Below are 111,034 nucleotides of genomic sequence, written 5' to 3'. Positions count from 1 at the left end.
GGGCGCAGGCCGCCATCGACCGGACCCGTGCCGCGACCCGTGACCGTATCGCCGTCTCCCGCGCCGTGGCCGCGGCACGGGCCGACGAGACGAGGGCCGCCGCCGAGATCGTGAAGGCGGCCCGGCAGGCGGAAGCGGAGGCCGTCACGGTCACCCACGACGCGTTCGAGCGGTACGTCGAGATCATCGACCGGCACCCCCTGCCCGAGCCTGCAGAGCTGCCCGGCCTGGTCTCCGACAAGGAGCTGGAGGCCCTGCTGTCGGGGGGCGTGCCGGAGGGTGTTCCTGCACTTGGCACGGGGGGTGACGGTTCGCCCGGCACGGGTGGCGGCACGCCCTCGGCACAGGAGGTGAAGCGCGCCAATGACCACGCGGTCGCGCTGCTCGCCGCGCAGCTGTACGCGACCAGCCCGCCGCCGTCGAAGCGCAAGTTCCGGGAGGCGATGCGGGCCGAGATGAACGCCCGCGGCCTGACCGCCTCGTGGGAGACCATCGACGCCCTGTACGACCGGGAGAAGGCTCTGGCCGAGCCGGGCGGGGGCCAGCCGTGAAGTGGACTCTGCTCGCCCTCACCGCGGTCCTGCTGCTCAGCTTCCCCCAGCTGCTTGCCCTGGCCGGGCAACCGATCGTTCTCGCTCTCGGTGCCGGTGTCGTCGCCGACGTCCGCGCCCGGCGCTCTCGGTCGAGGAGGTGGCGGCAGTGAGCGACGCCCTGAAGAAGGCCGAGGCTGCGGTCGCCAAAGCCGAGAGCAACACCGACGTCCTGGCCGTCGCGATGGCCGCGCTGGAGCTGGCGAAGGCCGCCCAGCAGCAGCCGCAGCACACCTGCCAGCACAACCACCCGCCGCGCAAGGAGTTCGACGCCCGGAAGTGGTGGACCATCGGCGGCCTTGCCGTTGTCGGCGGGTGCGTCGCCTGCGCTCTGGCTTTCGCGTTCGCCATGGCCGCTATCGCCGTCGCCGTCGCCGCGACCTGCGGAACCGGCTGCTTCCTCGTCCTGCGCTCGATGTGGCGCGACTACCTCAACAACCGCTGACCAGAGGAGACCTGACATGGCTTCCAGCAACGGCACACGCCGCACCAGCGCACAGCAGGTCGACGACTTCGCCCGTCGCCAGGCGCACCAGCCGTTCACCCCGCCGCCCCGCAACGCGGCGGACCCGAAGGGCAACAAGTTCGCCAACGCGGGCGCCGCGGCCGGCGGGTTCGTCGGTGCCATGGGCGGTGGCTTCGTCCCGCCCGTCAACATCACCATCAACCGGAGCGCGCCTGCGCAGGGCGGCCGGCAGCAGTCCCGCAGTCTCCTGCCGGCCCCCGAGTTCACATCCCCCGCGCAGGTCCGCAACTACTGCAACACTCTGCGCGCCGCGGGCGTGACCCTGTCCATCGAGGTCGCGATGGCCGCCGAGATCCTTAAGGCCGTGCTGGCCGCCGTGCCCGACCCGGAAGGCCGGCCGTTCGGCTCCCGAATCCGCGCGCAGAAGGTCGCCCGGAAGATGAACAAGGCCGCCGACGAGCTGCGCAACGCCGCGAAGAACGCCGCTGCCTGCTACTCGACCTTCCAGCAGGAGTACGAGGAAGAGATCAACCGGGTACGCCACCGCGCCCGCAAGCCCCAGCAGCCGGTCATCAACTGGGCTCAGCAGTAAGGAGGCGCGGCCAAGATGAAGCGAAACGAAATCCGAAACGAAAACATCGGCGCCCTCACCACCATGGACCGCGGCACGGGCTCGGGTGGCTCCGTCCGGGGGTACCTGCTGAACCGGGCCAAGCCTCATCTGCCGCCGTGGCTCACGGTCGGCGGGGTCGGTCTGACCGGTGGCGCATCGAGCCTGATGTGGGAAGGCTCCGCGGCGGCCGGCGTCGGACTTACCCTCGCCTCCGTCGCCCTGACCGGGGTCACCTGGTGGGCGGGCCGGGCAACCAGCGCCCAGCGGCGCCTCCACTCGGCCGTCACCGTCGCGGCTGGCTCCACCTGGTTCACCGCGGCGGCCCTGGCCGGACCGCTCACCGGACCCCTGCCCGACCTGTACCTGATGGGCGGCGCCACCCTCGCCCTGTCGTGGAACGTCCGTCTGATGCTGCGCACCCCCGAGGCGGCCGGCGAAGACTCCGACAAGGGCCTGCTGGCGAAGGTCGGCCTGGCCAAGGCGCAGATCGGGCAGCCCAAGGTCGAGCCGAACAAGGTCACCGTCCCCTACGCCCTCCCTGCCGGGGAGGGCACCAACCAGGACGTGACCAAGGCCCTGCCCGGTCTCGCTGCGGCCCTCGACGTCCCCGCCAACGCGGTCCGCAACCGGCCCGACCCGGAGTCCGCGGCACGGGGCACCTTCACCATCGTGCCCAAGGACATGCTGCGCGACATCATCTGGTACCCCGGCCCGTCCAACCCCGGCGGCTCCATCGCCGAGCCCATCGTCATCGGCGTCTACGAGGACGGCCGCGAACTGCAGCTCACCATCCCCGAGGCACTCCACCTGCTCATCATGGGAATGACCGGCTCGGGAAAGACCGAGGGCGCCATCGACGTGCTGTGCGAGGTGTTCTCCCGCCGGGACGTCATCGGCTGGCTGTCCGACCCCAAGCGCGGGCAGGACCTCGGCGAAGCCTTCCCGGCATGCGACTGGGTCGTCGACACCCCGGCCGGCGCCGAAATGATGATCGAGGCACTCAAGGTGGCCGTCCCGGCCCGGCAGAAGTGGCTCGGTGACCACAAGTACCGCAGCTGGGAGGCCGCCGCGGCCGAACAGCAGGACGACCCCGCGCACTCCTGCCAGAAGGGCCGCGCCTGCGGCTGCCCCGGCGTGCCCTATCTGGTCGCCTGGTTCGAGGAGGCCGCGAACACCCTGCGAGCGATCGACGACGACGTGTTCACCGGCATCGCCCAGGAAGCCCGATCGGCAGGCGTGTGGCTGGTCATCTCGATGCAGCGCGCCTCCGGCTACCAGATCAGCACCGACACCCGCGCGTCGCTGCCCGCGTCGCTGTGCTTCGGGGTCGAGGAGAAGGACGCCCAGTTCGCCCTACCCTCCGAGGTGCTCGACGCGGGCGCCAACCCGGGGGCATGGGGCAACAAGCGGCCCGGATACAGCTACCTGGTCGCCAAGGGCATCGACGAGGAACTGTGGTCGACACCGGCCCGCACGTTCCGCAACGACCCCGTGTCGCTGGAATGGGTGACCCGCACGTTCGAGCCGATCCGCGCGGGAGTCGACCCCGTCACCGCAGCTGCCGCGGCCAGCGTCGCCGGACGCGCCTACATCGACCGCAACGCCGGCCAGACGACGGCCGAGGAGGACGACGACATGCAGCACGAGCCGGCCGTCGACCCCGAGGACGTCGACATCGACCCCGAGGCCGAGCTGCCCGAGGACCAGCAGGGCGACGACACCCCGATCTTCGGGCAGGACACCGGGCGCAAGCCGAAGGGAGAGGAAGCCCGCCGGCTCTTCGAGGAAGCGCTGCAGGACTTCGAGCGGAACGGGCAGATGGTCGTCGGCCCGAAGGACTTCCACGATTGGTGCGCGACACACAACCTGTCCCGCCCCTGGGTGTCCGGACAGCTCAAGGAGGCGTACAAGCAGGGGCGCGTGAAGGAGACCGGACAGACCGGCCGGTGGCGCATCGTCCCCGTCCTGACACCAGCCTGACAGCTGACACTGTCAGGGCCGCGTGACACCCATTCCCCTAGGCAGACGCGGGTGTCACGCACCCTGACAGCGGCCCGTGACACCCGCCCTGACACCACGAAGGCCCCCGTCCTCGAGGACCGAGGACGGGGGCCTTTTTGTTTGCGGGGAGCGGGTCAGACGGCGGTCAGGTCGACTTCGACGATGGACGAAGGCCGGAGGATCTCCAGACCGAACCGGCCCTCGAACCGGAAGCGCAGCATGTTCCGCTCGAAGTCGCTCGCCCCGGAGCCGGCACCCAGCGCGTTCGGGTCGTAGACGTTCTCCGACCAGTCCAGGACACCGTCCTGACGCACCTGCAGCCTCATCTGCCGGAAGTCCGCCAGGAATGCCGTGCCCGTCGCCGCCGCGTCCGTCACCACCACCGGGACACCCCACAGACGGCGCGCACCCTGGTTGACGATGTTCTGCGGGCCTCCGTAGTAGAAGCGGGCCTCGTTGTCCGCCAGCAGCTCGATCGCTTCCCAGTCCTCCGGCGTCATCACCCAGCCGGCGCCGGCCAGGTAGCCGTAGCGCTCCAGCTTCGTCACGGCCTTCCGCGTGGTGACGAGCAGGTTCGTGTCGAACGCCTGCACCTGCGAGCCTGACACGTTGCCGATGCCCGTCATGTTCTCGCCCGTGCCGTCACCGTTGAGGATCTGCTCCTCGAGCGCCAGATCCAGGCCCAGGCGCATCTCCTGGTCGATGAACTGGCGCAGCATGCCGACGTCGTCGAGATCCTGCTTCGCGATCGGCTCCGACAGGTGCGCGATCGTCCGCACCCGGTCGTCGACCCGCGACAGCGTGTAGATGCTGGTGGGCTTCTTCGTGCCCTGCGCGACCGGGGCCGCGTTGTTCGTGCGGGTCGTCTGCCGCAGGTACGCGAACCGGCCCGACGTGTTCCGCACGTTCGGCATCAGCTGCCGCAGCGTCAGCACCGGCACGTCCATACGCACCGGCTCGGGGTCCAGCGGCACGTTCACCGCGACTGTGCCGTTCGCCAGGACGCCCTTGTAGCCGTCCGGGCCGGCTACGGCCTTCACCACCGTGTCGCCCCAGTCCGTGCCACCGGAAGCCTTCACCCGCGGATGCACGTCCGACTTGACCGACCGGCCGCCACCGGCGATGCCGTCGCCCAGCTCCTGCAGAGCCGTGCGCATCGTCTGCGTCGCCCTGGCCGCCTCCATGTCGGCCTTCAGACCCTGGGCCGCGTCCATGTGCGACTTCACCTCGGTCATCTCCGCCGCGGTGAAGTCGCGCTTCTCCTCTTCCGCCTTCGAGGCGATGGCCTGCGCGGCCTCCAGGTGGTTCTTCAGCTCCTCGCCGAGCTGCTTGATGTCCTTCTGCATGGGTGTCCCCTTGGGAAGTCATGGGTGTCTTCCCGGCGTGCTGGAGACGAGCGCTCGACGGTGGCCCGAGGGGCGGCCGGAACGCGGGAACTCGACAGCGGTGAAGCCGGAGGCGCCGAGGGGGCGGGCCTTCAGCTGGCGGAGGCTCCAAACCGGAGACCGTAGGGAGACGGGCGGCTGGCCGGCGCGGAATGAGGAGAGACGCGAGCCGGGCCGATGGCCTCCCACGGCCATCTTCGGAGTGAGCCAATCCGCGGACCGATAGACGGGCCGTCGATCAACCTGCGACCATTTTAGCTGGTTACACCCACCGTGCGGGAGATCTCCACACCATTCCGGTACGTCGTCAGCTCCCAGTGCTCGCAGGTGCACGGCAACTCCAGCAGACGACTCACGCTGTCCATGCCGGCGAACCAGGCCGTACCCGAGCCGTCCACCACCATCGCGTCACCCAGATTCGCCAGCCACGGGCCCTCCGGGGCGTCCTCAGCGTGCTCGATGACCGCCAGGACCAGCACCGTGCCCGCGGCCTCCGTGCCGTCCAGCGTGCGCACCCTCATCGCTGCCCCCAGATGCGCACGTCCCAGTGCGATGCAGCCTCAGCGGGCGCCGTCACCGGGCCGTCCGGCGTCGGCACCGTCACCACCGGACCGCCCACCGGCTCCTGCTCTTCCACCTGCTCGTCCTCTTCGTTCATCGCCCCTCCCAAGGGGTGTCGGAATCACTACGGGAAACGGCACAGGGACCGCCGCGGCCAGAACGGCACACGCGCGCTCAACTCACAGACCCCCTATCCCGGATTCTGTGCTGGGATCTCCCTCTCTGGCCGCGGCGGTCCCCCAGCGATCTTGGCCGGAGATTTTTTCTCCCCTTCCCGCCAAGATCGCTCCGCCAAAAGCCTCCAATTCGCGGCGCCACGGATTTCCCTCCCCCGCGGTCCCGCAGGCGCGCGGGCGGGGGTGCGCCCCCACCCGCGTGCGCGCGTGCGCGGTGGCCGTCTGGGCTCCGGGCGGGCCGGGCCACCGTGGTCCGGCCCGCTCCGGTCGGCGCTGGGCGGGTCACGGCGAGGAAAGGAGGACTCGCTCGCCGCCCATCGCTCCCGTCTGCGGTCGGCCTACAACGCGTGGCCGCAGCGGGTGACGTTGACGCCGGATCCATGGGTCACGCCGCCCGGGGCGTGAACGTCCGGCCGATGTGGGCTTCGGCCTGGATGGCTTCGCTCTGCTCGTCGGGCGTGGGCAGCCACAGCTGGCCGCCGTGCGCCATCATCCAGTCGAGGTAGTGGCGGCCACTGAGTCCGTGCCATCCGGGCTTCGCGGTGGCGAGGCGCACGGGGTGGAGCTCGTGGTAGTTCCGCAGGTGCGTGTACTTGCCGTTGGGGTCGTCGACGCATCGGATGCCGCGGTTGATCCACAGGTCGCTGCGTGCGGCACGGATGGCGAGGTACCGCTCCACCATGCGGTCACAGGTGTCGGACGCCTGCCGGACCTCGTCGGGTGCGGACAGCAGCCGGCGGGGCTCGTGCTCCCCGTACTCCTGCAGGAGGTGCCAGGCGTCCCGGTAGGCCTGCACGGTCTCGTCGTGGGCGGGCCGCAGGTGCTTCGTCAGGATCGTCATGGCCTGCTGCGCGAGGGTGCTGGTGCCCCGCTGCACGGCCGTGTCGAGGCAGTGCTCCATGAGGCTGAAGGCGTCCTCGTAGATGCGCTGGGCTTCGCGGGCCTTCTCGACGCGCTTGACGTCGGGGAGCTTGGTGCCGTTGTGGACGGCGTCGACGGTCTCGTTGGCGACGTCGAGGATGACCTCGAACGCGTTCTTCGGAGGCTCGGGGTAGGGCATGGCGGCGAGCTTGCGCCAGGTCTCGCGGGCCTGGACGACGTCGCTGGGCAGCGTGTAGTAGCCGGCGTCGTAGCCCTCGTACACGGCCTTGCAGGGGAGTTCCTTAGCCACGGTCGGTCTCCTTGTCGGTGGTCTGGCCCCAGCCGCGGCGGAGGTTGTCGAGGGCCTGGCGGCGGACGCGGCGGGGCGGGGTGGCGCGGATGAGGTCGCTCATCCGCATGCCGGGGCTCTTCGGCGGGGGCTGGTCGGTCACGGTGCGTCCTCCGAAATGTTGGGGTTGGCCTCCGGCTGGCTGCGGGCGGAGGCCGCATAGCGGTACGGGCCCGGGGTCATGCGGCGGCCACCGTGTCGTGCTTGGTGATGTCGAGGTGCCGCGGGTCGAGGACCCACTCGACTTCGAGCGGGTTGGACAGGATCTCGTCGTTGATGGCGAGCACCTGGTGCGGTTGGGCGACGGTGGTGAAGATGTGGCCTGCTCCAGGCTGGGTGTGACCTTCGCCGGCCGCGTAGCCGCGGGCCGTGTCGAGGGATGGTGTCCAGGACATGCGGCGGGCGTGCTGGGGGTGGGCGGCCCTGAACAGCTGGGTAGGTTCCGTAGGCCGCTTGGCGGGGTGTCCGTCGACGGTGAATCCGGCGCGCTGAAAGAGCCTCAGCCAGCGGTCCTGGGAGAGGAGTTCGGCGGGCCGTGAGCAGTGTGCGAAGGCCTTGCCGATGTGCTGGGCGACGACGGCCGCGGTGATGCTGTGCCGTTTCCAGGCGTGCCACAGGATGGTGGGCACCCGGTCGGGGTGGGTGCGGTCGAGGATGACGGCGAACACGTCGGGGCGGAGGGCGCCGGCTTGGGTGGTGATGTACCGGGTGATGTCGTTCTGCAGCTGGTGGTCGGCCCACATGCGCGGGTCGTGGTCGGTGGTAAGGGCGTCGGGCAGGATCATGTGGGCTGCTCCGTGAGCTTGTGGAGGATGCCGGGCCAGGCTTCGGCGAAGCCAGGGTGCAGGGGCAGCCGGTTGATCTGGTCGAGGGTGAGCCAGTCGCAGCGGATGCCTTCGCCGTCTCCGTGGCCGGGAGCGAATGGTTCGAGGGTGTCGGCAATGACGGTGTGGTAGGTCCATCCGCCGTGGTCGTTGCGGTGGGTAGCGTGGTGGTGGAACCGGGGCAGGGAGCCGAGTTCTTCGCGTGCTTCCCGGCGTGCGGCGCTGCGGGGGTGTTCGCCGCGCTGTAGGGCGCCTCCGGGGATGCTCCATGTGCTGCCGTAGTGGACCCATGGCGCCCGTTGCTGAAGGAGGTAGCGGCCGTCGTGACGGAGGAGGAGGCCGGCGGCACCGTGCGGCCCCCAGTGGACGCATCCGCGATCGCAGGTGATGTAGCCGCGCGAGGTATCGAAAGCGAACATCATGCGGCCTCGGGTGCGGAGCGGTTGTCGCACTGCCTCAGGTGGGTGTTGCCGCAGTGGGGGTTCTTGCGGCAGAGGGCCGCGCCGCAGCCGAGGGGGCAGCGAAGGTAGCTGCCGCGCCACTGCCTGCGGGCGCAGGTCGCGCAGTAGAGCCGCTTCAGCTTGGCGGTCTTGCGGGCGGCGAGGCCGGCCTGCCGGTTGGCGTCGAGCTCGGCCCGCTGCTGCGCCTGCTGCTGCCGCTTGTTCCTCGCCGCCGCTATGGCGGCCTGCACTTGGTTGTCGACGTAGTTCACGGGCTGACTCCTGGTCTGTGGTGGCCGCCAGAGAGGCAGCAACGGGAGGAAGTGGGGGGGGCGGTGATCTTGCGTCGGGAGGGGGGTGTGTAGGGTTGTGCAGGGTTTTCCGAAACTCTCCACGCATGCACGCATGGAGAGAAACCGGAAAACCCTGCACGCCCCTACACTTCTGCAGGTCAACGGCTTTCGGCCTCCTCGCCGCCAGTGAGCATCAGCCCGCGATACACCTGGCCGCTGCTGCTGCGCTTCTTGGTGAAGCCCCGATGCGACATGGACTCGGCGAACGACACTTCGCTCCCCGCCTGCTCACCGGTCACCCGGCACCAGTCGGACCATGCGCTGAACAGATCGCGAGCGCGCACATAGCCGTGGGGGTTGGTGATCGTCTGGTCGTCGAGGAACCGACCGAGGGCGTCGCTGGCGGCCTGGTACTCCTCGGTCCTGGCCCGGACAGCGTCCGGCGGATTCAACCCCTGCTTCTGGTAGTCGAGCCAGCCCTGATAGGCCCAGGCGAGTACGGCCGTCGCCGCCCGTTTCAGCCGTTCCGGCAGTTCGGGGTCGCGTTCCTCGGGCGGGATGACGACGTCGAACGGCACGACGAGGATGCGGCGCCACACCGCGGGGTCGTCACCGCTCACCGCTGGCAGGTGGTTGGTCAGCATCACGAGGGTGTGCGAGGGGTCGAAGGTGATGGGGTTCTTGTGCATGTAGTTGGCTTCGATGGGGTCACCCCCGACGAGCCGCTTCATGGTGGCCTCAGCGAACTTGCGGCCCTTCTCCGTCTCGGAGCAGAAGGCGAGCCGCGCGCCGCGCAGTCGCATCTTGAACGCGCCGTGCTTCTCGTGCTTGGACTCCATGAGCAGTGACGGGTCGACCTCGATGGCGTAGTCGCCGAACGCGGCGACCAAGGCGTCGCGCAGGGTGCCTTTGCCGTTGGCACCCGTGCCGGTGAAGATCGGCATGACGTGCTCGGTCTGTTTGCCGAGCATGGCGTAGCCGAACAGTCGCTGAACGAAGGCTCGCACCTCTTGGTCAGGGAGGATGCGTTCGAGGAAGGTCTCCCACTCCTCGTTCAGCTCTGTGCCGATCGCGGCCCCTGAGACCTTGGTGATGAGGTCATCGCGGTCGTTGCCCCGGATAGTTCCCTGGCTCAGATCGACGGTCCCGGCCGGGGTGTTGAACAGGTAGGGCTCGGCGTCCAATGCCCGCGACGGGACGGAGATCGGCTTCATGGCGCCGGCCAGCTTCAGCATGCCCTCGATGCCGGACGCGCTTTCGGCTTTTCGGACGTCGGCGTATAGGGCGTCTCGCTCGTCGCCCTTGTCCATGTCGAGGACGGCACGCAGCGCACGCTTGGTCGTGGCGATGGCGGCCTCGATGTCGACGCGTTCCTCGTCGAGCTTCCAGCGGGCCCCGTCCCAGTGGTGCCAGCCGATGCCGTGGACGTGTCGCAGGGAGTCGGCATGCTGCTCGACGAACCGTTCGGCCATGCCGAGATGGCCGCGGTGCGCGTTGCGGGGCACGGGGACGACGTGAAGCCGTGGGGGCTGGGGTACGGGCCGCACGGTGGGCTCGCTCATGCGGCCTCCTGGTGGGTTTCTCGGTACGTGAGGTACCGGCCGTTGCCGCCCGGTACGCGGATGGGGGGCCAGCCGGGGGTGGCTTGCAGCTGGTGGGGCGGCTTGGGTTTGGCGAGGGCGTCGAGTTCGGCGAGCGAGCGGGCCCGCAGGACGGCCTCGGGGCTGCTGGACAGCCGCTTGAGCCAGGCGCAGAGTTCCTGTTCGTCGCCGTACTTGCGCCAGCACTCGGCGGCCTCGAGGGCGCCGGCCAGCCGCCGGGGGTCGTCGGGGCCGAGGGCGATCCATTCCAGGCTGCCGTATTTGGGGAAGTCCCGGTTGGTCCAGGCAGCCTTGGCGTTGGCCCACAGTTCGGTGAGCACGTCCGGGTCGACGTCCGCGGGCTCCGGGTCGGGCACCTGGTCGGGCGCCTCGCCGCAGCTGGCGGCTTCGCAGTCGAGCGGGTCGCGGTGGCCACAGTCGAACGGTTCGCACCGTTCGGCGGCTTCGCGCCGACGCCGAACCTGCGCTACGGTGGCAGCGGACTTACCGCCCGCCGCGGAGTCTCCTGGAAACGCCCCGGTCAGCCCCCGGGGCGTTTCTGCGTTCTGGGTCACGCGGCCCCCTGGTCCTCTCCGGACAGGAGCCTGACCAGAGATGCGGTGATGACGAGCTGGCGTCGGCTGCTGCCGAGCGGGATCGTCTTGACGGGGGATTCGCCGCGCCGGATCAGGGCGCTCAGGTGGGTCGGGCTGCAGCCGATGGCGAGCGCGGCCTGGCGCACGCTGCAGGTTGCTGGCCACTGCCTGACCTCGTCGAGGGTCGGCTGCTTCGCAGACTTCGGGTTGAGGCGAGCGGGGGCGGTCATGCGGCCTCCTGGTTCGCCTGCTGCCTGAACGCTTCCACGTCGGCTTCCCGGTAGCGCACGGGCGCGTTCGGGCGGTCGGAGAGTTTCGTGTAAGTGGGTCCGAGGCCCATGCATCGCCAGTTGGCGAGGGTTCCGGGGTGCACCCCCAGCCGCTGAGCGGCTTGCAGCGGAGTGAGCCACGCTTCGCCCATCAGTCCATCCCTTCGAGATTTTCTCGATGAAGGTGTTGCATCATCACGAACTTTCGCGTGATGATGACGACCATAAGGCGTGCAGGGAGCTTCCGCAAGATCCTAAAAATCTTCGAGAAGATCTCGATAGATAGCATCGAGATCATGACGACGGGACGTATCGAGTTGGGTGCCAGTGGACGAGCCGTTGCCGCGAACGTGCGGCGGCTGCGCAAGGACCGCGGCTGGAGCCTCAGGGCTCTGTCTGAAGCGCTGGACGGAGTCGGTCGCAAGCTGAGTCAGGACGCCATCAACAAGATCGAGAATGGCGCGGACAAGGACACAACCAAACAGATCAGGCGCGTCGATGTAGACGACCTCGTTGCTCTCGCTGTCGTCTTCGGAGTTAACCCGTCGACGCTCCTGCTGCCGGACACCACCAAGGGAGAAGCGGAGATCACCGGTGTGCAGCAGCCGGTGCCGGCTGAAGACGCCTGGAAGTGGGCGGACGGGAAGCGCCCGCTGCGGATCCCCGAGGGGGACGATGGGACCGCGCGCCTCGATTTCGCGCGTTGGGCCCGACCGCAAGGCCTCCGCAGCTTCAACATCACGACGCCTGCGGGCAAGGCCGCGGCTCTGGAATCGGGGCGCGACGATGGCTGACCCCATCAAGAAGATCGTGCTGCGGAACGGCGACGTGCGCTGGCGGACGATGGTCGACGCGGGCAAGGATGCGGACGGGAAGCGCAAGCAGCTGACCATCACCCGCGACACGCGAGCCGAGGCCGTCGCCGAGCGGGCCCGCATCATCAACCAGCGCCGGACCGGCCAGCTCATCGTGCCCAGCCGGATGACCGTCAACCAGCTGCTCGACGCCTACATGGCGTCCAAGGAGGACGACCTCGAGGAGTCGACGGTCGACGGCTACGAGAACCGGCTGACGCACATCCGGGCCCGGCTCGGCGACATGCGGGTGCAGGAGGTCACGGACGAGCACGTCGAGCAGTTCGTCACGTGGCTGCTGACGGAGGCCCGGCGCCGCGGCGGCCCAAAGGGCACCGGTCTGAGGCCGTCCACGGTCGACGGCATCCTCGGCCGGCTGCGCGCCGCCCTGCGGTACGCGGTCCGGAAGAAGGTCGTAGCTCAGAACGTCGCCGAGTTCGTGACGGTGCCGCGCAAGGCGAGGAAGCAGGATCGCCGCGAGAACGAGCGGCCCGCCCCGTGGTCGGTGGCCGAGGTGAAGCAGTTCGTCGTCGGCATCCGCGACGACCGGCTGTTCGCGCCGCTGTTGCTGTCCTGCATGGGCCTACGTCCTGCGGAGGTCGCCGGCCTGCGCTGGCAGGAGGACATCGACCTGGACTCCGGGCGCCTCGAGGTTGCCAACACCCGCACGATGATCCGGAACGCGCGGGTACTGGAGAAGGACACCAAGAGCCTGGCCGGCGAGCGGACGCTGCCGCTGCCGGAGCCGGTGCGGCTGGCGCTGATGAACTTCAAGGTGCTGCAGGAGGCCGAGCAGCTGACGCTCGGCCGGGACTACGTCGGGTCGGGCTATGTGTTCGTGGACGAGATGGGCCAGGCGCTTACGCCTCGGTACCTGCGCGAGCATGCCTACCGGCTCATGGCGAAGCTGGAGCTGCGCCGGGTGCGGCTGTACGACGCCCGGCACTCGTGCCTGACCTTCCTGGCGGTGAACGGCGTGCCGGATGTCATCCTCGCCGCGTGGGCCGGCCACACGAACGCCAGCTTCACGAAGAAGAAGTACGTCCACCCGACCGCGGCCGACATGGGTGCTGCGGTGGTCCATCTCAACGAACTGCTCGGCGTCGCCGACGGCTCGCCCGAGACCTCCGTGTGAGAATTCGTGAGATTCGGCGTCTCACATCGCCGCACTTCCTGCCGCTGACCTGGGAAGTCTTCCGAATCCTTACAGCACGTCTGCGACTCTAACCGCGCACCCGGCCCGCCGCGCCCGTTCGCCGCAGGACGCGCAGGGAGCCGGTCACCGAGACCTCGGTGAACGCGCCGGACTCCAGGGCCCTGAGATAGACGCGGTACGGGGCCTGCCCCGTGAACTCGTCGGCCGGGTCCGGGAAGACGTCGTGGATCACCAGCAGACCGTCCTCGGCGAGGTGGGGGGCCCAGCCCTCGTAGTCGGCGCTCGCGTGTTCGTCGGTGTGGCCGCCGTCCACGAACACCAGGCCCAGCGGCGTGCCCCACAGCCGGGCGACCTGCGGGGAGCGGCCGACCAACGCCACCACGTGCTCCTCCAGGCCCGCCCGGTGCAGCGTCCGGCGGAACGCGGGGAGCGTGTCCATCAGACCGACCTCGGGGTCGACCGTCTCCGGGTCGTGGTACTCCCAGCCCGGCTGCTGCTCCTCGCTGCCGCGGTGGTGGTCGACGGTGAGCGCGGTGACGCCGCGGCGGCGGGCCGCGTCGGCGAGCAGGACGGTGGAGCGCCCGCAGTACGTGCCGACCTCCAGCAGCGGCAGCCCGAGGGCGCCCGCCGTCATGGCCGCCGCGTACAGGGCCAGGCCCTCGTCCTTCGGCATGAAGCCCTTCGCGCTCTCGAACGCGGCCAGGACATCGGCGCCGGGCCGGACGCCGGCGTCGGGGTGGGGGGCCGTGGGCATGGGGGCCTCTCGGTGGTGCGGGTCTGACGGCGACCCATCGTGCCGTAACCCCCCGCCGGGGTGTGCGGCAGGGGTACCGGACGGCAGGCGGCGGCGCTACGCCGGGACGGACTCCTCCGGCAGGGACAGGTCCAGGCCGGCCGGGTGGTCTCCGCCCGGGTGGGTCGCCGCATGGGCGAGCGGGCCGTGCCCCGGGGCGCGGACGGCCAGCACGTACGGGCCCTCGGCGGGCACGGCGAGGGCGTAGCCGCCGTCCTCGCCGGAGACGGTGGCGCCCGCGCGGCGTCCGTGCCGGTCGAGCAGTGTGACCCTGGCGCGGGCGACCGGGGTGCCGTCGGCCGCCAGCACCCGGCCGCGGAAGCCGCGCAGCGCCTGCTCGGCGCGGGCCAGGCGGGCGTCCTCCTCGCTGCTCGCGCGCAGTCGCGGGCCGGCCGCCGGGCGGCGGCGCGGGAGGAGGAACGCGAACAGCAGACCGGCGGCGACGGCGGCCGTCGCGATCAGGAAGGAGAGGCGGAAGCCCCGCATGGTCGGGATCTCCACGCCGCCGACGGTGTCCGAGGTGCTGGCGAGCACCATGCCGATGACCGCGCTGGAGACCGAGGTGCCGATGGAGCGCATCAGCGTGTTGAGCCCGTTGGCCGCGCCGGTCTCCGAGGGCGGGACCGCGCCGACGATCAGCGCGGGCAGGGAGGAGTACGCCAGGCCGATGCCGGCGCCGAGCAGCACCGAGGTGACGACGGTCTGCCACGCGGCGTTCATCAGGCCGAGGCCGCCGGTGTAGCCGAGGGCGATGACCAGCATGCCGGTGATCAGCGTGGTCCGGGGGCCGTAGCGGGCGGACAGCCGGGCGTAGACGGGGGCCGTGAACATCATCGTCAGGCCCAGCGGCGCCACGCACAGGCCCGCGACCACCATGGACCGGCCGAGGCCGTGGCCGGTGCCGGAGGGGAGCTGGAGGAGCTGCGGCAGGACCAGGGAGACCACGTAGAAGCTGACGCCGACCATGATGGAGGCCAGGTTGGTCAGGAGCACCTCGCGGCGGGCCGTGGTGCGCAGGTCGACCAGCGGGGCGGCGACACGCAGCTCCATCAGGCCCCACAGCAGGAGGACCACGGCCGCCGCGGCGAACATGCCGAGCGTGGCGGGCGACGTCCAGCCCCAGTCGCTGCCCTTGGTGATCGGCAGGAGGAAGAAGACCAGCCCGGCGGAGAGACCGAGGGCGCCCGGCAGGTCGAAGGAGCCCTTGGCGCGCAGCGGGGACTCCGGCACCACGAGCAGGGTGAGCGCGATGGCGAGGACGCCCAGGCCCGCGGAGCCGTGGAACAGGACGTGCCAGTCGGTGTGCTGCGCGACGAGCGCGGCGGCGGGCAGGGCGAGGCCGCCGCCGACGCCGATGGAGGAACTCATCAGCGCCATCGCCGAGCCGAGCCGCTCCCGCGGGAGCATGTCGCGCATCAGGCCGATGCCGAGCGGTATCGCGCCCATCGCGAAGCCCTGGAGCGTACGGCCGACGATCATCGGGACCAGGGCCGCGGTGAACGCGCTGATCAGTGCGCCGACGACCATCACGGCGAGGCTGGCGACCAGCATCCGGCGCTTGCCGTACAGGTCGCCGAGGCGGCCCATGATGGGCGTGGCCACGGCGCCCGAGAGCAGGGTGGAGGTCAGCACCCAGGTGGCGTTGGCGGGAGTCGTGTCCAGCAGTTGCGGGAGATCCTTGACGACCGGGACCAGGACGGTCTGCATCACGGCGACGACGATGCCCGCGAAGGCGAGCACGGGGACGACGGCGGCGCTCGCTCGGGGGGTGGACTCGTCGGGCGTCGTGGGGGTCATCGCGTGGGGCCTCCGGCGGGGGTCGGGAGCGGACGGTGAGCGCCGGCCGCCTGCGTGCGGTCGGGCGGACGGTACGTGAGTGGTGAACTCCGTGTGCCTGGGCAACTATTCCGATGCTTTGAGCCACTAACGATTTCTTGACCTTCTCTTGGGGCGGTGAGGGCGGTCAAGGGGGCGGGGCGGTGGTCTGGAGGGGTGGGGCGGGTGGTCGAAGGGAGTGGGGTGGGTGGTCGAGGGGGGTGGGGCGCGTGGTCGTCGGGGCCTAGGTCTGAGGGACCGGAAGCGGAGGGGCGAAATCCCGATGCCAGGAGCGTGGAGGGGTTGAGACCATGACACGCATGCTCGAAGCCGCCGACACCGCCGCCGCCCGCATGTCCCGGCGCCCCGCCCCGCCCACCTGGCTGATCGTGGCGCTCGCGTGCGCCGGGCAGTTCCTGGTCGTACTGGACGTGTCCGTCGTGAACGTCGCCCTGCCCTCGATGCGCACCGACCTGGGACTGGACGCGCACGGCCTGCAATGGGTGGTGAACGCCTACGCCATCGCCTTCGCCGGGTTCATGCTGCTCGGCGGGCGGGCCGGGGACCTGTACGGGCGCAAGCGGATGTTCCTGGTCGGGCTGGCGCTGTTCACGCTGGCCTCGCTGGCCGGCGGACTGGCCCGGGAGGGCTGGGAACTGCTCGCGGCGCGGGCCGCGCAGGGGCTCGGCGCGGCCGTGCTGGCGCCCTCCACGCTGACGATCCTCACCGCCGCCGTGCCCGAGGGGGCGGCGCGGGCGCGGGCCATCGCGACGTGGACGGCCGTGGGCGCGGGCGGTGGCGCCGCCGGCGGACTGGTGGGCGGTCTGCTCGTGGACGGGCTGTCCTGGCGCTGGGTGCTGCTGATCAACGTGCCGGTGGGGGTGGTGGTGCTGGCCGCGTCCCTGGTGTGGCTGACGGAGAGCCGGGCCGGGGAGCGGCGGCGGCTCGATCTGCCCGGCGCGGTGCTGGTGACGGCCGGGCTGGCCGTGCTCGCGTACGGCATCTCCCAGACCGAGGTCGCGGGGTGGACGGCGGCGTCCACGGTGGTGCCGCTGGCCGCGGGACTGGTCCTGATCGCGGTGTTCCTGGTCGTTCAGGCGCGGACGGCGGCGCCGCTGATGCCGCTGCGGCTGCTGCGGGTGCGGGCGGTGGCGTCGGCGAACGTGGCGATGTTCGTGTGCGGGTCGGCCATGTTCTGCATGTGGTTCTTCATGACGCTGTACGCGCAGAACGTGCTGGGCTACTCGCCGCTCGAGGCCGGGCTGGCGCTGGTGCCGAGTTCGCTGGCGGTGGTGCTGGGGTCCAAGCTGGCGCCGCGGCTGATGCGGACGCTGGGGGAGCGGGCGGTGGCCGTCCTGGGCACCGGCGTGGCGGCCGCCGGGTTCGGGTGGCAGTCGACGCTGAGCGTGGACGGCGCGTATGTGACCGCGATCCTGGTCCCCGGGGTGCTGATGATGCTGGGCGCCGGGCTGTCGGCGACGCCGCTGGCGTCACTCGCCACGTCAGGGGCGGCGCCCGGGGACGCGGGACTGGTGTCGGGGCTCGTCAACACCTCGCGGACGATGGGCGGTTCGCTGGGGCTCGCGGTGATGGCGACGATCGCGGCGGCGCGGTCGGGGGAGGACGCGGGGGCGTCCGGGGCGTCGGGGGTGTCGGGGGATGCGGTCGGGGCCGGGGCGCTGACGGAGGGGTACGCGCTGGTGTTCCGGACCGCGGCGGTGGTCCTGGTCGCCGGGGCGGTGCTGATGCGGGTGTGGCTGCCGGCGGCGCGGCGGGAGGCCGCGGAGAAGGGCTGAGCCGTCGGAGCCGGCCCTGGTGGCGGGCCTCGCGCAGCGCCTCCGTGCGGTTGCGGGTGCCGGTCTTGGCGATCGCCGAGGAGAGGTGGCTGCGGACCGTGGACTCCGACAGGTGCAGGGCGGCGGCGATGTCGGCGACGGTGGCGCCGTCGGGGGGTCGTCCCCGAGCTGCCAGTCATGGGTGCGACGCTACGGGGGCCGGGTGCGGTACGGGCCGAGCCGTTCGTACGGACTGGCGCGGGACACATGTCCCGGGTCCCGGCCGCCGCCGACCGACAGGAGACGCATGCCCATCGACCCAGCCGTGGCGCTCGCCGCCGGACCACGGTCCCGCCCGATCGCCTGGGAACCCGCGGACGTCCAGCTCTACCACCTCGGCATCGGCGCCGGAGTCCCCGCCACCGACCCCCGCGAGCTGCGCTACACCCTGGAGACCCGGCTGCACGTCCTGCCGAGCTTCGCCACGGTCGCCGGCGCCGGCGAGCCCGGGGTGACCGGCGGACTGTCCATGCCCGGCGTCGACGTCGACCTGACCCGCGTCCTGCACGGCGGGCAACGGCTGCGGGTGCACCGGCCCGTCCCCGTGCGCGGCACCGCCACCGCCACGTCCCGGATCACCGCCGTGTACGACAAGGGCACGGCGGCCGTCCTCGTCCTGCGCACCGACGTGGCCGACGAGGCCGGGGCGTTGTGGACCGACGAGGCCGAGATCTTCGTCCGCCAGGAGGGCGGCTGGGGCGGTGAGCGGGGGCCGTCGGGGCGGCTCGAGTCGCCGGCCGGGGAGCCCGTGGCCGTCGTCGAGCGGGTGGTGAGGGAGGATCAGGCGTTGCTCTACCGGCTGACCGGCGACCTCAACCCCCTCCACGCCGACCCGGAGTTCGCCGCCCGCGCCGGCTTCGACCGGCCCGTCCTGCACGGTCTGTGCACCTACGGCATCACCCTCAAGGCCGTGGTCGACACGCTGCTCGACGGCGACGCGAGCCGGGTGCGCGACTACCGCGCCCGGTTCGCCGGAGTCGTCTACCCGGGGGAGACGCTCCGGGTGCGCATGTGGCAGGAGGGCGGGGACGGCGCGGGCGGAGTGCGCGTCGCCGTGAGCGCCGTGGAGCGGGGCGACGTCCCGGTCCTCGTCGACACCGTGGTCCGGTACGGGTGAGGCCGTCCGGGAGGTTCCGCGGCCGCGAACGGCGACGGCCCCGCACGTCGCGAGTGACGTGCGGGGCCGCCGAGTTGCCCGTGACGTACCGTCAGGCCGCCGTCTCGGCCTCTTGGGCCGGCTTGCGGTGACGGCCCCGGGGAGCCGTCTCGGCGTCCTGCGTGGAGACCGGACCGCGGTGCCGGCCGTGGCCGGCGGCGATCTCCTGAACGTCTGCACCGTCGGCACGGGTCGGCTGGTTCGTGCTGGCGTCGCTCATCGGAAGGAATTCACCCCGTCAACCTGATCTTTCCTACAGCCGGGTGAGTGTAACCGGCACGCTGCGGACCGGATCCAGGCGGCCACGCCAACCGGCACTACTTCGTTACAAGCCGTGCCAGCGGCGCCTGTTGAAGGGGGACGGGGCGGGGCGCGGACGGTGTCCGGGGGTCCGCTTCCACCGGTTCCGCCGGTCCGTCCGGGCCCGTGGGGGCCGTGGGGGCCGTGTGCCCGGCTTCGCCCGGACCCGTGGGAGCCGTGTGCCCGGCTTCGTCCGTGCCGCCCGGGCCCGCCGCGTCCGGGGCCGAGCAGTCCGGTGCGGCCGCGGTGGTGGAGGGGGTGGTGGAGGAGGGGTCGGGTGCGGCCTGCGCGTCGTCCGGGCCGGTGCCGTCCGTGGGCGGGGCGGGCAGCCGGGCCAGCCCGCACGGCAGCTCCGGTGTGGCGTACGGCAGGTGCAGCACCCCGTCCGCCGTCCACGTCCCGCCGCCGGCCAGCCAGCCCGGCGGCGCCGGCAGGTGGTGCACCTGCCGCTCGGCCGGCCGCCACACCCCGACCCAGCTGCCGAACGCCCCGTCGAGGCGCAGCGCCACCGCACAGCGCTCCGGCGTCAGCACCTGGCCCGGCTGGATGGCGAACGGCGTCACCACGCAGTCCGGCAGCCGCAGGCACTCCGGGAAGCGCACCGGCAGCGTACTGCCCAGCACCCCCCAGCCCAGCCGGAGTTCCCGGCCGGGAGCGGGTGCGTCGGAGCCGATCAGGAGCAGCCCGCTGTCCGGGTCGGCCAGCAGCAGCCGGTCCTCGCTGTCGGCGGCGATCTGGAGCAGCGGCGACACCTCGCCGCCCCGCTCCAGATCGACCACGACCGCCTTGGTGCGCCCGCCGGTCTCCCGGTCCAGCGCCAGCAGCCGCGCCGTACGGTCCAGCCACACCCCACCCGAACAGCGGCCGGGGATCTCGGCGAGGTGCTCGGGCCCGAAGGCGCCCCCGGCCACCAGCCACACGGCCGTCGAACGCGGCCCGACGGCCAGCGCGTACGCCCGCTCGCCGCCCGGCGCCGGCGGCAGCAGCCGCAGCCTGGTGGTGTCGTCCGGGCACTCCACCGCGCCCAGCGGCAGCTCTCCGGTGCCGGGGCCGGTCGGGTACAGCAGCGTGAAGAGGTGCCGGCCGGCCGCCCTGCGGTGGATGAGGACCCGCCCGTCGCCCATCGGCTGCACCTCCGTGCCCGGCTCCTCCGGCTGGTTGCCGGGCAGCGGCACCGCGTAGGGCTCGGGGCCGTCCAGGGTCCAGCGCTCCGGGTACCAGGAGCCGCCGCTGCGGGCCAGGCGGGCGGCGTAGGCGCCGTCGGCCGTGATGGCGCACTCCGCGCGCGGCGTCCCGCCGTCCTCGGGACCCGCCGAAGGTTCGATGGCACAGGCCGTCATCGTTCGGTCACCTCCGGCGACGAAGCTAGTTTTCGCACGCACGGGCGGGGCACCGAGGGCCGTCCGCTTCACACATACGGGTGGCACAGGAACGATTCGGCTGAGGAAGCGGCGCTGAATGTGCTGTTCCGGCGCGGGTCGGGGGCGGGTCGGCGGTGGCGGTACAACGGCGAAGAACAGCCAGGTAGCCTTGCATCCGTGCCCCGTCTGTCAGAAGTCATCGCCGCCCTGGAGAACCTGTGGCCCGCCGAGCGGGCCGAGTCCTGGGACGCGGTCGGCACCGTCGTGGGCGACCCCGACCAGGAGGTCACGCGGGTCCTGTTCGCCGTCGATCCCGTGCGGGAGATCGCCGACGAGGCGGTGAAGCTGGGCGCCGACCTGCTCGTCACCCACCACCCGCTCTATCTGCGGGGTACGACGACGGTCGCGGCGTCCACCTTCAAGGGCCGCGTGGTGCACACGCTGATCAAGAACGACATCGCGCTGCACGTCGCGCACACCAACGCCGACACCGCCGACCCGGGCGTCTCCGACGCGCTGGCCGGAGCCCTCGGCCTGCGGATCGAGGGCCCGCTGGTGCCGGACCCGGGCGACCCCGAGGGCCGCCGCGGTCTCGGCCGGATCTGCGCCCTGGACCACCCGCTCACCGTCCGCGAGCTGGCCGCCCTGGCCGCCGAGCGGCTGCCCGCCACCGCGCAGGGCATCCGCGTCGCCGGTGACCCGGAGGCGCGGGTCCGCACGGTCGCCGTCAGCGGCGGCTCCGGCGACAGCCTCTTCGACCAGGTCCGCGCCGCCGGCGTCGACGCCTTCCTCACCGCGGACCTGCGCCACCACCCGGCGTCGGAGGCCCGCGAGCACGGTCCCCTGGCGCTGCTCGACGCGGCGCACTGGGCCACCGAGTGGCCCTGGTGCGAGCTGGCCGCGAGCCAGCTCGACGAGATCTCCGACCGGCACGGATGGGACCTGCGCGTCCACGTCTCCAAGACGGTCACCGACCCCTGGACCGCCCACGCGGCGTCCCCCGAATCAACCGCAGGAGCCCCCAACTGAACGCCGAGCCCGCCGACCAGATCCGACTCCTCGACGTCCAGGCCCTCGACGTCCGCCTCCAGCAGCTCGCGCACCGGCGGAGGTCCCTGCCCGAGCACGCCGAGCTGGAGTCGCTGACCAAGGACCACGCCCAGCTGCGCGACCTGCTCGTCGCCGCGCAGACCGAGGAGAGCGACTGCGCCCGCGAGCAGACCAAGGCCGAGCAGGACGTGGACCAGGTGCGCCAGCGCGCCGCCCGCGACCAGAAGCGCCTGGACTCCGGCGCCGTGTCCTCGCCGAAGGACCTGGAGAACCTCCAGCGGGAGATCGCCTCCCTCGCCAAGCGGCAGGGCGACCTCGAGGACGTCGTCCTGGAGGTGATGGAGCGCCGGGAGTCCGCGCAGGAGCGGGTGGCCGAGCTGACCGACCGGGTCGCCTCCGTGCAGGCGAAGATCGACGACGCGACCGCGCGCCGGGACGCCGCGTTCGAGGAGATCGACGGCGAGGCCGCCTCGGTCACCAAGGAGCGCGAGGTCGTCGCCGGGGCGGTCCCCGCGGATCTGCTCAAGCTCTACGACAAGCTGCGCGAGCAGCAGGGCGGCATCGGCGCGGCCAAGCTGTACCAGCGCACCTGCCAGGGCTGCCGCCAGGAGCTGGCCATCACCGAGCTGAACGAGATCCGCTCCGCGGCCCCGACCACCGTTGTGCGGTGCGAGAACTGCCGCCGCATCCTGGTGCGCACCTCCGACTCGGGTCTGTAGGGAGCAGGTGGCGGTGCGGGAGTTCGTCGTCGAGGCCGACGGCGGGTCGCGGGGCAACCCGGGTCCCGCCGGGTACGGCGCGGTGGTGCGGGACGCGGCGACGGGGCAGACCCTCGTCGAGGCCGCCGAGTACATCGGCGTGGCCACGAACAACGTCGCCGAGTACCGGGGTCTGCTGGCCGGCCTGCGCGCCGCGCGCGAGCTGGACCCGGCGGCCTCCGTGCACGTCCGGATGGACTCCAAGCTCGTCGTGGAGCAGATGTCGGGCCGCTGGAAGATCAAGCACCCCGGCATGAAGCCGCTCGCGGCCGAGGCGGCCCGCGTCTTCCCGCCGGAGCGGGTGACGTACGAGTGGATCCCGCGCGAGAGCAACAGGCACGCCGACCGCCTGGCCAACGAGGCGATGGACGCCGGGGCGCGCGGCGAGGCGTGGTCCCCGTCGACGTCGACGGCGGAACTGGACACCGGGGCGTCCGCGCCGGGCGACGCGCCCGGCTCCGCGGGAGGGGCCGCGCCGGGTGGCGTGCCCGGAACCGCGGGAGGGGCCGCGCCGGGTGCCGAATCCTCGGGTGGGGAGCCCCGCTCCGCCGGGGGAGGTGTTTCCCGTGGGGACTCCGTCGCCGCCGGTGAGCCCGCCCCCGCCGAATCTCCGGCTCCCGGTGGCGATGACGTCGAGGCCGATGCCGCCGCGCGGGCTGCCGGTGCCGGCGGCGCGACCCGTTCCGCCGGTGCCGGTGCCAATGCCGGTGCTGACGTCGATGCCGATGCCGATGGCCGTTCGGCGAGGGCCGACGTGCGGGCCGCGAAGGCCGTGGCCTCGCCCGGGTGGGGGCCGCCGGACATGGGGGCGCCCGCCACCTTCGTCCTGCTCCGGCACGGCGAGACCCCGCTGACCCCGCAGAAGCGGTTCTCCGGGAGCGGCGGCGGCGACCCCTCCCTGTCCGCCGTCGGCCGGGAGCAGGCGGAACGGGTCGCCGAGGCGCTCGCCCGGCGCGGCACCGTCCAGGCGATCGTCTCCTCACCGCTGGCCCGCACCCGCGAGACCGCCGCCGTCGTCGCCGACCGCCTCGGTCTCGACGTGGCGATCGAGGAGGGCCTGCGGGAGACCGACTTCGGCGCCTGGGAGGGCCTCACCTTCGCCGAGGTCCGCGAGCGCCACCCGGACGACCTGAACGCCTGGCTCGCCTCGCCGGACGCCGCGCCCACCGGCGGCGGGGAGAGCTTCGCGGCGACCGGGGCCCGCGTCGCCGCCGCCCGCGACAAGCTGGTGGCCGCGTACCAGGGCCGCACCGTCCTCCTGGTCTCCCACGTGACGCCGATCAAGACCTTCGTGCGCCTCGCCCTGGGCGCCCCGCCCGAGGCGCTGTTCCGCATGGAACTCTCGGCGGCCTCGCTCTCGGCGATCGCCTACTACGCCGACGGCAACGCCAGCGTCCGCCTGTTCAACGACACGTCCCACCTGCGCTGACGCCACGTACGGCGGTACCGGCCGCCGTATCGCCGTACCGGCCGCCGTGCCGCGGGCCGACCGTCCGTAGCGCGGTGCCCGCCGCCGTGTACCGCGGGTCGGCCGCCCGTACCGGGGTGTCGACCCACCCATAGGGCGGCGTCGACCCACCCATAGGGCGGTGCTAGCGGCCGGCCCCGCCCGTGCCGAGCTGGGCCGCCTCGCGCGCCAGCGCCTCCACGCGCGTCCAGTCCCGGCCGGCGACGGCGTCCCGGGGCAGCATCCAACTGCCGCCCACACAGCCGACGTTGGGCAGTGCCAGATACGCGGGCGCGGTGGCCGGGCCGATGCCGCCGGTCGGGCAGAAGCGGGCCTGCGGCAGCGGACCGGCGAGCGACGTGAGGTAGGCGGTGCCGCCCGCGGCCTCGGCCGGGAAGAACTTCATCTCCCGCACACCGCGCTCCAGCAGCGCCACCACCTCCGACGTGGTCGACACCCCCGGCAGGAACGGCACCCCGGACCCCCGCATGGCGTCCAGCAGGGCATCCGTCCACCCCGGGCTGACCAGGAACCGAGCCCCGGCGGCCACGGCCTCGGCGACCTGCCCCGGCGTGACGACGGTGCCGACGCCGACCACCGCCTCCGGCACCCCCTCGGCGATGGCCCGGACGGCGTCGAGCGCGGCGGGCGTCCGCAGCGTCACCTCGATCGCGGGCAGCCCCCCGGCGACCAGCGCCCGCGCCAGCGGCACGGCGTCGGCGGCGTCCTCGACGACCACGACGGGGACGACGGGCGCGAGGTCCAGCACGGAGACGGGCGGGGAGGAGGGCTGAAGTGACGTCATGACCTCATCGTGCCCGTGAGAAGCATCCTGCGCAAAGGTCATTGCATGTCGTGCAACGCCATCCACCTCCGCGCAGGACGCGCCGCTCAGTGGACCTCGGTCACCAGCACATCCAGCGACCAGGCCTTCCCGGCCTTCGCGGGCGCCTCCGCCTCCACCTCGTACCCGAGGTCCCGCAGCGCCGTCACCAGCTCCGCCGGGTCCTTCGGGACGGAACCGGAGGTCAGCAGGCTCCGTACGATGCGTCCCTTGGTGGCCTTGTTGAAGTGGCTGACCACCTTCCGGGTCGGCGCGTGCAGCACCCGTACGGTCGCCGTCCGGGAGGCGACCTCCCCCTTGGGCTTCCAGGCGGCGGCGTACGCGGCCGACCGCAGGTCCAGCACCAGCCCCTCCCCGGCCGCCTCCGGCAGCACCTCGGCCATCGGCGTCCGCCAGTGCCCGGCCAGCGCCCCCAGCCCGGGCAGCTTCACGCCCATCGAGCAGCGGTAGGAGGGGATCCGGTCCGTCACCCGGACCGCGCCCCACAGCCCCGAGAACACCAGCAGCGACCGGGCGGCCCGCCGCTTGCCGGCCGCGTCGAGGGAGGCCAGGTCCAGGGCGTCGTAGAGCACACCGGTGTAGATTTCCCCGGCGGGCCTGGCGCCGGCCGTGCGCAGACCGGCGTTCTTGGCGACCTCGCCGCGCAGCCCCTCGCTCAGCCCGAGCACCTCGCGCGCCTTCTCCTCGTCGGCGGAGCACAGCTCCACCAGCTCGTCGAGGACGGCCTCGCGGGCCGCGCCCAGCCCCGGCAGCGACAGCGCCTCGGGCTTCAGCGGGGCGCCACGCCCGGACGGCGCCTTCCCTTCGGACGGCGGCAACAGGACAAGCACACGTACTCCTTCGCTCTGAGGCCCCCCGACAGAGTACGGCCTGCCGTACGGCGCTAAGCGCCCCGGACCAGGGCGGACCGCGCCTCGGCGAGGGCGAGCAGCAGGCCGTCGGCGTCGTCGGCGTGGCAGCGCACGAGCCGGACCTCGCGCCGCCGCCCGAAGAAGGAGACGTGGGTGACGGGCTCGGTGAGCTCCAGGGTGAGCGTGGTCCGCGAGCCCACGTCCACGTTCAGCTCGCCGTCGGCCCGCTCGTGGCTCAGGCGCAGCTCACGGCGGACGGAGCCGATCCGCTCCAGCGGTATCCGTACGTCCACGTGGACGGCCCGGCGGACCCGGAGGACCCCGGTGTCCGCGTCCAGCACGTGCGGACGCACCACGGAGGCCGCGTGCAGGCCGACGACGATGACGATCGTGTACACGTCCAGGACGAGGACGACGTGGTGGACGGCCGGCCAGTCCCGCAGCAGCAGCGCCATCATCACCGCCTCGACGACGCACACGAACCCGAACCCGAACATCATCGCGCCCTGCCCGCGCGCGTACCCGAACGCCCGCCCGCCGCCGCCCGTCCCGTGGGTGCGCCGCGCCACCCACATCCCGAGGCTCGCCAGCAGCCGCAGCTCGTGCCGCACGAGGACGTACCCGGTCCGGACCGCCGCCCTCACGGCCGCCTCCCGCCGGAGGCGATCCGCATGGCCTGCCGGATCGCCTCCGCCTGGGCGGGCGGGAAGTCGGCGTAGAAGGCCCGCAGGAAGCCGTCGCGGGAATCGAGCACCACCTCGTCCTCGGGGAGCAGCCCCGGCGGGATGCAGTCGGCGAGGGCCCGCGCCGCCTCCGCGACACGCGGATCGCCGGGGTCGGCGTCGGCGAGGTCGTCCAGCAGGGCGTAGGCCCGGTCGGCGCGGGCCAGTGCCTCCGGGGAGTCCAGCGCCCCGCGCAGCACCCCGAGCAACCGCTCCCGGTCCTCCGGGGCGGCCGTGCTCTCCAGCAGGGCGAGCATCTCCCGGTCCCGGGCGGCCATGGGGGAGTCGGAGGCGCGCGCCAGGTCGGCGAGCAGCGCGCCCAGCTCCGCCGACACCGGCCCCTCGGCGGGCAGCTCCCCGCGCTCCAGCAGAGCCCGCAGCCGCGACCGGCGCTCCCGGATCGCCGCCTCCTGCCGGGCCAGGTCCGCGTCCAGCTCCTCCAGCACCTCGGCGAGGTCCTTGCCGGCCTCGTCCGCGAGCACGTCCCGCACCTCGGCGAGCCCGAGCCCCAGCTCGGTCAGCCGCCTGATCCTCGCCAGCACGACGACGTGCCGCAGGGTGTACGACCGGTATCCGTTGGCCAGCCGCTCCGGCTCGGGCAGCAGCCCCAGGTGGTGGTAGTGCCGCACGGTCCGCGTGGTGACGCCGACGACGTCGGCGAGTTCTCCGATCCGCATGCGCTCAGTAGAGACGTTGACGTTGCGACAGGGTCAAGCGCGACGGCTCCGGCTTCCGACGGCGGCCGGGATCATGTGCCACGATCGAGGGAACGGTTCCCGATCCACGGACAGGTGATCAGCCGATGTCCCAGTCTGGCGAGCGACCGAAGGAGGGGCGTGACATGACTGCCATGGCCCACGAGCCGCTCACGCAGGAAGAGGTCCTGCTGGAGGGCTTCCTCGCCCTGGACACCCCGGAGGGTTTCCGGGCCGAGCTGATCGAGGGGGAGATCGTTGTGACGCCGCCACCGGACGGGGATCACGAGGACTACATCGGGTTGGTCGTGAACCAGGTGATCAGGCGCTCCCGGACAGACATGCAGTTCTCAGGGAACAAGGGGCTGAAGCTGCGGAGCGGAGACGGCTGTCCCAAGAACCACGTGATCCCGGACGGCACGTTCGCTCCCATGGAGCTGAGGCTCTACCGCGGCGCCGAACCCTGGATGCCCTGCGACGGCGTCGCCATGGTCCTGGAGGTGACGTCCGCCAAGCCGCGGGCCGACCGCGAGGCCAAGCGCCGCTGCTACGCCCGCGGTGGCATCCCCCTCTACCTCCTCGTCGACCGCGACGAGTCCTCGATCACCCTGTTCAGAACCCCGGAGAAGGACGACTACCGGGAGCACTGCACCCGCCCCCTGGGCAAGCCGCTCGCCCTGCCGGAACCCTTCGGATTCGAGCTGGACACCGCGGACTTCCTCTGATCTGATCCCCTGGCCGGAGGGGGCGAGGGGCGCCGGGAGGGGGTGCGAAGCATGGCCGTACGAGAACAGACCAGGTGGACCCGAGCCCACCTCGGCCCCGGCGGCCCGCCCCTCGACCTCCTCACCGCCCGCTTCGACCGCCACGTCTACGCCCCGCACGCGCACGACGAGTTCACCGTCGGCGTCACGGTCGGCGGTCTGGAGGTCATCGCCTACCGCGGCGGGCACATCCACTCCGGCCCCGGCTCGATCGTCGTCCTCGAACCCGGCGAGATGCACACCGGCGGCCCGGCGGCCCCCGAGGGCTACGCCTACCAGGCCCTGTACGCACCCCCGTCCCTGCTCGCGGACGGGACCCGCGGCAGCGCCGGCCCCCCGCACTTCCGCCGGCCGGTCCTCCAGGACCCGGAACTCGCCCGCGCCCTGCGCGCCGCACACACGGACCTGGCCCGCTGCCCCGACCCCCTGGAAGCGGAATCCCGCATCCCCTGGCTGCTCACGGCACTGGCCCGCCGCCACTCCACGGCCCGCGCGTCCGACGACACGGTCCTGGGCGCCGACCGCATCGCGCGCGCCGTACGCGACCGCCTCGCCGACGAACTCCTCGCCCCACCGTCCCTCGCCGCCCTCGCCGCCGACCTGGGCCTGTCCCGCTACCAGCTCCTGCGCGCCTTCCGTACGACGATGGGGATCCCCCCGTACGCATGGCTCGCGCAGTACCGCGTGACCAGGGCCCGCGCCCTCCTCGACGCCGGCCTGCGCCCCGCCGAGGCCGCGGCCCTGGTGGGCTTCGCCGACCAGGCCCACCTGACCCGCTGGTTCCGCCGGGTGACGGGCGTGACCCCGGCGGCGTACCGCAACAGCGTTCAAGACGCCGGGCGCTGAGCCCGCGCAGACTCGCCGCATGACTGCACGCGGCTGGTTCCTGTTCTCCCTGATGGGAGTGGTCTGGGGCATCCCCTACCTCATGATCAAGGTGGCGGTGGACGAGGTGACCCCGTCCGTGGTGGTGTTCACGCGCTGCGCGCTGGGCGCCGCGCTCCTCCTCCCCTTCGCCCTCCGCCAGGGCGGCCTCGCCCGGACCGTCCGGGCGCACTGGAAGCCCATGCTGGCGTTCGCGGTCATCGAGATCGTCGGCCCCTGGTGGACCCTCACCGACGCCGAGCGCCATCTGTCCAGCTCCACGGCGGGCCTGCTCATCGCGGGCGTCCCCATCGTCGCCGTCCTCCTGGCCCGCTTCTTCGGCGCGGAGGAACGGGTCGGCGCCCGCCGCGCGACCGGACTCGCCCTCGGCCTCGCGGGCGTCGCGGTCCTCACCGTGCCGCACCTCACCGGCGGCGACGCCCGCTCACTGGCCGAGGTCCTGGTGACCGTCGTCGGCTATGCCACCGCGCCCCTGATAGCCGCCCGCCACCTCAAGCAGGTCCCCACCCTCCAGCTGATCACCCCCTGCCTCACCCTGGCCGCCGTGGTGTACGCCCCCGCAGCCTTCCTGACCCGCCCCGCCGCCCTCCCCTCGACCGAGGCCCTGGTCGCCTTGGCCGGCCTCGGCGTGGTCTGCACGGCGGTCGCGTTCGTGGCCTTCCTGGAACTGATCAAGGAGGTGGGCCCGACCCGGGCCGGCGTCATCACCTACGTCAACCCGGCGGTGGCCGTCGCCGCGGGCGCTCTCTTCCTGGGCGAGACCCTGACCCTCACCGTCGGCGTCGCCTTCACCCTGATCCTGGCGGGCTCCGTCCTGGCCACGTCCGCCGCCGGTCCGCGGCGTCCGACCCGCCGGGTACCATGGTCGACACGGCAGACGAGCCGGGCGGACGGCCGCGTGGAGTCCCCTTAGCGGGGCTTCCCGAGGAACGTCCGGGCTCCACAGGGCAGGGTGGTGGCTAACGGCCACCCGGGGTGACCCGCGGGACAGTGCCACAGAAAACAAACCGCCCAGTGCTCAGGCGCTGGGTAAGGGTGAAACGGTGGTGTAAGAGACCACCAGTGCCCAGGGTGACCTGGGCAGCTAGGTAAACCCCACCCGGAGCAAGGTCAAGAAGGGGGCACCCCGGTGCCCCTGCGCGGATGTCCGAGGGCGGCCCGCCCGAGTCCGCGGGTAGACCGCTGGAGGCCGGTGGCAACACCGGCCCTAGATGGATGGCCGTCACCCCGTCTCCCGCGAGGGACCGGGGGACAGAACCCGGCGTACAGCCCGACTCGTCTGTCGTTCAGTCTCGACCGGGGCTCATGAGTCCCGGCAGGGGCCCTTTCAACGGGACGCGCACCGGTCACGGTCCCACAGGAGCCCGCACAGCAGCGCGGTAATCTTCTCCCTGAAAATCTTCACCTGCGGTCCGACGGGCTTCCGCTTCAGGACATGCCCCCCATCCGCACGAGTCGCTTCGTGCTGCCTGGGGGCTTTCCGTGCTGTATCGCGGTTCGGCGTCGACCATCGCCGCCGACCACATGTCAGGGCCCGAGGACCGAGTCGTCGGCACCCTGGCCGTCCATATGACCGAGCAGTTCTTCCACACCCACCAGCGAAAGCCCAGCCCGTCCGAAATACGCTCGTGGGAGCGCAGCATCCCGCAGGTGGCCAATGCGCTGATGGACGCAGGCCTGGGCGGTGTGGAGATGATGCTCGAATATCAGCTCCCGCTGTCCAGCAAGCGCGCTGACGTGGTCCTGGCTGGAATACACCCGCAGACCGGCGCTCCTTCCTACGTGGTCGTCGAACTCAAGCAGTGGAGTTCCGCGGAACCCTACGACGGGGCCGCGGAGCGCTGCCTGGTCGACGGATACGGAAGGCCCAAGCTCAACCCCATCCTGCAAGTGGCCGACTACTGCGACTACTTGGTCGGATTCAACGGCGCACTTGCGCAGAACCCCGAACGCATCGCCGGTGTCGCCTATCTCCACAACGCTCCCGAAGGCGGCGTAGCAGGCCTGTACGACGTCGGGCAGCGTGTCCACGGGCGGCTCTTCAGCAGGGACCGGCGTGGCGCGTTCATCGACTTCCTCAAGGAGCGGTTCGCCCCCGAGCCGGGCGCGCGTGCTGCCGACGAACTGCAGCACGCGACGATCAAGCCGTCGCGTCAGTTGATGGACCTCGCCGCCCGAGAAGTGCGCGAGCGCGAGGAGTTCGTCCTCCTTGACGAGCAGCACCTGGCCTACGAGACGGTCATGCACGCCGTGCGCAAGGCTCGCCGTGCGGACCACAAGGAAGTCGTGATCGTGACGGGTGGCCCGGGCACGGGCAAGAGCGTGATCGCGCTCTCGCTGCTCGGCGAGCTGTATCGCAATGGACACACCGCCCTGCACGCCACCGGATCACGCTCCTTCACCCTCACGATGCGAAAGGTCGCGGGGGCCCGGAAGCCGGCGGTGAAGAAGCTCTTCAAGTACTTCAACGACTTCATGGCGGTCGAGAAGAACGGCCTCGAGGTCCTGCTGTGCGACGAGGCGCACCGCATCCGCGAGACCTCCAACCAGCGCTGGACCCCGGCCCGGCTGCGCACGGGCAAACCTCAGGTGGAGGAGCTCATCGACGCCGCCCGCGTCCCCGTGTTCCTGCTGGACGAACACCAGGTGGTCCGGCCGGGCGAGCAGGGGACGGTCCCGCAGATCATCGAGGCGGCGGAGCGGCGGCGACTGGACTGGCAACTCATCGAGCTGGACGCGCAGTTCCGGTGCGGTGGCAGCGAGTCGTACGTCCACTGGACGCACCGTCTGCTGGGCTTCGAGGACGGCGGGCCGGTCGCCTGGGAGCCGGACGGGCTCATGGACCTGCGCGTGGCCGATTCGCCCGAGGAACTCGAGGCTTTCCTACGGGCACGGCAGGCCGGCGGCGACCGCGCCCGGATGACGGCCGGATACTGCTGGCCCTGGGCGAGAGAAGAGCCGAGGGATGGTGATCCGCTGCCCTTGGACGTCGTGATCGGGGAGTGGAGGAAACCCTGGAACCTTCGCGGGGACCGGTCCGTGTCCGGAGCACCTCCGGCGGCGTTGTGGGCCACCGACCCGGCCGGTTTCGGCCAGGTCGGCTGCGTGTACACCGCCCAGGGCTTCGAGTACGACTGGAACGGCGTCATCATCGGACCCGACCTGGTCTGGCGCCAGGACGGGTGGGTGGTGAACCGGGCCGCCTCGCACGATCCGGACCTGCGCCGGAAGTCGGTCACGGACGACGTCGTCGGCCGTCTGGTACGCAACACCTACAAGGTCCTGCTCACGCGAGGCATGAAGGGCACGGTCCTGTACTCGACCGATCCCGAGACGCGGGCCAAGCTGCGGGAGCTGGTGGAAGGCGGCCGGCGGGTCACCGCAGCGGTGTAACGGCGCGTAGTTGCGCGTGTGCGAGGGGCCGTCATAGGCTGGGCGCAGCATCAAAACAAGGCTGCGCCCAGCGCAGCAACCCCTATGGCTGCCCTTCAGGATTCTGGGGCGGCCATAGTTGTTTCTCGGAAGGCATGGCGGGGATCGTTGGGGACCGGGGGAGCGTTTGTACCTGTGCTACGTCGATGAGTCCGGTGACGGGCAGACGGTCGACCCATCCACTCCCGAGGCCCCTCCCGTGATGGTGATCGGCGGCATCATCGTCAGCGAGTCCGCGTTGCGGGCACTGACCTGGGACTTCATCGCCCTGAAGAAGCAGTTCCGGCCAACTCTGCGGCAGGCCGCCAAGTTGAGTGAGGTCATCCGCACCGAGATCAAGGGCTCCAACATCCGCGCCCACCTGCGCAACGGCAACCGCAACCAGGTCCGCCTGGCGCACGGCTTGATCGACAAGCTGTTGGCGCTGCTGGAGCGCCACGACTGCCGGGTGCTGGCCAGGATCTGTGTCAAACAGGACGGCGCCGCCAACGCGGAGGACGCGATGTACGGCGCGTCCGTGGCATCCCTGTGCGCCCACTTCGAGCACTTCCTCGCCGAACGCGACGAACGAGGCGTCGTCATCCTCGACAGTCGCACGAAGAGCAAGAACGTGGACAACGTGCACTGCGTGACGACCCGCAAGTTCCGCGCGGGCGGGGACCTGCTGCCGCATGTCACGGAGTCGCCCGTGTTCGGACACAGCGACTCCCACATCGGCCTGCAGGTCGCCGACCTGCTGATCTCCGCCGTCCTCTTCCCAGCCGCCTGTGCGACATACGCGGAGGACCTCAGCTGGAACACCCACTGCCACCCGGCCTACGCGGCGATAAGGGAACGGCACTGCCCGCGGGTGGGAGAGCTGCAGCATCGCTATCGGACGGCAACGGGCAAGTGGACGGGCGGCGTCGTGGTGTCGGACCGGCGGCGGGGACGGTCGGCGGCGGAGCTGTTCCGGGCCGCCATGACGGAGCCCGTACCGACGGCTCTCGTCCCCGCCCAGCACCTTCCCGCGGTCCCCGTCGTGACGGAGCCGTGAAACGACCACGGACACGGCTGGCACCACGTTTCAAAGCACCGCCGGTGCCGGTGCCGCTGTCGGGTGGGGGAGGGGGGTGGGGTCGGCCGGTACCGCGGTCGTGCAGACGGTGACCACGAACACGCCGTTTCCTCGTGGGTGGGCCAGGGCCGGTGGGGGTGGGGAGTAGGCCGCCCAGGGGGACGGGGCCAGGCGTCGGGTGGTGGTGCGGGGGTCCTCCTCGCAGAGGCTCGCGTCGGCGTGCCGGGCGCAGAGGTCCGGGTCCTGGGCCGGGGCCCGGGTGGAGCAGCCGGCGGGTGGTTCCGTGTCGTACGGGCTCGGTGGCCGGGCCTGCGGGGTCGTGCTGTCGAGGTAGGCCGTTGCCGCCCAGCCCGCGGTGCTCAGCGTCAGGGCGGTGACGAGGAAGACGCGGGTGGCGCGGGTCGCGCGGGGTAACCCGGGGCGTTCCGAGGGGAGTTCGGGGGAGCGGGCGTCGGTCATGGGGTCCAGGGTGGCAGGGCGGTGGGTGGCGGGTGGTCCCGGGCCCCGCGCAGTGGTGGGCGGGGCCGTGGGTGGTGGAAGGCGGCGGCCGTGGGTGGTGGAAGGCGGGGCCGTGTGCGGGGAAAAGCAGGTGCGTCGTGGGGGAACGCCTCGTTAGGGTCCTGGTGTTCGAAAGAGGGGGACGACGTGGCGAAACTCAATCAGATCATCGCCGTCGAGAAGGGCGTCAAGAGCAAGGCGCTCCAGGACGTGACCGCGGCTCACCACAAGGTGCAGAAGCCGGCGCTGCTCGCCGGGATCTCGCGGACCTACCAGCCCAAGGACGAGGAGGGCGAGCAGCTGCCGCCCGAGTCCACGCGGGTGCAGGTCATGGCCGAGGACGTGCTGCGGGAGACGTCCGCGTCGCTGACCCGGCTGTTCGACGTCACCGCCACCAAGGACTGGGCCAACTGCACCGCACGGGCCGACGTCGTGGTCGACGGACGCCCGATCCTCGCCGACGTGCCGGTCAGCTACCTGCTCTTCCTGGAGAAGCAGCTCACCGACCTGCACGCCTTCGTCAAGAAGCTGCCGGTGCTGGACGCCGCCGAGTCCTGGTCCCTCGACCCGTCGACCGACTGGTGGAAGACCGACGCGGTGCGCACCATCCGTACGAAGAAGGTGCCGCGCAACCACGTCAAGGCCGAGGCGACCGACAAGCACCCGGCGCAGGTCGACGTGTACTACGAGGACATCGCCATCGGATACTGGACGACGGTGAAGTTCTCCGGCGCCCTTCCGGCGCGGCGGGTGAACGAGGTGCTGGAGCGGGTCGAGAAGCTCCAGCAGGCGGTGAAGTTCGCCCGCGAGGAGGCCAACGGGGCCGAGGTCACCGACCAGCGGGTCGGGGACGCGGTGTTCGGTTACCTGTTCGGCTGACGGGGCGGCCACGGGTAGCATCCACGAACGCCCCCGCGTGCGAGCGCGGGGGTGCGCGACAGGCGCGGGCCGGATTGAGGACCGGTTCGCGTGCGGAGCGCAAGCTGAAACTGAAGGTCAGGCTGAACCGGCGCCGGGCGACAGCCCCTGTGCCGTCAATCTCAGACTCTCGCTCCAGCTTCAGCATCGCCGCCGATCGCCGGTGCGACCGGGGGCGGACGGACACCGTCGGGTGCGAGTTCGAATCTCGTCTGCACCTCTTCCCGGTGCGGTAGTTCAATGGCAGAACACGACGGTCTGACGACTGATCCGCCCTCTTCAACGCCGCCGGCGTGCGCATGGGTGGCATCCCCAGGGGCCCGGGAGCTGGACATGCTCCCGGGCTCCGCCACGCCCGGGTGCGGTGCCGTCCGGGTGCGGTGCCGGGAGCGGCGCCATCCGGGTGGAGTGCCATTCGGTGCGCCGCCATGTCCGGTGGGGTGCCTTTGTCAGGTGCCCAGGGAGCGTCGTTTCACCCGGTTCAGGTGGCGGGTGAACACCTCGCGGGGCTCGGGGGTCAGCGAGCGTAGTGCCATCAGCGCCGTGATCGCCACGTCGCACAGCTCCGCCTCGACGTCGTCCCAGGTGTGGGTGACGCCCTTGCGCGGGTTCTGGCCGGTCGCGCCGATCACCGCCTGCGCGACCTCGCCGACCTCCTCCGAGAGCTTCAGCACGCGCAGCAGCAGTCCCTCCCGGCCGTCGACCGGAGAGCCCGCGTCCACCCACTTCCACAGGGCGTCGACGGTGTCCCAGAGGTCGTCGCCCGCGATTCCGCCGTTGCCGTCGCCGCTGCCGGAGACGCCGATGCCGTGATCGTCGTCGCTCATGGCAGGCAGCTTGCCACGCAGGCGGCCTGCCGCGGACGGGTGGGTCACCTGGTCACCGGTCGGGCGGTACGTCAGTCGAACAGCGGTTCCTGTTCGCCCTCCGCCGCCCTGCGCACCCGCTTGTTCCGCGCGCCCACGACCACCGCCGTGGCCGCCGCGGCCGCCGCCAACGCCGCCGGGACCATCCAGCCCCGGTTGACCGCGTGGCCGAGGGCGTGGTCGAGGGAGAGGCGTCCGGGGCCCGTGACGGCGAGACCCGCGGCCGTCAGGCCCAGGGACACCGCGTACTCGTAGCCGCCGGCCTGCGCGAAGAAGCCGTTGGGGGTGTGGACCGCCGCCGCGCCCGCCATCGCCCCGGCCGCCGCGGCACCGGCCGCCGGGGTGGCCAGGCCGAGCGCCAGCAGCGTCCCGCCGCCGGCCTCCGCCAGGCCCGCCGCCGTGGCGCTGGCCTTGCCCGGCGCGTAGCCGACGGACTCCATGAACTGGCCGGTCCCCTCGATGCCGCCGCCCCCGAACCAGCCGAGCAGCTTCTGCGCGCCGTGCGCGGCCAGCACGCCGCCCGTTCCCAGGCGGAGGAGCAGCAGACCGATGTCGCGGCGGTCGTAACAGGTCACGTCGACTCCCTCGGAAGGTGTGGGACGGGGGGCTACAGGCCGGGCGGTGGCCGTCCCGTGCGGGAGGACGGAACGGCGGCCGTCTCCCACGGTCGCACCGGCGACCGTCCGACGGCCCGTCGCGGGCGCCGTTCGGGTGGCCCGCCGGCCGGGTGCGGCGATGTCGTGCGCCGTAGTGACGCGTCCCGGTGGCGGGGCCCCGGGGTCGGTGTGACGCTGACCGGCATGACCATTCAGCAGAACCGGCTCCGCGATCCGGCGGTCCGCGCCTTCGTGGCCGCCGTCAACGCCCACGACCGCGACGCGTTCCTCTCCGTGCTCACCCCCGACGCCACCATGGCGGACGACGGCACCGACCGTGATCTCGACGAGTGGATCGACGCGGAGATCTTCTCCGCCAACGGCCACCTGGAGGTCGACAACGAGTCGAACGGCGGACGCGCCCTCATCGCCCGCTACCGCAACGACACCTGGGGCGAGATGCGCACGCGGTGGATGTTCCACGTCGACGAGGACGGCAGGATCTCGCGCTTCGAGACCGGTCAGGCCTGACCGGCCGTCCGTGCGGCAGCCGCTCCGCCCACCGGTGCGCACTCCGCGGTCCCGCGCGGAGTCCACCCCCTGCCGGCGGTGTGGAACGGCTGCCGCCTCCCCCCTCGGTATGGCATGCGGAGGAACCTCATCCACCAGTGCTCCATTTGTGAAGCTCTGGTGGAGGGAAGTCGAGCATAGAACTCCCACCGGCCGCAATGGTGCGGAAGTTCAAATTCCGATTGTGTGAACGGCGATTGCCGGCTCAGCCCCGCCCCACGTACGGCATCGCCGTCGCCAGTACCGTCGCGAACTGCACGTTCGCCTCCAGCGGCAGCTCGGCCATGTGCCGCACCGTGCGCGCCACGTCCGCCACGTCCATCACCGGTTCCGGCGCCACCTGGCCGTTGGCCTGGAGCGCGCCCGTCTGCATGCCGGCCGTCATGTCCGTCGCCGCGTTGCCGATGTCGATCTGGCCGACCGCGATGCCGTGGGCCCGTCCGTCCAGCGACAGCGACTTGGTCAGTCCCGTCAGCGCGTGCTTCGTCGCCGTGTACGCCGCCGAGTGCGGGCGGGGCGTGTGCGCCGAGATCGAGCCGTTGTTGATGATCCGGCCGCCCCGCGGGTCCTGCTCCTTCATCTGCCGGTACGCCGCCTGCGCGCACAGGAACGCGCCGTTGAGGTTGGTGTCCACCACGTGCCGCCAGGCGTCGTAGGACAGGTCCTCGACCGGCACGCCGCCCGGGCCGAACGTGCCCGCGTTGTTGAACAGCAGGTCCAGGCGGCCGAACTGCTCGCGCACGGCGGTGAACAGGGCCGTCACGTCGTCCGGGTCGGAGACGTCGGTGCGGACGGTGAGCGCGGTGGCGCCCGGCACGAGCGCCGCCGTCTCCTGAAGGGTCTCGGTGCGGCGGCCGGCCAGGGCCAGTGACCAGCCCGCCCGCAGCAGTTCCACGGCGACCGCGCGGCCGATGCCGGAACCCGCGCCCGTGACCACGGCGATCCGCCCGGCCTTCGTCCCGCCGGCCGCCGCTGCCGCCGCCACCTCGTCTGGCCTCGCGCCGGCCGCCGCCTCGCCGCTCTTCCCGTCGGCCCCCGCTGCCGTCGCCTCGCCGGTCCTCGCGCCGGTCATCGCGGACGTCCCCTCGTCGGTGGTTCTCATGGTGTTCATGGCACCGCAGCGTACGTGTGGGGCCACCGGACGGAACTCATCGTTCCGCAACAGGCCGGTCATGTCCGTGCCAATCTGGGGTCGTCGCGGGCCATTCGAATGCTCCCTGCAGCCAACGCTCAGGGGAGACACGGATGACACCCGCGAACCACCAGCCCTCGCACGCTCCGGAACTCCGGGCCGCGGCCCGCCACGTGGGCCGCCGCCGCTTTCTGACGGTCACCGGCGCCGCCGCCGCGCTCGCCTTCTCCGTCAACCTGCCGGCCGCCGGCACCGCGAGCGCCGCCGAACTCGACGCCGCGCAGCTCACCGACGACCCCTTCACCCTGGGCGTCGCCTCCGGCGACCCGCACCCCGACTCGGTCCTGCTGTGGACCCGGCTGGCGCCCGCCCCGTACCAGCCCGACGGCGGACTGCCCGCCGAGCGCGTCACCGTCTCCTGGGAACTGGCCCTCGACGAGCGGTTCCGGCGGATCGCCAGACGCGGCCGGACCACCGCCCACCCCGAGTTCCACCACACCGTGCACGTCGAGGCCGGCCACCTCGCCCCCGGCCACGTCTACTACTACCGCTTCCGCGCCGGACGCTTCGTCAGCCCCGTCGGCCGCACCCGCACCGCGCCCGCCGAGCGCGCCCGGGCCTCCGCGCTCACCTTCGCCCTGGCCTCCTGCCAGCGCTACGACCAGGGGTACTACACCGCGTACCGGCACCTGGCCGAGGAGGACGTGGACGTCGTCCTGCACCTCGGCGACTACCTCTACGAGTACGCCGTCAACTCCTCCGCCGGCTCCCGCGCCTACCCGGCCGGCACCCTGCCCGACCTGTTCCGCCGCGAGACGGTGACCCTGGAGGACTACCGCCTGCGGTACGCCCTGTACAAGTCCGACCCCGACCTCGCCGCCGCGCACGCCGCACACCCATTCGTCGTCACCTGGGACGACCACGAGACCGAGAACAACTACGCCGGCGACACCCCCGAGAACAGCGTCCCGCCCGAGGAGTTCCTGCTCCGCCGGGCCGCCGCCTACCGGGCGTACTGGGAGAACATGCCGCTGCGCCGGCCCCAGCTCCCCGAGGGCCCCGACCTCCGGCTCTACCGCCGTCTGCACTGGGGCAGGCTGGCCCAGCTGGACGTCCTGGACACCCGCCAGTACCGCTCGAACCAGGCCTATGGCGACGGCTGGCAGTACCCCGGCCCCGAGTCCGAGGACCCGGGCCGCACCCTCACCGGCGACGCCCAGGAGCGCTGGCTGATCGGCGGCTGGCACCGGTCGGACGCCGTGTGGAACGTGGTGCCGCAGCAGGTCACCTTCTCCCGGCGGTACAACTCCACGACCCTGCCGTCCAAGGTCTCCATGGACGCCTGGGACGGCTACCCGGCCTCCCGTGAACGGGTGCTGGCCGGCGCGCAGGCCGCCGGCATCCGGAACCTGATGGTCCTCACCGGCGACGTGCACGTCCACTACGGCTTCGACATCAAGCGCGACTTCGAGGACCCGGACTCCAGGACCATGGGCACCGAGATCGTCACCACGTCGGTCACCAGCGGCGGCGACGGCGCCGCGAAGCCGGCCAACTGGGAGACCCTGACGGCCGCCAACCCGCACCTGAGGTTCTACAACGGGCAGCGCGGCTACGCGACGGTCTCCCTCGGCCGGGAGCTGGCCCGGATCGACTACAAGACCGTCTCCCACGTCACGACGCAGGGCGCGCCGCTGACCACCGCGGCGTCCTTCGTCACGGAGGCCGGGAACCAGGGGCTCACGCCGGCGTGACCACCGGCGCCACGGGCCCGCCCGCGGCACCCCCGGCGGACGCGGTCCCGGCGGAAGCGGTCCCGGCGGAAGCGGTCCCGGCGGAAGCGGTCCCGCCGGAAGCGCTCTCGGCGGCCGAGTCCTCGCCCGGGTAGCGGACGCCGACGCGGTCCCGGATCGCGTCGAGCGTCCGCATCACCGCCAGCGTGCCCTCCAGCGGGACCAGCGGGGACTCCTTCTCCCCGGCGCGCAGCGCCCGCATCACCTCCCGGGCCTCGTGCTTGAGGCTGGCCCGCGGCCCGTCCGCCGGGTCGGCCGCGAACTCCTCGGGGTCGCGGCCGTCCCGGTGCAGCACAAAACGGTCGGGGAAGAAGAAGCCGTGCGGGACGTCGATGCGGCCCTTCGACCCGGTCACGGACGCCGAGTTCGGCGTACCGCCGACGATCGAGCAGTGCAGCGAGGCCAGCGCACCGCTCTCCCAGGACAGCAGCGCGCCCGTCTGGAGGTCGACGCCCTCGTCGGAGAGCACCGCCCGGGCCACCACGTCCGACGGCTCCCCGAGCAGCAGCTGCGCGAAGGACACCGGGTACACCCCCAGGTCCAGCAGCGCACCGCCGCCCTGCGCCGGGTCCCGCAGCCGGTGGGCGGGCGGGAAGGGACCCGCCAGCCCGAAGTCGGCCTGGACGCTGCGCACTTCGCCGACCGCGCCGTCGTCCACGAGCGCCTTCAGCCGCCGCACCAGCGGATTGCAGTACATCCACATCGCTTCCATCAGGAAGCTCCCGCGCTCCCGGGCGAGGGCCACCAGCTCCTCCGCCTCGCGCGCGTTCAGCGTGAACGGCTTCTCGCACAGCACGTTCCGCCCGGCCTCCAGGCACAGCCCGGCGGCCGTCCGGTGCGCCGAGTGCGGGGTGGCGACGTACACGACGTCGACGTCCTCGTCCCGCGCCAGTTCCGCCCAGTCGCCGTAGGCCCGGTCGATGCCGAAGCGCTCCGCGAACGCCTCCGCCGACGCCTCGCTCCGCGACGCCACCGCCACGACCTGCGCGTCCGGCAGGTCCACGAGATCCGCCGTGAACGTCGCCGCCATCCCGCCGGTCGCCAGAATTCCCCACCGCACCGTCTGCCCGGTCACCCTCGCCCCACCCTCGTACAAGCAGTCGTACCTACAGTCCGTACGAGCTGAGAGCATAGGTGCCGGATCAGTCGAAGAGGGAGGGGCCGCATGCCCGAGCGCGGGGCATCCGTACCGGACAGCACACCACTGAACAGGCCGCAGCAGCACACCGCACCACCGACATCGCCCCGCGCACCGCGTGGCGCCCGCCGCACCGGGCTGCTCGTCACGCTCGTCCTCGGCGGGCTGACCGCCACGCCGCCCCTGGCGATGGACATGTACCTCCCGGCGCTGCCGGAGGTCACCCGCTCCCTGCACGCCTCCGCCGCCACCGTCCAGCTCACGCTGACCGCGTGTCTGGCCGGCATGGCCCTCGGCCAGCTCGTGGTCGGGCCGATGAGCGACCGCTGGGGCCGCCGCCGTCCGCTCCTGGCCGGCCTCACCGTCTACGTCGTCGCCACCGCCCTGTGCGCGTTCGCGCCCACCGTGGAACTCCTCGTCGCCTTCCGGCTGGCGCAGGGCCTCGCCGGTGCCGCCGGCATCGTCATCGCACGGGCGGTGGTCCGCGACCTGTACGACGGCGTGGCCATGGCCCGGTTCTTCTCCACGCTGATGCTGATATCCGGCGTCGCGCCCGTCGTGGCGCCCCTGCTGGGCGGGCAGATCCTGCGCGTGACCGACTGGCGGGGCGTCTTCGTCGTCCTCACCGTGGTCGGCGTGGCGCTCGGCGCTGTCGTGTGGGCGAAGCTGCCCGAGACGCTGCCCGCCGCCGAACGGCACCGCGGCGGGGTGGGGGAGGCCCTGCACGCGATGCGGACGCTCCTCGCGGACCGGGCCTTCTCCGGCTACCTGCTCGCGGGCGGCTTCGCCTTCGCCGCGCTGTTCGCCTACATCTCGGCGTCCCCGTTCGTCATCCAGGAGATCCACGGCGCCTCCCCGCAGACCTTCAGCCTGCTGTTCGGCCTCAACTCCGTCGGCCTGGTCGCCGTCGGCCAGATCAACGGCAAGGTCCTGGTCGGCCGCGTCCGGCTCGACCGGGTGCTGGGCCTCGGCCTGGCGATCGTCGTCGCCGCCGCGACCGCGCTGCTGCTGATGTCCCTCGGCGTGTTCGGCGAGGTCGGGCTGGTGCCGGTCGCCGCCGCGCTGTTCGTGCTGATGTCCGCGATGGGCATCACCCTGCCCAACACCCAGGCGCTGGCGCTGATGCGGGTCAAGCACGCCGCGGGCTCCGCCTCCGCGCTGCTCGGCACGTCCTCCTTCCTCATCGGCGCGATCGCCTCCCCGCTCGTCGGCGTCGCCGGGGAGGACACCGCCCTGCCGATGGCGATCGTCCAGCTCGGCGCGGCCCTGGTGGCCGCGGCGTGCTTCCTCGGACTGTGCCGGCCCTGGAGAACGGAGGAGGGCAGCTGAGCACCCCGAGACTGCGCAGCGACACGGCGGAGCGCGCCGGGCTCGCCCCGGAGCGGCTGCGCCTGCTCGTCCGGGAGGTCCACGGCCTCACCACCGGGGAGCGCCCGTGGGCGCCGGGTGCCGTCGTGGCCGCCGGGCGCGGCCCGGTGCTCGCCGTCGAGGAGGCGGCCGGCTGGGCCGTGCGCTACGCGTCCTACGACGCCTCCCGCGAGGCGCCCGTGGACCTGCCGCCCCCGGACCGGGTGCCGGTGACCGCCGGCACGCCCTTCGACCTGGCCTCGCTCACCAAGCTGTTCACGTCCGTCGCCGCCGTGCAGCAGATCGAGCGGGGGACCCTCGGCATCGACGCCGAGGTCGGCGCGTACCTGCCGGACTTCCGGGCCGCCGCCCGGCACCGCGTCACCGTGCGGCAGCTGCTGACCCACACCTCCGGGCTGCGGCCCGAGCTGCCGCTGTACGACTGCGCCGACGACGCCGAACGGCTGGAGCGGCTGCGCGCCGAGCCGCCCGTCGGCGTGCCCGGGACCTACTGCTACTCCGACCTCAACATGCTGCTCCTCCAGCAGGTCCTGGAGCGCATCACCGGACGCACCCTGGACGTTCTGGTCCGCGACGGGATCACCCGCCCGCTGGGCATGACGGCCACCCGGTTCGGGCCCTGCCCCGAGGCGGCGGCGACGGAGGACCAGCGGCGGCCGTGGGCCAAGGCCGACCGCGGGATGCTGCGCGGTGCCGTGCACGACGAGAACGCCTGGGCGCTGGGCGGGGTGGCCGGTCACGCGGGGCTGTTCTCGACCGCCCGCGACCTGGCCGTCTTCTGCCGTGCGCTGCTCGCGGGCGGTGGCTACGGGCCGGCACGCATCCTCGGGCCCGACTTCGTCGACCTGCTGCTGACCCCGCCGGGCCTGGGCTTCGCGCTGGACCAGCCGTGGTTCATGGGGGAGCTGGCGGGACGGGGGGCGGCCGGGCACACCGGGTTCACGGGCACGATGCTGGTGCTCGACCGGGCGACGGACACCTTCCTGGTGCTGCTGGCCAACGCGGTGCACCCGCGCCGCCCGGCCCGCCCGGACAACCGCCCCCGAGCGGCGACGGCGACCCACCTGGCCCGCGCCGTACGCGACACCCCCCTGGGCAGGTGACCCGGCGGGCCACTCCTGCCCCGGTCCTTCCACCGGGGCTCTTCCCGTCCCGCCCTTCACACCGCGGTGGGCGCCGCGGTCGGCGCCCGTCCCGCACTGTCCCGGTTGGCGCCCGCCCCGGTCGGCGCCCCTCCTGCACCGCCCCGGTCGGCGCCCCTCCTGCACCGTCCTGGTCGGCGCCCCTCCCGCACCGTCCCGCCTCGGCCGGCCCCCCGGCCCAAGCCGACGCCCTTCCCACCTTGGTGCGGGCGCCCGCGCCGACCGGCGCCCGCGTCGGCGGGGTGTCGCGGGCGGGGTGGCTCCTCTTCGGGGAGCGGCCGCACCGGCAGGCCGCACCGGCTGGCTGCACCGGCGGCTGCGTCCGGCGGACCCCGCCCGCCCCGGCCGGGCGGGCACCCCCCCGTAGAATCGCCGGGTGAACGCCCCCACCGCCCCCGCCGACACCCTGCGCTCCGCTCTGGCCGGGCTGCTCGACGGGTTGCCGCCCCGGCAGGCCGCGCAGGCCGTGGAGCGGCTGATCGCCCACTACCGCGGGGCGACCCCGACCGACGCCCCGATCCTGCGGGACCGCGCCGACGTGGCCGCCTACGCCGCGTACCGGATGCCCGCGACCTTCGAGGCGGTGCGGTCGGCCCTGGCGGCGTTCGCCGCGGCCGTCCCCGGCTGGGTGCCCGGCGACCACGTAGACGTCGGCGGCGGCACCGGCGCGGCCACCTGGGCGGTCGCCGACACCTGGGCCGGCGCGCGGCCCGTGACCGTCCTCGACTGGGCCGAGCCCGCGCTCGCGCTCGGCCGGGAGATCGCCGCCGCCGAACCGGCCCTCGCCGGCGTCCGCTGGCAGCGCGCCCGGATCGGCGCGTCGCTCGGCCTCGACGGCACCGACCTCGTGACGGTCTCGTACGTCCTCAACGAGCTGACCGCCGCCGACCGTGCCGCGCTCGTGGACGCCGCCGCCTCCGCCGCCCGGGCCGTCGTGATCGTCGAGGCGGGCACCCCGGCCGGCCACGAGCGCGTCATCGAGGCCCGCGACCGCCTCGTCGCGGCCGGGTTCCGGGTCGCCGCGCCCTGCCCGCACAGCGCCGCCTGTCCCATCGTCCCCGGCACGGACTGGTGCCACTTCTCGGCGCGGGTCAGCCGCTCCTCGCTGCACCGGCGGGTCAAGGGCGGTTCCCTCGCGTACGAGGACGAGAAGTTCAGCTACGTCGCCGCCGTGCGCGACCCCGACGTGACCGCGGCACCGGCCGCCTCCCGGGTCGTCCGGCGGCCGCAGATCCGCAAGGGCCAGGTCCTGCTCGACCTGTGCGAGAGCGAGCCGGGCCTGAGCCGGACCACGGTCACCAAACGCCACGGCGACCTGTACAAGGCGGCCCGCGACACCGACTGGGGCGACGCCTGGCCGCCCGCCGACGACCAGCCGGACCACGCGTAGCCGATCACACCCGGCCGCGGGCCGCGGGGGCCGGCGGCTCCCGCCGGGCACCGGCTCTCAAGGGCCGGCCTCACCCTTCCCGCGCCTCCTGTTCCTGCCGCGCCCCCTGCTCCTCCCGCTCGCCCTGCTGCCGCTGCTGCTTCTGCTGCATCCTGCGGGCCAGTTCCCGCTTCTGGGCCCGGGCGTCCGGGCCCCCGCCGAACCGGCCGCTCGGGTCGGCGCCGCGCAGCGCCTTGCGGCCGAGGTTCCGGCGCGGGCCGCCGACGCCCAGCATGTTTCCTGCTCCGCCTCGGGTCATGGGGGTCCCTTCCGTCGTCCGCGGCCGGCCCCGGCCGCACCTCGGTACGAGACGGTTCGTCTCGTGAAAGCAACTGTCTGCGAGACGGTCCGTCTTGTCAACTGATAAATTCGGGCCATGTCCGATCAGAAGCCCGCCCGGAAGCGCCGTAGCGAGAGGTCCCGCCGGGCCATCTACGACGCCGCCCTCTCCCTCGTCGCCGAGGTCGGTTACCCGAGGACCACCATCGAGGGCATCGCCGCCCGCGCCGGGGTCGGCAAGCAGACCATCTACCGCTGGTGGACCTCCAAGGCCGACGTCCTGCTGGAGGCCTTCCTCGACCTCGGTGAGCAGGCCGCGCAGGAGGCGGGGGAGATGTCCTACGCCATCCCGGACACCGGAGACCTCGCCGCCGACCTCAAACTCGTGCTGCGGGCCACCGTGGACGAACTGCGCGACCCGAAGTTCGAGGGGCCCAGCCGGGCCCTGGCCGCCGAAGGCGTCGTCAACGAGGAAGTGGGTCGCGTCTTCGTCGCCAAGCTGCTGGAACCCTCGCTCCAGCTCTACGTCGACCGGCTGCGCGCCGCGCAGCGGGCCGGGGACATCCGTCCCGACGTCGATCCGCGGATCGCGCTGGAGCTGTTCGTCTCCCCGCTCGCCCAGCGCTGGCTCCAGCGCACCGCGCCGTTCTCCTACGAGTACACCGACACCCTCGTCGACTACGCGCTGTACGGACTCGTTCCCCGCTGACCCCGTCCGCGCTGAGCTGGGAAGTTTGTCCGTCCCCGACCCCGACGCACGGATTGGTGCGACGATAGGGCATGCTGGAGCGCACGACGGCGAGGCGAGGGGATAGATGAGCGCGGAGTTCGGTGGCCGGAGCGGCCGGCAGGGCAAAATCTCCCAGTGGCTGCGCGGACGCCGGCCGAAGGAGGCCGCCGGAGACGGCGGCCGGGAGGCTCTGCTGCTCGCCGCCGCCGGGGCCGGGCTGCCGCTGGCGCCCGCCGCGCACCCCTCCGGCTACCGGTGCTCCTGCGACCGCATCGGCTGCCCCACCCCGGCCCGGCACCCGGTGTCGTTCGCCTGGCAGACGCAGTCCACCACCGACCGCGCGCAGATCGAGCGCTGGGCCCGGCACCAGCCGGAGGCCAACTTCATCACCGCGACCGGCATGGTGCACGACGTCCTCGACGTCCCCCTGGAGGCCGGCCGCGAGGCCCTGCGGCGGCTGCTGGACACCGGGATCGAGGTCGGGCCGGTCGCCGAGAGCGACGACGGCCGCATGCTGTTCTTCACCCTCACCCGGGGCACGCCCGAGGACGAGGACGAGTGGTGGCCGTGCGAGCTGGACTGCCACCCGGAGACGATGGACGAGCACCCGGGCCTGCGCTGGCACTGCCGCGGGTCCTACGTCCTCGTACCGCCCGCCCGGCTGCCCGGGGACCAGGCGGTGCAGTGGGTGCGCGGACCGGAGCACCCGCTCCCGGAGCCGCTGACCCTGCTGGAGGCGTTGACCGACGCGTGCGCCCGGTACGCCGCCGGCGCGGACGCCGACCACGCGGGCGCGGGCTGGCCCCTGCGGCACTGACCGCCACCGCCACCGACACCGCCCCCGGCGGCCCCGCCCGCCCCTGCGGACGCCGCACCCGCCCCGGACCCGCCCGAGTGCGGGCCTGACCCCAGCCCCGTACCAGCCCTGCGGCTCGATCCAGCCCCGTCTGCGAGCCGCCCGCGACCCGTCGCGCTACGAACCCTGCGCCGACGTCAGGCCCTGTACGCGGCCCAGGACCTTCACCCCGCCGTCCGCCGAACCCTTGGCCGGGTCCAGGGCGACGCCGTTGGAGACGAACTCCATCGTCAGGGACTGCTTGATCTCGCCCTCCGTCAGGGCCAGGACGCTCTGGTTGGGCGTGGGCACCGAGGTGCCCGGCGCCGCGGTCTGCTTCTCGTAGTGGCGCGTGGTGAAGAACACCAGCGCCCCGCCGTCCTTCGTGCGCAGCGCCAGCGGCGCGTAGTCGCCGTTGGTCAGCGGCTCGTCGATGTACTGCCGGGCCAGTCCGGGCCGGCTCTCCTGCTTCTTGCGCAGCTCCCGCCAGCCGCTGGTGTGGGTGCCGGCCGCGAAGGCGTCGCCGCCGTCCTTCAGGTAGTCGGCGTACTCCTCGCTCAGCTCGCCCGGGGAGACGGCGAGTTCGGCGGAGTCTGCGGGGACGGTCTCGGCCCAGCCGTCCTTGTCCGTGGGGAACTCCGGCACGGAACCGGGGGCGACCAGCGTCAGATAGGCGACCTGCCAGGTCTCGTCCAGGCCGTGCCGGGTGAACACCAGCAGCCAGCGCGCGTCGCCGCCCTTGTTGCCGCGGGCGTCGGCGAGGAACCAGCGCGGCCAGCCCGCCTTCTTGGGGATCGTGTACTTCACGTCCGTCAGCTTCAGCGGCGTGTGCTGCGGGTTGCCGTCCGGGTGGTTGGTCTGGCCGGCCTCCAGCCGCGCCGAGTCGATGTCGGCGAGGGCGCCCGTGGTGTACTCGGCGTCCAGGGCGGGATCGTAGGCCTTGTCGGCCTTGTTGTACGCGGTCGTGAACTGCTCCAGCGCCTTCGCGGCCTCGGCGCGGGTGGCCGCGGGCAGCACCTCCCGCTCGCCGTGCACCACCACGCAACCGCTCGCCGTCACCGACAGAGCGGTCACCGCCGCCGCCAGCAGCGCCCCCCGGGCCGGCCTGCGAAGCCTCTGAGTGCCGCGATCCCTGCTCATCAGGTTTCCTTCACCTTCCCCTTCCCGGAGGCGAACCCTACCGGGACCGGGTGACACGCGGACGCCCGGATGGGGGACAGCCGCCACACCGTGACCTGGCGGCCGCACCGGGGCCTCGACCACACCGGCCCATCGGCCGCACAGGCCGGCGCCGCGTCAGCCGTCCCGGCGCGGTGTGACCAGGACGGCCCCGGTGCGCGGGTGCCGGAACACCTCGACCGGCTGCTCGTACACCTCCGTCAGCAGCGCCTCGGAGAACACCTCCCGCGGCGGGCCGTCGGCGGCGATCCGGCCCCCGCGCAGCACCGCCACCCGGTCCGCGTACGCCGCCGCGAGGCCCAGGTCGTGCAGGACGACGACCATCGCGTCCCCGGCCCGCGCCCGCTCCCGGCACACGCCCAGCACCAGTTCCTGGTGCCGCAGGTCCAGCGCGGCGGTCGGCTCGTCGAGCAGCAGCAGCGCGGCACGCTGGGCCAGCACCCGGGCGAGCGCCACCCGGGCCCGCTCCCCGCCGCTGAGCGACGAGAAGGGCCGCCCGGCGAAGCCGGTCACCTCCGTGCGCGCCATCGCCTCGGCCACCGCCACGTCGTCCGCGTCCTCGGCCGGCGTCCCGGCCCACGGGGCGCGGCCCATCCGGACCACCTCCTCCACCGGGAACGGGAAGGACAGCGACGCCGACTGGGGCAGCACCGCGCGCCGCAGGGCGAGTTCGGGCGCGGACCAGCCGGCCGCCGGGCGCCCGTGGACGCGGACCACCCCGGCGTCGGGCGGGACGTCGGCGGCCAGCGCCCCCAACAGGGTCGACTTCCCGGCGCCGTTGGGACCGACCAGCGCCAGCACCTCGCCGGCCCGCACGGTGACGTCCACGCCGTCCAGGACCGGCCGGCCGCCGAGCCGGACGCCCAGCGACTCGGCCTCGGCGAGCACCTCGCCGGGCGCGGGCGGCAGCGGCGGCGCCGGACGGGACGGCACGAGACCGCGCAGGCCCAGGCCTCTCATGCCCAACCTCCTTGCCTGCGCCGGGTGCGGCGCAGCAGCCAGAAGAAGAACGGACTGCCCAGCAGTGCCGTGAGCACCCCGAGCGGCAGCTCGGCCGGCTCGGCGACGGTACGGGCCGTCAGGTCGGCGGCGAGCAGCACCAGCGCGCCGAGCAGCGCACTGCCCGGGATCAGGAACCGGTGCCCGGGCCCCGCCGCCATCCGCAGCAGGTGCGGAACGACCAGGCCGACGAAGCCGATGACCCCGGCCACGCTCACCGCCGCCGCCGTCAGCAGCGCGATGACCAGCACCAGCACGATCCGCAGCCGCTCCACGTCCACGCCCAGGTGCCGGGCGGGCCGTTCGCCGAGCGCCAGCAGGTCCAGCCGGCGCGCGTACAGCGGGGCCAAGGCCAGCCCGGCCGCCGCGCACGGCAGCACGGCCAGCACCTTCGACCAGGTCGCCTGAGCGAGCGAGCCCAGCTGCCAGAAGGTGATCTGATTGACGGCGGCGGTGTCCGCGAAGAACAGGAACAGGCCGATCAGGGCGCCCGCGAAGGCGTTCACCGCGATGCCCGTGAGGATCAGCGTCACCACCTCCGTACGCCCCCCGGAGCGGGACATGACGTACACCAGCAGCACCGTGGCGAGCCCGGCGGCGAAGGCGAAGACCGGCACCGTCCAGGTGCCGAGGAAGGTCAGGCCGAAGGCGATGGCCGCGACCGCGCCGACCGCCGCGCCGGAGGAGACGCCGATGACGCCGGGCTCCGCCAGCGGATTGCCGAACACCCCCTGCATCAGCGCGCCCGCGCAGCCCAGCGACGCGCCGACCAGCAGGGCCAGCACGATGCGCGGGAACCGCACGTTCCACAGCACCGACTCGGCGACCCGGTCCAGTGCGGTGCCGCCGAGCCCGGCGCGGTGCAGCAGCGAGCCGAGCACGTCGCCGACCGCGATCGGATAGGCGCCGAGGCCCGCGGCGACGGGCACCAGGACCAGCAGGGCGAGCAGCAGGCCGGCGGTCAGCAGCCGGGCGGTGGAGCGGCGGCCCCGGGACGGCCGGGGCGCGGCGGGCGCGGTGACGACCGGCCGGTCTCCCGCCGCTCCGGCCGGCTTGTCCAGGACGGTCACGACCGGTCACCGCCGTCGCCGTGGAGCTGCGCCACGACCGAGGCCAGCACCTGGTCGGTGCGCGGGCCGTAGTTGAGCAGCACGCCGTCCTCGACCGAGACGATCCGCCGGTCCATCCCGGCCGGCGTCTGGGCGACGCCGGGGAGCTTCACCAGGCCGTCCACACCGCCGACGGACGACAACCCCTTGCTCATCACGAGGATCGCGTCGGGCGCGGCCTCGGCCAGCGCCTCGCTGGTGAGCGCGGTGAAGTCCTTCTCCAGGCCCGAGTCGGCGCCCGCGTCGACGCCGCCCGCCGCCTCGATCAGCGAGGTGGCTCCCGAGCCCTTGCCGCCGATCATGTACACCGACGCCGAGCCGCGCAGGTACAGGAAGGCGACCCGCGGCCGGTCCTCCCGCCGGGGAACGTCCTCGCGCACGGCGGCGATCCGCTGCTGCGAGCGCCGCGTCAGCTCCTTGCCGGCCGCCGGTACGCCGAGCGCGTCGGCGACCGCCCGGATGCGCGGGCCGACATCGTCCAGTCCCCGGGCCGGGTCGACGACCAGGACCGGGACCCCGGCGGCGCGGATCTGCGCGACCGCCTCCTCCGGCCCGGTGGTGGTCTCGGCGACGACGAGGTCGGGCCGGAGCGAGAGCACGCTCTCCGCGGAGACGTCGTGGCCGCGGGTGACGACGGGGAGCCTCGCGGCCTGTTCGAAGGTGGCGGTGACGTCGCGGGCGACGACGCGGGCGCCGAGCCCGAGCGTGAAGACGATCTCGCTGAGGCTGCCGGACAGCGGGATCAGGCGGTCCGCCCGGCCCACCGTCACCCGCGCGCCGTCGGCGGAGCGGACGGTCACCGGCAGGGCGGGCTCGGGTCGGTTGGCGAGGGGTTCGACCCGGTCGGCGGTGCCCGCGGTGCCCGTGGAGGCCGTCGGGGGCCCGGGCGCCGCGGCCTCGGGGGAGCCCGAGCATCCCGTCGCGGTCAGGGTGAGGGCGAGCACGGACAGGAGTGCTCCCGTCAGTCGGGTGCCAAAGCGTCGCACGGTTCCGTCCGTCCCTTCCGTCCACTCCCGATACCGGCAGCATGCAGCTTAGGTTAGCCTTACCTTCGTTCGCTACCGGCTCGTGTTCCGGAGGTCTTCGCATGCCCGCCCGACTGCGCACCCTGGTCGCCGTGTTGTGCGCGGCCGTCGCGGGGGCCCTGCTCCCGGCCGCCGCCGCGCACGCCGAGAACCGGACGGTGCGGGGCGGACGGCTGGACTGGGGCATCAAGTCCTCGTTCCAGAGCTATGTCACCGGGCCCGTGGCGAAGGGGAGTTACTCCCTGACCGGCGGCGCCGCCACGGTCGGCGGGAGCGCCTTCCGCTTCCACTCGGCGTCCGGCACCTACGACGGCGGCACGGGCGCCTTCCGCGCCGCCTTCTCCGGCGGGGTCCGCTTCGTCGGCCACCGCCGCGAAGGCGGCGCCGCACAGCTCGACCTCACCATCAGCCGTCCCACGGTGAGCATCTCCGGCGGCAAGGGGACGCTCTTCGTGGACGTCGTGAGCAGGGCGAAGGGCACCGGGGCGGTCACGACGTCCCGTCAGGTGCCCTTCGCCGCGCTCTCCCTCAGGGGGATCGACATGCGCGGTGGCGGCACCTCCGTCACCCTGAACGGCGTCCCCGCCACCCTCACCGCCCGGGGCGCCGAGTCCTTCGCCGGTTACTACACGGCCGGGACCGCGCTCGACCCGGTGAGCCTGTCGGCGGACGTCCGGCGGGCGGCACCGTCCGCGCGGCCGTCGAGCACCCCGGGCGCCTCCTCCGCCTCCCCGAAGCCCGGCCGCACCGCCGACGGCGCCCTCGCCGACGGCGCCGTCGACTGGGGCGTGCGCCGCACCTTCCGGGAGTACGTCACCGGGGACATCGCCGACGGCAGGTGGACCCTGTCCGACGGCGCCCGGGACGGCGGTGCCCTCTTCCGCTTCCCCGGCGGCGAAGGCACGTACGAGGACGGGGACCTGACGGCCGCGTTCGACGGCGCGGTCCGCTTCACCGGCGCGCACGGCCTCGACCTGACGCTCGGCGCCGTACGGGTCACCGTCGAGGACGGCCGGGGCACCCTCTACGCGGACGTCGACAGCCCGGACCACCAGGGGAAGCGCGTGCCCCTGGTCACCTTCGCCGCGCAGGACCTGGCGGCCGACGACGGGCTGGTGGAGGTCACCGAGGCGCCCGCGAAGCTCACCGCGCGCGGCGCGCGGGCCTTCGGCGGGATGTACCAGGCCGGCACCGAGATGGACCCGGTGTCCCTGGCCGTCGCCCTCACCGGCGACGCGAAGCTGCCCGCCCTGCCCGACCTGGGCGACGCGCCCACGGCGAGCACGGCCGCGGAACCGAAGGCCGCCGGATCCGCCGGCGCCGCCGAGCCCGCCGCGCGTGCCTCCGCCGAGGACGACACCGGCTTCCCCGCCCTGCCCGTCGGCATCGCGGCCGGCGCCCTGCTGCTGGTGGCCGCGGCCCTCACGGCCGTGGCCGTCCGCAGGCGCGGCCCGCGCACCGCCACCGCAGCACCCGAAGAGAGCTGAACCGGCCCCCGAGGAGAGCTGACCCCGTCCCTCCGATGGGAGCTGAACCAGCCCCCGTTCCCGGCCTCACGGCACGGACCACCCACCAAGGAGACACCCGGCCATGCCCGTCAGACGACGCCGCTCCACCACCCTCACCGCCGCCGTGGCCACGGCCGCCGCCCTCGGCGCCACCGCCCTCGCCACGCTCGGCGCGACCACCGCCTCGGCGGCCGAGACACCCCTGAAGGACTACGAGTTGACGTGGGGCATCAAGGAGAGCTACCGCTCCTACGTCACCGGCATGGCGAAGGGCACCTTCACCCCGGCCGACGGCGCCGTCCAGGCCGAGGGCAACGGCGCCTTCACCTTCGTGGACGGAACGGGCGGCTACGACCCCACCGGGCACACGGTGGAGCTCGCCTTCCGGGGCAGCCTGGCGATCGAGTCCGCGGCCCACCGCTTCGCGCTCACCCTGTCGGACGTCAGGTTCGACAGCGAGGACGCGGAGATCACCGCCGACGTGACGAGGGACGGCGCCACCACCCAGGACGTCCCGCTGGCCACGGTGACCGTCACCCGCCGGATGACGGACATGGCGACCACCCTCACGGCCGAGGCGGCGGACGTCCTCGGCAGCCCGGGCTACGAGGGCGCGGCGGGCGACCCGCTGACGGTCGCCCCGAAGCCGGCCCCGGCCCCGACCGGGGAACCCACGAAGCAGCCCACCCCGACGGGCAAGCCGGCCCCCACGCACACCCCGACGGCCACGCAGTCCCGGCCCTCCTCCCAGAAGCCGGACCCCGGCCCGGAGCCGACGACGGGCGCCACCACCGGCAAGTCCCCGGCCCCGACCGGCAGCCCGGCGCCCTCCATATCCGCCGGCCAGGCCCCCGCGAAGGGCGAGATCGCCGACGGCACGCTCGGCTGGGGCGTGAAGGACTCCTTCCGCAACTATGTGGTCGGCGGCGTCGCCAAGGGCAGCATCACCACGTCGGGCGGGGCGACCCAGGCCGCGGGCAACGGCACTTTCACGTTCACCGACGCGACCGGCAGGTACGACACGGACGCCGGCACCCTGTCCGCCTCCTTCGGGGGCGCCGTGCACTTCGAGGGACACCGGCAGGGCGACGGTCACGGCCTCGACCTGACCCTGGAGAACCTCCGTGCCTCCCTCGACGGCGGCTCCGGAACGCTCACTGCCGACGTCACCAGCCTGGGCGAGAGATCCGAGGGCGTGGTCCTGGCGGACCTGAAGGCCAGGTCCACCGCCCTGACCGCGAAGAACGACGTCATCACCGTCGACGGCGTCACCGCCACCCTCACCGAGGCCGGTGCCGAGGCCTTCGGCGACTTCTACGCCGCCGGCACCGCCCTCGACCCGGTCACCCTGTCGGTGGCCCTGACCGACGGCGCGAACCTGCCCGGCGGCCCGGGCGGCACCGGCGGCTCCAGCGGCACCTCGGGCTCCTCGGGCGGCACCGGGCCCGTCGGCGGCACCGGCACCACGACCGGCGGCACCGGCGGCACGGGCACCGCCACGGGCGCCGTGACCGGCGGCAGCCTGGCCGCCACGGGCGCAGGCGTCCCGGCGGGCGCCCTGGGCGCGGGCGTGGTCCTCGCGGTGCGCAGGCGGCGCACGTCCGGACGGTAGGCGAACGGCAGGGGTGGGGGAGACGGCCGTCCGTCTCCCCCACCCCGTTTGCTTGAATGCCCCCGTGACCGACTACGACGTCCTGCGCGTCTTCTGCGGGCCGAACGGCGGCTACGGCGACGAACTGGGGGTCGTCCGCGACGGCTCGGTGCTGCCCGGCCCGGACGACCGGCAGGCGCTCGCCGCCAAACTCGGCTTCGGCGAGACCGTGTTCGTGGACGACCCCGAGCGCGGTGCCGTCGACATCTACACGCCCTCCGCGCGGCTGCCCTTCGCCGGCCACGCCTGCGTCGGCACCGCGTGGCTGCTCGACGTGCCCGAACTCATCACCCCGGCCGGGGTGGTGGGGGCCCGCCTGGACGGCGAGTTCAGCTGGATCGAGGCGCGGGTGGAGTGGGTGCCGCCGTGCACGCTGCGCCGGTACGCCACCGCCGCCGAGGTCGACGCCGTGGCCGTGCCGCCGCCGGGCGAGCGAAGCGGGACGGGGGTCCCCCCGGTCGGAGTCCGGGGGAGGGTCTGCGCCTGGGCCTGGCAGGACGAGGCGGCGGGCCGGGTGCGCGCCCGCGCCTTCCCCGGCCGCGGTGACGGGATCGAGGAGGAGGAGGAGGCGACGGGCGCGGCGGCGCTGCTGCTGACCGACCGCCTCGGCCGGGCCCTCAACATCACACAGGGCGCGGGCTCGCAGATCCTGACCGCGCCGCAGCCGGGCGGCTGGGTGGAGATCGGCGGACGGGTCGTCCTGGAGCGCTGAGCGCCGGGCCTCACGCGCTCAGCGGGAATTCCTCGCCCAGGGCGCGGAAGACGGCCGTGTTCAGCGCGAACGCCCTCTTGCACTCGGCGACCACGCGCTGCTTCTCCAGGTCGTCCGCGCGGATGCCGTCCAGCAGCGCGCGGTACTCCCGCTTGAACGCCGCCGGGTTCCCGATCCCCTCGAAGACGTAGAAGCGGACGCCGTCGCCCTTCTTCTCGAAGCCCCAGGTGCGCTCGGCCTTGTCGCGGATGATCTGCCCGCCGGACAGGTCGCCGAGGTAGCGCGTGTAGTGGTGGGCGACATAGCCGCCGGGCCAGCGCTCGGCGCACTCCCGCACCCGGTCCGCGTACGCCCGCGTCGCCGGCAGCGCGGACAGGGACGCCCGCCAGCCGGCGCCGCGCAGGTGCTCCAGGTCCCGCTCCAGCGCGGCCAGCCGCATCAGCTCCGGCCGGACGAAGGGGCCGGCCACCGGGTCCGCCGCCAGCCGGTCGGCGCCGCTCTCCAGCGCCTCGTAGACGAACCACAGCTGCTCGGTGTACCGCGCGTACGCGTCGACGCCGAGCCGCCCGCTCAGCAGGTCGCTCATGAAGGTCGAGGTCTCGGCCTCCACGTGCTGCTGGTGGGAGGCGGTGCGGATGAGCGTCGAGAAGGAGTCCATGTGACCGATCTTCTATGGTTAGGCTTACCTAAGTCAATAGGTTTGCCGACGGCCTGTCGGTAAGACAGTACCCATCCGCGCACGAAAAAGACCCGCCCTCCGAAGAGAGCGGGTCCGGGTGCGCCGACGGGCTACGGAAGGGTCAGGATCTCCGCCCCGGTGTCCGTCACGACCAGCGTGTGCTCGAACTGCGCCGTCCGCTTGCGGTCCTTCGTCACGACCGTCCAGCCGTCGTCCCACATGTCGTACTCGTGGGTGCCCAGCGTCAGCATCGGCTCGATCGTGAACGTCATCCCGGGCTGCATCACGGTCGTCGCGTGCGGGCTGTCGTAGTGCGGGATGATCAGCCCGGAGTGGAACGCGCTGTTGATGCCGTGGCCGGTGAAGTCCCGCACCACGCCGTAGCCGAAGCGCTTGGCGTAGGACTCGATGACCCGGCCGATGACGTTGATCTGCCGGCCCGGCCGGACGGCCTTGATGGCGCGGTTCAGCGCCTCGCGGGTGCGCTCGACCAGCAGCCGGCTCTCCTCGTCCACCTCGCCGACCAGGTAGGTGGCGTTGTTGTCGCCGTGCACGCCGCCGATGTACGCCGTCACGTCCAGGTTGACGATGTCGCCGTCGCGCAGCACCGTCGAGTCCGGGATGCCGTGGCAGATCACCTCGTTGATCGAGGTGCACAGGGACTTCGGGAAACCGCGGTAGCCCAGGGTGGAGGGGTAGGCCCCGTGGTCGCACATGTAGGCGTGTGCCACCCGGTCCAGTTCGTCCGTCGTCACGCCCGGCGCGATGAGCTTCGCGGCCTCGGCCATCGCCTGCGCCGCGATCCGCCCGGCCACCCGCATCGCCTCGATCGTCTCGGGCGTCTGCACCTCCGGACCGGTGTACGGCGCCGGAGCGGGCTTGCCGACGTACTCGGGCCGGCGGATGTTTCCGGGTACGGAACGGGTGGGAGACAGCTCCCCTGGGACGAGCAGCGACTGGCCAGACATGCCAGCGAGTCTAACCAGCGGGCGTACGAGACCATGTTCCCTGGTGAAAGGAGCCGGTCATGGCCCTGTTCAAGAAGCGCACGGTCGGAAAGCCGGGCGAGTGGTACTACTGCCTGGAGCACCGGAAGGTCGAGGAGGGCCCGGACTGCCCGGGCAAGGACCGCTTCGGGCCCTATGCCTCCCGCACGGAGGCGGAGAACGCGATGCAGACCGCCCGCGAGCGCAACCTCCAGTGGGAGAACGACCCCAAGTGGCACGACGCGCCGGCGTCACGGCCGGAGGACTGACGGCCCGGGGGCGGGGGGCGCCCGGTCGGCGGGCGTTCCGGCCGGCGGCCGCGGCCGGTCCGTGGCCGCTCGCGCGGCTCCCCGCGCCCCTGACAGGCACGTGCGGCGGACGTGCCGCGCGCGGCTACCACCTCGGTGGCGGCGGTGCCGTCAGATGGTCCGCCAGCCGGGACAGCCGGTCCCGCAGCCGCCCCCGCCCCCGCGGCAGCGGCGGGTTCTCCCCGGCCGCCGCGCTCACCAGGTGCTGCACGGTGTCCAGATCCAGCTCCGCGCCCTCCGGCACCGCGAGCGCCTCGTGCGCCATGGACGTCAGCTCCCGCTCGCCCGTGCCCAGCGTCAGCACCGTCGCCCCGGCCCGCCGGACGTCGTGCACCCGCTCCAGCAGCTCGGCCCCCGGCTCGTCCGGCGCCACCACCAGCAGCGTCTCCCCGCGCCGGGCCGCCGCCAGCCGCCCCGGGCCCACGGCCAGGTGCGCCGGGTCCGACGGGCGGGCGCCGTGCCGCACCAGCGTCGGGGCCAGCTCCGGCGTCCCCGACCAGGCGGCCTCGTCCACCAGGTGCGCCGCCAGATGCCACGGCTCGTACGCCTCCGTGCCCACCAGCAGCAGCCCGCCCCCGTGCGACACCACCGACCCGCGCAGCGCCCCCGCGAACCTCCGGGTGGCCCCCAGCCACTCGGTCCCGGCGAGCACTTCCCGAAGCAGCGCGACCCGTACGGCGTCCATGGGCCGCATCCTGCCGCAACCACCCCGCGCAAAACCGGCGTTCGCCGGGAAACCGCCCGACCCGGGGACGGGCGTGGCCGACCCGGCGACGCACGTAGAGTCGGGGCCATGACCTCTACCGACAGTGCCGCACAGGGCGCTCAGAAAGCCCCCGCCAAGGACCCCTGGGACCTGCCCGACGTCTCCGGGCTCGTGGTCGGCGTGCTCGGCGGGACGGGACCGCAGGGCAAGGGCCTGGCCTACCGGTTCGCCAAGGCCGGCCAGAAGGTGATCATCGGTTCCCGGGCCGCCGAACGCGCGCGGGCCGCCGCCGCAGAACTCGGCCACGGCATCGAGGGCGCCGACAACGCCGAGACCGCCCGCCGCAGCGACGTCGTGATCGTCGCCGTGCCCTGGGAGGGACACGGCAAGACCCTCGAGTCGCTGCGCGAGGAGCTGGCCGGCAAGCTCGTCGTCGACTGCGTCAACCCCCTCGGCTTCGACAAGAAGGGCGCCTACGCGCTCAAGCCCGAGGAGGGCAGCGCCGCCGAGCAGGCCGCGGCCCTGCTGCCGGACAGCCGGGTCACCGCCGCCTTCCACCACCTGTCGGCCGTCCTGCTCCAGGACCCGGAGATCGACGAGATCGACACCGACGTGATGGTGCTCGGCGAGGCCCGCGCCGACGTCGAGACCGTCCAGGCGCTCGCCGGCCGCATCCCCGGCATGCGCGGCGTCTTCGCCGGACGGCTGCGCAACGCCCACCAGGTCGAGTCCCTGGTCGCCAACCTGATCTCCGTCAACCGCCGCTACAAGGCACACGCCGGGCTCCGCGTCACGGACGTGTGAGGCGATGGGGGACACTGGGGGTGCAGCAGTACCCGCAGTGTCCCCCGACAGGAGCCCGTCCCATGCCCGCCCAGTCCCCAGCCGGCCCGGCCCGGCGCCTCGCCGTCTACGCCCTGGCCGTCTGCGTCCTCGCCGTGGCCGCCGCCGTCGTCTCCTTCGTGCGGGGCAGCGTGCCGATGGGCGTGGTCTGGGTGCTGATGGCCGGCGTGTCGTCCAACATGTGCTGGTACTACGTCAAGCGCGGCAAGACCGAGGCCGAGGCCGGCCGGTCCCCCTCCGTCACGGGCTGACCGAGCACAGCTCGTCCGTCTGCCAGAAGCGGTACAGCTCGAAACCGCAGTAGGTGTCGAGCTCCGCGATCCCGAGGCCGCGCAGCAGGGCGTCGACCGCGTCGAAGAACACGCCGTTGACCGCCGGGATCCACAGCAGCGCGAACACGATCAGCAGCCCGAACGGCGCCAGCGGCTCCACCTGCCGCCGCACGTGGTACGACAGCCACGGCTCGATCACCCCGTAGCCGTCCAGACCCGGCACCGGCAGGAAGTTCAGGATCGCCGCGGTGACCTGGAGGAGGGCGAGGAAGGCGAGCGCCAGCCGGAAGCCGCGCGGCACGCCGTCCAGCGCGTCCAGCCAGAACGGCGCCGTGCACACGACGGCGAACAGGACGTTGGTCAGCGGGCCCGCCGCCGAGATCAGGCTGTGCCGCCAGCGGCCCCGGATGCGCCCGCGCTCGATGAACACGGCGCCGCCCGGGAGCCCGATCCCGCCCATGATCACGAAGAGGACGGGGAGCACGATGCTCAGCAGGGCGTGCGTGTACTTCACCGGGTTCAGGGTGAGATAGCCCTTCGCGCCGACCGAGATGTCGCCGCTGTGCAGGGCGGTGCGCGCGTGCGCGTACTCGTGCAGGCAGAGCGAGACGACCCACGCCGCGGTCACGAACAGGAACACGGCCACGCCCGGCTGCTCGGCGAACCCCGTCCAGGTCGCCCAGCCCGTGACCGCGGTGACGGCCGCGATCCCCAGGAAGACGGGACTGATCCGCCGGTCGCCGGGGCGGACGGAGGCGGTGGTCATGGGGGCTCCCTCGAATTCGTGGGCGGACGCTGGACCCGTGGGGGACTGCCCGACGGTACCGGGCGCGGGAAAAACGTCTCGCGGTGGGCCGGGGGTTCCGGAGAGGGTGGGGGGTGGTGACCGTCGCATCAGGGGGCGCCGGGACCGCTCGTCGGGCGACTGCTGCCCGTCGCGGCTCCGTCGTGCCCGTCCGCGGCTCAGTCGTGTCCGTCCACGGCTCCGTCGTGCCCGCCCGAGGGGCCCTCGTGCCGCTCGCGCCCGCGTGGGGGAGCCACGGACCGGCACGGCCCCCGGGCGTCGCCGGCACCGCGGGGCTCTCACGCGCCGCCCGCCCCGCCGGCCGAACTCCGTGACCGGCTCCGAGAAACACCAGGGACAATGGACTCCGTGCGCTACCGCATCCTCGGCACCACCCAGGCGCTCCGCCCCGACGGCACCCTCGTCCCGGTCGGCGGGGCGCGGCTGCGTGCGCTGCTGACCGTGCTCGCCCTGCGGGCCGGCCGGACCGTACCGGCGGGTCTGCTGGTGGAGGAGGTGTGGGCCGGGGACCCGCCCGCCGACGCGCCGGGGGCGTTGCAGGCGCTGGTCGGGCGGCTGCGGCGGGCGCTCGGCGCGGACGCGGTCGCCTCCGCCGACGGCGGTTACCGGCTCGCCGCCGCCTCGGACGACATCGACCTGCACCGCTTCGACCGGCTGGCCGGCGAGGGCGCCCGCGCCCTGGCCGACGGCGACCCCGACAAGGCCGCCGTCGTCCTCGACGACGCCCTCGCCCTGTGGCACGGACCGGCCCTCGCCGACCTGCCCGACCGCAGCGCCGAGGCGGCCCGCTGGGAGGCCCGGCACCTCGACGCCCTGCGCGCCCGCCACACCGCTGCCCTGGAACTCGGCCACGCCGAGCGGTCGCTGCCCGAGCTGATCGCCCTGTGCGACACCCACCCCCTGGACGAGCCGCTCCAGGCGCTGCGCCTGCGCGCGCTGCGGGACACCGGCCGCACCGCCGAGGCCCTCGCCGCCTACGAGGACGTACGCCGGCTGCTCGCCGGCCGGCTCGGCTCGGACCCCGGGCCGGAACTGCGCTCCCTGCACGCCCGGCTGCTCGACCCGGACCCCCTCCCCGCGCCGGCCCGGCCCGGCGCCCTGGAGACGCCGGTCACCGGGGGCACGCCGGGCGTGCCCGGCCCTTCCGCGACCCCCGGCCCTTCCGCGACCCCCGGCCCACCAGTGGCCCCCGGCCCACCCGTGGCCTCTGCCCCGCCCCTTGCCCCCGGCCCACCGGACGCCGGAACGCCCCTCGCCCAGGGCGCCCCCGACACGTCGGGTGTCCCCGCCCCGGCGGGCCGGACCGCCGCCCGGCCGCCCCGGGGGAACCTGCGGGCCCGGCTCACCTCCTTCGTCGGCCGGGACGCCGACCTCGACGTCCTCCGCGCGGACCTGCACACCGCCCGCCTCGTCACCCTGCTGGGACCCGGCGGCGCCGGCAAGACCCGGCTGTCGCAGGAGGCCGCCGAGGCCGCCGGCGATCCGGCACGCGACGGGGTGTGGCTGGCCGAGCTGGCCCCGGTGGACGACCCCGACGCCGTACCGGAGGCCGTACTGACCGCGGTGGGCGCCCGCGAGACCGTGCTGTACGGCGCGGGGGCCGAGGAGATGCGGGCCGTCACCGACCGGCAGGGCACCGCCCTCGAACGCCTCGTCGAGCACTGCGGCCGGCGCCGCATGCTGATCGTCCTGGACAACTGCGAGCACGTGGTGGAGGCCGCCGCCCGCCTCGCCGAGGACCTGCTCGCCCGCTGCCCCCACGTCACCGTCCTCGCCACCAGCCGCGAGCCCCTCGGCGTCCCCGGGGAGCTGCTGCGGCCGGTGGAGCCGCTGCCCGAACCGGCGGCCCTGCGGCTGCTCGCCGACCGCGGCGCCGCCGCCCGCCCCGGCTTCCGGGTGGACGACGACCCCGAGGCGTGCGCCGAGATCTGCCGGCGCCTCGACGGCCTGCCGCTCGCCATCGAGCTGGCCGCGGCCCGGCTGCGGATGCTCACACCCCGCCAGATCGCCGACCGGCTCGACGACCGCTTCCGCCTGCTCACCTCCGGCAGCCGCACCGTCCTGCCCCGTCAGCAGACGCTCCGCGCGGTGGTCGACTGGTCCTGGGACCTGCTCGACGCCGGGGAACGCGAGGTGCTGGGCCGGCTGTCGGTGTTCGCGGGCGGCTGCGACCTGGCCGCCGCCGAGGCGGTGTGCGGGCCGGCCGCGCTGGAGGCGCTCGGCTCGCTCGTGGACAAGTCGCTCGTCGTCGCCGCCCCGTCGGGTGACGGACGGATGCGCTACCGGCTGCTGGAGACCGTCGCCGAGTACGCGGCCGAGCGCCTGGACGAGGCCGGCGGGCGCCACGAGAGCGAGCGGGCGCACCTGACGTACTACCGGGAACTCGCCCGCACCACCGACCCGTTGCTGCGCGGGCCGGACCAGCTCGCGGCCGTCGAGCGGCTGGAGCGGGAGTACGACAACCTGCGCACCGCCCTGCGGCACGCCGTCGCCGAGCGCGACGAGCAGGAGGCGCTCTGCCTGGTGCTGTCGCTGGTCTGGTACTGGCAGATGCGCGATCTGCGCATCGAGGCCCGCACCTGGTGCAGCGAGGTCATGGCCCTCGGGCCGGACCCGTTCACCGAGCCGGTGCGGCCCGCCGTCCCGGTGTGGGAGCGGTGCACGGCCGCCCCGCCCCCGATGACCGGCGAGGTGCTCGCCGAGGCCCGGCGCGGGGTGCACCTGGCCCACCTGGCGTGCATGGACACCGAACTGGACGCCTGGCAGACCCCGGCCGCGCAGGCCAAACTCCGGACCATCGCCGCCACCTACGAGCCGGGCATGCCGCAGACCTGCCGCAGCCCGGGCATGCTGTGGTTCTACGCCGTGATGCTCACCGGCGACATGGACCGGCTGCGCCAGATCGCCGACGCCACCGTGCGCACCTGCCGCGCGACCCCGGGGTACGAGTGGGAACTGGCCGGAACCCTCCAGCTGCGCGCCAACCTCCTCGCCAACCGCAGCGACTGGGCGGGCGACGCGGCCCGCGACGCCGACGAGTCGCTGGAGATCTACCGGCGCCTCGGCGACGACTGGGGCACCGCCGAGGCGCTGTCCGCGCGTGCCGAGGCCCAGGAGCGCAGCGGCGCCCATCTGCTCGCCGCCGCCGACTACGCCGCCGCCGCGGAGCACGCCGAACGCCTCGGCGCCCGCGCCCAGGTGGCGGTGCTCGGCGCCCGCCTGGGCAGCGCGCTGGTGGACTCCGGCGACCCGGACGAGGCCGAGCGCGGCGAGCGGATCCTGCGGGAGGTGATCGAGGACCAGGCCGGGACGGCGTACAACGGCGCGCTGCCGGCCGCCCGGCTCTTCCTCGCCGGGCGGCTCGGCATGACCGGCCGGGTGGCCGAGGCGCGCGAGCAGCTGCGCCTGCTGCGCGAGGAGTTCACCATCGCGCACTTCGTCGTCTTCGACGCCTTCATCCTCGCCTCGGAGGCCTGGGTGGACACCCTGGACGGCCTGCACGAGGAGTCCCTGACCAAGATCCGTCAGGCGCTGGAACGGGCCGAGGACCCGCTGTCCACCGCCATCGCCCCGCACATGACGTCCGCGTACCTGACCATCGCCGCGATGGCGCTGGCCCGGGTGGACGGCGGGCGCCGGGCCCCGGACGCCGCCCGGTGCCTCGGCGCCGCCGTCACGATGATGCCGGGCAGCCACGTCACGACGGCCATGGAACGGGACTGCCGGGACAGGGCCGCCGCACGGATCCGGGAAGCCCTCGGCGCCGCCGCCTACGAGGCCGCGTACGCCGAGGGCGGCGGGCTCTCCGGGCAGGAGGCCGCCGCCCTGGTCTGACCCGGCCGCCGCCCGGTGCGAGGCCGTCAGCTCTTCGTCCGGAACTTGTGGATCGCGATCGGCGCCATCACCGCCGTCAGCGCCACCGACCAGCCGACCGTCAGCCACAGGTCCTCCGCCACCGGGCCGCCCGTCATCAGGCCGCGCGCCGCGTCGGCGAGGTTGGACAGCGGGTTGTACTGCGTGAACGCCTCCAGCCAGCCCGGCATGGACTCGGTCGGCGCGAAGATCGACGAGCCGAACTGGAGCGGCATCAGCACCAGGAAGCCCATCGCCTGCACGGACTGGGCGTTCTTCATCACCACACCCAGGGAGAGGAAGATCCACATCAGCGCCGAGCCGAACAGCACCGACAGCCCGACGGAGGCGAACAGCCCCGGCCAGTTCGTGATGTCGAAGCCGACCAGGACGCCGACGACCAGCAGGACCGCGGTGGCGAACAGCATGCGCAGCAGCTCGACGGCGATCTTGGCGAAGAGCACCGAGCCGCGCCCGATCGGCAGCGACCGGAAGCGGTCCATCACCCCGGAGTTGAAGTCCTGGTTGAAGCCGGTGCCCACCCCCTGGGCCATGTTCATGCCCATCATGGCCATCAGACCGGGGACGACGTACTGCACGTACGCCTCCTGGCCGCCGCCGAGCGCCTGCCCGATGGAGCCGCCGAAGACGTACACGAACAGCAGCGTGAAGACGATCGGGAACAGCAGGGCGTCGAACATCGACTCCGGGTCCTGCCGGATCCACAGCAGGTTCCGGCGGACCAGGGCGCCGGTGTGCCGCGCATGGGCGCGCAGCGGGATCCGGGTGTCGGGGGCAGCGGTCGCGCCGCTCATACGGCGACCTCCTCGCGGGTGTCGGCGGGCGCGGGGGCCTGCGGGGCACTGGCGCGGTGGCCGGTGAGGGACAGGAACACCTCGTCCAGGCTGGGCAGTTCGGTGGAGATGGAGCCGACCGTGATGCCGTGCGCGGTGACCGCGCCGACCACGGCGGTCAGCTGCTCGTCGCTGAGGATCGGCACCAGCACACAGCCGCGCTCGGCGTCCACGGTGGAGGACGCGAGTCCGGTGATGCCGAGGGAGTCCAGGTGGGCGGCGAGCGGGCGCAGCCGCAGCGGGTCGGCCGGGCGGATGCGCAGGGTGCGCCCGCCGACCTTCGCCTTCAGCTCCTCGATGCCGCCGCCCGCGATGACCTTGCCGCGGTCCACGACCGTCAGCTCGGAGGCGAGCTGCTCGGCCTCCTCCATGTACTGCGTGGTCAGCAGGACGGTGACACCGTCCCCGACCATGCGCTTGACCTCGTCCCACACCTCGTTGCGGGTGCGCGGGTCCAGACCGGTGGTGGGCTCGTCGAGGAAGAGCACGACCGGGCGGCCGGTCATCGAGGCCGCCAGGTCCAGCCGGCGCCGCATGCCGCCGGAGTAGGTGGCGGCGGGCCGCTTGGCGGCCTCGGTCAGCGAGAACCGCTCCAGCATCTCGTCGGCCCGGGCGCGTGCGTCCTTGCGGGACAGGTCGAGCAGCCGCCCGATCAGGTAGAGGTTCTCCCAGCCGGAGAGCTTCTCGTCCACCGAGGCGTACTGGCCGGTCAGCCCGATCACGCGGCGCAGCTGCCGGGGCTGGCGGAGCACGTCGTACCCGGCGACGGTGGCCCGGCCGGCGGTCGGGGCCAGCAGGGTGGACAGGATGCGTACGAGTGTGGTCTTGCCGGCGCCGTTGGGCCCGAGGACACCCATCACGGTGCCCTCGCGCACGTCCAGGTCGACACCGTCCAGCGCCCTGGTCCCGCCGTAGTGCTTGACCAGCCCCCGTACGGTGACCGCGCAGCCCGCGGTCGTGGGGTGGTTGTCGATTCGCGTCATGCCGACGACGGTGTCAGCGCCCGCCGACAGAACGCCGACAGATCACCGACGCCACCGACGGACCGCCGACAGCCGCCCGGACCCGGACGTGCGGCAGCCCGCCGACGGGGGAAGATCGGCGGGCTGCCGTGGTGCCGCGATGGCTCAGTGGACGGAGTGCTCCTCCTGCGGGAACGTTCCGCCGACGACGTCCTCGGCGAACGCCTTCGCCGCGTCGCCCATGACCGTGCGCAGGTCGGCGTACTGCTTGACGAACTTCGGCATCCGCCCGCCGGTCAGCCCCAGCATGTCGGTCCACACCAGCACCTGGGCGTCCGTCTCGGGGCCCGCGCCGATGCCGACCGTCGGGATGTGCAGCGTCCGGGTCACCTCGGCGGCCAGCTCCGCCGGCACCAGCTCCAGCACCACCGCGAAGGCGCCGGCGTCCTGCACGGCCTTGGCGTCGCGCAGCAGCTGCTGGGCGGCCTCCTCACCGCGGCCCTGGACGCGGTAGCCCATGGCGTTGACGGACTGCGGGGTCAGGCCGATGTGGGCCATCACCGGGATGCCGGACTCCACCAGCAGCTCGATCTGCCGGTGCGAGCGCTCGCCGCCCTCCAGCTTCACCGCGCCCACGCCCGCCTCCTTGACCAGCCGGGTCGCCGAGCGCAGCGCCTGCACCGGGCCCTCCTGGTAGGAGCCGAAGGGCAGGTCGCCGACGATGAGGGCGCGGCTGGTGCCGCGCACCACCGCCGCCGACAGCATCGTCATCTCGTCGAGGGTGACGGGCACGGTGGTGTCGTACCCGAGGTGGCAGTTGCCGGCCGAGTCGCCGACCAGCATCACCGGGATGCCGGCCTCGTCGAAGACGGAGGCGGTCATCGCGTCGTACGCCGTGAGCATGGGCCACTTCTCGCCCCGCTCCTTGGCGGCGGTGATGTCACGGACGGTGATCCGGCGGGTGCTCTTGCCCCCGTACAGCGCCTTGCTGCCGTCGGAGGGGCCGCGCTGCCCCGTCGGCGCGGTCTGGGCAGCCGAAAGCTGCGTCATCACAACGCTCCTTCATGTCATCTCGAGGCGCCCTGACGGCGTCCCCGGACTTCCCACCATGGTGGCACCTCGTGCCGGTGAGGGCCAGAGCACCCCGGCGAGGGCCGCCCCCGCCGAATGTGCGCGTTTCGTCACAGAGCCCGCCCGGGTCACTGCCGACCGGAACTCCCCACCGGCACCCGCACGTCCTCGTGCCCGTACGGCCGTCACGCGACGGCGGGAGAGGAACCGATCATCCCCTAGGGTTCTTCCGGGGCACGGGGGAGACGGTGTGCACGGCAGGTAGTGAGGCGACGGTATGGCGCAGCAGGCTTACGTGACGGAGACGGACGACGGCGGCTCGGAGCCCGAGCGCCGGGAACCCCGGGTCCGCCGCCTGCTCGCCCGGTACTTCGCCGGCTGGCGGGGCGACCGCCGGATCTGGCGCCGGGGACTGGTCACCGCCGCGGTGGCCGTGCTGCTGTCCGGCGTGCTGGCGGCGCACGCCCACATCCCGAACGCCGTCGGCAACCTCGGCAGCCTCACCGAGACGTTCCTGCCGTGGCTGGGTGTGCTGATCCCCCTCCTGCTGGCCGTCGCGCTGGCCCGCAGGTCCGCGACCGCGCTGATCGCCGTCCTGCTGCCGGCGATCGTGTGGCTGAACCTCTTCGGCGGCCTGCTCACCGACAAGACCGGCTCCGGCGGCGACCTGACGGTGGCCACGCACAACGTCAACGCCGACAACGCCGACCCGTCGGGCACCGCCCGCGCGGTGGCCGCCGCCGGCGCGGACGTGCTGGCCCTGGAGGAGCTGAAGGCGTCCGCGGTGCCGACGTACGAGCGGGCGCTCGCCGGGGCCTACCCGCACCACGCCGTGGTCGGCACCGTCGGGCTGTGGAGCAAGTACCCGGTCAGCGACGTGCGGGCCGTCGACATCCGGCTCGGCTGGAAGCGGGCGATGCGCGCCACGGTGGCCACCCCGGCGGGGCCGGTCGCGGTCTACGTCGCCCACCTGCCGTCCGTGCGCGTGAAGCTGGAGGCCGGGTTCACCGCCCGGCAGCGCGACAAGAGCGCCGACGCGCTGGGCGAGGCCGTCGCCGCCGAGCCGCTGGAGCGGGTCGTGCTGCTCGGCGACCTGAACGGCACCATGAACGACCGCGCCCTCAACGCCATCACCTCGCAGATGCGCTCCACGCAGGGCGCGGCGGGCGACGGCTTCGGCTTCAGCTGGCCGGCCTCGTTCCCGATGGCCCGCATCGACCAGATCCTGGTCAAGGGCGTGGAACCGGTGACCAGCTGGACCCTCCCGGCGACGGGCAGCGACCACCTGCCGCTGGCCGCGCGTGTGAAGGTCGACACAACGGCGCCCTGAGATTTCGGGCTGGAACACTCGCCCTGAGAGGCTTTGTTCCGTACAGGAACATACGAGGAGATCTCCCTGTGCCGGTGTGTGCCGGCTGCGCCGGTTGTGCTGCCTGTGCTCCCGCGCGTGCGTGCATGCCGTGCATGGCGTGCATGCCGCGCACGCACATCCGCTCTGGAAGTCCCGAAGTCCCGAAGTCCCGAAGTCCCGAAGTCCTGAAGCCCGAAGTCCCGAAGTCTCGAAAGGCGACCCCTTCATGCCCCTGGCCCTGCTCGCCCTCGCCGTGGGCGCCTTCGGCATCGGTACGACCGAGTTCGTGATGATGGGCCTGCTGCCCGACGTCGCGGACGACCTGAACGTCTCCATTCCCACCGCCGGCCACCTGGTCTCGGCGTACGCGCTCGGCGTGGTCGTCGGCGCCCCGCTGCTCGCCGCGGCCACCGCGCGCCTGCCGCGCCGCACCGTCCTGATCGGCCTGATGGTCCTGTTCGTGGCCGGCAACGCCCTGTCCGCCCTGGCCCCCGACCACCACTGGCTGCTCGCCGCCCGGCTGCTCAGCGGCCTGCCGCACGGTGTCTTCTTCGGCGTCGGCGCGGTGGTCGCGACCGGTCTGGTGGCGCCGGAGCGCAAGGCCCGCTCGGTCTCCCTGATGTTCCTGGGGCTGACGGTCGCCAACATCGCGGGCGTGCCCGTGGCGACGCTCATGGGGCAGAACCTGGGCTGGCGGGCGACCTTCCTCGGCGTCGCCGCCATCGGCGTGGCCGCGATCGCCGCCCTGGCGCTGCTCGTCCCGCGCGACGACGCCCCGGCCCCCGAGGCGGGCCTGCGCGGCGAACTGGCCGCCCTGCGCTCCGTCCCCGTCTGGCTGGCCCTCGGCACCACCGTCGCCGGCTTCGGCGCGCTCTTCGCCGCCTACAGCTACATCACGCCGATGCTCACCGCCGCCGCCGGGTACGCCGACGCCAGCGTGACCCTGCTGCTGGCGCTGTTCGGCGTGGGCGCGACGGCCGGCAACCTGCTCGGCGGCCGGCTGGCCGACCACTCCCTGCGCGGCACCCTGTTCGGCGGCCTGGTGTCCCTGACGGTGGTCCTCGCCCTGTTCCCGCTGCTGATGCGCACGGAGGCCACCGCCGCGGTCGCCGTTGCCCTGCTCGGCACGGCGGCCTTCATCACCGGCTCCCCGCTCCAGCTGATGGTCATGGAGAGGGCGTCGGCGGCGCCGTCCCTGGCCTCCTCCGCCAACCAGGCGGCCTTCAACCTCGCCAACGCCGGCGGCGCCTGGATCGGCGGCCTGGCCCTGGCGGCGGGCTTCGGGGTGACGTCCCCGGCGCTCGCGGGTTCGGCCCTGGCGGTCCTGGGGCTGGCGGTCGCGGGCACGGCGTACGCGGTCGACCGCCGTGTCGCCGGGCCGGCCGTCCGGGACCGCGTGGTCGCGGGGCACCTGCCGGAGGCGGCGGGTCCGGCGGAGTCGGTACGGCGCTGACGCTGAGGGCCCTGCCCGACGGGCAGGGCCGGACAGGCCCGGACGGGGCCTAGAGCACCGGCAGGTTCTTGCGCAGCTCGAACGCCGTGACCTCGCTGCGGTACTCCTCCCACTCCTGGCGCTTGTTGCGCAGGAAGTGACTGTGTCCTTGAGTGACCCTGCAGATCGCCGCGCGTACAGGGCTGACCTGGGGCCGAAGGGGTCGTCATTGGTCGTTGTTCGGTGCTGTGGGCCACCCTTCGACGGCCCACAGACGGCCCGAGCACAGAGACGAGCGTCCGCGTTTACTTGCGGGGAACACTACAAAGCGAGTCTACCTGTCGCATTTCTGAGCAGTTCGCGTGCATCTTTCGCCGACAGCACCCCTTCGCGGACCTTCCGCAAAAGGCGGAACAGTATAACGGTATCAATAACCAAGCCATTACCCTGACTAAAAGCAGCTACATCTTCATCCTTTCCGTGGAGTGCAGGCTGTCGGGTGGATGGATCCCTCTTGATGAACTGGTTAACGATGTACCAGCAGGCGTCCGGCCCTTTGCCGTGCTTGGCCGAGTACCTCAATACGAAGCGCACAAATTGCGTCAAGCCCTCCGTCTTCGCCCCCTTGGAGTATCCTTTCACCTCTCCGAGAGCGACCCATGTTGGGAAATCTGGATCCTTGACGTTCAGGTCTTCGAGATGGTCGTCCACCTCCGCCGCTTGATCTGCATCAGAAACCGAGAAGCCGATCTCTTCAAGCATGCGCATCACTGCAACCTTGAGCTCATCCGATTGAGCGGTCAGTAGAGCGCGCTCATACTTGTCGGCAGAGTCGCGCGCTGCCGACAACCGAGCCTTCAACTCCACTTCAAGAGCGTCGAGCCTTCTGAGTTCCTCTTGACGGCGCCTATCAACTTCTGCAATCTCGACTTTTAGTTTCGCTTCTTCGCTGGTGAGCCACTCATCACTGGCCGACCAGTCAGGAATTCCTGGGAATCTTTCAGGGGCCAAGGCGTGCCACTCGCCCAATGCCGCCTTGACCCACGGAACGATATCCGGCGTATCATAGGGAAGTAGCCAAGCTTCTGATTCCTTGCTTCGCGCATACCATCCTGCCAGCACATGCCCATCTGGTGTTGCAATAAATGGCTTCACCTTTGGGCCGCTCGTGTTCAAGGTGTGCGCGAAGTATCGATGCGATTGACGCTTCTTTATGACTTGCTCAAGTTCCTCGTGAGCGAGCGCGGAGACCCTCTCAGGAAGCCCTTTAATTCGCTGAATTTCTTGAGAAACAACACCGTAGTGCACGCTTACATCGAGCTGCCATTCTGGTCGACTCTCGACAGGTTCGTAAAATTTTACTGGCTTTCCCTGGAACACGACGAATAGGTGAGGTTCCACGTAGAGGTCACGGCCGTACTGCTGACTCTCAGTTAGTGATTGGTCCGTCACGAGGAGATCCCACTCCTGTTGACGGATCTCGCCGAGACTTTCAATCACGCGAGATGTCGGACACAGTTCGAGGAGCGCGGCGACTACGTCGCTCTTTCCCTGGAATCCTTTAATGAGCAACCTCGGGCGCGGACTGGTGTTAACGACAGCGCCGAGCGATACGTTCTGAACCATCGTTCTCTCCTGGGGATCTACGTGGCTCCCATTTTGCACAGTCACAGACTCCCGCACCCATGCTTTTGATCTGTCAGTCGGGACGTAGGTCGACTCTGCGTGGCCACACGGGTGGAGATCGAGGTCCGCAAGTGACCGCGGCTCGGCCCCCTTGCGGTGGTACGGCAGCAAGCAAGGCCAACTACCTAGGCAGTCACCTGCTCTGTACCGTGAGGCAGGCCCCTACAACCTCGCAGGAGGCAGCACGTAATGCGTGGTCTTGGAGATCACCTCAGCATCGGTGAACGCATCGCCTTCTACCGGAAGCGTCGCGGCTACACGCAAGAGGTGCTCGCCGGTCTGGTCGGGCGTAGCACAGACTGGTTGGCGAAGATCGAGACGGGGCGCCGGAAGCCTCCCCGGATCGACATGCTCGCGGAGCTGTCGCGCATCCTGCGCGTCTCCCTCGGGGACCTGCTCGGTCAGACGGTGCTCATGGAGGACGAAAAGCAGCAGGACGACGTTCCGGCAGTACGCGACGCGCTCATGAGCCCGCGCCGGCTGTCCCGTCTGCTCTTCGGCCCCGAGGCTGAGGCGCAGCTCCCTACACCTGCGCCCGTTGCCGTGCGTGTGGAGCAGGCGTGGAACGACTATCAGAGTGGGCGTCTCGGCAGCGTCATCACCGCACTGCCCGCGCTGCTCCAGACTGCGCAAGAGCTGGAGGAGCGAGCCGCGCGGCGCGGCGATGACAGTAGCGACTGCTGGGCAGTGTCCGCCCGTACCCACCACCTCGCAGCAACGACCCTCGCGAAGATCGGTGAATCGGACATCTCGTGGCTTGCTGCCGAGCGCGCGATGCGTGCCGCAGACGAGTCTGACGACCCGCTCGTACTGGCATCCGCCGCACGGTCCGGCACACACGCGCTACTGGCCAACGGCCGTTACGACGACGCGTTGGAACTGGGCAACACGGCCGCCGCGTGGCTCTCGTCTCGGGTGACCGACAACGACCCTGCGGCATTGAGCCTGCTGGGGATGATCCACCTGCGGGCCGCTGTCGCAGCGGCCCGCCACCAGGACCGATCCACCGCGGCCGGCCTGTTGGATCGAGCCGAAGAACTCGCGGAAGACCTCGGCTCAGACGAAAACTACTGGCAGACGGGGTTCGGGCCCACGAACGTGCTGCTGCACCGCTTGTCCATCGAGCTAGACCTCGACAACGTGGCGTACGTGGTCGAGCACGGCCGCATCAACGTCGACCACATGCCGCAAGAGCGGAGCGTGTCCCACCGGATCGACTTCGCGCGCGCCCTGTCGCTCGCCGGCCGCGGTGACGATGCGTTCCAGGAACTTCGGACCGCTGAGCGCACCTCCCCCCAGCTCGTACGCAACAATCCCAGGGTTCGCGAGACGCTGCGGGACCTGATCAAACAGTCACCGGTGACGGGCGGCTCGCGCTCCTCTGAGGTGTTCGTGATGGCACAACGGTGCAGGGCGGTGCAGTGAGTTCGAGCAAGCGCGGGGTGCTGGGAGTTGTGGGGTCGGCGGCCGGTGGCGTGGAGGGCCTCCGGACGAATCTTGTCGAGCCGGCGATGAGCCAGGGTTGGCAGGTGGCCGTAACCCTGACCCCAAGCGCCGGTCAGTGGCTTCGGGTGAGCGGGGAAGTCGAGCAGCTGGAGAAGCTGACCGGGCTGCCGGTCCGGGACCAACCGAGGTTTCCGGGAGAGGCTCGACCGCACCCACCGGTTGACTGCTACGTAGTCGCTCCTGCGTCCGCCAACACGGTCGCCAAACTTGCGACGGGCGTGATGGACAACCAGGCGCTGACGCAGGTCTGCGAGGCGATCGGCACCCTTGGTCTGCCCGTCATCGTCTTCCCAAGGGTGAACGCTGCGCACGCCCGGCATCCGTCGTGGCAACATCACATCGACACTCTCCGGGCGGGAGGCGTGCACTTGGTCTACGGGCCGGAGGTGTGGCCGCTGTACGAGCCTCGGGAGGCGCCGGCAGGGCGTGAACTTCCCTGGGCAGCGGTGCTGAGCACTGTGGATCAGGTCACGCGGTGACGCTCATTCAACCCTTCTGACCTGCAAGAAAGATGGACCCGGACAGTCTGTCCGGGTCCACTGTTGTTTCCGGCTGCACGCTGGAGACATGCCAGGGATCAACGAGCTGGAAGGCCTGACTCTTGCCGAACTCGCGCTGGTGCAAGCGAGTCTGAGTGAGGCCCGCGCCAACGCCGAACGATTGCTGAGGCGTGCGGACAAACTCACGAAGAAGATGGAGTCTCGCCTTCTACGAGCCGCTCAAGGCGATCAAGCCGCTCTCCGAGTACGCGGAGAGTGTCGTGGATCGCGTTCAGCTCCGCCGCCAACGCGGTGAATGTTGGGCTGCTGCCGGGCTCAGAACCGAGAGGTGCGGAGGGGTCGCGAACGAACGTTCCACGCCCCTGCTGGGTGAGAATCAGCCCTTCATCACGTAGCTGACCGTACGCACTCTGCACGGTCATGAGCTGCACACCGAGATTCTTGGCGAGCGCGCGGGCGGCCGGAAGGCGGTCACCCGGCTGGTACTCGCGATCGGGGCCCGTGATCTTCGCGCGGAAATCCGCCGCGATCTGCTTGGCCGTGGGCGATGTCTTGGGCGCTTCGGCGCTCTGATCCATGCCTTCGAGAGTATCCGGACCTAGGTCAATCTCAGGTCCCTCGATCGAACCGCTTGACAGCCAGATTGACCTAGGTCAATCTGAGGTCACGCCGGACGGGACAGCCCGACAGGAAGGCGGCCACGGCCGCACGCCTCGGGCCCTGGGCTGGTCGTTGCTTGAGAACTCAACAGCGTGATGAGGTCGCCGCCTCCTCCGATAAGGCGGCCGGCGCGGGGCCACGGCGCCCGCGCACCCCTCGACCATTCCGCAGCTCACATCTGCGGCCGGTTGCCTCCGCTGCTCGTCTCGTACGAGCAGCGCTGAGGGGAGCCGGAATCGACTCCAACGGCAAGCGGCTCCCGGGGTGCCTCCCGGGAGCCGCGTTAGGGCCGTTCCTCGCTGGAAGGAACCACGACCCATGGAACACATCGTCACTGTTCAGGACGCTGTTACCGCGTTCGCTCCGTGGATGGAACCGACCGTCGCTGAGCTGAACGCAATCGAGCAGGAGATGCCCGTCATCCTGGCCGACGTCGACCTGTTGGACGCGCACATCACCACCCTGGACCGCGTCCCGACCGAGCTGGACGAACGGCGTATCCGCCGGGCCCGGCGCCGGGCGCTCGCCGCCCGGGTCGCGCTGGTCAACCGCGCGGCCGGTACGAGCCTGCCCGGAGGTGCGGCGTGACGCTGGACGACCTCTCGGTCTCGCTGCGGGCGCTGCGGCTGCTGGCCGTGGACTTCCCGCACCTGCCCGCTCCCGACGTGACCGTGTCTCCCGTCTTCCCGGAGTGGCTGCGGCTGTCCTTTCACGACTCCTCAGAGGGGAGCTTCGCCGCGTTCGAGCAGTGGCGTACCGCGCTGCGGATCGCCCCGGATGCGGTCGGCTACGGCACCCAGAGCGACGGCCGTACCCGCGTGCTGAAGGCAGAGGGCCGGTTCGCTGGCGCGGTGATCGTCCTGACCGGCTTCGCGGACGTCGCGGTGACCGGCACGGCCCCGGCGGGGCAGGCGGGAGGTGCCCGGTGAAGGCGAAGACCGTTCTGCCGGCTGTCGCGATGACGGCCGTGTCCATGGTCCTGACCCTGGCCGTGGTCGTGATGTGGCTGGGCACGGCGGTGCCGTGGCCGGTCGCTCTGGTCGTCGGTCTCGGTATCGACGGGGGATGGCTGGCCACGCTCGCCTACGAACGCCGCCTGGCCGCGCAGGGCGACCACAATCCCACCGTGACCGCGGTCGGCTGGTCGTTTGGGCTCATGGCGACGGGGGTCCTGGTCGCCCACGCCCTGACTGCCGACCACTCTGGGGCGTGGCTGGCTGTGGCGTGGCTGCCGATCGCGGCTAAGGCCCTGTGGCTCGTGCACAGCCTGTGGGAGCGCACGGCGCTCACCCCGCTCGCGCTGGACGCGATCCGCGGTATCCAGCAGGAAGCGCGGGACGAAGCGGCCGTGGCCCGCGCCCGGCTGCGGGCGGAAGCGGCCACCGAGGAGACCCGGCTGACGGCCGTGACGGAAGCCGGTGCCCGCGTCGCACGCGTCCAGGCACAGACCGCGCAGAGGCTCGCGGGGGCGTGGTCGACGCTGGAGACGGCCCGCAAGGGTGAGGAGACCGGCAGGGCGCTGACCAGCGTGACGGCCCCCGTCACGTCCGGCGTCACACCCCGCTGGGAACTCCCCGTGTGGGGGCCCACCGAGCAGGTACCGGCGCTGGAGACGGGAGCGCCGGCCCTGTCGGATGATGCGTTGGACAGGCTCGTTCACGACATCCGGCACAGCCAGACCCCGCCCCTGTCGTACCGCGAGATGGCTGCCCGCTTCCGGGCCGCCGGCCACTCCGCGAGTGAGGTGCGGTTGCGGGCCGCGTGGAAGCGCGTCGCGTGATGGCCGCGCTGCCGGTCTACCAGTGGCGGCTCGCCCCGGACGGCTACGCCACCCGCCGCCAACTGCGTGCCCGTGGCCTGCGGCCCGGTGGTCAGGAGGTGGCGGCGCAGCTCGAACGGCCGCGCCGCCGCCGGGGCCCGCTGGTCGCCTACCTCTACCGCATCGACCTGGCCAAGCCGGTCCGTCCCATGACGCCGGCCCGGTGGGCGGCGCTCACCAGGGCCAACGCCGCCCGCCGCACCTGCCCCGCCTGCGGTCGTGACGCCGGCTACGTCATCCCCGTGTCGCTCGGCAGGTGCGTGCCGTGCGCCTACCCCGAGCAGTACGCCGCCTGAAGTCCCGGCGGGGCCCGTTCGCCCACCTCCTACAGCGACGGACCGGGCCCCGCCTTCCCTCTGCGAGAGAAGGACGTCTCAGTGAAGCATCCCGACGACGATGAACTGTTCAACCGGCTGGAAGCCGAGATGGCTGCCGGCCACGGCGCCGACGTGGTCGACCTGGACAAGGCCCGCGCCGCCCGCGAACCGGCCCCCACCATCCCCGGCCCGGAGCCGACCGACCCGGACACGCCGGTCATGGTCGACCAGCCCGCCCCCACGGCGACCGGTCCCGGCTACCTCGGTCGGCTCGCCAGCGCTCGCCGCCGCGCGGTCGTACCGGTCTGGCTGAAGTCCGTAGCGGAGCTGCGCACCGCCGCCGGGTGGGTGGCCCGGCACTACGCCCACGCCGCCGGCTACCACGCGCTCCGTGCCCCGGTCTACGCCGCCCGTCTCGCCTTCCAGGCCCCGGCCGGCGCCGCCCGGTTCGTTGGGGGCACGATGCGGTGGGTGGCCGACCGCGAGGGCGAACCGGTCCGGCTCGCCGCCGTGCGGCGGGAGGACGCTGCCGAGTACCTGAAGCTGTCGCGGCAGCGTGACGGACGGGTCCGGCTGCGGACCCTGGTCGCCGCGCTCGCGCTGTTCACCGGCCTCGGTCTCGCGCTCGCCCTGTACGTCCTGGCCCCCGACTGGCTGCAAGCCGTCTCCGTCGGCGCGGTCGTGCTCGCCCTCGGGGCGGCCGGCCGCAAGGCAGACGCCCCGGTCGTGCACCGGGCCGTGGAACTGCCCAAGGCCACCAAGCTCACCAGTGACATCGTCCTCCGCGCCCTTGGGGCACTCGGCATCCCCGCGATCAATCAGGCGCAGGCCAAGGGGCGGGACGGATTCGAGTTCACCACCCCCATCACCCGCGACGGCCCCGGCTGGCGCGCAGAGGGCAACCTGCCCTACGGCGTCACGGTCACGGACATCATCGAACGCCGCGAGCGGCTCGCCTCCGGTCTGCGCCGCCCGCTGGGGTGCGTGTGGCCCGAAGCGGTGCCGGATGAGCACACCGGGCACCTGGTGCTGTGGGTCGGAGACCAGGACATGTCCCGCGCCTCTCAGCCGGCGTGGCCGCTGCTGAAGTCCGGGAGCGTGGACCTGTTCAAGCCGGTCGCCTACGGCACCGACCAGCGCGGCCGGTGGACCGAGGTCACGCTCATGTACATCGCGGGCGTCATCGGCGCCATCCCCCGCATGGGCAAGACGTTCCTGCTGCGTCTGCTGCTGCTCATCGCGGCACTCGATCCGCGTGCTGAGCTGCACACCTACGACATGAAGGGCACCGGCGACCTCGACCCGGTGGGCAACGCGGTCGGCTACCGGCACGCCGCCGGCGACGACGACGAACCCGTGCAGTACGCCCTGGACGACTTCCGCGCCCTGCGCGAGGAACTGCGCCGCCGCACGAAGGTGATCCGCTCCCTGCCCCGGGACATCTGCCCCGAGTCCAAGGTGACGTCCGCACTCGCGGACAAGCGGTCGTTGGGCCTGCAACCGATCGTGGTCGGGGTCGATGAGTGCCAGGTCCTCTTCGAGCACCCCGAACACGGCAAGGAGTTCGAGGAGATCATCACCGACCTGGTCAAGCGCGGACCCGCCACCGGCATCGTCGTGTTGCTGGCCACGCAGCGCCCGGACGCCAAGTCGCTGCCCACCGGCATCAGCGCCAACGCCTCCGCGCGGTGGTGCCTGAAGGTCATGGGCCAGCTGGAGAACGACATGGTCCTGGGCACCTCCGCCTACAAGCGCGGCGTGCGCGCGACCATGTTCGCCTGGGGAGACAAGGGCATCCACTACTTCGTGGGCGAGGGGTCCGACGCCCGTATCGTCCGCTCCGTCTACGTCGACGCCGGCGGCGCCGAAGCCATCGCAGCCCGCGCCCGCCGCGCCCGCGAAAAGGCCGGACTGCTCGCCGGCCACGCCCTCGGAGAGGCACCGGAGCCGACCACAGCCGCCTACGACCTGCTCGCGGACATCCTCGCCGTGGTCCCGGCCAAGGAGGCCAAGGCGTGGTCGGAAACCATCGTGACCCGGCTCGCGGACCTGCGCCCCGAGGTCTACGACGGATGGGACCCCGACGCGCTCGCCACCGCCCTCAAGCCGCACGGCATCTCCACCATCCAGGTCGGGCGCCGCGTCGACGGCAAGGTCGTCAACCGGCGCGGAGTCGACCGCTCCCACATCACCACCGCGATCGCGGAGCGTGACGGAAAGCGGGACGCGGGCTGACACTCCGGGGCCGCTAACGATAGCGGCACACCCCGCTAACGTTAGCGGCCCCGCTAGCGCCCCAAACCGCCTCTGATCAGGCCGCTAGCGGATAGCGGCCCACCTGCGCCAATCCCCGAAACCCCGCCAGGAAGGGCCCCACATGACCTCCGCCCTGCTCGCTATCACCCTCATACTCGCCATCACACTCTGTTACGCCTCTTTGTGTGCGGTGTCGCCGTTCGGTGACTGCCGCCGCTGCCGTGGCATGGGCCACGCCCTCAAAACCGACCGCAAGGGCCGCATGAAGCGCGGCAAGGACTGCCGCCGCTGCCACGCCACCGGCAAGCGCATCCGCACCGGCCGCTGGCTCTACAACCGCTGGGCCCGCATCTACCGCGCCGGCACCGACTGAGCATGCGACCGGCGACCGCCCGTCATGAGACGGACCCCGCTCCGAGCGGGAGCTAGGCGGGCGCGGTCGCCGGTCAGGCGCCCCAAGCTTGCCAGCACCCGGGGCCCCGCAAGCGTATCCACCCCTCTGCCTCGCCCGAAAGCGAGTTCCTCGTGCTGTTCAACATCTCCGCCGTGCTGCTGTTCGGCGTCGCATCCGTCTTCGCGGTCAGGACCAGGTCCGCCGGTGGCGGCGCCGCCATCGTGCTGTTCCTGTTCGGGTTCTTCGCCGCCGGCACCGGCGCCTACGAGCCCATCCACAACCTCGTGCAGGCATCCGCCGACGCCCTGTCCGCCCTCGGCAACTGAAAGGACACCGCCACCGTGAACGACCCCACCCACCGGACCGCGCCCCTCGTGGTCCACCACCCCACCCCGGTCATCCCCGCCGCCCCCGCGGCGCCGGTCATCCCCGACCAGCCGTGCCACGTCCCGGCCGTGGCGAGCGTCGTCCTGCCGGACGGCCGTGTCGTCACCGGCTACGCCGTGGCTCCGGCTCAGCCCGAACCGGTCGCCGCCAAGCCGGCCGTATCCCGCACGGCCGTGAACGTCGCCCTCGGAGGCGTCGGGTTCCTCGCGGTGTGCGGCGGTCTGCTGCTGCTCACCTCGTTCATCGCGGCCCTGACCGCGTTCATCGGCCAACTCATCATCCTGGCCGCCGTGATCTTCGGCGGCTGGATCGCGGTGCAGGTCTTCAGCGCAAGCGGCCACCAGGGCGGGACCACGGTCAACATCCGCAAGGCCGTGATCAAGCGCAACCACTTCCACGGCTGACCATAGGAGATCACTGCATGTTCGAAGACGAGTACTGCGACGAGTGCGGCGACTACGGATGCCCCGGCCACTTCCTGTGTGACGAGTGCTCCGGCGACATCTGCAACGAGTGCAGCGGCTGCGACTGCCCCGACAGCTACTGCCCCGGCCCTATCGCTCACATGACCGGCAACGACTTCTAGCTACGCCAAGGGCGGCCCCCGATTCCGCCAAGAACACCGGGGCCGCCCTTGTCCACCTGCCACCCACGTGACCTGTGGAGGTCTCCCAGCATGACGCAACCGACCCCCACCCGACGAGTGCCGGATAGCTTCCGGCCGCTCCGGGTCTTGGACACCGCGCTCAGCCTGGCAGCGTCCGGCCTGCCGGTACTGCCCCTGCGCCGGGGCAAGGTCCCGTTCGGCAACTGCCCCACGTGCGCGGACAACGCGTGCGGCGGCCGGCCGAACATGAAGACCCCGGGCCCCTGCGACTGCCCCGGCGTCTGCCACGCGTGGGCCGCCGCCACCACCGACCGGGCAGTCATCGTCTCCCGTCCGTGGGCAGCGGCGTGGCGCCGGGCGGTGTGCGTGGCCTACCACCCCGGCGCCGCCGGGCTGACGGTGGTGGACTTGGACGACGCGGACGCCATCGCGTGGGCCCGTGCCGCTCTGCCCGCCACACGCACCGTGCCGACCACGCGCGGTGAGCACTGGATCTACCGGGGCACCATGGCCTCACACAACGCGGTCCGGCCCGGCGTCGACATCAAGTCCTGCATGTCGTACGCCCGCTACCTCGGACCCGGCACCGGCCACATGGCCGACCTGCCGGACGCCGTGCGCGCCCTCGCGGCGAAGAAGCCTTCCCCGGCCCGGTCGGCACCGCCCGCCGGCACCGTACCCGCAGGGACCGGCGCCGGGGCGTGCCCACACCGCACGCCCGCCTACCTGGAACGCGGCATCGCGATGGCCGTGCAGCGCATCACCGAGGCACGTAGTGCGGTGCACGCGAGCGTGTACCGGACGTTTCTCGCGGTGCTGTCCAGGCACGGTCGGTGCGGCTGCCTGACCGATGCGCACGTCGCCCGGCTGTTCGCCGCCGCGCAGGCCAAAGGCGAGACGGCCCGGCACTGCACGGACGCGTGGACCAACGCCCGTACCACGTTGGGACTGTGAGCCATGGCCGACGACGACAAGCCCCCCGCGCGGGACGTCATCGCGGGCTACGCACAGGAGCACTTCCGGTACTTCCGCACCGCTGACGGGACCGTGTACGCGCAGAGGAACGGCCACCCCGTGGCCCGCCCGATCCGCTCCCAGGGCACATCGGGCAGCCATCGGCAGGAACTCATGGTCGGGCTCTTCCGCGACGGACACGGCGTCTTCAACGGCACCGCCTTGAAGGAGGCACTCGACTTGATCGAGGCACTCGCACTGAGCCAGGACGTACAGCCCGTACACATCCGCGTGGCGCCGGGGTTCGACGGGGCGACCTGGCTGGACCTGGGACGCGACGACGGGCAGTCGGTCCGTATCCACCCCACCGGATGGGACATCCGCACCCCCGACCCGGCAGAGGTCTGCTGGCGCCGCACGCAACTCACGGGCGAGTTGCCCCTGCCTGCCAAGGACACCGACGGCAAGGGCATCGATCTCCTGCTCAGGCTGTGCAACTTCGCCAACGCCGAGACCGAGTGCCTGGCCATCGCGTGGCTGATCGGCTGCCTGGAACCGTCCGTTCCCGTCCCCGCCCCGTTCCTCACCGGCCCCCAGGGCGCGGGCAAGTCGACGGGCGGGCGGATGCTCGTACGGATCATCGAGGGCATGAGCGGCGACCTGCGCCGGGCCCCGAAGGATGAGGAAAACCTGATCGCGGCCGTGGCCGCCGGCTGGGTCACCGCCCTGGACAACCTCTCCCACCTCGCCCCCGACCTGTCGGACGCGATGTGCTGCATCGTCACCGGGGCCGAGACCGTCAAGCGCGCCCTGTACACCGACGGAGACGTCGTCCGGGCCCGCTACCGCCGCCCCCTGCTGCTGACCGGCATCGACGTCGGGGTGATCCGGCCCGACCTTGCCGAACGGCTCCTGCCGCTCCGGCTGGAACGCCCCAGCGTCCGGCGCACCGAAGCGGAGCTGTGGGCGGAGTACGCGCAGGCCTTGCCCGTGATCCTGGGGTCCTTGCTCGACCTCACGGTCAAGGTCCGTGCGGCAGAGGCGGACATCCCGACCGACCTGCGGATGGCCGACTTCGCGCACCTGTGCGCGCAGCTCGACGCGGCCACCGGGTTCGGTGCGCTCGCCGCCTACCGGGCCAGCCTGGACGACCTCAACGACGACGTGATCGAGGGCGACTTGTTGGCGCAGACCGTCCTGAAGTACGCCGCGGGCCTCGCTCCGGGCGCAGAGGAGCGGATGACGTCCGCCGAGTGGCTGCACGCCCTCACGGGCCTCTACAGCGGCGAGGACTGCCGCCCCCTTCCAAAAGGCTGGCCCACCACCGGCAAGGTGCTCTCAGACCGCCTCAAGCGCCTTCAGCCCACCCTCGCCGCCCGGGGCGTCCTCATCGACTGGGGACGCACCAAAGCGGCCCGGTACATCGAGATGGCCCGGCCTCCGGCCCCGCCGCCGGCACACGAGCAGGAACCGGCATTCTGACCACCGGCCCCCTGCCGGTGGCCACAAGCAAGAGGAGCACCCCGCCCCCGAGTGCTCCTCTTGCTGTTCGGCGGCAACGCCGCCCTGCAATGGTCGCGCCGCGAAGCGGCTCCTTCTTCACGCCCTGAGCCGCACCACAACAGAGACCACCACCTCTCTTGTCCGAAGGAAAGAGACGCTGCGTCACCTGCGTCACCCACGGACGGCAAACGCCCCGTGACCTGCCCAGAGAGCGGTGACGCAGACGGGCGGCGGATGCGTCACCCCGCGTCACCCGCGTCACCGGTGACGGAAGCCTGCGTCACCGGGTGACGCACCCCGAAAATCCCTGCGTCACTCAAACCGGCAGGTCAGAACCCTGAATGACGCAGATGACGCGGTGACGCAGAAATCCGCACCTCGGACAGACGCGGCCCTTCCTGCTTGGAGGCCCTATGGCAAAGCCGACAGATCCTGATCCCCGCGCCACCCTCCGAAGCGGTCTCCCGGACCGGTACCTCACGCCTGACGACATCGCCGAGATGTTCGAGGTGCCTCTGGAGACCGTCTACCAGTGGCGCAAGAAGCGCACCGGCCCGCGCGGCTTCCGCATCGGCAGGCACCTTCGCTACGACCCCGCCGACGTCCGGGCCTACGTCGACCAGCGCAAGCACGCCGAAGCCGCTGCCTAACCGGATATCCACCACTCAGCAGGGAGAGCCGTACGGCGGCTCTCCCTGCCGCATGTCGAGAGGATCACTGCCTGATGGCAGGCCATATCCAGGATCGGTGGTACAAAACCGAGCCCGACGCCGCCGGCAAGCCCCGCCGCGTACGCACGGACCGCTACGGCACCGGGATGCGCTACCGCGCCCGCTACATCGGCCCCGACGGAACCGAGAAGAGCAAGTCATTCCCCGACGGACAGAAGCGACTGGCTGATCAGTGGCTCGCCCACATTGAGGCGGACATGTCTCGGGGACAGTACGTGGACCCCGCTGCGAGCCGAGTGACGTTCCGGCAGTACGCCGAGAAGTGGCTGAACACGCAGACGACCGACATGACCACGCGAGAGTCCGTGGAGTCCGCGATCCGCGGTCACGCGATCCCCTACCTGGGACCGCGACCACTCGGCTCGTTCAAGCCGGAACACATCCGGGATTGGCTCAGCGAACTGGAACGGGCTGTCCCTGCGTCGTCGTACCGGCGCGTGATCTACAACAACGTGTCGACGGTCCTGAATGCGGCCGTGGACGACGGACACCTGTCGAAGAACCCGTGCCACGCGCAATCAGTGCGCCCGCCTGCTGCGGGCACTGGTCGCGTTGTGCCGTGGAGTGCGGGGCGCGTCTTCGCCGTACGAGCTGCGCTGCCGGAGCGGTACCGCGCGATGGTCGACCTCGGAGGCGGATGCGGACTCCGGCAAGGGGAAATCTTCGGGTTGCCTGTCGATGCCATCGGCTTTGACTCCGGATGGCTGCACATCGCGAACCAGGTGAAGGTGACCAAGGAGGGTCTCGTGTTCGCACCGCCGAAGCGAAACAAGATCCGTGACGTTCCCCTGCCGAACCGCGTGGCACATGTCCTCAAGGAACACATGGAGGTGTTTCCCCCAGTAGAGATCACCTTGCCGTGGCTCCGGGTGGATGGCCCGCCCGTCACGAAACGGCTGCTATTCACCCGGCTGGACGGTGCGGGGGCAGTTCGGCGTACCGATTTCAACGACCGCGCATGGAAGCCTGCTCTCGTGGCCGCCGGGGTGATCCCCGCGCCGAAGCCGGGGGAGCGTTACCAGGCTGCCCGCGAACACGGCATGCACGCTCTCAGGCACTTCTACGCCTCGGTCCTCCTGGATGCCGGCGAGAACGTCAAGGCGCTGAGCAACTACCTGGGACACAACGATCCGGGGTTCACGCTCCGGGTCTACACGCACCTCATGCCGAGCAGCGACGCTCGGGCCCGGAAGGCCGTGGACGGCATGTACGAGGGCACCGATCCGGCCCCGGACGGCCCAGAGACGGCCCAAGAGCGGTGACACGCGCTGGGGCCGACGGTCCGCGACCGTCGGCCCCATCCGCTGAACCAGCGGGAAAACCGATCTGACCTGCGCTTACAGCACCGGCAGGTTCTTCCGCAGCTCGAACGCCGTGACCTCGCTGCGGTACTCCTCCCACTCCTGGCGCTTGTTGCGCAGGAAGAAGTCGAAGACGTGTTCGCCGAGGGTCTCGGCGACCAGGTCGCTGCGGTCCATCAGGGTCAGGGCCTCGCCCAGGTTCTGCGGGAGGGGCTCGATGCCCAGCGCGCGGCGTTCGGCGTCCGAGAGGGCCCACACGTCGTCCTCGGCGCCCGGCGGCAGCTCGTAGCCCTCCTCGATGCCCTTCAGGCCGGCGGCGAGGAGGACGGCGTAGGTCAGGTAGGGGTTCGCGCCCGAGTCGATGGAGCGGACCTCCACCCGCGCCGAGCCCGTCTTGCCCGGCTTGTACATGGGGACGCGGACCAGGGCGGAGCGGTTGTTGTGGCCCCAGCAGATGTACGAGGGCGCCTCGCCGCCGGCGCCCGCGGTGCGCTCGGCGCCGCCCCAGATGCGCTTGTAGGAGTTCACCCACTGGTTGGTGACCGCCGAGATCTCCGCGGCGTGCCGCAGCAGGCCCGCGATGAAGGACCGGCCGACCTTGGAGAGCTGGTACTCGGCGCCGGACTCGTAGAAGGCGTTGCGGTCGCCCTCGAAGAGGGAGAGATGGGTGTGCATGCCGCTGCCCGGGTGCTCGGAGAAGGGCTTGGGCATGAACGTCGCCTGCACGCCCTGCTCCAGCGCCACCTGCTTCATCACCAGGCGGAAGGTCATGATGTTGTCCGCCGTGGACAGCGCGTCGGCGTAGCGCAGGTCGATCTCCTGCTGGCCCGGCGCGCCCTCGTGGTGGGAGAACTCCACGGAGATGCCCATCGACTCCAGCATGGTGATCGCCTGGCGGCGGAAGTCCATGCCGATGTTCTGCGGGGTGTGGTCGAAGTAGCCGGAGTTGTCCGCCGGGGTGGGCACCGAGCCGTCGACCGGCTTGTCCTTCAGCAGGAAGAACTCGATCTCCGGGTGGGTGTAGAAGGTGAAGCCCGAGTCGGAGGCGCGGTTCAGGGCGCGCTTGAGGACGTAGCGGGGGTCGGCGAAGGACGGGGAGCCGTCCGGCATGAGGATGTCGCAGAACATCCGCGCCGTGCCCGGGGCCTCCGCGCGCCAGGGCAGGATCTGGAACGTCGACGGGTCCGGCTTGGCGATCATGTCGGACTCGTACACCCGGGCGAAGCCCTCGATGGCGGAGCCGTCGAAGCCGATGCCCTCGTCGAAGGCCTGCTCCAGCTCGGCCGGGGCCACCGCGACGGACTTCAGAAAGCCCAGCACGTCCGTGAACCACAGGCGTACGAACCGGATGTCCCGCTCCTCCAAGGTCCGGAGCACGAACTCCTGCTGCTTGTCCATCTTCCGCTTCCCCATCCTTGCTGGCCAGGTCGCTTGTCCCCGGTACCGCGGGAGGCGGTCGGGTACCCGAGCATGACACCACAGCGCCGTTTCGTACGCGTTGCGGAGGTGGCGTCCCGTACCGCTCTCTCCGCAGCGTAGAGGCCGTGTGTTCGATGAGGCCATTCCGGGTCCCCGGCGCCCCGGGCCCGGCTCACCCCATCGTGTCGGTCTGACGATTACACTGGCGGCGTGCCTCAACTACGACTCGCCCTGAACCAGATCGACGCCGCCGTCGGCGACCTGTCCGGCAACGCCGAGACCATCGTGCGCTGGACCCGGCACTCCGCCGAGCAGGGAGCGCACCTCGTGGCGTTCCCCGAGATGGCGCTGACCGGGTATCCCGTCGAGGACCTGGCCCTGAGGTCGTCCTTCGTGGAGGCCTCCCGCGCCGCCCTGCGCGCGCTCGCGGCGCGGCTCGCCGAGGAGGGCCTGGGGGAGCTGCCGGTCGTCGTCGGCTACCTCGACCGCAGCGAGACCGCCCAGCCGAAGTACGGCCAGCCGGCCGGGGCGCCGCAGAACGCGGCGGCGGTGCTGCACCGGGGGCAGGTGGTGCTCACCTTCGCCAAGCACCACCTGCCGAACTACGGCGTGTTCGACGAGTTCCGGTACTTCGTGCCCGGCGACACCATGCCCGTGGTGCGGGTGCGCGGCATCGACGTCGCGCTCGCCATCTGCGAGGACCTGTGGCAGGACGGGGGGCGGGTGCCGGCCGCGCGGTCCGCGAAGGCCGGGCTGCTGCTCTCCATCAACGCCTCGCCGTACGAGCGCAACAAGGACGACACGCGGCTGGAGCTGGTGCGCAAGCGGGCGCAGGAGGCCGGCTGCACCACCGCGTACCTCGCGATGATCGGCGGGCAGGACGAGCTGGTCTTCGACGGCGACTCGATCGTCGTCGACGCGGACGGGGAGGTCGTCGCGCGGGCCCCGCAGTTCTCCGAGGGATGCGTGGTGCTGGACCTCGACCTGCCCGCGGCGGCGCCGGACGCGCCGGGCGGGGTCGTGGACGACGGGCTGCGCATCGAGCGGGTGGTGCTCTCGCAGGAGCCGGTGGCGCCGTACGCGGCGGAGCTGAGCGGGGGGTACGCGGAGCGGCTCGACGACGACGAGGAGGTGTACTCGGCGCTGGTCGTGGGGCTGCGGGCGTACGTCGCGAAGAACGGGTTCCGGTCGGTGCTGGTCGGGCTGTCCGGGGGGATCGACTCGTCGCTGGTGGCGGCGATCGCGTGCGACGCGGTGGGCGCGGAGAACGTGTACGGCGTGTCGATGCCGTCCAAGTACTCGTCCGAGCACTCCAAGGACGACGCGGCGGAGCTGGCGCGGCGGACCGGGCTGAACTACCGGACGGTGCCGATCGAGCCGATGTTCGACGCGTACATGTCCTCGCTGGGGCTGACGGGGCTGGCGGAGGAGAACCTCCAGTCGCGGCTGCGCGGGACGCTGCTGATGGCGATCTCCAACCAGGAGGGGCACATCGTGCTGGCGCCCGGCAACAAGTCGGAGCTGGCGGTCGGCTACTCCACGCTGTACGGCGACTCGGTGGGGGCGTACGGGCCGATCAAGGACGTCTACAAGACATCGGTGTTCCGGCTGGCGGAGTGGCGCAACCGGGCGGCGCGGGAGCGGGGCCAGACGCCGCCGATCCCCGAGAACTCGATCACCAAGCCGCCGAGCGCGGAGCTGCGGCCGGGGCAGGTGGACACGGACTCGCTGCCGGACTATCCGGTGCTGGACGCGATCCTGGAGCTGTACGTCGACCGGGACCGGGGGGCCGACGAGATCGTCGCGGCCGGGTACGACCGGGAGCTGGTGACGCGGACGCTGCGGATGGTGGACACGGCGGAGTACAAGCGGCGGCAGTACCCGCCGGGGACGAAGATCTCGGCGAAGGGCTTCGGCAAGGACCGCCGGCTGCCGATCACCAATCGGTGGCGGGAGACGGGCTGAACGGCTGAAGGGCTGAACGGCTGAATGGCTGAGTTCTTGTTGCGGCGCGGCGGGCGGTGCCTGCCGCGCCGTTGCACGTGGCGAGCCGCGGACAGCCGGGTGTGGCGGTCTGCCGCTGGCCGGTCTCCGTCTGGCAGACGTAGCTGACAGCATGCCAGGATTCGTTCGTTTCCGGTCATGCATGCAAAAGGCATGGCCATGTGCGAGCAATAGGGGGGCTCATGTTGTCACGCATGCACCGACGTCTCTGCGCTGCCGGCTCCGCGTTACTGATGGCGGTCGGGCTGTTCGGAGCGGCGGGAGGCGGTCAGGCCGCCGCCCGGACCGCCGCGCGCGCTGCCGGAACGGCCGAGGCCGCGACCGGCGCGGCCGCCGTGCCGCCCATGGGCCCGCTCTTCAACAACCCCGCATCGAGCGACACCGCCCAGCAGTACGCCATCAGAAACCAGGTGCGGGCACTCGTCGCCGCCGCCGACCCCGGTTCCACCGTCCAGGTGGCGATGTATCACCTCTGGGACGAGACGGTCGCCCAGGAGCTGGCGTCCGCGCACACCGCGCGGGGCGTCGACGTGCGTGTCGTGCTGGACAGTACGACGCTCGACTACCCCGGTTCCTACAACGTCCTGAAGTCCGCTCTGGGCACCGACATCAGCCGGGGTTCTTACGTCACCCTGTGCCGCACGGGGACCTCCTGCCTGGGGTCCACCGGCAAGGGCATCAACCACAACAAGTTCCTGCTCTTCAGCAGCCTGGACGGGGGCGCGGCCCGGCAGGTGGTGCTCCAGACCACCTCCAACCTCACTCCGTCGAACTACTCCCGCTTCTGGAACAGCGCGGTGAGCGTGGCCGGCAACGCCGAGCTGTACTCGGCGTACACGTCCTACTTCGGCAAGCTCGCCAGGCAGGACCGGGCCGACTGGAGCTACACCTACGCCAACGCGGGGGCGTACAAGGTGTACTTCTTCCCGCGCGCGGGAAGCACGGCGGACACCGACACCGTGGTCAACGCGCTCGACAACGTCAGCTGCACGTGGTCCGATGCGAGCGGCTCGCACCGTACCGCCATCCGGGTCGCCATGCTGAAGATCACCCGTCAGGCGGTCGCGGACAAGCTGCGCTCCCTCGCGGCGGCCGGATGCACGGTCGACATCGTCTACAGCCAGACCGACACGGGCACGTGGAACGCCCTGCACGGTCAGACCCGTCTGACCACCCGCTGCTACCAGCACGACCACGACGCGAATCCGGACACGCCCAACCGGATCGTGCACTCCAAGAACATGATGATCGACGGTATGTACGCGGGCGCCCGCCACCGGCTTGTCTTCACCGGGAGCCACAACTGGAGCGGGCCCGCGCTGCGGGACAACGACGAGGCCATGCTCCGCATCACGACGCCGTCCGTGTACGACGCGTTCACCGCCAACTTCACCCAGGTCCGCGCCGCCGCCCAGCCCGGCACGGCGGACAACGTGGCAGCCTGCCGCTGACACCCCGCGCCTGCGGCGCCTGAGCGGGCGGTCGGGGGCGGGGGTGTGCGTCGGGGTGCGCCGCCGCGGGTGGATGCCCGCGGCGCCACTGCGGCTCCGGCGGGGGTGCGCGTAGCGCCTTCGCTGTGGCGGGTGGTACGGGGGCGCCTGCGGGCAGCCGCCCAGGCTCCGTCACCGCTCCCGCCCCGCACAGCCGTGCCTCCCCCAGTGCCTGAACGGCCTGGGAGGTGCCCCCAGGGCGGCACGGGTGGGCGCTGGGGGGTGCCCCCTCTGGGGGAGGCACCCCGTCACGCCGGGCTGCGCGGTGCCCCCGGCGTCAGCCCTGCGGGGCGTCGCCCCGGGACTTCAGCTGGGCCAGGAGTTCGTGCAGGGGTTCCGTCGCGCGGCGGCGGTACTCCTGGACCGCCCACCCGTTGCCGTCCGGGTCCGTGAAGTACATGAACGTCGCCCCGTCGTCCGGCGCGTACCGGACCGGCTCGGAGATCTCCAGGCCGCGGGCGACCAGCTCCGCGCGGGCCGCCTCGATGTCGGCGACACACAGCTGGAGGCCCTGGTAGGAGCCGGGCGCCGGTTTCGTCTGGCCCCGGGTCAGGTCCCAGATGGCGTCGCCGAGGGCGATCGAGCAGCCGGAGCCGGGAGGCGTCAGCTGGACGATGCGCATGCCCGGCATCACCTCCTGGTCGATGTCGACGTGGAAGCCGACCTTGTCGCGGTAGAAGTCCCGGGCGCGGTCGATGTCGGTCACCGGCAGCGGGATCACTTCGAGGGTCATGTCCATGGGGCATCCTCCATCGGCGTCGTCACCTGAACCGCCACCGCCTCCGGTTGAACGGCTCCCCCCACCGAAGCCGAAAACGGTGTGCGGCGCCACCGAGTTCCGCCACGGCGAGCCGGGCCGCCGCCTCGGGCCGGGGATGTGCGGTCGCCGGGTGTGCGGTCGCCGACGGGTCGCTGCGACGCGGGTCGAGCAGGGTGCGGGGCGGCGTCTCGGTCATGGTGCGTCTCCTCGTGACGTACGGAAGACTCCCGGCGTCCCCGGAACTCATCGCGGCCCGAACGCGCCGGTCCCGTTAGGCTCTGGCCAGGACGACCTTGATCCGACGGGAGGCCGGGGATGACGGCGCCGGGGCGCAGGAGCAGCACCTTCACCCGACTGCTGCGGCACGGTTTCACCGACCCCTCGGCCGCCGAGCGGCTGCTGGACAGCGTGGAGCTGGCCCCGGTCCGCAACGACCCGGTGCTGCTGGAGGCCCTCGGCGCCACCGCCGACCCGGATCTCGCCCTGCACGGCGTGGTGCGGCTGCTGGAGGCCCAGCCGGGGCCCACCGAGCGGCGTGAGCTGCTGGACACCCTGATAGCGGCCAAGCCGCTGCGCGACCGGCTGCTGGGCGTGCTCGGCGCCTCCGAGGCGCTCGGCGACCACCTCGCCCGGCACGCGGGGGACTGGCGGGCCCTCGTCATGTACGAGCCGCAGGACCTGCACCGCGGGGTGGAGGAGTTCGAGCGCGGGCTGGCCGAGGCCGGCGACCCCGTGGCGCTGCGCGTCGCCTACCGGCGCTGCCTGCTGTCCATCGCCGCCCGGGACGTCTGCGGCACCATCGACGTCGCCGAGACCGCCGCCGAGCTGGCCGACCTGGCCACCGCCACCCTGCGGGCCGCACTGACGCTGGCCGGGCAGGCGGCGCCGGAGGACGCCGCCGTGTGCCGGCTGGCGGTGATCGCCATGGGCAAGTGCGGCGGCGACGAGCTGAACTACGTCTCCGACGTCGACGTCATCTTCGTCGGCGAGGCCGTCGACGGGGCCGACGAGGCCACGGCGCTGCGGGCCGCCACCCGGCTCGCCTCGCACCTGATGCGGATCTGTTCGGAGACCACCGTCGAGGGGTCGATCTGGCCGGTCGACGCCAACCTGCGGCCCGAGGGCCGCAACGGGCCGCTGGTGCGCACCCTCAGCAGCCATCTGGCGTACTACCAGCGCTGGGCCAAGACCTGGGAGTTCCAGGCGCTGCTCAAGGCCCGCCCGGTGGCCGGCGACGCCGAGCTGGGACAGGCCTACGTGGCGGCGCTCCAGCCGCTGGTGTGGCAGGCCGCCGAGCGGGAGAACTTCGTCGCCGACGTGCAGGAGATGCGCCGTCGGGTGGTGGAGAACATCCCCGTCCGGGAGGTCGACCGGCAGCTGAAGCTGGGCCCGGGCGGGCTGCGCGACGTCGAGTTCGCCGTGCAGCTGCTCCAGCTCGTGCACGGGCGGGCCGACGCCTCGCTCAGGAGCGGCACCACCCTGGAGGCGCTGAAGGCGCTGGCCGCCGGCGGGTACGTCGGGCGGGCGGACGCCGCCCAGCTCGACGAGGCCTACCGGTTCCTGCGCTCCATGGAGCACCGGATCCAGCTGCACCGGCTGCGGCGCACGCACCTGGTGCCCGAGGACGAGGCCGATCTGCGGCGGCTCGGACGGTCGCTGGGGATGCGCACCGACCCCGTCAGCACGCTGCTGCGCGAGTGGCGGCGGCACGCCTCCGTGGTGCGCCGGCTGCACGAGAAGCTGTTCTACCGGCCGCTGCTCGACGCCGTCGCCCAGCTCGCCCCCGGCGAGGCCCGGCTGAGCGCCGAGGCCGCCCGGGAACGGCTGGTCGCGCTCGGGTACGCCGACCCCGCCGCCGCGCTCCGGCATCTGGAGGCGCTGGCCTCCGGGGTCAGCCGCAAGGCGGCCATCCAGCGGACGCTGCTGCCGGTGCTGCTGGGCTGGTTCGCGGACTCGGCCGACCCGGACGCCGGGCTGCTCAACTTCCGGAAGGTGTCGGACGCGCTGGGCAAGACGCCCTGGTACCTGCGGCTGCTGCGGGACGAGGGCGCGGCGGCCGAGAACCTCGCCCGGGTGCTGTCCGCCGGGCGGCTCGCGCCCGACCTGCTGATGCGGGCGCCGGAGGCGGTGGCGCTGCTCGGCGACGGCGACGGCGGGGGACTCGCGCCGCGCGGACGGGCCCAGCTGGAGCAGGAGATCCTCGCGGCGGTACGGCGCGCGGACGGCGCCGTGCAGGCGGTCACGGCCGCGCGCGGGGTGCGGCGGCGGGAGCTGTTCCGCACGGCCGCCGCCGACATCGTCGGCTCCTACGGCACCGAGACCCAGCCCGTCGAGGCCGACCAGGGCGCGCTGGTGGACCGGGTCGGCGGCGCCGTGTCGGACCTGACGGCGGCGACGCTCGCGGGGACCCTGCGGGCCGTGGTGCGCGAGGGCTGGGGCGATGTGCTGCCGACCCGGTTCGCGGTCATCGGCATGGGGCGGTTCGGCGGCCACGAACTGGGCTACGGCTCGGACGCCGACGTGCTGTTCGTGCACGAGCCGCGCGACGGGGTCGGCGAGCGGGAGGCCGGGGACGCCGCCAACCGCGTCGTCGCCGAGATGCGGCGGCTGCTCGCGCTGCCCAGCGCCGACCCGCCGCTGCTCGTCGACGCCGACCTGCGCCCGGAGGGCAAGTCGGGGCCGCTGGTGCGGACCCTGAAGTCGTACGCGGCCTACTACCGGCGCTGGTCGCTGACGTGGGAGTCGCACGCGCTGCTGCGCGCGGAGTTCGTGGCCGGCGACGAGGACCTGGGCCGGCGCTTCATCGAACTGGTCGATCCGCTGCGCTACCCCTCGGGCGGGCTCGGGGACGACGCCGTACGGGAGATCCGGCGGCTGAAGGCCCGGATGGAGTCCGAGCGGCTGCCGCGCGGTGCCGATCCCAAGCTGCACGCCAAGCTCGGCCCGGGCGGGCTGTCCGACGTGGAGTGGACGGTGCAGCTGCTCCAGCTGCGGCACGGGCACGAGGTGGCCGGACTGCGCACCACGCGCACCCGGGAGGCGCTGGCCGCGGCCCGCGAGGCCGGGCTGCTGGGCGAGGAGCACGCCGGGATCCTGGACGAGGCCTGGGTGCTGGCGACGCGGGTGCGCAACGCGGTGATGCTGGTGCGGGGGCGGGCCGGGGACACGTTCCCGTCGGAGAGCCGCGAGCTGGCGGCGGTCGGCCGGTACCTGGGGTACGGGCCCGGGCACGCGGGCGACATGCTGGACGCCTACCGGCGCACCACCCGGCGGGCCCGGGGCGTGGTCGAGGAGCTGTTCTACGGAGGGTGACCGCCGGACCGGGCAGGGCTGCGCCCCGGTCCGGGCCGGGTCAGGCCTGGGACGGCACCAGCGGGCCGCCCCGCGGCGCCGCCGCCCTCGGCAGCCGGTACGGCAGGCTGCCGTACCAGACGCGGGCCAGGGCGTAGCCGAAGGCCAGGCACACGGCGCCGCCCGCCGCGTCCAGCCAGAAGTGGTTGGCCGTCGCGACGATCACCACCAGCGTCAGCGCGGGGTAGAGCAGGCCCAGGACGCGGACCCACGGGACGGTCGCCAGGGCGAAGATCGTCAGCCCGCACCACGTGGACCAGCCGAAGTGCATCGAGGGCATCGCCGCGTACTGGTTGGACATGTTCTTCAGATCGCCGGACGCCATCGAACCCCAGGTCTGGTGGACCATGACCGTGTCGATGAACTGGGTGCCGTTCATCAGCCGGGGCGGGGCCAGCGGATACAGGTAGAAGCCGAGCAGGGCGGCGCCGGTGGTCGAGAACAGCACCAGCCGGGTGGCGGCGTAGCGGCCCGGGTGACTGCGGTACAGCCACACCAGGACACCCAGAGTGACGACGAAGTGCAGCGTCGCGTAGTAGTAGTTCATGCCGACGACGAGCCAAGTCACCGAGTTCACGGCGTGATTGACCGACTGCTCCACGGCGATGCCGAGTTGCTGCTCGACCTTCCAGATCCAGTCGGCGTTGCTCATGGCCTGTGCGCGCTGCTCCGGCACGGCGTTGCGGACGAGCGAGTACGTCCCGTAACTCACCGCGATCAGCAGGATCTCGAACCACAGCCGCGGTCGGCGGGGGGCGCGCAGCCGGTGCAGGGGGCCCTGCCCCGTCTCGGCCGCGACGGGGGCCGGAACGGCCGCTTCCCGGCCTTCCGTCGTCGTCACGGTCGTGTCACCCATAGGCACAGAGTCTGCCAGAAAAGCCTTCCCCCACCGATCATCCCCCCGACGGGTTCTGGACGCATGTTCTACACCGCCCGAAGGCCCGTGTCTCCTCCCCCCGCACGGCGATCCGCGCCGTCCTCTCCGACTTGAGGACGATCCGGGGTGTTCAGGCGCGTCCGCGCTCGCCCGGCGCCGACGCCGTCGAGCCGCGCACCACCAGCTCCGGCATGAACACGAACTCGCTGTGCGGGGCCGGGGTGCCGCCGATCTCCTCCAGCAGCGTGCGCACCGCCGCCTGCCCCATCGCGGGCACCGGCTTGCGGACGGTCGTGAGCGGCGGGTCGGTGAAGGCGATCAGCGGGGAGTCGTCGAAGCCGACCACCGAGATGTCCGTGGGTACCTCCAGGCCGCGCTGCCGCGCCGCCCGTATCGCGCCCAGCGCCATCATGTCGCTGGCGCACACCACGGCCGTGCAGTCCCGCTCGATGAGCGCGGTCGCCGCCGCCTGACCGCCCTCCAGGGTGTACAGCGAGTGCTGCACCAGGTCCGACTCGACCGTCTGCGCGCTGAGCCGGAGCTGCTCCTGCATGGTGCGCACGAAGCCCTCGATCTTGCGCTGCACCGGGACGAACCGCTTCGGGCCGAGGGCCAGCCCGATGCGGGTGTGGCCCAGCGAGACCAGGTGCGTGACCGCGAGGGACATCGCGGCCCGGTCGTCGGGGGAGATGAACGGCGCCTGCACCTTCGGCGAGAACCCGTCCACCAGGACGAACGGCACGCCCTGCGCGCGCAGCCGCTCGTAGCGCTGCATGTCGGCGGTGGTGTCGGCGTGCAGCCCCGAGACGTAGATGATCCCGGCGACGCCGCGGTCGACGAGCATCTCGGTCAGCTCGTCCTCCGTCGAGCCGCCCGGGGTCTGGGTGGCCAGCACCGGGGTGTAGCCCTGCCGGGTCAGCGCCTGGCCGATGACCTGCGCCAGCGCCGGGAATATCGGGTTCTCCAGCTCGGGGGTGATCAGGCCCACCAGCCCCTCGCTGCGCTGCCGCAGCCGCACCGGGCGCTCGTAACCCAGGACGTCGAGCGCGGCCAGCACGGACTGGCGGGTGGTGGCGGCGACGCCCGGCTTCCCGTTGAGGACGCGGCTGACGGTCGCTTCGCTCACCCCCGCCTGCGCAGCGATGTCGGCAAGCCGTGTGGTCACAGGGGTGGACTGTACCGGCCGTATGACGCCTTGCACACCGGCTCCACGCCTGGTGCGTCCCGTGGAACGGGCCGCTGCGGGCTGTTGCGTCATCGCGATCCCCTGTCGAAGCGTGTGGCAAGTCCTTGCAGAGTCTTGCACAAGTGACCGACCGACCGCCGTACGGGCGGAAACACCGGCTCAAACTCGATCCACGGGCGTCTCGTCACGGTCGAGGACGGGTCACGACGGGATAACTGTCGGCAGTCCTTGCACATTTTTTCTGCAAGGTCTTTCGCAAGGGCGTGGGGCGGGGCTAATCTCACCGCTGCCCGGCGGGCGCAACGGCGCGGTCGGCAAGACGGCGGCAGGGGGGACGGGACCCCTCCCGCACCACACGGGCTTTCACCCTCAAGGAGAACTCATGCGGCGTGGCATAGCGGCCACTGCGCTCGTGGCGTCCCTCGCCCTCGCGGCGACGGCGTGCGGCGGGGACGGCGGTAGCGACAGCGAGTCCGGCGGGCCGGTCACCATCACCTGGTGGGACACCTCCAACGCGACCAACGAGGCGCCGACGTACAAGGCCCTGGTCAAGGAGTTCGAGGCGGCCAACAAGGACATCAAGGTCAACTACGTCAACGTCCCCTTCGACCAGGCGCAGAACAAGTTCGACACCGCCGCCGGCTCCAAGGGTGCCCCGGACGTCCTGCGCTCCGAGGTCGGCTGGACCCCGGCCTTCGCCAAGAAGGGCTTCTTCCTGCCGCTGGACGGCACCGAGGCCCTCGCCGAGCAGGACAAGTTCCAGCCCAGCCTGATCGAGCAGGCCACGTACGAGGGCAAGACCTACGGCGTCCCGCTGGTCACCGACACCCTCGCCTTCGTCTACAACAAGGAACTGTTCGCCAAGGCCGGCGTAGAGGCTCCCAAGACCTGGGACGACCTGAAGAAGGCCGCCGCCACCATCAAGGACGAGACCGGCGTCGACGGCTACTGGGGCTCCACCGCCGGCTACTACGCGCAGCCGTTCCTCCACGGCGAGGGCACCGACACGGTCGACGCCGAGGCCAAGAAGATCACCGTCAACTCGCCGGAGGCCAAGAAGGCCTACGGCACCTGGCTGAGCCTCTTCGAGGGCAAGGGCCTGCACAAGGCCGACGTCACCGCCGACGCCTACGCCCACATCCAGGACGCCTTCGTCAACGGCAAGGTCGCCTCGATCATCCAGGGCCCGTGGGAGATCACCAACTTCTACAAGGGCTCGGCCTTCAAGGACAAGAACAACCTGGGCATCGCCACCGTCCCGGCGGGCTCCACCGGCAAGGCGGGCGCCCCGACCGGCGGACACAACCTCTCGGTCTACGCCGGCTCGGACAAGGCGCACCAGGAGGCGTCGCTGAAGTTCGTGAAGTTCATGACCTCGGCGAAGTCCCAGGAGACCATCGCCCTGAAGAACTCCACCCTGCCGACCCGCGACGACGCCTACACCGCCGAGGTCAAGGCCGACCCGGGCATCGCCGGCTACCAGGGCGTCCTCGCCGCCGCCCAGCCGCGCCCGGCGCTGCCCGAGTACAGCTCCCTGTGGACGCCGCTGGACGACCACCTGCCGCAGATCGCCAGCGGCAAGAAGTCCCTGGACAAGGGGCTGAGCGACATCGAGACGGCGGTCGCCGAACTGGTGCCGGACTTCAGCAAGTGAGCCGGCGCGGCCGCCGGGTCCCCCCGCACCGGGGGAGGGGACCCGGCGGCCGCCTCGGGCGTACCCCTTGACCCGCAGGACTCCGAGAAGGTTGTCGAACCATGACAGTCGCCATCGACCGCGCGACCGGCAGGCGCCGCGGTGACCAGACCCCGCGGCCCGGCCTGGGCCGGCGCCTGAAGCAGGGATACCAGCGGCACTGGTACGCCTACGCCATGATCGCGCCGGTGGCCGTCGTGCTCGGCGTCCTCGTGCTGTACCCGCTGGCGTACGGCTTCTACCTCACCCTCACCGACGCCGACAGCCTCAACAGCGCCCGCACCATCGGCGTCAACGAGATCGAGGCCACCTACAAGTTCATCGGCCTGGACAACTACGCCGACATCCTGTGGGGCGAGACCGCCTACGAGCGCTTCTGGTCGCACTTCATCTGGACGATCGTGTGGACGGCGGCCTGCGTGGCCCTGCACTACTCGATCGGCCTGGGCCTGGCCCTGCTGCTCAACCAGAAGCTGCGCGGCCGCACCTTCTACCGGCTGATCCTCGTCCTGCCCTGGGCCGTGCCCACCTTCGTCACCGTCTTCGGCTGGCGCTTCATGCTCGCCGACTCCGGCATCATCAACTCGGCGCTGGAGACGCTGCACCTGCCGACGCCGCAGTGGCTGGAGGACACCTTCTGGCAGCGGTTCGCCGCGATCATGGTGAACACCTGGTGCGGTGTGCCGTTCATGATGGTCTCCCTCCTGGGCGGCCTCCAGTCCATCGACTCCTCGCTCTACGAGGCCGCCGAGATGGACGGCGCGAGCGCCTGGCAGAGGTTCCGCTACGTCACCCTGCCCGGCCTGCGCTCGGTCAGCTCCACCGTCGTCCTGCTCGGCATCATCTGGACCTTCAACCAGTTCGCGATCATCTTCCTGCTGTTCGGCAACACCGCCCCGGACGCGCAGATCCTGGTCACCTGGGCCTACCAGCTCGGCTTCGGGCAGCAGCCGCGCGAGTTCGCGCAGTCCGCGGCCTACGGAATCCTGCTGCTGGCCATCCTGATCGTCTTCACCTCCTTCTACCGCCGCTGGCTGAACCGCAATGAGCAGCAGCTCGCGATCTGAGGCAGGAGCCCCCATGAGCACCCCCACCGTCACCAAGGCGTCCGCTCCGGCGGACCGGGGCCCCGCGTCCGCGACCGAACCCGGCACGGTGCGCCGGCGCGGACGCCGCAGCCCGCTGGCCACCGCCGCGTCGCACGGCGTCCTGGCGGTCGCGAGCCTGATCGCGCTCTTCCCCATCGCCTGGCTGATCTACCTGTCCCTCGGCCCGGACAAGGACGACTACCTGCGTCCCGGCGGCATCTGGGGGAAGATGACGCTCGACAACTACGTCTTCGTCCTCCAGGACACCAACTTCTTCCACTGGCTGAAGAGTTCGCTGATCGTCTCGCTCGGCACCACGGTCATCGGCGTCATGGTGGCGGCCAGCACCGGTTACGCCGTCTCCCGCATGCGCTTCCCCGGTTACAAGAAGCTGATGTGGGTCCTGCTGCTCACGCAGATGTTCCCCATCGCCGTGCTCATCGTGCCGATGTACCAGATCATGTCCGAGCTCCAGCTCATCGACAGCTACCTCGGACTGATCCTGGTCTACTGCTCGACCGCGGTGCCGTACTGCGCCTGGCTGCTCAAGGGCTACTTCGACACCATCCCGTTCGAGATCGACGAGGCCGGCCGGGTCGACGGGCTCACCCCCATCGGCACCTTCTTCCGGCTGATCCTGCCGCTGGCCCGGCCGGGCCTGGCGGTGGCCGGGTTCTACAGCTTCATCACGGCCTTCGGCGAGGTCGCCTTCGCCTCCACGTTCATGCTGTCCGACACCAAGTACACCTTCGCCGTCGGCCTCCAGAGCTTCATCAGCGAGCACGACGCCCAGCGCCATCTGATGGCCGCCACCGCCGTGCTGATCGCGATACCCGTGTCCGCCTTCTTCTACCTTGTCCAGAAGAACCTGGTGACCGGCCTCACCGCGGGCGGCACGAAGGGCTGACGCCCTGCACGAGAAACGTCCGGCCGCGGTGCCCATCCGACCCCGCTGCACCGCGGCCGGCCACCTCGTCCCCCAGCGCCGCACCCACGCCACCCTGACCGACAACCGTCACGCATCAAGGACGACATGAGCCAGCAGCACTCAGCAGCACCGGCCCCGACCCCGACCTCCCGGTCCGCCTCCGCCGTCGCGACCGTCGCCAGGCGCCGCGACTGGTGGCGCGACGCGGTGATCTACCAGGTCTACCCGCGCAGCTTCGCCGACGGCAACGGCGACGGCATGGGCGACCTCGAGGGCGTCCGCACCCGTCTGCCCTACCTGCGCGACCTCGGCGTGGACGCCGTGTGGCTCAGCCCCTTCTACGCCTCCCCGCAGGCCGACGCCGGCTACGACGTCGCCGACTACCGGGCCGTCGACCCCATGTTCGGCACCCTGCTGGACGCCGACGCGCTCATCCGCGACGCCCACGGGCTCGGCCTGCGCATCATCGTCGACCTGGTCCCCAACCACTCCTCCGACCAGCACGAGTGGTTCAAGCGGGCGCTCGCCGAGGGCCCCGGCTCCCCGCTGCGCGAGCGCTACCACTTCCGCCCCGGCAAGGGCGAGAACGGCGAACTGCCGCCCAACGACTGGGAGTCCATCTTCGGCGGCCCGGCCTGGACCCGGGTGACCGAGCCCGACGGCACGCCCGGCGAGTGGTACCTGCACCTCTTCGCCCCGGAGCAGCCCGACTTCAACTGGGAGCACCCGGCCGTCGGCGACGAGTTCCGCTCGATCCTGCGCTTCTGGCTGGACATGGGCGTCGACGGCTTCCGCATCGACGTCGCCCACGGCATGGTGAAGGCGGAGGGGCTGCCGGACCTTGGATCCCACGAGCAACTGAAGCTGCTGGGCAACGATGTCATGCCGTTCTTCGACCAGGACGGCGTGCACGAGATCTACCGGCAGTGGCGGCGCATCCTGGACGAGTACTCGGGCGAGCGCATCTTCGTCGCCGAGGCGTGGACGCCGACCGTCGAGCGCACCGCCAACTACGTGCGCCCCGACGAGCTGCACCAGGCGTTCAACTTCCAGTACCTGAGCACCTACTGGGACGCCGAGGAGATGCGCGAGGTCGTCGACCGCACCCTGGAGGCGATGCGCCCGGTCGGCGCCCCGGCCACCTGGGTGCTGTCCAACCACGACGTCACCCGGCACGCCACCCGCTTCGCCAACCCGCCCGGCCTCGGCACCCAGATCCGCCTGGCCGGAGACCGCGAACTGGGTCTGCGCCGCGCCCGCGCGGCCACCCTGCTGATGCTGGCCCTGCCCGGCTCGGCCTACGTCTACCAGGGCGAGGAGCTGGGCCTGCCGGACGTCGTCGACCTGCCCGACGAGGTGCGCCAGGACCCGGCCTACTTCCGCGGCGCCGGCCAGGACGGCTTCCGCGACGGCTGCCGGGTGCCGATCCCGTGGACCCGAGAGGGCTCCTCGTACGGCTTCGGCGACGGCGGCAGCTGGCTGCCGCAGCCGGCGGGCTGGGGCGAGCTGAGCGTCGAGGCGCAGACCGGCGAGCCGGGCTCCACGCTGGAGCTGTACCGCGCCGCGCTGGCCGCCCGGCGCGCCCATCCCGACCTGGGCGCGGGCGACGCGGTGGAGTGGCTGCGGGCGCCCGAGGGCGTGCTCGCCTTCCGCCGCGGCGAGTTCGTGTGCGTCGCCAACACCACCGGCGAGTCGGTGGCGCTGCCGGCGTACGGGCGGCTGCTGCTGTCCAGCGGCGAGGTGACCGAGGCGGACGGCGAGGCCAAGGTGCCGGCGGACACCACGGTGTGGTGGACCACGGCGACGGACTGACGACCGCCGGGCTCGTCGGCGTCCCGCCGAAAAAGTCCGTCCAACTTCGTACGGCCCGCTGCCCTTTCGGGCGGCGGGCCTTTAACATCTGCGTCACCGCAATTTTCTGAAGCTTTCAGCAAGACCCTTCAGGGACTTCAGGGGCTTCAGGGCTTGCGGCTCCCCACAGTGCCTTCGATGAAGAAGGAACCCCACATGGCACGCAGAATCCTCTCCGGGGCCGCCGCCCTCACGGCCGCCCTTGTCATGGCCCCGACGCCCGCGCAGGCCTCCCCGCCCGGCGCCAAGGACGTCACGGCCGTCCTCTTCGAGTGGAACTACGCCTCGGTCGCCCGGGAGTGCGCGAACTCCCTCGGTCCGGCCGGGTACGGATACGTCCAGGTCTCCCCGCCCGCCGAGCACATACAGGGCGGGCAGTGGTGGACCTCGTACCAGCCCGTCAGCTACAGGATCGCCGGGCGGCTCGGCGACCGCGCCGCCTTCAAGAACATGGTCGACACCTGTCACGGCGCCGGTGTGAAGGTCGTCGTCGACGCCGTCGTCAACCACATGTCGGCCGGCAGCGGCACCGGGACCGGCGGGTCCTCGTACACGAAGTACGACTACCCGGGGCTGTACTCCGGCTACGACTTCGACGACTGCCGCTCGGAGATCACGAACTACCGGGACCGCCACAACGTCCAGCACTGCGAACTCGTCGGCCTCGCCGACCTGGACACCGGCGAGGAGTACGTCCGGGGACGGATCGCCGGATATCTGAACGACCTGCTCTCCCTCGGCGTCGACGGCTTCCGCGTCGACGCGGCCAAGCACATCCCGGCCGGGGACCTGGCGGACGTCAAGTCCCGGCTGACCAAGCCGGACGTCTACTGGAAGCAGGAGGTCATCTACGGCGCGGGCGAGGCCGTCCAGCCCGGCGAGTACACCGGCACCGGCGACGTCCAGGAGTTCCGCTACGCCTACGACCTCAAGCGGGTCTTCCACCACGAGAACCTCGCCTACCTGAAGAACTACGGCGAGGGCTGGGGGTACCTGAACAGCTCCGTCGCCGGCGTCTTCGTCGACAACCACGACACCGAGCGCAACGGCTCCACCCTCAGCTACAAGGACAACGCCACCTACACCCTGGCCAACGTCTTCATGCTGGCCTGGCCCTACGGCGCCCCCGACGTCAACTCCGGCTACGAGTGGTCGGACCACGACGCCGGTCCGCCCAACGGCGGGCGGGTCGACGCCTGCTGGCAGGACGGCTGGAAGTGCCAGCACGCCTGGCCGGAGGTCAAGTCGATGGTCGCCTTCCGCAACGCCACCCGCGGTGAGGCCGTCACCAACTGGTGGGACAACGGGGGCGACGCCATCGCCTTCGGGCGCGGAACCAAGGGCTACGTGGCCGTCAACCACGAGTCCTGGTCGCTGACCCGCACCTACCAGACCTCGCTGCCCGCCGGGACGTACTGCGACGTCCAGGGCAACCGGCCGGTCAGCGTGAACGGCTCCGGACAGTTCACCGCGACGCTGGGGAGCAACACCGCGCTCGCCCTGTACGCGGGCAAGTCGAGCTGCTGAACGGACCGTTCGGGCAAGAGGCGTGAAAATCCTTGCCGATGGTTTCACGCCTCTTGCCGCAAGACTTGCGCCAACGCTACCGTCTCGCCGGGGTCGGACCCGAACGAGCCGCAATCGCAAGGAGTTCACACCGGTGATACCGAGATGGCCGGCGCCTTCGGCGCGCCGATCCACCGCCGCACCACGGGTCGCGGCCCTCACGGCCGCCGCCCTCGCGGCGACACTCCTCCAGCCCCTGGCCGCGCGGGCCGCCTCCCCGCCGCCGCCCCCGTCCGACGCGAAGCTGGCGAAGACCGCCGCACGCCACGACCTCACCCGTGAGCAGTTCTACTTCGTCCTGCCGGACCGTTTCGCCAACGGCGACCGCCGCAACGACAAGGGCGGCCTGACCGGCTCCCGCCTCAGCACCGGATACGACCCCACCGACAAGGGCTTCTACCAGGGCGGCGACCTCAAGGGCCTGATCGACCGGCTGGACTACCTCAAGGACCTGGGCACCACCGCCATCTGGATGGCGCCCATCTTCAAGAACCAGCCGGTGCAGGGCACCGGCGAGAACGCCTCCGCCGGCTACCACGGCTACTGGATCACCGACTTCACGCAGGTCGACCCGCACTTCGGCACCAACGCGGACCTGGAGCGGCTGGTCGACAAGGCCCACGACAAGGGCATGAAGGTCTTCTTCGACGTCATCACCAACCACACCGCCGACGTCGTCGACTACGAGGAGAAGTCCTACAGCTACCTGTCCAAGGGAGCCTTCCCGTACCTGACCAAGGACGGCGAGCCCTTCGACGACGCCGACTACGCGGACGGCTCGCGGCGCTTCCCGCGCGTCGGCGCCGGCTCCTTCCCGCGCACCCCGGTCGTCCCCGAGGCCAAGAAGAACCTCAAGGTGCCGGGCTGGCTCAACGACCCGGCGATGTACCACAACCGGGGCGACTCCACCTGGGCGGGGGAGTCCACCACCTACGGCGACTTCTCCGGCCTGGACGACCTGTGGACCGAGCGTCCCGAGGTCGTGAAGGGCATGGAGCGCATCTACCAGCGGTGGGTGAAGGACTTCGGCATCGACGGCTTCCGGATCGACACCGTGAAGCACGTCAACATGGAGTTCTGGACCCAGTGGGCCACCGCGCTGGACGCGTACGCCGCCAAGAAGGGCCGCGACGACTTCTTCATGTTCGGCGAGGTCTACTCCGCCGACACCGACATCACGTCCCCGTACGTCACCCGGGGCCGCCTGGACTCCACCCTCGACTTCCCCTTCCAGGACGCCGCCCGCTCCTACGCCTCCCAGGGCGGCAGCGCCAAGCGGCTGGCGGCGGTCTTCGGTGACGACTGGAAGTACACCACCGACAAGGCCAACGCCTACGAGCAGGTCACCTTCCTCGGCAACCACGACATGGGCCGCATCGGGCACTTCCTGGAGCAGGACGACCCCGACGCCACCGACGCCGAACTGCTGAAGAAGGCGCGGCTCGCCAACGAGCTGATGTTCCTCAGCCGCGGCAACCCGGTGATCTACTACGGCGACGAGCAGGGCTTCACGGGCGCCGGCGGCGACAAGGACGCCCGCCAGACCATGTTCGCCTCCCGCACCGCCGACTACCTGGACGACGACCAGCTCGGCACCGACCGCACCCACGCCGAGGACGCCTACGACAAGCAGGCGCCCCTCTACCGGCAGATCAGCGAGCTGGCCCGGCTCCGCAAGGCCCACCCCGCCCTCGCCGACGGAGTGCAGACCGAGCGGTACGCGGCCGACGGCGCCGGGATCTACGCCTTCTCCCGCACCGACGCGAAGAGCGGCGTGGAGTACGTCGTCGCCTTCAACAACGCCGACGAGCCGAGGACGGCGGCCTTCGCCACCCACTCCGCGGACATGGCCTTCCGCGGCATCCACGGCACGCGGGCATCGGTGAGGTCCGGCGACGACAAGAAGATCACCGTCACCGTCCCGGCCGGCTCGGCGATCGTCCTCAAGGCCGCGGGCCGGATCACCGAGCCCGCCGCCGAGCCCACGGTCACCCTCACCGCCCCCGAGGCCGGCGCCACCGGCACGGTGGAGCTGACCGCACAGGTGGACGGCGGCGGCCTCAACCGGGTGGTCTTCGCCGCCCAGACCGGCAACGGCGCCTGGCGCACCCTCGGCTCCGCCGACCACGCCCCCTACAAGGTCACGCACACCATCGGCGAGGACGTGCCCGCCGGTACCGCCCTGCGCTACAAGGCGGTCGTCGTCGACTCGGCGGGCCGCACCGCGAGCGCCACCGCCGCCTCCACCACGGGCACCCCGCCCGCCGAGGAGCCCCCGACCGCCTCCTCCCGCGACTACGCGATCGTCCACTACCAGCGCGCCGACCGGAACTACGACGACTGGGGCCTGTACGCCTGGGGCGACCTCGCCGACGGCGAGGCCACCGAGTGGCCCGAGAGCCACCCGTTCACCGGCCGGGACGCCTACGGGGCCTTCGCCTACGTCAAGCTCGGGCCCGGCGCCCAGAACGTCGGCTTCCTGGTCATCGACAAGGACGGGAACAAGGACGTCGCCGCCGACCGCACCATCGACGTGACGAAGACCGGCGAGGTGTGGATCGAGCAGGGCGAGGAGGGGATGCTCACCGAGCGCCCCGAGTACCCGGCGCAGGACACCTCCAAGGCCGTACTCCACTACCACCGCCCCGACGGCGACTACGACGGCTGGGGCCTGCACGTCTGGTCCGGCGCCGCGAACCCCACCGACTGGGCGAAGCCGCTGATGCCGGCGCGGACCGACTCCTACGGCGCGGTCTTCGAGGTGCCGCTCACCGAGGGCGCCACCAGCCTCAGCTACATCCTGCACAAGGGCGACGAGAAGGACCTGCCCACCGACCAGGCCCTGGACCTGCGGGCCGACGGGCACGAGGTGTGGCTGCTGAGCGGCCAGGAGAAGTACCTGCTGCCGCAGCCCGCGGGTTCGGCCGCCGCCCTGGACCTCTCCACGTCCAAGGCCGTCTGGATCGACCGGAACACGGTGGCCTGGAACGGCGCGGACGGCGCCGCCTCCACCCAGCTGGTCTCCTCCCGCGGCGGCTCCCTCGCCGTGGAGAACGGCACGCTGACCGGTGACGACGAGCGGTGGCTGCGGCTGACCAGGACCGCGCTCACCGACGCCCAGAAGGCGAAGTTCCCGCATTTGAAGGACCACACCGCCTGGTCCGTCGACCCGCGCGACCGCGACCGGGTGCGCGAGGCGCTGCGCGGCCAGGTCGTCGCCACCCAGCGGACCGCCACCGGCGCCGTCCTCGCCGCCACCGGCGTGCAGATCGCGGGCGCCCTCGACGACCTGTACGCCGCCGCCACCCAGGCCGACCTCGGCCCGACGTTCCGCCACGGCCGGCCCACGCTCGCCGTCTGGGCGCCGACCGCGCAGCACGTCGCCCTGGAGATCGGCGACCGCACCGTCCGGATGAGGCGCGACGACACCACCGGCGTCTGGTCCGTGACCGGCCCCGCCTCCTGGAAGGGCAAGCCCTACCGGTACGCCGTCCGGGTCTGGGCACCCGAGGCCGGGAAGGTCGTCACCAACAAGGTCACCGACCCCTACTCCCTCGCCCTGACCACCGACTCCGAGCGCAGCCTGGTGGCCGACCTGGCCGACCGGTCCCTGAAGCCGCGCGGCTGGTCGACGTACGACAAGCCCGAGGCGGTGCCGCTCAGGGACGCCCAGATCCAGGAACTGCACGTCCGCGACTTCTCCGTCGCCGACCGCACCGCCGGTCACCCGGGCACCTACCTGGCCTTCACCGACAAGGACAGCGACGGCTCGCGGCACCTGCGGAAGCTGGCCGAGGCGGGCACCTCCTACGTCCACCTGCTGCCCGCCTTCGACATCGCCACCATCCCCGAGAAGAAGTCGGAGCAGGCCACCGTCGACTGCGACCTGGCCGCGCTCCCCGCCGACTCCGACGAGCAGCAGGCGTGCGTGGCGAAGGCCGCCGCGAAGGACGCCTACAACTGGGGCTACGACCCGTACCACTACACGGTCCCCGAGGGCTCCTACGCCACCGACCCGGACGGCACGGTCCGCACCGTCGAGTTCCGCAAGATGGTCAAGGCGCTCAACGAACAGGGCCTGCGCGTCGTCATGGACGTCGTCTACAACCACACCGCGGCCAGCGGCCAGGCGAAGACGTCCGTCCTGGACCGGATCGTCCCCGGCTACTACCAGCGGCTGCTCGCCGACGGCTCGGTCGCCAACAGCACCTGCTGCGCCAACACCGCCACCGAGAACGCCATGATGGGCAAGCTGGTCGTGGACTCGGTGGTCACCTGGGCCAAGGAGTACAAGGTCGACGGCTTCCGCTTCGACCTCATGGGCCACCACCCCAAGGCCAACATCCTGGCCGTCCGCGAGGCCCTCGACGCACTGACGGTGAAGAAGGACGGCGTCGACGGCAAGAAGATCATCCTGTACGGCGAGGGCTGGAACTTCGGCGAGGTAGCCGACGACGCCCGCTTCGAGCAGGCCACGCAGCAGAACATGGCCGGCACCGGCATCGCCACCTTCTCCGACCGCGCCCGCGACGCCGTGCGCGGCGGCGGCCCCTTCGACGCCGACCCCGGCGTCCAGGGCTTCGCCTCCGGCCTCTACACCGAGCCCAACTCCTCCCCGGCCAACGGCACCCCGGCCGAGCAGCGGGCCCGGCTGCTGCACTACCAGGACCTGATCAAGGTCGGTCTGTCCGGCAACCTCGCCGGCTACCGCTTCACCGACACCAGCGGCAAGGAGGTCAAGGGCTCCGAGGTCGACTACAACGGCGCCCCCGCCGGATACGCCGAGGCACCCGGCGACGCCCTCGCCTACGCCGACGCGCACGACAACGAGACCCTGTTCGACGCGCTCGCCTTCAAGCTGCCCGCCTCCACCGGCGCCGCCGACCGCGCCCGGATGCAGGTCCTCGCCATGGCGACGGCCGCCCTCTCCCAGGGCCCGGCCCTCTCCCAGGCCGGCACCGACCTGCTGCGCTCGAAGTCGCTGGACCGCAACTCCTACGACAGCGGCGACTGGTTCAACGCCCTCCACTTCGACTGCGCCGACGGCAACGGCTTCGGCCGGGGACTGCCGCCGGCCGCCGACAACGAGGACAAGTGGCCGTACGCCAAGCCGCTGCTCACCGCGATCGAGGTCGGCTGCCCGCAGATCGAGGGCGCCTCGGCGGCCTACCGGGACCTGCTGGAGATCCGTACGAGCGAGAGGGACTTCTCCCTCGCCACGGCCGCGCAGGTGCAGTCCCGGCTCTCCTTCCCGCTGTCCGGCGAGGACGAGACCCCGGGCGTGATCACCATGCGCCTCGGTGACCTGGTCGTCGTCTTCAACGCCACGCCCGACGCGCAGCGGCAGCGGGTCGCCGCACTCGCCGGCGACGCCTACCGGCTGCACCCGGTGCAGGCGGCGGGCGCGGACCCCGTCGTGAAGGACGCGGCCTACGCGAAGGCCTCGGGCACCTTCACGGTGCCGGGCCGCACGGTGGCCGTCTTCTCCCGCACCGGCTGACCCGGCCCCGGCTAGGGTGCTCCTGTCCGTACACAGACAGGAGCACCCATGCCGCAGATCACCGTCGACTACTCCGAGCAGCTCGCGGAGGACTTCGACCGGCCGGGGTTCGCACGGGCGCTGCACGCCGCCGTCGTGGAGATCGCGGCCGCCCGCCCCCCGGCCTGCAAGACCCAGTTCCGTCGCACCGAGGACACCGCGGTGGGCCCCGACACCGAGGGGCACGCCGTGGTGCACGTCATGATCGGGCTGCTGACCGGCCGCACGGAGGAGACCAAGGCACGGCTGACGGAGGCCGCCCTGGACCTGCTCCGCCGGCACGTGAAACCGTCCCCCGGCCTGACGCTGCACGCCTCCGCGGAGGTCCGGGAGCTGGACGCGTCGTACCGGAAGTGCGAGAGCGAGTAGGGACGCCGGAGGGCGTCGTCACCGCCGGTCTCCGCGCGCCGGGTTCCTCACCGCCGTGCTCGGTGCCCCCGCGCCCGGCACCGTCTTCCGCACCGGTCTCCGCCCCCCCGGTAGCGGCCGGATAGCGGGCCGGTCAAGGGCCGATAGCCGGCCGGGGAAGAGTGGTTGTCGCCAGGCCACCCCCGTCGAGATTGGTGAGGACCCCGACATGCTCAGAACCCGACCGCACCCGGTGCCCGAGGAGGTGACGTCCCCGGACGCCGTCCGCCTCAGCTCGGTCGTGAAGCGGTTCACCGACGCCAAGGGGGAGCGCTTCAGCGCCGTCGACGGCATCGATCTGCGCATCCGGCGGGGTGAGGTCGTCGCGTTTCTCGGTCCGAACGGCGCCGGCAAGACGACCACCATCGACATGCTGCTGGGGCTGACCCGGCCCGACGAGGGCTCGGTGTCGCTGTTCGGACGGGAGCCGCAGCAGGCGGTGCGCTCCGGGCAGGTCGCGGCGGTCCTCCAGACGGGCGGACTGCTGCCCGACCTGACCGTCGAGGCCACCGTGCGGATGCTCGGCTCGCTGCACCCCGGCTCCGACGTGGAGGGGGCCCTGGCCCGGGCCGGCGTCGACGGCCTGCGCAGCCGCCGCGTCGCGGAGTGCTCCGGGGGCGAGCAGCAGCGGCTGCGGTTCGCCCTGGCCCTGCTCTCCGGGCCCGAGCTGCTCGTCCTCGACGAGCCGACCGCCGGCATGGACGTCGTGGCCCGCCGGGACTTCTGGGCCGCGGTCCGCGAGGACGCCGGGCGCGGGATGACGGTCATGTTCGCCACCCACTACATGGAGGAGGCGGACCGGTTCGCCGACCGAGTGGTGATGATCGACCATGGCCGGATCGTCGCCGACGGACCCGTGTCCGAGGTGCGGTCCGCACTCAGCGGGCGCACCGTGTCGGCGCGGGTCGGCGACCAGGACGCCGCCGCCCTCGCGCGGTCCCCGCTGGTGCGCTCGTGCACCTCGCGCGGCGGCCGCCACCACTTCGACACCACCGACTCGGACGCGCTGCTGCGCCTGCTGGTCGGGCGGACCTCCGCCACCGACATCGAGGTCACCCCGCGCAGCCTGGAAGAGGCCTTCATGACCCTCACCCAGCGCAACCGCACCGCGGGGGAGGCCATCCGATGAGCACCGCGACCGCCACCGGCCGCCGGGCCGGTACCTCGCCGTTCAGCGGCGTCAACCCGGTCTTCATCGGCTACGAGCTGCGCCGCCGCTTCAACCGTCAGACCACGATCTTCACGCTGCTGCTGCCGGCCGTGCTGTACCTGGCGCTGTTCCGCACCGAGCCCGATCACGCCACGCTGCCGCACGGCAACTTCGCGGCCTGGATGATGAGCGGCATCGCCGTGTACGGGGCGGCGACCGCAGCCGTCAGCTCGGCGGCCACGATCTCCGTCGAGAAGGCGTCGGGCTGGATGCGCACCATCGCGCTCACCCCGCTCTCGCCGCCCGGCTACCTCTTCGTCAAGGTGCTGGTGTCCGTCCTGATGGCGGCCGTGCCCGTGGCCATCGTCGGCGTGCTCGGTGCGTTCACCGGCGTGCGGGCGACGGCCGCCGTGTGGGTGACGTCGTTGCTGGTGGCGTGGCTCGGCGCCGCCGTCTTCGCCGCGCTCGGCATCACGCTGGGGCTCGCGCTCAAACCCGACACCGTGATGCACATGCCGGGTCTGACCATGACGGCGCTGGCGTTCCTGGGCAACCTGTTCATCCCGCTGTCCGGCACCATGCTGGACATCTCCCGCTGGTCGCCGATGTTCGGCGTCTCCACGCTGGCCCGCTACAGCCTGACCGAGGGCTATTCCTTCAGCGGCGAGCACTCCGGTTTGGCGATGGCGGTGGTCAACACCGTCGCCTGGTTCGCGGCCTTCTCGTTCATGGCCGTGCGGCGGTTCCGGAGGAGTACCGGCCGCAGCTGACTGCCCGTCATCGACATCCCCGTACCGACACCTCGCACGCCGGGACCCCCGCACCGGTCGTCGACTTTCCCACGAAAGGAGGCTCGAACTGATGTACGCATTTGTTGCGCCGGGGCAGGGCTCCCAGACCCCCGGCCTGCTGTCCGCCTGGCTGCGCGACCCGCAGTCCGCCGAGCGGCTCAGGGCCTGGTCGGAGGCCGCCGACGTGGACCTCGTGCACCTCGGCGGCAGGGCGTCGGCCGCTGAGATCGCCCGCACCGAGCACACCCAGCCGCTGCTGGTCGCCGCCGGTCTCCTCGCCCACGAGGCGCTCGGCCCGTCCGCCGTCGAGGTCCCGCCGGTGGCCGCCGGGCACTCGGTCGGCGAACTGACCGCCGCCGTGTACGCCGGAGCGCTGGCCCCCGCCGACGCCGTGCGTCTCGCCGCCGTGCGGGGCCGCGCCATGGCCGCCGCCTGCGCCGAGACCCCCACCTCGATGGCGGCCGTCGTCGGCGGGGACGAGGCCGACGCCCTGAACCGCATCACCGACCTGGGCCTGTACGCGGCCACGTTCAACGGCCCCGGCCAGATCGTCGCCGCCGGGGCCGTGGCCGGCCTGGAGCGGCTCGCCGCCGGCCCTCCGCCCGGCGCCACCGTCAAACCGCTCCGCGTGGCGGGCGCCTTCCACACCCCCTACATGGACTCCGCGCGGCAGGCCGTCGCGGCGGCGGCCGAACGGACCCCCTTCCGGCGGCCGGCGGGGACCCTCCTGTCGAACACCGACGGCACGGTCGTCAGCGACCCCGACGACCTCCGCCGCCGCTTGGTCGAGCAGGTGGTCAGGCCGGTGCGCTGGGACCTGTGCCTGGACGAGCTCGGCCGGATCGGACCCGAGGTGACGGTCTGCCTGCCGCCCGCCCGCACCCTGGCGAGCCTGTTGAAACGCCGGCTGCCCGCACTCGACGTCGTCCCCGTCGTCTCTCCGCGCGACCTCGGCAAGGTCCACGCCCGGATCGCTGCCGCCGTCTCCCGCAAGGAGGGCCTCGCCCATGCTGGTGCATGACCTGTTGGCTCGGGCCCGCGCCGTACAGCCCGGGCGCACCGCCCTCATCGACGCCGAAGGGCCGCTCACCTACGCCGGACTGGGCGCCGAGGCCGACCGGGCGGCGGGCTGGCTGCGCGGCCGAGGGGTGGGCGTGGGGGACCGGATCGTTTACGCGGGCCGAGGCGACCGCACGTTCCTCGCCCTGCTGTGGGCCGCGTTCCGCATCGGCGCCGTGTTCGTTCCCGTTCATCCCGGCCTGACGGCCGACCAGACGGACCACATCGTGCGGGACTGCGGCGCCGCCCTCGCGATCTGCCCGCCCGCCGCGGGCACCGCCGCCCGCGCCACCGTCGAGGCGGAGCGGGCCGCCCGGGAGCTCCAGGAGGCGTCCGCCGATCCCGTCGCCGCCGACGTGGCGGACGACGCAGTCGCTCTGCTGATCTACACCTCCGGCACCACCGGCCGGCCGAAGGGCGTGGTGTGCCCGCACCGGCAGATCCTCGCGGCCGTCCGTGCCGTGAACCACTGCCTCGGCTACCGCGCCGACGACGTGGTGCTGTGCCGGCTGCCGCTCTCCTTCGACTACGGGCTCTACCAGGCCCTCCTGTGCACGCTCACCGGAGCCGCCCTCGTCCTCGTCGACCGGGGCGGCGACCTCGGACTGATCCGGGCCGTCGAACGCCACGGCGTCACCGTCGTTCCGCTCGTCCCCTCGCTCGCCCGACTCCTCGTCCTGCTCCGGACGAAACTGCGCGGTCACACGAAGGTCCGGCTGTTCACCAACACCGGCGCCCGGCCGAGTCGTGCCGTGACGGACCAACTGCTCGACGCCTTCCCCGGAGCCGTCTTCGCCGCCATGTACGGCATGACCGAGTGCAAGCGCGTCTCCGTCCTCGACCCCGCCCTGTACGCGGACCACCCCGACTCCGTGG

104 protein-coding genes, 1 other RNA gene and 5 pseudogenes (2 of these 110 running past the window's edge) are annotated in these 111,034 nt (G+C 72.2%); 64 read left to right on the top strand and 46 right to left on the bottom strand.

The features are described from left to right. The 5 genes in view from ACZ45Q_RS06390 to traB are tightly spaced (at most 16 nt apart) and all read left to right on the top strand, a layout consistent with a single transcriptional unit that may run on beyond the window. Positions 1-551, top strand: the 3' portion of a protein-coding gene (locus tag ACZ45Q_RS06390) for a hypothetical protein (RefSeq protein WP_468255757.1). 382 nt of this gene lie to the left of the window's left edge; the window shows 551 of its 933 coding nt (coding positions 383-933); its start codon lies beyond the left edge, outside the window; it ends in the stop codon at positions 549-551. After that, positions 548-703, top strand: coding sequence for a hypothetical protein (locus ACZ45Q_RS06385; RefSeq protein WP_468255754.1), 156 nt, complete (start codon positions 548-550; stop codon positions 701-703). Before ACZ45Q_RS06390 ends, ACZ45Q_RS06385 begins: the two co-directional genes overlap by 4 nt. Next, positions 700-1,035, top strand: coding sequence for a hypothetical protein (locus tag ACZ45Q_RS06380; protein ID WP_468255752.1), 336 nt, complete (start codon positions 700-702; stop codon positions 1,033-1,035). The genes ACZ45Q_RS06385 and ACZ45Q_RS06380 overlap by 4 nt, the downstream gene beginning before the upstream one ends. Before the next feature lie 16 nt (positions 1,036-1,051). Further along, positions 1,052-1,648, top strand: coding sequence for a plasmid transfer protein TraA (gene traA / locus ACZ45Q_RS06375; protein ID WP_468255749.1), 597 nt, complete (start codon positions 1,052-1,054; stop codon positions 1,646-1,648). 15 nt (positions 1,649-1,663) lie between these two features. Next, a complete protein-coding gene (gene traB / locus ACZ45Q_RS06370; RefSeq protein WP_468255747.1) occupies positions 1,664-3,649 on the top strand; it encodes a plasmid transfer protein TraB in 1,986 nt (661 codons plus the stop codon). 155 nt (positions 3,650-3,804) lie between these two features. Here traB and ACZ45Q_RS06365 read toward each other — a convergent pair whose 3' ends face one another. The 12 genes from ACZ45Q_RS06365 to ACZ45Q_RS06310 all read right to left on the bottom strand — a co-directional run bounded on the left by ACZ45Q_RS06365 (position 3,805) and on the right by ACZ45Q_RS06310 (position 11,156). Next, positions 3,805-5,016, bottom strand: a complete 1,212-nt coding sequence (locus ACZ45Q_RS06365; protein WP_468255745.1) for a phage major capsid protein — start codon at positions 5,014-5,016, stop codon at positions 3,805-3,807. A gap of 293 nt (positions 5,017-5,309) precedes the next feature. Next, positions 5,310-5,576 (bottom strand): hypothetical protein, encoded by a 267-nt coding sequence (locus ACZ45Q_RS06360; RefSeq protein ID WP_468255742.1) that lies wholly within the window; start codon positions 5,574-5,576, stop codon positions 5,310-5,312. After that, the gene (locus ACZ45Q_RS06355) at positions 5,573-5,713 is read right to left on the bottom strand and encodes a hypothetical protein (RefSeq protein ID WP_468255739.1); all 141 of its coding nucleotides are present in this window, start codon (positions 5,711-5,713) and stop codon (positions 5,573-5,575) included. The genes ACZ45Q_RS06360 and ACZ45Q_RS06355 overlap by 4 nt, the downstream gene beginning before the upstream one ends. Before the next feature lie 464 nt (positions 5,714-6,177). Beyond that, positions 6,178-6,963, bottom strand: coding sequence for a hypothetical protein (locus ACZ45Q_RS06350; RefSeq protein WP_468255737.1), 786 nt, complete (start codon positions 6,961-6,963; stop codon positions 6,178-6,180). Beyond that, positions 6,956-7,105: a hypothetical protein gene (locus ACZ45Q_RS06345; protein ID WP_468255735.1), complete on the bottom strand. Its 150-nt coding sequence runs from the start codon at positions 7,103-7,105 to the stop codon at positions 6,956-6,958. The genes ACZ45Q_RS06350 and ACZ45Q_RS06345 overlap by 8 nt, the downstream gene beginning before the upstream one ends. A 76-nt stretch (positions 7,106-7,181) precedes the next feature. Then, a complete protein-coding gene (locus ACZ45Q_RS06340) occupies positions 7,182-7,787 on the bottom strand; it encodes a hypothetical protein (protein ID WP_468255732.1) in 606 nt (201 codons plus the stop codon). Next, entirely contained in the window at positions 7,784-8,248 is a 465-nt protein-coding gene (locus ACZ45Q_RS06335; protein WP_468255729.1) for an NUDIX domain-containing protein, read from the bottom strand. Before ACZ45Q_RS06335 ends, ACZ45Q_RS06340 begins: the two co-directional genes overlap by 4 nt. Then, positions 8,245-8,538 carry a hypothetical protein gene (locus ACZ45Q_RS06330; protein WP_468255726.1) on the bottom strand — a complete coding sequence of 98 codons (294 nt, stop codon included), beginning with the start codon at positions 8,536-8,538 and terminating at the stop codon, positions 8,245-8,247. Before ACZ45Q_RS06330 ends, ACZ45Q_RS06335 begins: the two co-directional genes overlap by 4 nt. Before the next feature lie 179 nt (positions 8,539-8,717). Beyond that, complete coding sequence (locus ACZ45Q_RS06325) at positions 8,718-10,121, bottom strand: DNA primase family protein (protein ID WP_468255724.1); 1,404 nt, start codon at positions 10,119-10,121, stop codon at positions 8,718-8,720. After that, positions 10,118-10,516, bottom strand: coding sequence for a hypothetical protein (locus ACZ45Q_RS06320; RefSeq protein ID WP_468255721.1), 399 nt, complete (start codon positions 10,514-10,516; stop codon positions 10,118-10,120). The genes ACZ45Q_RS06325 and ACZ45Q_RS06320 overlap by 4 nt, the downstream gene beginning before the upstream one ends. A gap of 194 nt (positions 10,517-10,710) precedes the next feature. After that, the gene (locus ACZ45Q_RS06315) at positions 10,711-10,965 is read right to left on the bottom strand and encodes a DNA-binding protein (protein ID WP_468255719.1); all 255 of its coding nucleotides are present in this window, start codon (positions 10,963-10,965) and stop codon (positions 10,711-10,713) included. Next, entirely contained in the window at positions 10,962-11,156 is a 195-nt protein-coding gene (locus ACZ45Q_RS06310) for a helix-turn-helix transcriptional regulator (protein WP_468255716.1), read from the bottom strand. The genes ACZ45Q_RS06315 and ACZ45Q_RS06310 overlap by 4 nt, the downstream gene beginning before the upstream one ends. Positions 11,157-11,216: 60 nt before the next feature. On the opposite strand from ACZ45Q_RS06310, the gene ACZ45Q_RS06305 reads away from it, so the two are divergent. Together ACZ45Q_RS06305 and ACZ45Q_RS06300 are read left to right on the top strand one after the other, a co-directional pair. Next, the gene (locus ACZ45Q_RS06305) at positions 11,217-11,798 is read left to right on the top strand and encodes a helix-turn-helix domain-containing protein (RefSeq protein WP_468256461.1); all 582 of its coding nucleotides are present in this window, start codon (positions 11,217-11,219) and stop codon (positions 11,796-11,798) included. Then, positions 11,791-12,993: a tyrosine-type recombinase/integrase gene (locus ACZ45Q_RS06300; RefSeq protein WP_468255713.1), complete on the top strand. Its 1,203-nt coding sequence runs from the start codon at positions 11,791-11,793 to the stop codon at positions 12,991-12,993. The genes ACZ45Q_RS06305 and ACZ45Q_RS06300 overlap by 8 nt, the downstream gene beginning before the upstream one ends. An 88-nt stretch (positions 12,994-13,081) precedes the next feature. Here the strand turns inward: ACZ45Q_RS06300 and ACZ45Q_RS06295 are convergent, their stop codons facing one another. Further along, positions 13,082-13,768, bottom strand: a complete 687-nt coding sequence (locus ACZ45Q_RS06295) for a class I SAM-dependent methyltransferase (RefSeq protein WP_468255710.1) — start codon at positions 13,766-13,768, stop codon at positions 13,082-13,084. 96 nt (positions 13,769-13,864) lie between these two features. Beyond that, positions 13,865-15,604: an MFS transporter gene (locus ACZ45Q_RS06290; RefSeq protein WP_468255708.1), complete on the bottom strand. Its 1,740-nt coding sequence runs from the start codon at positions 15,602-15,604 to the stop codon at positions 13,865-13,867. A gap of 329 nt (positions 15,605-15,933) precedes the next feature. Between ACZ45Q_RS06290 and ACZ45Q_RS06285 the strand changes: the two genes are divergently transcribed. Continuing rightward, the gene (locus tag ACZ45Q_RS06285) at positions 15,934-17,418 is read left to right on the top strand and encodes a DHA2 family efflux MFS transporter permease subunit (protein ID WP_468255705.1); all 1,485 of its coding nucleotides are present in this window, start codon (positions 15,934-15,936) and stop codon (positions 17,416-17,418) included. A gap of 7 nt (positions 17,419-17,425) precedes the next feature. On the opposite strand, the pseudogene ACZ45Q_RS06280 reads toward ACZ45Q_RS06285, so the two are convergent. Continuing rightward, a pseudogene (locus tag ACZ45Q_RS06280) lies at positions 17,426-17,569 on the bottom strand (response regulator transcription factor); the annotation flags it as partial. Positions 17,570-17,704: 135 nt separating this feature from the next. Here ACZ45Q_RS06280 and ACZ45Q_RS06275 point away from each other — a divergent pair. Then, a complete protein-coding gene (locus tag ACZ45Q_RS06275; protein WP_468255703.1) occupies positions 17,705-18,574 on the top strand; it encodes a MaoC/PaaZ C-terminal domain-containing protein in 870 nt (289 codons plus the stop codon). Between the two features lie 91 nt (positions 18,575-18,665). Here the strand turns inward: ACZ45Q_RS06275 and ACZ45Q_RS06270 are convergent, their stop codons facing one another. Together ACZ45Q_RS06270 and ACZ45Q_RS06265 are read right to left on the bottom strand one after the other, a co-directional pair. Next, entirely contained in the window at positions 18,666-18,833 is a 168-nt protein-coding gene (locus ACZ45Q_RS06270; RefSeq protein WP_468255700.1) for a hypothetical protein, read from the bottom strand. A gap of 97 nt (positions 18,834-18,930) precedes the next feature. Continuing rightward, positions 18,931-20,253 (bottom strand): hypothetical protein, encoded by a 1,323-nt coding sequence (locus tag ACZ45Q_RS06265; protein ID WP_468255697.1) that lies wholly within the window; start codon positions 20,251-20,253, stop codon positions 18,931-18,933. 198 nt (positions 20,254-20,451) lie between these two features. Here ACZ45Q_RS06265 and ACZ45Q_RS06260 point away from each other — a divergent pair, with 198 nt between their 5' ends. From ACZ45Q_RS06260 to ACZ45Q_RS06250, 3 genes are read left to right on the top strand one after another with little or no spacing between them, the layout of a single operon-like run. Continuing rightward, entirely contained in the window at positions 20,452-21,303 is an 852-nt protein-coding gene (locus tag ACZ45Q_RS06260) for a Nif3-like dinuclear metal center hexameric protein (protein ID WP_468255694.1), read from the top strand. Next, positions 21,300-22,043, top strand: coding sequence for a zinc ribbon domain-containing protein (locus ACZ45Q_RS06255; protein ID WP_468256458.1), 744 nt, complete (start codon positions 21,300-21,302; stop codon positions 22,041-22,043). The genes ACZ45Q_RS06260 and ACZ45Q_RS06255 overlap by 4 nt, the downstream gene beginning before the upstream one ends. A gap of 13 nt (positions 22,044-22,056) precedes the next feature. Continuing rightward, complete coding sequence (locus ACZ45Q_RS06250; RefSeq protein WP_468255691.1) at positions 22,057-23,511, top strand: bifunctional RNase H/acid phosphatase; 1,455 nt, start codon at positions 22,057-22,059, stop codon at positions 23,509-23,511. Positions 23,512-23,674: 163 nt separating this feature from the next. Here the strand turns inward: ACZ45Q_RS06250 and eda are convergent, their stop codons facing one another. From eda to ACZ45Q_RS06230, 4 genes are all read right to left on the bottom strand, one after another. Then, on the bottom strand, positions 23,675-24,334 hold the full coding sequence (gene eda / locus ACZ45Q_RS06245) for a bifunctional 4-hydroxy-2-oxoglutarate aldolase/2-dehydro-3-deoxy-phosphogluconate aldolase (protein WP_468255688.1): 660 nt from the start codon (positions 24,332-24,334) through the stop codon (positions 23,675-23,677). 86 nt (positions 24,335-24,420) lie between these two features. Continuing rightward, entirely contained in the window at positions 24,421-25,203 is a 783-nt protein-coding gene (gene yaaA / locus ACZ45Q_RS06240; RefSeq protein WP_468255685.1) for a peroxide stress protein YaaA, read from the bottom strand. 53 nt (positions 25,204-25,256) lie between these two features. After that, positions 25,257-25,799, bottom strand: a complete 543-nt coding sequence (locus tag ACZ45Q_RS06235; protein WP_468256456.1) for a hypothetical protein — start codon at positions 25,797-25,799, stop codon at positions 25,257-25,259. Between the two features lie 65 nt (positions 25,800-25,864). Next, positions 25,865-26,623, bottom strand: coding sequence for a MerR family transcriptional regulator (locus ACZ45Q_RS06230; RefSeq protein ID WP_468255682.1), 759 nt, complete (start codon positions 26,621-26,623; stop codon positions 25,865-25,867). Positions 26,624-26,787: 164 nt separating this feature from the next. Here ACZ45Q_RS06230 and ACZ45Q_RS06225 point away from each other — a divergent pair, with 164 nt between their 5' ends. The 6 genes and pseudogenes from ACZ45Q_RS06225 (at position 26,788) to ACZ45Q_RS06200 (ending at position 32,758) form a co-directional block, all read left to right on the top strand. After that, positions 26,788-27,366: a Uma2 family endonuclease gene (locus ACZ45Q_RS06225; RefSeq protein WP_468255679.1), complete on the top strand. Its 579-nt coding sequence runs from the start codon at positions 26,788-26,790 to the stop codon at positions 27,364-27,366. A gap of 51 nt (positions 27,367-27,417) precedes the next feature. Continuing rightward, a complete protein-coding gene (locus ACZ45Q_RS06220; RefSeq protein ID WP_468255676.1) occupies positions 27,418-28,251 on the top strand; it encodes an AraC family transcriptional regulator in 834 nt (277 codons plus the stop codon). A gap of 19 nt (positions 28,252-28,270) precedes the next feature. Beyond that, a pseudogene (locus ACZ45Q_RS06215) lies at positions 28,271-29,050 on the top strand (DMT family transporter); the annotation flags it as partial. A gap of 118 nt (positions 29,051-29,168) precedes the next feature. After that, positions 29,169-29,572, top strand: an RNA gene (gene rnpB, locus ACZ45Q_RS06210) — RNase P RNA component class A. Positions 29,573-29,772: 200 nt separating this feature from the next. Further along, positions 29,773-31,683: a DNA/RNA helicase domain-containing protein gene (locus ACZ45Q_RS06205; RefSeq protein ID WP_468255673.1), complete on the top strand. Its 1,911-nt coding sequence runs from the start codon at positions 29,773-29,775 to the stop codon at positions 31,681-31,683. 118 nt (positions 31,684-31,801) lie between these two features. Beyond that, on the top strand, positions 31,802-32,758 hold the full coding sequence (locus ACZ45Q_RS06200) for a DUF3800 domain-containing protein (RefSeq protein WP_468255670.1): 957 nt from the start codon (positions 31,802-31,804) through the stop codon (positions 32,756-32,758). A 30-nt stretch (positions 32,759-32,788) separates the two neighbouring features. Here ACZ45Q_RS06200 and ACZ45Q_RS06195 read toward each other — a convergent pair whose 3' ends face one another. After that, a complete protein-coding gene (locus ACZ45Q_RS06195; protein WP_468255667.1) occupies positions 32,789-33,238 on the bottom strand; it encodes a hypothetical protein in 450 nt (149 codons plus the stop codon). A 186-nt stretch (positions 33,239-33,424) separates the two neighbouring features. On the opposite strand from ACZ45Q_RS06195, the gene ACZ45Q_RS06190 reads away from it, so the two are divergent. Further along, positions 33,425-34,156, top strand: coding sequence for a DUF7873 family protein (locus ACZ45Q_RS06190; protein WP_468255664.1), 732 nt, complete (start codon positions 33,425-33,427; stop codon positions 34,154-34,156). A 488-nt stretch (positions 34,157-34,644) separates the two neighbouring features. On the opposite strand, the gene ACZ45Q_RS06185 is transcribed toward ACZ45Q_RS06190, so the two are convergent. After that, positions 34,645-35,022, bottom strand: a complete 378-nt coding sequence (locus tag ACZ45Q_RS06185) for a MazG-like family protein (protein ID WP_468255661.1) — start codon at positions 35,020-35,022, stop codon at positions 34,645-34,647. Between the two features lie 71 nt (positions 35,023-35,093). Further along, positions 35,094-35,636, bottom strand: a complete 543-nt coding sequence (locus tag ACZ45Q_RS06180) for a DoxX family protein (protein WP_468255658.1) — start codon at positions 35,634-35,636, stop codon at positions 35,094-35,096. 225 nt (positions 35,637-35,861) lie between these two features. Between ACZ45Q_RS06180 and ACZ45Q_RS06175 the strand changes: the two genes are divergently transcribed. Continuing rightward, positions 35,862-36,188: a nuclear transport factor 2 family protein gene (locus ACZ45Q_RS06175; RefSeq protein ID WP_468255655.1), complete on the top strand. Its 327-nt coding sequence runs from the start codon at positions 35,862-35,864 to the stop codon at positions 36,186-36,188. Positions 36,189-36,432: 244 nt separating this feature from the next. Here ACZ45Q_RS06175 and ACZ45Q_RS06170 read toward each other — a convergent pair whose 3' ends face one another. After that, positions 36,433-37,164 carry an SDR family oxidoreductase gene (locus tag ACZ45Q_RS06170; RefSeq protein ID WP_468256453.1) on the bottom strand — a complete coding sequence of 244 codons (732 nt, stop codon included), beginning with the start codon at positions 37,162-37,164 and terminating at the stop codon, positions 36,433-36,435. A gap of 308 nt (positions 37,165-37,472) precedes the next feature. Here ACZ45Q_RS06170 and ACZ45Q_RS06165 point away from each other — a divergent pair, with 308 nt between their 5' ends. Then, the gene (locus ACZ45Q_RS06165) at positions 37,473-39,113 is read left to right on the top strand and encodes an alkaline phosphatase D family protein (protein WP_468255652.1); all 1,641 of its coding nucleotides are present in this window, start codon (positions 37,473-37,475) and stop codon (positions 39,111-39,113) included. Here the strand turns inward: ACZ45Q_RS06165 and ACZ45Q_RS06160 are convergent. Beyond that, the gene (locus tag ACZ45Q_RS06160) at positions 39,100-40,227 is read right to left on the bottom strand and encodes a Gfo/Idh/MocA family protein (protein ID WP_468255649.1); all 1,128 of its coding nucleotides are present in this window, start codon (positions 40,225-40,227) and stop codon (positions 39,100-39,102) included. The two genes, ACZ45Q_RS06165 and ACZ45Q_RS06160, sit on opposite strands and share 14 nt — an antisense overlap. Before the next feature lie 90 nt (positions 40,228-40,317). Here ACZ45Q_RS06160 and ACZ45Q_RS06155 point away from each other — a divergent pair, with 90 nt between their 5' ends. The 3 genes from ACZ45Q_RS06155 to ACZ45Q_RS06145 all read left to right on the top strand — a co-directional run bounded on the left by ACZ45Q_RS06155 (position 40,318) and on the right by ACZ45Q_RS06145 (position 44,190). After that, the gene (locus ACZ45Q_RS06155; protein WP_468255647.1) at positions 40,318-41,619 is read left to right on the top strand and encodes a multidrug effflux MFS transporter; all 1,302 of its coding nucleotides are present in this window, start codon (positions 40,318-40,320) and stop codon (positions 41,617-41,619) included. Further along, positions 41,586-42,761, top strand: a complete 1,176-nt coding sequence (locus ACZ45Q_RS06150) for a serine hydrolase domain-containing protein (RefSeq protein WP_468255644.1) — start codon at positions 41,586-41,588, stop codon at positions 42,759-42,761. The genes ACZ45Q_RS06155 and ACZ45Q_RS06150 overlap by 34 nt, the downstream gene beginning before the upstream one ends. A gap of 415 nt (positions 42,762-43,176) precedes the next feature. Next, on the top strand, positions 43,177-44,190 hold the full coding sequence (locus ACZ45Q_RS06145; protein ID WP_468255641.1) for a small ribosomal subunit Rsm22 family protein: 1,014 nt from the start codon (positions 43,177-43,179) through the stop codon (positions 44,188-44,190). A gap of 70 nt (positions 44,191-44,260) precedes the next feature. Here ACZ45Q_RS06145 and ACZ45Q_RS06140 read toward each other — a convergent pair whose 3' ends face one another. Then, positions 44,261-44,488: a DUF6243 family protein gene (locus ACZ45Q_RS06140; RefSeq protein ID WP_468255638.1), complete on the bottom strand. Its 228-nt coding sequence runs from the start codon at positions 44,486-44,488 to the stop codon at positions 44,261-44,263. 117 nt (positions 44,489-44,605) lie between these two features. On the opposite strand from ACZ45Q_RS06140, the gene ACZ45Q_RS06135 reads away from it, so the two are divergent. Beyond that, the gene (locus ACZ45Q_RS06135; RefSeq protein ID WP_468255635.1) at positions 44,606-45,217 is read left to right on the top strand and encodes a TetR/AcrR family transcriptional regulator; all 612 of its coding nucleotides are present in this window, start codon (positions 44,606-44,608) and stop codon (positions 45,215-45,217) included. A 106-nt stretch (positions 45,218-45,323) separates the two neighbouring features. Further along, positions 45,324-46,055 carry a bifunctional DNA primase/polymerase gene (locus ACZ45Q_RS06130; RefSeq protein WP_468255632.1) on the top strand — a complete coding sequence of 244 codons (732 nt, stop codon included), beginning with the start codon at positions 45,324-45,326 and terminating at the stop codon, positions 46,053-46,055. Between the two features lie 156 nt (positions 46,056-46,211). On the opposite strand, the gene ACZ45Q_RS06125 is transcribed toward ACZ45Q_RS06130, so the two are convergent. From ACZ45Q_RS06125 to ACZ45Q_RS06105, 5 genes and pseudogenes are all read right to left on the bottom strand, one after another. Beyond that, positions 46,212-47,213 (bottom strand): SCO2278 family lipoprotein, encoded by a 1,002-nt coding sequence (locus ACZ45Q_RS06125; RefSeq protein ID WP_468255629.1) that lies wholly within the window; start codon positions 47,211-47,213, stop codon positions 46,212-46,214. Beyond that, positions 47,176-47,311 (bottom strand): annotated as a pseudogene (locus tag ACZ45Q_RS06120) (iron transporter); the annotation flags it as partial. The pseudogene ACZ45Q_RS06120 and the gene ACZ45Q_RS06125, both read right to left, overlap by 38 nt. 58 nt (positions 47,312-47,369) lie before the next feature. Then, a complete protein-coding gene (locus tag ACZ45Q_RS06115) occupies positions 47,370-48,212 on the bottom strand; it encodes a heme ABC transporter ATP-binding protein (protein WP_468255626.1) in 843 nt (280 codons plus the stop codon). Further along, positions 48,209-49,321 (bottom strand): FecCD family ABC transporter permease, encoded by a 1,113-nt coding sequence (locus ACZ45Q_RS06110; RefSeq protein WP_468255622.1) that lies wholly within the window; start codon positions 49,319-49,321, stop codon positions 48,209-48,211. Before ACZ45Q_RS06110 ends, ACZ45Q_RS06115 begins: the two co-directional genes overlap by 4 nt. Continuing rightward, positions 49,318-50,346 carry a heme/hemin ABC transporter substrate-binding protein gene (locus ACZ45Q_RS06105; protein ID WP_468255619.1) on the bottom strand — a complete coding sequence of 343 codons (1,029 nt, stop codon included), beginning with the start codon at positions 50,344-50,346 and terminating at the stop codon, positions 49,318-49,320. Before ACZ45Q_RS06105 ends, ACZ45Q_RS06110 begins: the two co-directional genes overlap by 4 nt. 101 nt (positions 50,347-50,447) lie before the next feature. Between ACZ45Q_RS06105 and ACZ45Q_RS06100 the strand changes: the two genes are divergently transcribed. From ACZ45Q_RS06100 to ACZ45Q_RS06090, 3 genes are all read left to right on the top strand, one after another. Then, positions 50,448-51,872 carry an HtaA domain-containing protein gene (locus tag ACZ45Q_RS06100; protein ID WP_468255617.1) on the top strand — a complete coding sequence of 475 codons (1,425 nt, stop codon included), beginning with the start codon at positions 50,448-50,450 and terminating at the stop codon, positions 51,870-51,872. A gap of 103 nt (positions 51,873-51,975) precedes the next feature. Further along, entirely contained in the window at positions 51,976-53,505 is a 1,530-nt protein-coding gene (locus tag ACZ45Q_RS06095; protein WP_468255614.1) for an HtaA domain-containing protein, read from the top strand. A 64-nt stretch (positions 53,506-53,569) separates the two neighbouring features. Then, entirely contained in the window at positions 53,570-54,256 is a 687-nt protein-coding gene (locus ACZ45Q_RS06090) for a PhzF family phenazine biosynthesis protein (RefSeq protein ID WP_468255611.1), read from the top strand. A gap of 10 nt (positions 54,257-54,266) precedes the next feature. Here the strand turns inward: ACZ45Q_RS06090 and ACZ45Q_RS06085 are convergent, their stop codons facing one another. Together ACZ45Q_RS06085 and map are read right to left on the bottom strand one after the other, a co-directional pair. Beyond that, positions 54,267-54,914: a biliverdin-producing heme oxygenase gene (locus ACZ45Q_RS06085; RefSeq protein WP_468255608.1), complete on the bottom strand. Its 648-nt coding sequence runs from the start codon at positions 54,912-54,914 to the stop codon at positions 54,267-54,269. Positions 54,915-55,045: 131 nt separating this feature from the next. Further along, positions 55,046-55,903: a type I methionyl aminopeptidase gene (gene map, locus ACZ45Q_RS06080; protein WP_468255606.1), complete on the bottom strand. Its 858-nt coding sequence runs from the start codon at positions 55,901-55,903 to the stop codon at positions 55,046-55,048. Between the two features lie 59 nt (positions 55,904-55,962). Between map and ACZ45Q_RS06075 the strand changes: the two genes are divergently transcribed. Next, on the top strand, positions 55,963-56,190 hold the full coding sequence (locus tag ACZ45Q_RS06075) for a hypothetical protein (RefSeq protein ID WP_468255603.1): 228 nt from the start codon (positions 55,963-55,965) through the stop codon (positions 56,188-56,190). A gap of 124 nt (positions 56,191-56,314) precedes the next feature. Here ACZ45Q_RS06075 and ACZ45Q_RS06070 read toward each other — a convergent pair whose 3' ends face one another. Continuing rightward, complete coding sequence (locus tag ACZ45Q_RS06070; protein WP_468255600.1) at positions 56,315-56,914, bottom strand: hypothetical protein; 600 nt, start codon at positions 56,912-56,914, stop codon at positions 56,315-56,317. Positions 56,915-57,022: 108 nt separating this feature from the next. Between ACZ45Q_RS06070 and npdG the strand changes: the two genes are divergently transcribed. Both npdG and ACZ45Q_RS06060 read left to right on the top strand, forming a co-directional pair. Beyond that, the gene (gene npdG / locus ACZ45Q_RS06065; RefSeq protein ID WP_468255597.1) at positions 57,023-57,739 is read left to right on the top strand and encodes an NADPH-dependent F420 reductase; all 717 of its coding nucleotides are present in this window, start codon (positions 57,023-57,025) and stop codon (positions 57,737-57,739) included. Positions 57,740-57,801: 62 nt separating this feature from the next. After that, positions 57,802-58,029: a hypothetical protein gene (locus ACZ45Q_RS06060; RefSeq protein WP_468255594.1), complete on the top strand. Its 228-nt coding sequence runs from the start codon at positions 57,802-57,804 to the stop codon at positions 58,027-58,029. On the opposite strand, the gene ACZ45Q_RS06055 is transcribed toward ACZ45Q_RS06060, so the two are convergent. After that, the gene (locus tag ACZ45Q_RS06055) at positions 58,019-58,816 is read right to left on the bottom strand and encodes a site-2 protease family protein (RefSeq protein WP_468255591.1); all 798 of its coding nucleotides are present in this window, start codon (positions 58,814-58,816) and stop codon (positions 58,019-58,021) included. The genes ACZ45Q_RS06060 and ACZ45Q_RS06055 overlap by 11 nt on opposite strands. Before the next feature lie 378 nt (positions 58,817-59,194). Between ACZ45Q_RS06055 and ACZ45Q_RS06050 the strand changes: the two genes are divergently transcribed. Further along, positions 59,195-62,689 carry an AfsR/SARP family transcriptional regulator gene (locus ACZ45Q_RS06050; protein WP_468255588.1) on the top strand — a complete coding sequence of 1,165 codons (3,495 nt, stop codon included), beginning with the start codon at positions 59,195-59,197 and terminating at the stop codon, positions 62,687-62,689. A gap of 26 nt (positions 62,690-62,715) precedes the next feature. On the opposite strand, the gene ACZ45Q_RS06045 is transcribed toward ACZ45Q_RS06050, so the two are convergent. The 3 genes from ACZ45Q_RS06045 to panB form a co-directional block, all read right to left on the bottom strand. Then, complete coding sequence (locus ACZ45Q_RS06045; RefSeq protein WP_468255585.1) at positions 62,716-63,522, bottom strand: ABC transporter permease; 807 nt, start codon at positions 63,520-63,522, stop codon at positions 62,716-62,718. Beyond that, positions 63,519-64,544 (bottom strand): ATP-binding cassette domain-containing protein, encoded by a 1,026-nt coding sequence (locus tag ACZ45Q_RS06040; RefSeq protein ID WP_468255582.1) that lies wholly within the window; start codon positions 64,542-64,544, stop codon positions 63,519-63,521. Before ACZ45Q_RS06040 ends, ACZ45Q_RS06045 begins: the two co-directional genes overlap by 4 nt. A 144-nt stretch (positions 64,545-64,688) precedes the next feature. Further along, positions 64,689-65,573, bottom strand: a complete 885-nt coding sequence (gene panB / locus ACZ45Q_RS06035; protein WP_468255579.1) for a 3-methyl-2-oxobutanoate hydroxymethyltransferase — start codon at positions 65,571-65,573, stop codon at positions 64,689-64,691. A gap of 399 nt (positions 65,574-65,972) precedes the next feature. Here panB and ACZ45Q_RS06030 point away from each other — a divergent pair. After that, a pseudogene (locus ACZ45Q_RS06030) lies at positions 65,973-66,924 on the top strand (endonuclease/exonuclease/phosphatase family protein). Between the two features lie 247 nt (positions 66,925-67,171). After that, positions 67,172-68,398 carry an MFS transporter gene (locus ACZ45Q_RS06025; RefSeq protein ID WP_468255576.1) on the top strand — a complete coding sequence of 409 codons (1,227 nt, stop codon included), beginning with the start codon at positions 67,172-67,174 and terminating at the stop codon, positions 68,396-68,398. A gap of 49 nt (positions 68,399-68,447) precedes the next feature. Here ACZ45Q_RS06025 and ACZ45Q_RS06020 read toward each other — a convergent pair. Both ACZ45Q_RS06020 and ACZ45Q_RS06015 read right to left on the bottom strand, forming a co-directional pair. Continuing rightward, positions 68,448-68,534 (bottom strand): annotated as a pseudogene (locus ACZ45Q_RS06020) (glutamine synthetase); the annotation flags it as partial. A 164-nt stretch (positions 68,535-68,698) separates the two neighbouring features. Beyond that, on the bottom strand, positions 68,699-70,003 hold the full coding sequence (locus tag ACZ45Q_RS06015; RefSeq protein WP_468255573.1) for a hypothetical protein: 1,305 nt from the start codon (positions 70,001-70,003) through the stop codon (positions 68,699-68,701). Positions 70,004-70,252: 249 nt separating this feature from the next. On the opposite strand from ACZ45Q_RS06015, the gene ACZ45Q_RS06010 reads away from it, so the two are divergent. Together ACZ45Q_RS06010 and ACZ45Q_RS06005 are read left to right on the top strand one after the other, a co-directional pair. Then, entirely contained in the window at positions 70,253-71,488 is a 1,236-nt protein-coding gene (locus ACZ45Q_RS06010) for a helix-turn-helix domain-containing protein (protein WP_468255570.1), read from the top strand. Continuing rightward, positions 71,470-72,048: a flavoprotein gene (locus ACZ45Q_RS06005; protein ID WP_468255568.1), complete on the top strand. Its 579-nt coding sequence runs from the start codon at positions 71,470-71,472 to the stop codon at positions 72,046-72,048. Before ACZ45Q_RS06010 ends, ACZ45Q_RS06005 begins: the two co-directional genes overlap by 19 nt. A 203-nt stretch (positions 72,049-72,251) precedes the next feature. Here the strand turns inward: ACZ45Q_RS06005 and ACZ45Q_RS06000 are convergent, their stop codons facing one another. Beyond that, positions 72,252-72,647, bottom strand: coding sequence for a GntR family transcriptional regulator (locus tag ACZ45Q_RS06000; RefSeq protein WP_468255566.1), 396 nt, complete (start codon positions 72,645-72,647; stop codon positions 72,252-72,254). A gap of 400 nt (positions 72,648-73,047) precedes the next feature. Here ACZ45Q_RS06000 and ACZ45Q_RS05995 point away from each other — a divergent pair, with 400 nt between their 5' ends. The 13 genes from ACZ45Q_RS05995 (at position 73,048) to ACZ45Q_RS05935 (ending at position 82,959) form a co-directional block, all read left to right on the top strand. Continuing rightward, on the top strand, positions 73,048-73,317 hold the full coding sequence (locus ACZ45Q_RS05995; protein WP_468255564.1) for a DUF6284 family protein: 270 nt from the start codon (positions 73,048-73,050) through the stop codon (positions 73,315-73,317). After that, positions 73,314-73,658, top strand: coding sequence for a hypothetical protein (locus ACZ45Q_RS05990; RefSeq protein ID WP_468255562.1), 345 nt, complete (start codon positions 73,314-73,316; stop codon positions 73,656-73,658). Before ACZ45Q_RS05995 ends, ACZ45Q_RS05990 begins: the two co-directional genes overlap by 4 nt. Then, complete coding sequence (locus ACZ45Q_RS05985) at positions 73,655-74,509, top strand: protein spdB (protein WP_468255560.1); 855 nt, start codon at positions 73,655-73,657, stop codon at positions 74,507-74,509. Before ACZ45Q_RS05990 ends, ACZ45Q_RS05985 begins: the two co-directional genes overlap by 4 nt. Beyond that, positions 74,509-74,844, top strand: a complete 336-nt coding sequence (locus ACZ45Q_RS05980) for an RRQRL motif-containing zinc-binding protein (protein WP_468256450.1) — start codon at positions 74,509-74,511, stop codon at positions 74,842-74,844. Before ACZ45Q_RS05985 ends, ACZ45Q_RS05980 begins: the two co-directional genes overlap by 1 nt. Before the next feature lie 81 nt (positions 74,845-74,925). After that, positions 74,926-77,100, top strand: a complete 2,175-nt coding sequence (locus ACZ45Q_RS05975) for a cell division protein FtsK (RefSeq protein WP_468255558.1) — start codon at positions 74,926-74,928, stop codon at positions 77,098-77,100. Between the two features lie 142 nt (positions 77,101-77,242). Then, the gene (locus ACZ45Q_RS05970) at positions 77,243-77,494 is read left to right on the top strand and encodes a hypothetical protein (protein WP_468255557.1); all 252 of its coding nucleotides are present in this window, start codon (positions 77,243-77,245) and stop codon (positions 77,492-77,494) included. A gap of 152 nt (positions 77,495-77,646) precedes the next feature. Then, the gene (locus ACZ45Q_RS05965) at positions 77,647-77,841 is read left to right on the top strand and encodes a hypothetical protein (protein WP_468255556.1); all 195 of its coding nucleotides are present in this window, start codon (positions 77,647-77,649) and stop codon (positions 77,839-77,841) included. Positions 77,842-77,856: 15 nt separating this feature from the next. Then, the gene (locus ACZ45Q_RS05960) at positions 77,857-78,306 is read left to right on the top strand and encodes a hypothetical protein (RefSeq protein WP_468255554.1); all 450 of its coding nucleotides are present in this window, start codon (positions 77,857-77,859) and stop codon (positions 78,304-78,306) included. A gap of 17 nt (positions 78,307-78,323) precedes the next feature. After that, complete coding sequence (locus ACZ45Q_RS05955; RefSeq protein WP_468255553.1) at positions 78,324-78,488, top strand: hypothetical protein; 165 nt, start codon at positions 78,324-78,326, stop codon at positions 78,486-78,488. Positions 78,489-78,578: 90 nt separating this feature from the next. Then, complete coding sequence (locus tag ACZ45Q_RS05950) at positions 78,579-79,463, top strand: bifunctional DNA primase/polymerase (protein WP_468255550.1); 885 nt, start codon at positions 78,579-78,581, stop codon at positions 79,461-79,463. Positions 79,464-79,466: 3 nt separating this feature from the next. Further along, on the top strand, positions 79,467-80,945 hold the full coding sequence (locus ACZ45Q_RS05945; RefSeq protein ID WP_468255547.1) for an ATP-binding protein: 1,479 nt from the start codon (positions 79,467-79,469) through the stop codon (positions 80,943-80,945). A gap of 434 nt (positions 80,946-81,379) precedes the next feature. Further along, positions 81,380-81,616 (top strand): helix-turn-helix transcriptional regulator, encoded by a 237-nt coding sequence (locus ACZ45Q_RS05940; RefSeq protein WP_468255544.1) that lies wholly within the window; start codon positions 81,380-81,382, stop codon positions 81,614-81,616. A 74-nt stretch (positions 81,617-81,690) separates the two neighbouring features. Then, positions 81,691-82,959, top strand: a complete 1,269-nt coding sequence (locus ACZ45Q_RS05935; RefSeq protein WP_468255542.1) for a tyrosine-type recombinase/integrase — start codon at positions 81,691-81,693, stop codon at positions 82,957-82,959. 75 nt (positions 82,960-83,034) lie between these two features. Here ACZ45Q_RS05935 and glnA read toward each other — a convergent pair whose 3' ends face one another. Further along, the gene (gene glnA / locus ACZ45Q_RS05930) at positions 83,035-84,396 is read right to left on the bottom strand and encodes a type I glutamate--ammonia ligase (protein ID WP_468255540.1); all 1,362 of its coding nucleotides are present in this window, start codon (positions 84,394-84,396) and stop codon (positions 83,035-83,037) included. Positions 84,397-84,627: 231 nt separating this feature from the next. Between glnA and ACZ45Q_RS05925 the strand changes: the two genes are divergently transcribed. Together ACZ45Q_RS05925 and ACZ45Q_RS05920 are read left to right on the top strand one after the other, a co-directional pair. Then, positions 84,628-86,382 (top strand): NAD+ synthase, encoded by a 1,755-nt coding sequence (locus ACZ45Q_RS05925; protein WP_468255537.1) that lies wholly within the window; start codon positions 84,628-84,630, stop codon positions 86,380-86,382. Between the two features lie 233 nt (positions 86,383-86,615). Further along, on the top strand, positions 86,616-87,872 hold the full coding sequence (locus ACZ45Q_RS05920) for a phospholipase D-like domain-containing protein (protein WP_468255534.1): 1,257 nt from the start codon (positions 86,616-86,618) through the stop codon (positions 87,870-87,872). A 316-nt stretch (positions 87,873-88,188) separates the two neighbouring features. Here ACZ45Q_RS05920 and ACZ45Q_RS05915 read toward each other — a convergent pair whose 3' ends face one another. Then, the gene (locus ACZ45Q_RS05915) at positions 88,189-88,650 is read right to left on the bottom strand and encodes a VOC family protein (RefSeq protein WP_468255531.1); all 462 of its coding nucleotides are present in this window, start codon (positions 88,648-88,650) and stop codon (positions 88,189-88,191) included. Positions 88,651-88,986: 336 nt separating this feature from the next. On the opposite strand from ACZ45Q_RS05915, the gene ACZ45Q_RS05910 reads away from it, so the two are divergent. Then, positions 88,987-91,983 (top strand): bifunctional [glutamine synthetase] adenylyltransferase/[glutamine synthetase]-adenylyl-L-tyrosine phosphorylase, encoded by a 2,997-nt coding sequence (locus ACZ45Q_RS05910; protein WP_468255529.1) that lies wholly within the window; start codon positions 88,987-88,989, stop codon positions 91,981-91,983. 40 nt (positions 91,984-92,023) lie between these two features. Here the strand turns inward: ACZ45Q_RS05910 and ACZ45Q_RS05905 are convergent, their stop codons facing one another. Beyond that, the gene (locus ACZ45Q_RS05905; RefSeq protein ID WP_468255526.1) at positions 92,024-92,878 is read right to left on the bottom strand and encodes a phosphatase PAP2 family protein; all 855 of its coding nucleotides are present in this window, start codon (positions 92,876-92,878) and stop codon (positions 92,024-92,026) included. Between the two features lie 151 nt (positions 92,879-93,029). Further along, entirely contained in the window at positions 93,030-94,064 is a 1,035-nt protein-coding gene (locus tag ACZ45Q_RS05900; RefSeq protein ID WP_468255524.1) for a LacI family DNA-binding transcriptional regulator, read from the bottom strand. Between the two features lie 403 nt (positions 94,065-94,467). Between ACZ45Q_RS05900 and ACZ45Q_RS05895 the strand changes: the two genes are divergently transcribed. From ACZ45Q_RS05895 to ACZ45Q_RS05845, 11 genes are all read left to right on the top strand, one after another. Continuing rightward, positions 94,468-95,739, top strand: coding sequence for an extracellular solute-binding protein (locus tag ACZ45Q_RS05895; protein ID WP_468255522.1), 1,272 nt, complete (start codon positions 94,468-94,470; stop codon positions 95,737-95,739). Positions 95,740-95,840: 101 nt separating this feature from the next. Further along, a complete protein-coding gene (locus tag ACZ45Q_RS05890) occupies positions 95,841-96,845 on the top strand; it encodes a carbohydrate ABC transporter permease (protein ID WP_468255519.1) in 1,005 nt (334 codons plus the stop codon). Positions 96,846-96,858: 13 nt separating this feature from the next. Beyond that, on the top strand, positions 96,859-97,773 hold the full coding sequence (locus tag ACZ45Q_RS05885) for a sugar ABC transporter permease (protein WP_468255516.1): 915 nt from the start codon (positions 96,859-96,861) through the stop codon (positions 97,771-97,773). A gap of 126 nt (positions 97,774-97,899) precedes the next feature. Then, a complete protein-coding gene (locus ACZ45Q_RS05880; protein ID WP_468255513.1) occupies positions 97,900-99,606 on the top strand; it encodes a glycoside hydrolase family 13 protein in 1,707 nt (568 codons plus the stop codon). Positions 99,607-99,801: 195 nt separating this feature from the next. After that, on the top strand, positions 99,802-101,172 hold the full coding sequence (locus ACZ45Q_RS05875; protein WP_468255510.1) for an alpha-amylase: 1,371 nt from the start codon (positions 99,802-99,804) through the stop codon (positions 101,170-101,172). 133 nt (positions 101,173-101,305) lie between these two features. Beyond that, a complete protein-coding gene (gene pulA, locus ACZ45Q_RS05870) occupies positions 101,306-106,711 on the top strand; it encodes a pullulanase-type alpha-1,6-glucosidase (protein WP_468255508.1) in 5,406 nt (1,801 codons plus the stop codon). A 48-nt stretch (positions 106,712-106,759) separates the two neighbouring features. Beyond that, positions 106,760-107,119: a 5-carboxymethyl-2-hydroxymuconate Delta-isomerase gene (locus ACZ45Q_RS05865; protein WP_468255505.1), complete on the top strand. Its 360-nt coding sequence runs from the start codon at positions 106,760-106,762 to the stop codon at positions 107,117-107,119. A gap of 208 nt (positions 107,120-107,327) precedes the next feature. Next, on the top strand, positions 107,328-108,287 hold the full coding sequence (locus ACZ45Q_RS05860) for an ABC transporter ATP-binding protein (protein ID WP_468255502.1): 960 nt from the start codon (positions 107,328-107,330) through the stop codon (positions 108,285-108,287). Then, the gene (locus ACZ45Q_RS05855; RefSeq protein WP_468255499.1) at positions 108,284-109,078 is read left to right on the top strand and encodes an ABC transporter permease; all 795 of its coding nucleotides are present in this window, start codon (positions 108,284-108,286) and stop codon (positions 109,076-109,078) included. Before ACZ45Q_RS05860 ends, ACZ45Q_RS05855 begins: the two co-directional genes overlap by 4 nt. Before the next feature lie 91 nt (positions 109,079-109,169). Beyond that, positions 109,170-110,120: an ACP S-malonyltransferase gene (locus tag ACZ45Q_RS05850; protein WP_468255496.1), complete on the top strand. Its 951-nt coding sequence runs from the start codon at positions 109,170-109,172 to the stop codon at positions 110,118-110,120. Then, positions 110,107-111,034, top strand: the 5' portion of a protein-coding gene (locus ACZ45Q_RS05845) for a class I adenylate-forming enzyme family protein (RefSeq protein ID WP_468255494.1). It continues 596 nt past the right edge of the window; only the first 928 of its 1,524 coding nucleotides appear in the window; its start codon is at positions 110,107-110,109; its stop codon lies off the right edge, out of view. Before ACZ45Q_RS05850 ends, ACZ45Q_RS05845 begins: the two co-directional genes overlap by 14 nt.

Source organism: Streptomyces sp. NPDC031049, assembly GCF_055571015.1.
The sequence above is the reverse complement of the archived record's forward strand: the minus strand, read 5'-3'. Positions and strand labels throughout refer to the sequence as shown.

Bases quoted from the DNA above. Each gene is read 5' to 3' on its own strand.
- traA (WP_468255749.1), top strand. From the start codon at position 1,052: ATGGCTTCCAGCAACGGCACACGCCGCACCAGCGCACAGCAGGTCGAC.
- traB (WP_468255747.1), top strand. From the start codon at position 1,664: ATGAAGCGAAACGAAATCCGAAACGAAAACATCGGCGCCCTCACCACC.
- ACZ45Q_RS06365 (WP_468255745.1), bottom strand. From the start codon at position 5,016: ATGCAGAAGGACATCAAGCAGCTCGGCGAGGAGCTGAAGAACCACCTG.
- ACZ45Q_RS06360 (WP_468255742.1), bottom strand. From the start codon at position 5,576: ATGAGGGTGCGCACGCTGGACGGCACGGAGGCCGCGGGCACGGTGCTG.
- ACZ45Q_RS06355 (WP_468255739.1), bottom strand. From the start codon at position 5,713: ATGAACGAAGAGGACGAGCAGGTGGAAGAGCAGGAGCCGGTGGGCGGT.
- ACZ45Q_RS06340 (WP_468255732.1), bottom strand. From the start codon at position 7,787: ATGATCCTGCCCGACGCCCTTACCACCGACCACGACCCGCGCATGTGG.
- ACZ45Q_RS06335 (WP_468255729.1), bottom strand. From the start codon at position 8,248: ATGATGTTCGCTTTCGATACCTCGCGCGGCTACATCACCTGCGATCGC.
- ACZ45Q_RS06325 (WP_468255724.1), bottom strand. From the start codon at position 10,121: ATGAGCGAGCCCACCGTGCGGCCCGTACCCCAGCCCCCACGGCTTCAC.
- ACZ45Q_RS06315 (WP_468255719.1), bottom strand. From the start codon at position 10,965: ATGACCGCCCCCGCTCGCCTCAACCCGAAGTCTGCGAAGCAGCCGACC.
- ACZ45Q_RS06310 (WP_468255716.1), bottom strand. From the start codon at position 11,156: ATGGGCGAAGCGTGGCTCACTCCGCTGCAAGCCGCTCAGCGGCTGGGG.
- ACZ45Q_RS06305 (WP_468256461.1), top strand. From the start codon at position 11,217: ATGATGACGACCATAAGGCGTGCAGGGAGCTTCCGCAAGATCCTAAAA.
- ACZ45Q_RS06300 (WP_468255713.1), top strand. From the start codon at position 11,791: ATGGCTGACCCCATCAAGAAGATCGTGCTGCGGAACGGCGACGTGCGC.
- ACZ45Q_RS06295 (WP_468255710.1), bottom strand. From the start codon at position 13,768: ATGCCCACGGCCCCCCACCCCGACGCCGGCGTCCGGCCCGGCGCCGAT.
- ACZ45Q_RS06290 (WP_468255708.1), bottom strand. From the start codon at position 15,604: ATGACCCCCACGACGCCCGACGAGTCCACCCCCCGAGCGAGCGCCGCC.
- ACZ45Q_RS06285 (WP_468255705.1), top strand. From the start codon at position 15,934: ATGACACGCATGCTCGAAGCCGCCGACACCGCCGCCGCCCGCATGTCC.
- ACZ45Q_RS06275 (WP_468255703.1), top strand. From the start codon at position 17,705: ATGCCCATCGACCCAGCCGTGGCGCTCGCCGCCGGACCACGGTCCCGC.
- ACZ45Q_RS06270 (WP_468255700.1), bottom strand. From the start codon at position 18,833: ATGAGCGACGCCAGCACGAACCAGCCGACCCGTGCCGACGGTGCAGAC.
- ACZ45Q_RS06265 (WP_468255697.1), bottom strand. From the start codon at position 20,253: ATGACGGCCTGTGCCATCGAACCTTCGGCGGGTCCCGAGGACGGCGGG.
- eda (WP_468255688.1), bottom strand. From the start codon at position 24,334: ATGACGTCACTTCAGCCCTCCTCCCCGCCCGTCTCCGTGCTGGACCTC.
- ACZ45Q_RS06235 (WP_468256456.1), bottom strand. From the start codon at position 25,799: ATGTGGGTGGCGCGGCGCACCCACGGGACGGGCGGCGGCGGGCGGGCG.
- ACZ45Q_RS06230 (WP_468255682.1), bottom strand. From the start codon at position 26,623: ATGCGGATCGGAGAACTCGCCGACGTCGTCGGCGTCACCACGCGGACC.
- ACZ45Q_RS06225 (WP_468255679.1), top strand. From the start codon at position 26,788: ATGACTGCCATGGCCCACGAGCCGCTCACGCAGGAAGAGGTCCTGCTG.
- ACZ45Q_RS06220 (WP_468255676.1), top strand. From the start codon at position 27,418: ATGGCCGTACGAGAACAGACCAGGTGGACCCGAGCCCACCTCGGCCCC.
- ACZ45Q_RS06195 (WP_468255667.1), bottom strand. From the start codon at position 33,238: ATGACCGACGCCCGCTCCCCCGAACTCCCCTCGGAACGCCCCGGGTTA.
- ACZ45Q_RS06185 (WP_468255661.1), bottom strand. From the start codon at position 35,022: ATGAGCGACGACGATCACGGCATCGGCGTCTCCGGCAGCGGCGACGGC.
- ACZ45Q_RS06175 (WP_468255655.1), top strand. From the start codon at position 35,862: ATGACCATTCAGCAGAACCGGCTCCGCGATCCGGCGGTCCGCGCCTTC.
- ACZ45Q_RS06165 (WP_468255652.1), top strand. From the start codon at position 37,473: ATGACACCCGCGAACCACCAGCCCTCGCACGCTCCGGAACTCCGGGCC.
- ACZ45Q_RS06155 (WP_468255647.1), top strand. From the start codon at position 40,318: ATGCCCGAGCGCGGGGCATCCGTACCGGACAGCACACCACTGAACAGG.
- ACZ45Q_RS06140 (WP_468255638.1), bottom strand. From the start codon at position 44,488: ATGACCCGAGGCGGAGCAGGAAACATGCTGGGCGTCGGCGGCCCGCGC.
- ACZ45Q_RS06135 (WP_468255635.1), top strand. From the start codon at position 44,606: ATGTCCGATCAGAAGCCCGCCCGGAAGCGCCGTAGCGAGAGGTCCCGC.
- ACZ45Q_RS06130 (WP_468255632.1), top strand. From the start codon at position 45,324: ATGAGCGCGGAGTTCGGTGGCCGGAGCGGCCGGCAGGGCAAAATCTCC.
- ACZ45Q_RS06125 (WP_468255629.1), bottom strand. From the start codon at position 47,213: ATGAGCAGGGATCGCGGCACTCAGAGGCTTCGCAGGCCGGCCCGGGGG.
- ACZ45Q_RS06115 (WP_468255626.1), bottom strand. From the start codon at position 48,212: ATGAGAGGCCTGGGCCTGCGCGGTCTCGTGCCGTCCCGTCCGGCGCCG.
- ACZ45Q_RS06100 (WP_468255617.1), top strand. From the start codon at position 50,448: ATGCCCGCCCGACTGCGCACCCTGGTCGCCGTGTTGTGCGCGGCCGTC.
- ACZ45Q_RS06095 (WP_468255614.1), top strand. From the start codon at position 51,976: ATGCCCGTCAGACGACGCCGCTCCACCACCCTCACCGCCGCCGTGGCC.
- ACZ45Q_RS06085 (WP_468255608.1), bottom strand. From the start codon at position 54,914: ATGGACTCCTTCTCGACGCTCATCCGCACCGCCTCCCACCAGCAGCAC.
- map (WP_468255606.1), bottom strand. From the start codon at position 55,903: ATGTCTGGCCAGTCGCTGCTCGTCCCAGGGGAGCTGTCTCCCACCCGT.
- ACZ45Q_RS06075 (WP_468255603.1), top strand. From the start codon at position 55,963: ATGGCCCTGTTCAAGAAGCGCACGGTCGGAAAGCCGGGCGAGTGGTAC.
- ACZ45Q_RS06070 (WP_468255600.1), bottom strand. From the start codon at position 56,914: ATGGACGCCGTACGGGTCGCGCTGCTTCGGGAAGTGCTCGCCGGGACC.
- npdG (WP_468255597.1), top strand. From the start codon at position 57,023: ATGACCTCTACCGACAGTGCCGCACAGGGCGCTCAGAAAGCCCCCGCC.
- ACZ45Q_RS06060 (WP_468255594.1), top strand. From the start codon at position 57,802: ATGCCCGCCCAGTCCCCAGCCGGCCCGGCCCGGCGCCTCGCCGTCTAC.
- ACZ45Q_RS06055 (WP_468255591.1), bottom strand. From the start codon at position 58,816: ATGACCACCGCCTCCGTCCGCCCCGGCGACCGGCGGATCAGTCCCGTC.
- ACZ45Q_RS06050 (WP_468255588.1), top strand. From the start codon at position 59,195: ATGGACTCCGTGCGCTACCGCATCCTCGGCACCACCCAGGCGCTCCGC.
- ACZ45Q_RS06045 (WP_468255585.1), bottom strand. From the start codon at position 63,522: ATGAGCGGCGCGACCGCTGCCCCCGACACCCGGATCCCGCTGCGCGCC.
- ACZ45Q_RS06040 (WP_468255582.1), bottom strand. From the start codon at position 64,544: ATGACGCGAATCGACAACCACCCCACGACCGCGGGCTGCGCGGTCACC.
- panB (WP_468255579.1), bottom strand. From the start codon at position 65,573: ATGACGCAGCTTTCGGCTGCCCAGACCGCGCCGACGGGGCAGCGCGGC.
- ACZ45Q_RS06025 (WP_468255576.1), top strand. From the start codon at position 67,172: ATGCCCCTGGCCCTGCTCGCCCTCGCCGTGGGCGCCTTCGGCATCGGT.
- ACZ45Q_RS06015 (WP_468255573.1), bottom strand. From the start codon at position 70,003: ATGGTTCAGAACGTATCGCTCGGCGCTGTCGTTAACACCAGTCCGCGC.
- ACZ45Q_RS06010 (WP_468255570.1), top strand. From the start codon at position 70,253: ATGCGTGGTCTTGGAGATCACCTCAGCATCGGTGAACGCATCGCCTTC.
- ACZ45Q_RS06000 (WP_468255566.1), bottom strand. From the start codon at position 72,647: ATGGATCAGAGCGCCGAAGCGCCCAAGACATCGCCCACGGCCAAGCAG.
- ACZ45Q_RS05995 (WP_468255564.1), top strand. From the start codon at position 73,048: ATGGAACACATCGTCACTGTTCAGGACGCTGTTACCGCGTTCGCTCCG.
- ACZ45Q_RS05980 (WP_468256450.1), top strand. From the start codon at position 74,509: ATGGCCGCGCTGCCGGTCTACCAGTGGCGGCTCGCCCCGGACGGCTAC.
- ACZ45Q_RS05970 (WP_468255557.1), top strand. From the start codon at position 77,243: ATGACCTCCGCCCTGCTCGCTATCACCCTCATACTCGCCATCACACTC.
- ACZ45Q_RS05955 (WP_468255553.1), top strand. From the start codon at position 78,324: ATGTTCGAAGACGAGTACTGCGACGAGTGCGGCGACTACGGATGCCCC.
- ACZ45Q_RS05950 (WP_468255550.1), top strand. From the start codon at position 78,579: ATGACGCAACCGACCCCCACCCGACGAGTGCCGGATAGCTTCCGGCCG.
- ACZ45Q_RS05945 (WP_468255547.1), top strand. From the start codon at position 79,467: ATGGCCGACGACGACAAGCCCCCCGCGCGGGACGTCATCGCGGGCTAC.
- ACZ45Q_RS05940 (WP_468255544.1), top strand. From the start codon at position 81,380: ATGGCAAAGCCGACAGATCCTGATCCCCGCGCCACCCTCCGAAGCGGT.
- ACZ45Q_RS05935 (WP_468255542.1), top strand. From the start codon at position 81,691: ATGGCAGGCCATATCCAGGATCGGTGGTACAAAACCGAGCCCGACGCC.
- glnA (WP_468255540.1), bottom strand. From the start codon at position 84,396: ATGGACAAGCAGCAGGAGTTCGTGCTCCGGACCTTGGAGGAGCGGGAC.
- ACZ45Q_RS05920 (WP_468255534.1), top strand. From the start codon at position 86,616: ATGCACCGACGTCTCTGCGCTGCCGGCTCCGCGTTACTGATGGCGGTC.
- ACZ45Q_RS05915 (WP_468255531.1), bottom strand. From the start codon at position 88,650: ATGGACATGACCCTCGAAGTGATCCCGCTGCCGGTGACCGACATCGAC.
- ACZ45Q_RS05910 (WP_468255529.1), top strand. From the start codon at position 88,987: ATGACGGCGCCGGGGCGCAGGAGCAGCACCTTCACCCGACTGCTGCGG.
- ACZ45Q_RS05905 (WP_468255526.1), bottom strand. From the start codon at position 92,878: ATGGGTGACACGACCGTGACGACGACGGAAGGCCGGGAAGCGGCCGTT.
- ACZ45Q_RS05895 (WP_468255522.1), top strand. From the start codon at position 94,468: ATGCGGCGTGGCATAGCGGCCACTGCGCTCGTGGCGTCCCTCGCCCTC.
- ACZ45Q_RS05890 (WP_468255519.1), top strand. From the start codon at position 95,841: ATGACAGTCGCCATCGACCGCGCGACCGGCAGGCGCCGCGGTGACCAG.
- ACZ45Q_RS05885 (WP_468255516.1), top strand. From the start codon at position 96,859: ATGAGCACCCCCACCGTCACCAAGGCGTCCGCTCCGGCGGACCGGGGC.
- ACZ45Q_RS05880 (WP_468255513.1), top strand. From the start codon at position 97,900: ATGAGCCAGCAGCACTCAGCAGCACCGGCCCCGACCCCGACCTCCCGG.
- ACZ45Q_RS05875 (WP_468255510.1), top strand. From the start codon at position 99,802: ATGGCACGCAGAATCCTCTCCGGGGCCGCCGCCCTCACGGCCGCCCTT.
- ACZ45Q_RS05865 (WP_468255505.1), top strand. From the start codon at position 106,760: ATGCCGCAGATCACCGTCGACTACTCCGAGCAGCTCGCGGAGGACTTC.
- ACZ45Q_RS05860 (WP_468255502.1), top strand. From the start codon at position 107,328: ATGCTCAGAACCCGACCGCACCCGGTGCCCGAGGAGGTGACGTCCCCG.
- ACZ45Q_RS05855 (WP_468255499.1), top strand. From the start codon at position 108,284: ATGAGCACCGCGACCGCCACCGGCCGCCGGGCCGGTACCTCGCCGTTC.
- ACZ45Q_RS05850 (WP_468255496.1), top strand. From the start codon at position 109,170: ATGTACGCATTTGTTGCGCCGGGGCAGGGCTCCCAGACCCCCGGCCTG.